106 protein-coding genes, 1 tRNA gene and 1 pseudogene (1 of these 108 running past the window's edge) are annotated in these 115,343 nt (G+C 34.0%); 63 read left to right on the top strand and 45 right to left on the bottom strand.

Annotated elements, in window-relative coordinates:
- The 4 genes in view from bglX to EV143_RS18615 are tightly spaced (at most 26 nt apart) and all read left to right on the top strand, a layout consistent with a single transcriptional unit that may run on beyond the window.
- A protein-coding gene (gene bglX, locus EV143_RS18630; protein WP_133509450.1) for a beta-glucosidase BglX crosses the window boundary here: on the top strand, positions 1 to 1,381 show its 3' portion. The gene continues 884 nt to the left of window position 1, outside the view; 1,381 of the gene's 2,265 nt are visible here — the last part of the coding sequence; its start codon lies beyond the left edge, outside the window; the stop codon is at positions 1,379 to 1,381.
- A gap of 10 nt (positions 1,382 to 1,391) precedes the next feature.
- The gene (locus tag EV143_RS18625; protein WP_133509449.1) at positions 1,392 to 2,216 is read left to right on the top strand and encodes an alpha/beta hydrolase; all 825 of its coding nucleotides are present in this window, start codon (positions 1,392 to 1,394) and stop codon (positions 2,214 to 2,216) included.
- Between the two features lie 26 nt (positions 2,217 to 2,242).
- Entirely contained in the window at positions 2,243 to 2,803 is a 561-nt protein-coding gene (locus tag EV143_RS18620; RefSeq protein ID WP_133509448.1) for an RBBP9/YdeN family alpha/beta hydrolase, read from the top strand.
- The gene (locus EV143_RS18615; protein ID WP_133509447.1) at positions 2,796 to 3,458 is read left to right on the top strand and encodes a YIP1 family protein; all 663 of its coding nucleotides are present in this window, start codon (positions 2,796 to 2,798) and stop codon (positions 3,456 to 3,458) included. The genes EV143_RS18620 and EV143_RS18615 overlap by 8 nt, the downstream gene beginning before the upstream one ends.
- Here EV143_RS18615 and EV143_RS18610 read toward each other — a convergent pair.
- Complete coding sequence (locus EV143_RS18610; RefSeq protein ID WP_133509477.1) at positions 3,455 to 3,790, bottom strand: tRNA-binding protein; 336 nt, start codon at positions 3,788 to 3,790, stop codon at positions 3,455 to 3,457. The two genes, EV143_RS18615 and EV143_RS18610, sit on opposite strands and share 4 nt — an antisense overlap.
- A gap of 124 nt (positions 3,791 to 3,914) precedes the next feature.
- On the opposite strand from EV143_RS18610, the gene EV143_RS18605 reads away from it, so the two are divergent.
- The 3 genes from EV143_RS18605 (at position 3,915) to EV143_RS18595 (ending at position 6,284) form a co-directional block, all read left to right on the top strand.
- Positions 3,915 to 4,808: an alpha/beta fold hydrolase gene (locus tag EV143_RS18605; protein ID WP_133509446.1), complete on the top strand. Its 894-nt coding sequence runs from the start codon at positions 3,915 to 3,917 to the stop codon at positions 4,806 to 4,808.
- A gap of 120 nt (positions 4,809 to 4,928) precedes the next feature.
- A complete protein-coding gene (locus EV143_RS18600; RefSeq protein WP_133509445.1) occupies positions 4,929 to 5,483 on the top strand; it encodes a thioredoxin family protein in 555 nt (184 codons plus the stop codon).
- A gap of 420 nt (positions 5,484 to 5,903) precedes the next feature.
- Positions 5,904 to 6,284, top strand: a complete 381-nt coding sequence (locus EV143_RS18595) for a GreA/GreB family elongation factor (RefSeq protein ID WP_133509444.1) — start codon at positions 5,904 to 5,906, stop codon at positions 6,282 to 6,284.
- 91 nt (positions 6,285 to 6,375) lie between these two features.
- On the opposite strand, the gene EV143_RS18590 is transcribed toward EV143_RS18595, so the two are convergent.
- The 8 genes from EV143_RS18590 to EV143_RS18555 all read right to left on the bottom strand — a co-directional run bounded on the left by EV143_RS18590 (position 6,376) and on the right by EV143_RS18555 (position 12,129).
- Positions 6,376 to 6,687 carry a c-type cytochrome gene (locus EV143_RS18590; RefSeq protein WP_133509443.1) on the bottom strand — a complete coding sequence of 104 codons (312 nt, stop codon included), beginning with the start codon at positions 6,685 to 6,687 and terminating at the stop codon, positions 6,376 to 6,378.
- A 96-nt stretch (positions 6,688 to 6,783) separates the two neighbouring features.
- The gene (locus tag EV143_RS18585) at positions 6,784 to 7,716 is read right to left on the bottom strand and encodes a peptidylprolyl isomerase (protein ID WP_133509442.1); all 933 of its coding nucleotides are present in this window, start codon (positions 7,714 to 7,716) and stop codon (positions 6,784 to 6,786) included.
- Between the two features lie 60 nt (positions 7,717 to 7,776).
- Positions 7,777 to 8,907 (bottom strand): MFS transporter, encoded by a 1,131-nt coding sequence (locus EV143_RS18580; protein WP_243739912.1) that lies wholly within the window; start codon positions 8,905 to 8,907, stop codon positions 7,777 to 7,779.
- Positions 8,908 to 9,122: 215 nt separating this feature from the next.
- The gene (locus EV143_RS18575; RefSeq protein ID WP_133509440.1) at positions 9,123 to 9,470 is read right to left on the bottom strand and encodes a cupin domain-containing protein; all 348 of its coding nucleotides are present in this window, start codon (positions 9,468 to 9,470) and stop codon (positions 9,123 to 9,125) included.
- Between the two features lie 53 nt (positions 9,471 to 9,523).
- Positions 9,524 to 10,396: a sugar phosphate isomerase/epimerase family protein gene (locus tag EV143_RS18570; protein WP_133509439.1), complete on the bottom strand. Its 873-nt coding sequence runs from the start codon at positions 10,394 to 10,396 to the stop codon at positions 9,524 to 9,526.
- A gap of 33 nt (positions 10,397 to 10,429) precedes the next feature.
- A complete protein-coding gene (locus EV143_RS18565; RefSeq protein ID WP_133509438.1) occupies positions 10,430 to 10,978 on the bottom strand; it encodes an NADPH-dependent FMN reductase in 549 nt (182 codons plus the stop codon).
- A gap of 19 nt (positions 10,979 to 10,997) precedes the next feature.
- Positions 10,998 to 11,459, bottom strand: coding sequence for an IS200/IS605 family transposase (gene tnpA / locus EV143_RS18560; protein WP_133509437.1), 462 nt, complete (start codon positions 11,457 to 11,459; stop codon positions 10,998 to 11,000).
- 310 nt (positions 11,460 to 11,769) lie between these two features.
- On the bottom strand, positions 11,770 to 12,129 hold the full coding sequence (locus tag EV143_RS18555; RefSeq protein WP_133509436.1) for a membrane lipoprotein lipid attachment site-containing protein: 360 nt from the start codon (positions 12,127 to 12,129) through the stop codon (positions 11,770 to 11,772).
- Positions 12,130 to 12,409: 280 nt separating this feature from the next.
- Here EV143_RS18555 and trmD point away from each other — a divergent pair, with 280 nt between their 5' ends.
- From trmD to uvrB, 14 genes are all read left to right on the top strand, one after another.
- Positions 12,410 to 13,093: a tRNA (guanosine(37)-N1)-methyltransferase TrmD gene (gene trmD / locus EV143_RS18550; protein WP_133509435.1), complete on the top strand. Its 684-nt coding sequence runs from the start codon at positions 12,410 to 12,412 to the stop codon at positions 13,091 to 13,093.
- A gap of 235 nt (positions 13,094 to 13,328) precedes the next feature.
- A complete protein-coding gene (gene rplS / locus EV143_RS18545) occupies positions 13,329 to 13,679 on the top strand; it encodes a 50S ribosomal protein L19 (RefSeq protein WP_132036021.1) in 351 nt (116 codons plus the stop codon).
- 277 nt (positions 13,680 to 13,956) lie between these two features.
- Positions 13,957 to 16,179: an NADP-dependent isocitrate dehydrogenase gene (locus EV143_RS18540; protein WP_133509434.1), complete on the top strand. Its 2,223-nt coding sequence runs from the start codon at positions 13,957 to 13,959 to the stop codon at positions 16,177 to 16,179.
- A 207-nt stretch (positions 16,180 to 16,386) separates the two neighbouring features.
- Complete coding sequence (locus EV143_RS18535) at positions 16,387 to 18,768, top strand: TonB-dependent receptor (RefSeq protein ID WP_133509433.1); 2,382 nt, start codon at positions 16,387 to 16,389, stop codon at positions 18,766 to 18,768.
- 37 nt (positions 18,769 to 18,805) lie between these two features.
- Positions 18,806 to 19,633 carry a DUF4249 domain-containing protein gene (locus EV143_RS18530; protein ID WP_133509432.1) on the top strand — a complete coding sequence of 276 codons (828 nt, stop codon included), beginning with the start codon at positions 18,806 to 18,808 and terminating at the stop codon, positions 19,631 to 19,633.
- A 4-nt stretch (positions 19,634 to 19,637) separates the two neighbouring features.
- Positions 19,638 to 20,156, top strand: coding sequence for a GyrI-like domain-containing protein (locus EV143_RS18525; RefSeq protein WP_133509431.1), 519 nt, complete (start codon positions 19,638 to 19,640; stop codon positions 20,154 to 20,156).
- On the top strand, positions 20,125 to 20,565 hold the full coding sequence (locus tag EV143_RS18520; RefSeq protein WP_133509430.1) for a DUF1572 family protein: 441 nt from the start codon (positions 20,125 to 20,127) through the stop codon (positions 20,563 to 20,565). The genes EV143_RS18525 and EV143_RS18520 overlap by 32 nt, the downstream gene beginning before the upstream one ends.
- Positions 20,566 to 20,669: 104 nt before the next feature.
- Positions 20,670 to 21,332, top strand: a complete 663-nt coding sequence (locus EV143_RS18515) for a thiamine diphosphokinase (protein ID WP_133509429.1) — start codon at positions 20,670 to 20,672, stop codon at positions 21,330 to 21,332.
- Positions 21,333 to 21,421: 89 nt separating this feature from the next.
- Complete coding sequence (locus EV143_RS18510) at positions 21,422 to 21,784, top strand: hypothetical protein (RefSeq protein ID WP_133509428.1); 363 nt, start codon at positions 21,422 to 21,424, stop codon at positions 21,782 to 21,784.
- A 111-nt stretch (positions 21,785 to 21,895) separates the two neighbouring features.
- Positions 21,896 to 22,846, top strand: a complete 951-nt coding sequence (gene rlmF / locus EV143_RS18505) for a 23S rRNA (adenine(1618)-N(6))-methyltransferase RlmF (RefSeq protein WP_133509427.1) — start codon at positions 21,896 to 21,898, stop codon at positions 22,844 to 22,846.
- A gap of 57 nt (positions 22,847 to 22,903) precedes the next feature.
- The gene (locus EV143_RS18500; protein WP_133509426.1) at positions 22,904 to 23,137 is read left to right on the top strand and encodes a hypothetical protein; all 234 of its coding nucleotides are present in this window, start codon (positions 22,904 to 22,906) and stop codon (positions 23,135 to 23,137) included.
- Positions 23,122 to 23,424, top strand: a complete 303-nt coding sequence (locus EV143_RS18495) for a type II toxin-antitoxin system RelE/ParE family toxin (RefSeq protein ID WP_133509425.1) — start codon at positions 23,122 to 23,124, stop codon at positions 23,422 to 23,424. Before EV143_RS18500 ends, EV143_RS18495 begins: the two co-directional genes overlap by 16 nt.
- Positions 23,425 to 23,504: 80 nt before the next feature.
- A complete protein-coding gene (locus EV143_RS18490; protein WP_133509424.1) occupies positions 23,505 to 24,443 on the top strand; it encodes an alpha/beta fold hydrolase in 939 nt (312 codons plus the stop codon).
- A 112-nt stretch (positions 24,444 to 24,555) separates the two neighbouring features.
- Positions 24,556 to 26,547, top strand: a complete 1,992-nt coding sequence (gene uvrB, locus EV143_RS18485) for an excinuclease ABC subunit UvrB (protein ID WP_133509423.1) — start codon at positions 24,556 to 24,558, stop codon at positions 26,545 to 26,547.
- On the opposite strand, the gene EV143_RS18480 is transcribed toward uvrB, so the two are convergent.
- Positions 26,544 to 26,945: a tellurite resistance TerB family protein gene (locus EV143_RS18480; protein ID WP_133509422.1), complete on the bottom strand. Its 402-nt coding sequence runs from the start codon at positions 26,943 to 26,945 to the stop codon at positions 26,544 to 26,546. The two genes, uvrB and EV143_RS18480, sit on opposite strands and share 4 nt — an antisense overlap.
- A 57-nt stretch (positions 26,946 to 27,002) precedes the next feature.
- Between EV143_RS18480 and EV143_RS18475 the strand changes: the two genes are divergently transcribed.
- The 3 genes from EV143_RS18475 to EV143_RS18465 are packed head-to-tail and all read left to right on the top strand — an operon-like array spanning position 27,003 to position 29,322.
- On the top strand, positions 27,003 to 27,800 hold the full coding sequence (locus tag EV143_RS18475) for an alpha/beta hydrolase (RefSeq protein WP_133509421.1): 798 nt from the start codon (positions 27,003 to 27,005) through the stop codon (positions 27,798 to 27,800).
- Between the two features lie 17 nt (positions 27,801 to 27,817).
- On the top strand, positions 27,818 to 28,828 hold the full coding sequence (locus EV143_RS18470; RefSeq protein ID WP_133509420.1) for a dipeptide epimerase: 1,011 nt from the start codon (positions 27,818 to 27,820) through the stop codon (positions 28,826 to 28,828).
- 29 nt (positions 28,829 to 28,857) lie between these two features.
- Entirely contained in the window at positions 28,858 to 29,322 is a 465-nt protein-coding gene (locus EV143_RS18465; RefSeq protein ID WP_133509419.1) for a DUF1456 family protein, read from the top strand.
- 206 nt (positions 29,323 to 29,528) lie between these two features.
- Here EV143_RS18465 and sucC read toward each other — a convergent pair whose 3' ends face one another.
- Positions 29,529 to 30,722 carry an ADP-forming succinate--CoA ligase subunit beta gene (gene sucC, locus EV143_RS18460; protein ID WP_133509418.1) on the bottom strand — a complete coding sequence of 398 codons (1,194 nt, stop codon included), beginning with the start codon at positions 30,720 to 30,722 and terminating at the stop codon, positions 29,529 to 29,531.
- A gap of 416 nt (positions 30,723 to 31,138) precedes the next feature.
- Between sucC and gltB the strand changes: the two genes are divergently transcribed.
- The 14 genes from gltB to EV143_RS18390 all read left to right on the top strand — a co-directional run bounded on the left by gltB (position 31,139) and on the right by EV143_RS18390 (position 47,881).
- Complete coding sequence (gene gltB / locus EV143_RS18455; protein WP_133509417.1) at positions 31,139 to 35,653, top strand: glutamate synthase large subunit; 4,515 nt, start codon at positions 31,139 to 31,141, stop codon at positions 35,651 to 35,653.
- 106 nt (positions 35,654 to 35,759) lie between these two features.
- Positions 35,760 to 37,214 carry a glutamate synthase subunit beta gene (locus EV143_RS18450; RefSeq protein WP_133509416.1) on the top strand — a complete coding sequence of 485 codons (1,455 nt, stop codon included), beginning with the start codon at positions 35,760 to 35,762 and terminating at the stop codon, positions 37,212 to 37,214.
- A 231-nt stretch (positions 37,215 to 37,445) separates the two neighbouring features.
- The gene (lysA, locus tag EV143_RS18445; RefSeq protein WP_133509415.1) at positions 37,446 to 38,669 is read left to right on the top strand and encodes a diaminopimelate decarboxylase; all 1,224 of its coding nucleotides are present in this window, start codon (positions 37,446 to 37,448) and stop codon (positions 38,667 to 38,669) included.
- A gap of 268 nt (positions 38,670 to 38,937) precedes the next feature.
- Positions 38,938 to 39,867, top strand: coding sequence for a phosphatase PAP2 family protein (locus tag EV143_RS18440; RefSeq protein WP_133509414.1), 930 nt, complete (start codon positions 38,938 to 38,940; stop codon positions 39,865 to 39,867).
- A 146-nt stretch (positions 39,868 to 40,013) separates the two neighbouring features.
- Complete coding sequence (locus tag EV143_RS18435; protein ID WP_133509413.1) at positions 40,014 to 40,382, top strand: hypothetical protein; 369 nt, start codon at positions 40,014 to 40,016, stop codon at positions 40,380 to 40,382.
- A 42-nt stretch (positions 40,383 to 40,424) separates the two neighbouring features.
- A complete protein-coding gene (locus EV143_RS18430) occupies positions 40,425 to 40,874 on the top strand; it encodes a hypothetical protein (protein ID WP_133509412.1) in 450 nt (149 codons plus the stop codon).
- 29 nt (positions 40,875 to 40,903) lie between these two features.
- The gene (locus EV143_RS18425; protein WP_133509411.1) at positions 40,904 to 41,344 is read left to right on the top strand and encodes a DUF3592 domain-containing protein; all 441 of its coding nucleotides are present in this window, start codon (positions 40,904 to 40,906) and stop codon (positions 41,342 to 41,344) included.
- Between the two features lie 11 nt (positions 41,345 to 41,355).
- A complete protein-coding gene (locus EV143_RS18420) occupies positions 41,356 to 42,516 on the top strand; it encodes a DUF1624 domain-containing protein (protein WP_133509410.1) in 1,161 nt (386 codons plus the stop codon).
- A 164-nt stretch (positions 42,517 to 42,680) separates the two neighbouring features.
- A complete protein-coding gene (locus EV143_RS18415; RefSeq protein ID WP_166638186.1) occupies positions 42,681 to 43,049 on the top strand; it encodes a YegJ family protein in 369 nt (122 codons plus the stop codon).
- Positions 43,050 to 43,450: 401 nt separating this feature from the next.
- Positions 43,451 to 44,638, top strand: a complete 1,188-nt coding sequence (locus EV143_RS18410; protein ID WP_133509476.1) for a hypothetical protein — start codon at positions 43,451 to 43,453, stop codon at positions 44,636 to 44,638.
- Between the two features lie 23 nt (positions 44,639 to 44,661).
- Complete coding sequence (locus EV143_RS18405; protein WP_133509408.1) at positions 44,662 to 45,066, top strand: DUF1801 domain-containing protein; 405 nt, start codon at positions 44,662 to 44,664, stop codon at positions 45,064 to 45,066.
- 68 nt (positions 45,067 to 45,134) lie between these two features.
- Positions 45,135 to 45,815 carry a GNAT family N-acetyltransferase gene (locus EV143_RS18400; protein WP_133509407.1) on the top strand — a complete coding sequence of 227 codons (681 nt, stop codon included), beginning with the start codon at positions 45,135 to 45,137 and terminating at the stop codon, positions 45,813 to 45,815.
- 152 nt (positions 45,816 to 45,967) lie between these two features.
- Positions 45,968 to 47,560 carry a ribosomal protection-like ABC-F family protein gene (gene abc-f / locus EV143_RS18395; RefSeq protein ID WP_133509406.1) on the top strand — a complete coding sequence of 531 codons (1,593 nt, stop codon included), beginning with the start codon at positions 45,968 to 45,970 and terminating at the stop codon, positions 47,558 to 47,560.
- A 57-nt stretch (positions 47,561 to 47,617) separates the two neighbouring features.
- Positions 47,618 to 47,881 (top strand): nuclear transport factor 2 family protein, encoded by a 264-nt coding sequence (locus EV143_RS18390; protein WP_243739911.1) that lies wholly within the window; start codon positions 47,618 to 47,620, stop codon positions 47,879 to 47,881.
- A gap of 222 nt (positions 47,882 to 48,103) precedes the next feature.
- Here EV143_RS18390 and EV143_RS18385 read toward each other — a convergent pair whose 3' ends face one another.
- Both EV143_RS18385 and EV143_RS18380 read right to left on the bottom strand, forming a co-directional pair.
- Entirely contained in the window at positions 48,104 to 49,639 is a 1,536-nt protein-coding gene (locus tag EV143_RS18385; RefSeq protein WP_133509405.1) for a YifB family Mg chelatase-like AAA ATPase, read from the bottom strand.
- A 77-nt stretch (positions 49,640 to 49,716) separates the two neighbouring features.
- On the bottom strand, positions 49,717 to 50,688 hold the full coding sequence (locus tag EV143_RS18380) for a Gfo/Idh/MocA family protein (protein WP_133509404.1): 972 nt from the start codon (positions 50,686 to 50,688) through the stop codon (positions 49,717 to 49,719).
- A 315-nt stretch (positions 50,689 to 51,003) separates the two neighbouring features.
- Between EV143_RS18380 and EV143_RS18375 the strand changes: the two genes are divergently transcribed.
- Positions 51,004 to 52,329 carry an ammonium transporter gene (locus EV143_RS18375; protein ID WP_133509403.1) on the top strand — a complete coding sequence of 442 codons (1,326 nt, stop codon included), beginning with the start codon at positions 51,004 to 51,006 and terminating at the stop codon, positions 52,327 to 52,329.
- 213 nt (positions 52,330 to 52,542) lie between these two features.
- Here the strand turns inward: EV143_RS18375 and EV143_RS18370 are convergent, their stop codons facing one another.
- The 3 genes from EV143_RS18370 to EV143_RS18360 form a co-directional block, all read right to left on the bottom strand.
- Positions 52,543 to 54,642, bottom strand: coding sequence for a protein-disulfide reductase DsbD family protein (locus EV143_RS18370; protein ID WP_133509402.1), 2,100 nt, complete (start codon positions 54,640 to 54,642; stop codon positions 52,543 to 52,545).
- Entirely contained in the window at positions 54,642 to 55,952 is a 1,311-nt protein-coding gene (gene tilS / locus EV143_RS18365; protein WP_133509401.1) for a tRNA lysidine(34) synthetase TilS, read from the bottom strand. Before tilS ends, EV143_RS18370 begins: the two co-directional genes overlap by 1 nt.
- Positions 55,953 to 56,175: 223 nt before the next feature.
- A complete protein-coding gene (locus EV143_RS18360; RefSeq protein WP_133509400.1) occupies positions 56,176 to 57,462 on the bottom strand; it encodes an anthranilate synthase component I family protein in 1,287 nt (428 codons plus the stop codon).
- Between the two features lie 151 nt (positions 57,463 to 57,613).
- Between EV143_RS18360 and EV143_RS18355 the strand changes: the two genes are divergently transcribed.
- Together EV143_RS18355 and EV143_RS18350 are read left to right on the top strand one after the other, a co-directional pair.
- A complete protein-coding gene (locus EV143_RS18355) occupies positions 57,614 to 58,513 on the top strand; it encodes a DUF4349 domain-containing protein (RefSeq protein WP_133509399.1) in 900 nt (299 codons plus the stop codon).
- Positions 58,514 to 58,718: 205 nt separating this feature from the next.
- Positions 58,719 to 59,093 (top strand): DoxX family membrane protein, encoded by a 375-nt coding sequence (locus tag EV143_RS18350; RefSeq protein WP_133509398.1) that lies wholly within the window; start codon positions 58,719 to 58,721, stop codon positions 59,091 to 59,093.
- 58 nt (positions 59,094 to 59,151) lie between these two features.
- Here EV143_RS18350 and EV143_RS18345 read toward each other — a convergent pair whose 3' ends face one another.
- From EV143_RS18345 to EV143_RS18335, 3 genes are all read right to left on the bottom strand, one after another.
- Entirely contained in the window at positions 59,152 to 59,694 is a 543-nt protein-coding gene (locus EV143_RS18345; RefSeq protein WP_133509397.1) for a lipocalin family protein, read from the bottom strand.
- 152 nt (positions 59,695 to 59,846) lie between these two features.
- Positions 59,847 to 61,250, bottom strand: a complete 1,404-nt coding sequence (gene lpdA / locus EV143_RS18340; protein ID WP_133509396.1) for a dihydrolipoyl dehydrogenase — start codon at positions 61,248 to 61,250, stop codon at positions 59,847 to 59,849.
- A gap of 409 nt (positions 61,251 to 61,659) precedes the next feature.
- Positions 61,660 to 62,115 carry an Lrp/AsnC family transcriptional regulator gene (locus tag EV143_RS18335; RefSeq protein ID WP_133509395.1) on the bottom strand — a complete coding sequence of 152 codons (456 nt, stop codon included), beginning with the start codon at positions 62,113 to 62,115 and terminating at the stop codon, positions 61,660 to 61,662.
- A gap of 449 nt (positions 62,116 to 62,564) precedes the next feature.
- Here EV143_RS18335 and EV143_RS18330 point away from each other — a divergent pair, with 449 nt between their 5' ends.
- Positions 62,565 to 63,767 carry an aminotransferase class I/II-fold pyridoxal phosphate-dependent enzyme gene (locus EV143_RS18330; protein WP_133509394.1) on the top strand — a complete coding sequence of 401 codons (1,203 nt, stop codon included), beginning with the start codon at positions 62,565 to 62,567 and terminating at the stop codon, positions 63,765 to 63,767.
- 220 nt (positions 63,768 to 63,987) lie between these two features.
- Here EV143_RS18330 and EV143_RS18325 read toward each other — a convergent pair whose 3' ends face one another.
- The 7 genes from EV143_RS18325 to EV143_RS18295 form a co-directional block, all read right to left on the bottom strand.
- Positions 63,988 to 65,082 (bottom strand): DUF695 domain-containing protein, encoded by a 1,095-nt coding sequence (locus EV143_RS18325; RefSeq protein WP_133509393.1) that lies wholly within the window; start codon positions 65,080 to 65,082, stop codon positions 63,988 to 63,990.
- A 332-nt stretch (positions 65,083 to 65,414) separates the two neighbouring features.
- On the bottom strand, positions 65,415 to 67,349 hold the full coding sequence (locus EV143_RS18320; RefSeq protein WP_133509392.1) for an amino acid permease: 1,935 nt from the start codon (positions 67,347 to 67,349) through the stop codon (positions 65,415 to 65,417).
- A gap of 446 nt (positions 67,350 to 67,795) precedes the next feature.
- On the bottom strand, positions 67,796 to 70,702 hold the full coding sequence (locus tag EV143_RS18315; RefSeq protein ID WP_133509391.1) for an FAD-binding and (Fe-S)-binding domain-containing protein: 2,907 nt from the start codon (positions 70,700 to 70,702) through the stop codon (positions 67,796 to 67,798).
- Between the two features lie 275 nt (positions 70,703 to 70,977).
- Entirely contained in the window at positions 70,978 to 71,496 is a 519-nt protein-coding gene (locus EV143_RS18310; protein ID WP_133509390.1) for a hypothetical protein, read from the bottom strand.
- A gap of 11 nt (positions 71,497 to 71,507) precedes the next feature.
- Positions 71,508 to 71,882, bottom strand: coding sequence for a hypothetical protein (locus EV143_RS18305; protein WP_133509389.1), 375 nt, complete (start codon positions 71,880 to 71,882; stop codon positions 71,508 to 71,510).
- A gap of 42 nt (positions 71,883 to 71,924) precedes the next feature.
- The gene (locus EV143_RS18300; protein ID WP_133509388.1) at positions 71,925 to 72,362 is read right to left on the bottom strand and encodes a DUF6896 domain-containing protein; all 438 of its coding nucleotides are present in this window, start codon (positions 72,360 to 72,362) and stop codon (positions 71,925 to 71,927) included.
- 4 nt (positions 72,363 to 72,366) lie between these two features.
- A complete protein-coding gene (locus EV143_RS18295; protein WP_133509387.1) occupies positions 72,367 to 72,609 on the bottom strand; it encodes a hypothetical protein in 243 nt (80 codons plus the stop codon).
- A 79-nt stretch (positions 72,610 to 72,688) separates the two neighbouring features.
- On the opposite strand from EV143_RS18295, the gene EV143_RS18290 reads away from it, so the two are divergent.
- Positions 72,689 to 73,585 (top strand): hypothetical protein, encoded by an 897-nt coding sequence (locus tag EV143_RS18290; RefSeq protein ID WP_133509386.1) that lies wholly within the window; start codon positions 72,689 to 72,691, stop codon positions 73,583 to 73,585.
- A gap of 147 nt (positions 73,586 to 73,732) precedes the next feature.
- Here the strand turns inward: EV143_RS18290 and EV143_RS18285 are convergent, their stop codons facing one another.
- Positions 73,733 to 74,821, bottom strand: a complete 1,089-nt coding sequence (locus EV143_RS18285; protein ID WP_133509385.1) for a hypothetical protein — start codon at positions 74,819 to 74,821, stop codon at positions 73,733 to 73,735.
- 129 nt (positions 74,822 to 74,950) lie between these two features.
- On the bottom strand, positions 74,951 to 76,024 hold the full coding sequence (locus EV143_RS18280) for a type I restriction endonuclease (protein ID WP_133509384.1): 1,074 nt from the start codon (positions 76,022 to 76,024) through the stop codon (positions 74,951 to 74,953).
- Between the two features lie 321 nt (positions 76,025 to 76,345).
- Between EV143_RS18280 and EV143_RS18275 the strand changes: the two genes are divergently transcribed.
- The 18 genes from EV143_RS18275 (at position 76,346) to EV143_RS18190 (ending at position 94,377) form a co-directional block, all read left to right on the top strand.
- Positions 76,346 to 77,554, top strand: coding sequence for an anhydro-N-acetylmuramic acid kinase (locus tag EV143_RS18275; RefSeq protein ID WP_133509383.1), 1,209 nt, complete (start codon positions 76,346 to 76,348; stop codon positions 77,552 to 77,554).
- A 482-nt stretch (positions 77,555 to 78,036) separates the two neighbouring features.
- Complete coding sequence (locus tag EV143_RS18270; protein ID WP_133509382.1) at positions 78,037 to 79,608, top strand: glycoside hydrolase family 10 protein; 1,572 nt, start codon at positions 78,037 to 78,039, stop codon at positions 79,606 to 79,608.
- Positions 79,595 to 80,920: an MFS transporter gene (locus EV143_RS18265; protein ID WP_133509381.1), complete on the top strand. Its 1,326-nt coding sequence runs from the start codon at positions 79,595 to 79,597 to the stop codon at positions 80,918 to 80,920. The genes EV143_RS18270 and EV143_RS18265 overlap by 14 nt, the downstream gene beginning before the upstream one ends.
- A gap of 22 nt (positions 80,921 to 80,942) precedes the next feature.
- Positions 80,943 to 81,284, top strand: coding sequence for a tetratricopeptide repeat protein (locus EV143_RS18260; RefSeq protein WP_133509380.1), 342 nt, complete (start codon positions 80,943 to 80,945; stop codon positions 81,282 to 81,284).
- A 135-nt stretch (positions 81,285 to 81,419) separates the two neighbouring features.
- Positions 81,420 to 81,869 (top strand): GNAT family N-acetyltransferase, encoded by a 450-nt coding sequence (locus EV143_RS18255; RefSeq protein WP_133509379.1) that lies wholly within the window; start codon positions 81,420 to 81,422, stop codon positions 81,867 to 81,869.
- 2 nt (positions 81,870 to 81,871) lie between these two features.
- Positions 81,872 to 83,485 (top strand): glycoside hydrolase family 3 protein, encoded by a 1,614-nt coding sequence (locus EV143_RS18250; RefSeq protein WP_133509378.1) that lies wholly within the window; start codon positions 81,872 to 81,874, stop codon positions 83,483 to 83,485.
- 134 nt (positions 83,486 to 83,619) lie between these two features.
- Positions 83,620 to 84,258: a peroxiredoxin gene (locus EV143_RS18245; RefSeq protein ID WP_133509377.1), complete on the top strand. Its 639-nt coding sequence runs from the start codon at positions 83,620 to 83,622 to the stop codon at positions 84,256 to 84,258.
- A 173-nt stretch (positions 84,259 to 84,431) separates the two neighbouring features.
- On the top strand, positions 84,432 to 84,740 hold the full coding sequence (locus tag EV143_RS18240) for a thioredoxin family protein (RefSeq protein ID WP_133509376.1): 309 nt from the start codon (positions 84,432 to 84,434) through the stop codon (positions 84,738 to 84,740).
- Positions 84,741 to 84,846: 106 nt separating this feature from the next.
- Complete coding sequence (locus EV143_RS18235; RefSeq protein WP_017495510.1) at positions 84,847 to 85,104, top strand: DUF6952 family protein; 258 nt, start codon at positions 84,847 to 84,849, stop codon at positions 85,102 to 85,104.
- Between the two features lie 380 nt (positions 85,105 to 85,484).
- On the top strand, positions 85,485 to 85,982 hold the full coding sequence (gene tpx / locus EV143_RS18230) for a thiol peroxidase (protein WP_133509375.1): 498 nt from the start codon (positions 85,485 to 85,487) through the stop codon (positions 85,980 to 85,982).
- An 18-nt stretch (positions 85,983 to 86,000) separates the two neighbouring features.
- Entirely contained in the window at positions 86,001 to 86,375 is a 375-nt protein-coding gene (locus EV143_RS18225) for a diacylglycerol kinase family protein (RefSeq protein ID WP_133509374.1), read from the top strand.
- 18 nt (positions 86,376 to 86,393) lie between these two features.
- A complete protein-coding gene (locus tag EV143_RS18220; RefSeq protein ID WP_133509373.1) occupies positions 86,394 to 88,844 on the top strand; it encodes a DNA translocase FtsK in 2,451 nt (816 codons plus the stop codon).
- A 7-nt stretch (positions 88,845 to 88,851) separates the two neighbouring features.
- Entirely contained in the window at positions 88,852 to 89,541 is a 690-nt protein-coding gene (locus tag EV143_RS18215; RefSeq protein ID WP_243739910.1) for a LolA family protein, read from the top strand.
- 7 nt (positions 89,542 to 89,548) lie between these two features.
- Positions 89,549 to 91,003, top strand: a complete 1,455-nt coding sequence (locus EV143_RS18210; RefSeq protein WP_133509371.1) for an LptF/LptG family permease — start codon at positions 89,549 to 89,551, stop codon at positions 91,001 to 91,003.
- A 2-nt stretch (positions 91,004 to 91,005) separates the two neighbouring features.
- Positions 91,006 to 92,136: a 3,4-dihydroxy-2-butanone-4-phosphate synthase gene (gene ribB, locus EV143_RS18205; protein ID WP_166638185.1), complete on the top strand. Its 1,131-nt coding sequence runs from the start codon at positions 91,006 to 91,008 to the stop codon at positions 92,134 to 92,136.
- 4 nt (positions 92,137 to 92,140) lie between these two features.
- Positions 92,141 to 92,530 carry an acyl-CoA thioesterase gene (locus EV143_RS18200; RefSeq protein WP_133509369.1) on the top strand — a complete coding sequence of 130 codons (390 nt, stop codon included), beginning with the start codon at positions 92,141 to 92,143 and terminating at the stop codon, positions 92,528 to 92,530.
- Between the two features lie 160 nt (positions 92,531 to 92,690).
- Positions 92,691 to 92,775 (top strand) — tRNA-Ser (locus EV143_RS18195).
- Positions 92,776 to 93,066: 291 nt separating this feature from the next.
- Complete coding sequence (locus tag EV143_RS18190) at positions 93,067 to 94,377, top strand: site-specific integrase (RefSeq protein ID WP_133509368.1); 1,311 nt, start codon at positions 93,067 to 93,069, stop codon at positions 94,375 to 94,377.
- A gap of 45 nt (positions 94,378 to 94,422) precedes the next feature.
- On the opposite strand, the gene EV143_RS18185 is transcribed toward EV143_RS18190, so the two are convergent.
- The 12 genes from EV143_RS18185 to EV143_RS18140 all read right to left on the bottom strand — a co-directional run bounded on the left by EV143_RS18185 (position 94,423) and on the right by EV143_RS18140 (position 106,914).
- Entirely contained in the window at positions 94,423 to 94,740 is a 318-nt protein-coding gene (locus tag EV143_RS18185) for a hypothetical protein (protein WP_243739909.1), read from the bottom strand.
- Positions 94,727 to 95,002: a MerR family transcriptional regulator gene (locus EV143_RS18180; RefSeq protein WP_133509367.1), complete on the bottom strand. Its 276-nt coding sequence runs from the start codon at positions 95,000 to 95,002 to the stop codon at positions 94,727 to 94,729. The genes EV143_RS18185 and EV143_RS18180 overlap by 14 nt, the downstream gene beginning before the upstream one ends.
- Positions 95,003 to 95,021: 19 nt before the next feature.
- On the bottom strand, positions 95,022 to 95,303 hold the full coding sequence (locus EV143_RS18175; protein ID WP_133509366.1) for a hypothetical protein: 282 nt from the start codon (positions 95,301 to 95,303) through the stop codon (positions 95,022 to 95,024).
- Between the two features lie 32 nt (positions 95,304 to 95,335).
- Positions 95,336 to 96,367, bottom strand: a complete 1,032-nt coding sequence (locus tag EV143_RS18170; protein WP_133509365.1) for a hypothetical protein — start codon at positions 96,365 to 96,367, stop codon at positions 95,336 to 95,338.
- 28 nt (positions 96,368 to 96,395) lie between these two features.
- Positions 96,396 to 96,563 carry a hypothetical protein gene (locus tag EV143_RS21545; protein WP_166638184.1) on the bottom strand — a complete coding sequence of 56 codons (168 nt, stop codon included), beginning with the start codon at positions 96,561 to 96,563 and terminating at the stop codon, positions 96,396 to 96,398.
- A gap of 681 nt (positions 96,564 to 97,244) precedes the next feature.
- The gene (locus EV143_RS18165) at positions 97,245 to 98,012 is read right to left on the bottom strand and encodes a DUF2490 domain-containing protein (protein ID WP_133509364.1); all 768 of its coding nucleotides are present in this window, start codon (positions 98,010 to 98,012) and stop codon (positions 97,245 to 97,247) included.
- Positions 98,013 to 98,266: 254 nt separating this feature from the next.
- Positions 98,267 to 100,705 (bottom strand): arylsulfatase, encoded by a 2,439-nt coding sequence (locus tag EV143_RS18160; protein ID WP_243739908.1) that lies wholly within the window; start codon positions 100,703 to 100,705, stop codon positions 98,267 to 98,269.
- Between the two features lie 148 nt (positions 100,706 to 100,853).
- Positions 100,854 to 101,024, bottom strand: coding sequence for a DUF4136 domain-containing protein (locus EV143_RS21855; RefSeq protein WP_243739907.1), 171 nt, complete (start codon positions 101,022 to 101,024; stop codon positions 100,854 to 100,856).
- Between the two features lie 91 nt (positions 101,025 to 101,115).
- Positions 101,116 to 101,391: a DUF4136 domain-containing protein gene (locus tag EV143_RS21850; RefSeq protein WP_243739906.1), complete on the bottom strand. Its 276-nt coding sequence runs from the start codon at positions 101,389 to 101,391 to the stop codon at positions 101,116 to 101,118.
- 324 nt (positions 101,392 to 101,715) lie between these two features.
- Positions 101,716 to 102,540: a hypothetical protein gene (locus EV143_RS18150; RefSeq protein WP_243739905.1), complete on the bottom strand. Its 825-nt coding sequence runs from the start codon at positions 102,538 to 102,540 to the stop codon at positions 101,716 to 101,718.
- Positions 102,541 to 104,022: 1,482 nt separating this feature from the next.
- On the bottom strand, positions 104,023 to 105,468 hold the full coding sequence (locus tag EV143_RS18145) for a DUF1254 domain-containing protein (RefSeq protein WP_133509363.1): 1,446 nt from the start codon (positions 105,466 to 105,468) through the stop codon (positions 104,023 to 104,025).
- A 27-nt stretch (positions 105,469 to 105,495) separates the two neighbouring features.
- The gene (locus EV143_RS18140; protein ID WP_133509362.1) at positions 105,496 to 106,914 is read right to left on the bottom strand and encodes a DUF1254 domain-containing protein; all 1,419 of its coding nucleotides are present in this window, start codon (positions 106,912 to 106,914) and stop codon (positions 105,496 to 105,498) included.
- Positions 106,915 to 107,686: 772 nt separating this feature from the next.
- On the opposite strand from EV143_RS18140, the gene EV143_RS18135 reads away from it, so the two are divergent.
- Positions 107,687 to 108,595, top strand: a complete 909-nt coding sequence (locus tag EV143_RS18135; protein ID WP_133509361.1) for a serine aminopeptidase domain-containing protein — start codon at positions 107,687 to 107,689, stop codon at positions 108,593 to 108,595.
- Between the two features lie 266 nt (positions 108,596 to 108,861).
- On the opposite strand, the gene EV143_RS18130 is transcribed toward EV143_RS18135, so the two are convergent.
- The gene (locus tag EV143_RS18130; protein ID WP_133509360.1) at positions 108,862 to 109,287 is read right to left on the bottom strand and encodes a response regulator; all 426 of its coding nucleotides are present in this window, start codon (positions 109,285 to 109,287) and stop codon (positions 108,862 to 108,864) included.
- A 500-nt stretch (positions 109,288 to 109,787) separates the two neighbouring features.
- Here EV143_RS18130 and EV143_RS18125 point away from each other — a divergent pair, with 500 nt between their 5' ends.
- Positions 109,788 to 111,755, top strand: a complete 1,968-nt coding sequence (locus tag EV143_RS18125) for a PAS domain-containing sensor histidine kinase (protein ID WP_133509359.1) — start codon at positions 109,788 to 109,790, stop codon at positions 111,753 to 111,755.
- 158 nt (positions 111,756 to 111,913) lie between these two features.
- On the opposite strand, the pseudogene EV143_RS18120 reads toward EV143_RS18125, so the two are convergent.
- The 4 genes and pseudogenes from EV143_RS18120 to EV143_RS18105 all read right to left on the bottom strand — a co-directional run bounded on the left by EV143_RS18120 (position 111,914) and on the right by EV143_RS18105 (position 115,132).
- Positions 111,914 to 112,576 (bottom strand): annotated as a pseudogene (locus EV143_RS18120) (IS6 family transposase).
- Positions 112,577 to 112,662: 86 nt separating this feature from the next.
- Entirely contained in the window at positions 112,663 to 113,307 is a 645-nt protein-coding gene (locus EV143_RS18115; protein WP_133509358.1) for a nucleotidyl transferase AbiEii/AbiGii toxin family protein, read from the bottom strand.
- Positions 113,307 to 113,774 carry a helix-turn-helix transcriptional regulator gene (locus tag EV143_RS18110; RefSeq protein ID WP_133509357.1) on the bottom strand — a complete coding sequence of 156 codons (468 nt, stop codon included), beginning with the start codon at positions 113,772 to 113,774 and terminating at the stop codon, positions 113,307 to 113,309. The genes EV143_RS18115 and EV143_RS18110 overlap by 1 nt, the downstream gene beginning before the upstream one ends.
- A 689-nt stretch (positions 113,775 to 114,463) precedes the next feature.
- Positions 114,464 to 115,132 carry an OmpA family protein gene (locus EV143_RS18105; RefSeq protein WP_133509356.1) on the bottom strand — a complete coding sequence of 223 codons (669 nt, stop codon included), beginning with the start codon at positions 115,130 to 115,132 and terminating at the stop codon, positions 114,464 to 114,466.
- Positions 115,133 to 115,343: the final 211 nt, after the last annotated feature.

Raw genomic sequence — 115,343 nt, 5'->3', positions numbered from 1 at the left:
GCATGGATTTGCAGCTGATGAAAAAGATGCCGCATTTAAATCTGCAACAGCAGGTTTAGACATGGAAATGACTAGTTTATCGTATGCCCATCATTTAAAAACACTGATTTCAGAAAAGAAAGTTTCTGAAAAGCAACTAGACGAAATGGTTCGCAATATTCTACGAATAAAATTTAGAGCAGGTATTTTTGAAAATCCGTACTTTAAAGATCGTGAAAAATTTTCGCTATTAAGTTCTGATGCGTTGCAAACTGCAAAAACAGCAGCTGGCAAAAGCTGCGTTTTACTAAAAAATGAAAATCAGATTTTACCTTTAAAACCGAATCAAAAAATAGCGGTAATAGGTCCGTTGGCAGATGCTTCAAGAGAACAATTAGGAACCTGGATTTTCGATGGAAATAAAGAAGATTCTCAAACACCTCTTAAAGCTTTACAAAATAGTTTTGGAACAAATAATGTATTTTATTCTGCAGGACTTTCGCATAGCAGATCATTGTCTGAAGACGGATTTGCAGCAGCAATTACAGAAGCTAAAAAATCAGATGTTATTATATTTTTCGCCGGTGAAGAAGCTATACTTTCAGGCGAAGCACATTCAAGAGCTAATATCAATTTACCGGGTTTACAGGAAAAATTAATAGCTGAATTACAAAAAACAGGAAAGCCAATTGTGTTGGTATTAATGTCAGGAAGACCGATCACGTTAGGAGCCGTTTTACCAAAAGTAAACGCCTTAGTTATGGCTTGGCATCCGGGAACAATGGCTGGTCCGGCAATTTCTGATCTACTTTTAGGAGTCGTAAATCCATCAGGAAAACTTCCTGTCACATGGCCAAAAGAAGTGGGACAGATTCCTATTTATTATAATCACCCCAATACAGGAAGACCGGCAGATCCTAAAACCTTTGTTGCTATTCAGGACATTCCTGTCGAAGCATGGCAAAGTTCTCTGGGAAATAATTCGCATTATCTCGATGCAGGATATGAACCACAATATCCATTTGGTTTTGGTTTGAGTTATACCACTTTCTCTTATGACAATTTAAAAATTGAAAAAGCGATTCTTAAAAATAATACTACCGAAAAATTAAACGTTTCTGCTGTTATTACCAATACCGGAAATGCTACAGGAATAGAAACAGTACAGTTATATATACGCGATATTACAGGAAGTATTGTGAGACCTATTAGAGAACTGAAAGATTTTGTTCAAATCGAATTAAAACCTAAGGAATCTAAAACGATTCAATTTTCAATTCCTGTTTCGGAGCTCGCTTTTTATAATGATAAAATGGAATTTAAAACAGAGCCTGGCGACTTTAAAGTCTGGATTGCCTCACATGCTGAAAATGGTCTGGAAGGTGATTTTAAAGTTGAATAAAATTTATATCATGAAAAAAATAATCTTTTTATTTAGTTTCCTTTTTATTTGCACTACTTCTTTTTCGCAGCAAATAGAGTATGAAACAAATTCAAACATTCAGTACTACAATACCTCAACAAATAAATCAGACAGTTATATTAATGAAAGATGTACTTTAGATATTTACTATCCAAAAAACACTAAAAACTTCGCAACAATAATTTGGTTTCATGGCGGAGGCCTAACTGGCGGAAGTAAAGAAATTCCGGAAGCTTTAAAAAACAAAGGTTTCGCAATTATTGGTGTCAATTACAGATTATCGCCAAAAGTAAAAGCCGCAAAATGTATTGAAGATGCTGCAGCGGCTGTTGCCTGGGCTTTTAATAATATCGCGAATTATGGTGGCGACAAATCTTTAATTTTTGTTTCAGGACATTCTGCAGGTGGCTATCTAGCCATGATGATTGGGTTGGACAAAAAATGGCTTCAAAAAGAAGGAATTGACGCTAATAAAATTGCAGGTCTAATTCCGTTTAGCGGACAATGTATTACGCACTTTGAAATTAGAAAAGAAAACGGAATTCCGGATACACAACCAACAATCGATGCTTTTGCTCCTCTTTTTCATGTTCGCGCTGATGCTCCGCCACTTCTACTAATTACCGGAGATCGTGAATTAGAAATGTTAGGCCGCTACGAAGAAAACGCTTATATGGCGCGAATGATGAAGCTTGTTGGCCATAAACAAACTAAACTTTTTGAATTAGACGGTTACGGCCACGGAATGACTGAACCGGCGTTTCCGTTGTTAGTCAATGAAGTAAACCGAATTCTAAAGGAATCTAAAAAATAATCTTTAATAAAAATAAATCCACGGCAATGGAAACAAACCTACTAATATTACCCGGACTTGGAAATTCCGGCGAAAAACACTGGCAAACTTTTTGGCATCAAAAATTTAAAAACTCGATACGTTTAGTTCAGGATAATTGGGACGAACCTATTCTGGAAGAATGGCTTAAAAGATTAAACGAAGAGATTGCAAAACTTAATCAACCAACTATTTTAGTGGCGCATAGTTTGGCAGTTTCGCTTGTATTGCATTGGGCAGCTTCAAATACTAATAAAAATATTGTCGGCGCATTATTAGTTGCTCCGGCTGATGTTGATTCACCTCAACATACACCTGAAATCATTCGGGATTTTTCTCCAATGCCAATTATAAAATTACCGTTTCCGTCAATTCTTGTAGCAAGCGAAAATGATCCTTACGCTTCCTTCGAAAGAAAAAAATATTTTGCTGAAATGTGGGGAAGCGATTTTGTAAATGTTGGCCAACAAGGACACATAAACTCTGATTCTGATTTGAAATATTGGGAAGAAGGACAGGTTATTCTAGAACAATTAATTAAAAATATTACAGCAAATAAAAATGATTGAGGACATTAATTATCAACAAAAATCCATTGTTACGCCAAAAAATATTTTAACAAAAGTATTTACTTCTCCAAAAGAAGCTTTCATATTTATAAACGATTATAAATATAGTAAGCATGTCACTTTGTTTTTAATTCTTTCAGGTATTACTAAATCTTTCGATAAAGCCATATCTAAAAATATGGGCGATAATTTACCTCTATGGAGCGTTATTACTTATGGAATATTGATTGGGATAACTTTCGGATGGCTACTCAATTCTTTATATGCTTTTTCAATAAGTTGGACTGGAAAATGGTTTAACGGAAAAGCAGACACACGATCTATTTTAAGAGTGATAGCTTACGCCTTATTACCATCATTCATTTCATTATTTTTTCTCTTCATACAGATTTTAATTTACGGAAATTCAATTTTCCAATCAAGTTATGAATATCTGTATACAGGACTATTTGATACTACACTTTATTGGTTTTTCTACTTAATTGATTTAGCTTTAATTATTTGGAGCTGTATGCTTTTAGTAATTGGTATCTCTGTTGTTCAAAAATTTTCAATTGGCAAAGCAATTCTAAATCTTATACTTCCTGTTTTAGTACTTGCATTAATCGTTTTTACTTTATTTATAATTTTTGATATATTGCTCAATAAAATTTAACCAATCCGCAACCCGTTTCCTATTTTAAAATCGGGAGCTAATAAAATAACATCGCCCTCCTCGCCGACTGCGCCAAGAACGAGACATTCGCTCATAAATTTCCCTATTTGTTTTTTAGGAAAATTGACAACGGCTACAATTTGTCGGTTTACTAGATCTTCTTTTTTATAACGTTTGGTAATTTGTGCCGATGATTTTCTGATCCCAATTTCGGCACCAAAATCAATAGTAAGCTGATATGCAGGTTTTCTTGCTTCAGGAAAATCATTTACTTCGATGATAGTTCCAACACGCATATCTGTTCTTTCAAATTCGCTCCACGATAAATCCATATTTGTCATTTTTTAATCTATTAATATTATAAGTAATACCCCTAATTCTATAACTTTTTTCTGATAATTCAGAGCTACTTTTATGATCCTAAAAGAATAAGCTAACATTTAAAAAATTATAGAAATGGAAAATTGTCTAAGTAACACAAGCGAATCTCTGAGAGATTCATATTTTGATATACAGCACCAAAATACAGATAAATATATAGAAACAGATCGAAATGTAAAACTATATGTAAAAGATTATGGAAAAGGAAAGCCTGTTATTTTAATTCACGGCTGGCCGCTTTCTAATGAAATGTGGGAATATCAAATAGCATTTTTAGTTGAAAATGGCTATAGAGTAATTGCCTATGACCGTCGCGGATTTGGTAAATCATCTAAACCCTGGGATGGATATGATTATGATACTCTGGCAGAGGATTTAAAAGATATTATTGACCAGCTTCATTTAGAAGATGCTACACTTGTAGGTTTTTCTATGGGCGGTGGCGAAGTTGTTCGTTATTTTAGCCGTCATGGCGGAAAAGGAGTTTCGAAAGCGGTTTTAATTTCTTCTGTGGTTCCATTCTTATTGAAAACCAGCGATAATCCTGACGGACATCCTAAAGAAAAAAGCGAAACTACAGCAAATGCAATTAAGGAAGACAGAATAGCATTTGCAGATAATTTTGGAAAAACTTTCTTCGGAATAAACATTATCAATAAACCTTTGAGTACGCCATTATTGGAATACTACAGAATGTTATGTTCGTTTGCATCGCCAAGAGCTACGCTGAAATGTGCAGAATCTTTTTCATTTACTGATTTTAGAGACGAACTTGATTTCATAAAAGTTCCTACGTTAATTATTCATGGTGACGACGATAAAATTGTTCCAATTGATCTTACATCGAAAAAAGCTGCAGAAGGAATTCGTAACAGTACATTTATTGTTTATGAAGGCGCTCCGCATGGATTATTCTACACTGAAAAAGACAAGTTAAATAATGATTTATTGAATTTTTTAAATTCTTAAATCGTTCCTTAAATAAATTCTATAAATATCCAAAGAAGCTTAATCTTAAAGTTTCTTTGGATATTTTTTAATGTGCTGATTTTTATTCCAAATTTAAATTTGAATAAAGAATTCTCGAAAATGGCACAAACTTCTTCAAATATTTTTCCTCTTGGAACACTTGCTCCGGCTTTTAAATTAAAAGACACAAACTCTAATTATAATTATTCGTTTGAAGATTTAAAAGGGTCTAAAGGAACTCTTGTGATTTTCATGTCTAATCATTGTCCGTTTGTAGTTCATGCATTGACTGAAGTTATAATGATTGCAAATGATTATCGTGTGCAAGGAATTGGTGTAATTGCTATTTCGAGCAATGATGTAGAAAAAATTCCGCAGGATTCTCCGGAAATGATGACCGAATTTGCTTTTCAAAATAAAATAGATTTTCCTTATTTATTTGATGAAAGCCAGGAAGTTGCCAAAGCTTTTGATGCCGACTGCACTCCTGATTTTTATTTATTTGATAATCAGGACCGCTTATTTTATCACGGACAATTAGACGATTCAAGGCCTAACAATGGGATTCCGTTAAGCGGAAGTGATTTAAGAAGTGCGATTGATGCCTTGATTTACAACAGAAGTTTAAATGAAACTCAAAAACCAAGTATTGGTTGTGGAATCAAGTGGAAATAAAACGTGATTTTATTTAGAATATTTTTCTTACATTTGCAAAATAAATAAACATTATCATTGTGATTACTATTAATCTATTTACAGCTGTTACGTTATTTTCTTTAAGGAGAAAGCCGCTTACTGCTGCATTTATTTCACATAGTAAGGCCTTTATCAATTAGGCCTCCGTCTATTTCAATTTCTTCTTTCAGGCGGAGGATTTATATACCACATTTAGCCATTTATTTTATTTGAAAGAGCATGATTCTCTATCAAATAAATTTCTGTTTTTGTCATTCAAAATTTCCAACGCATAATTGTTTTTCAATATCTACTGCATGTAATATGCATTTTGAAATTTGAAACAACATTTACAATCATATCTGCCTATAAACCACAATACAAAATAGTCACATTCAATAAACAATAATAAATATAATTATGAAACCCACACCCATTTTCTGTAAAACAGATTATCAATTTTTAAGAGAATTAATATCAAAAAGTAAAAACTCAACAAATTCTAAAGAAATAGGACAACTTGCCCAAGAATTAGACCGTGCGATTATTAGTCCGGAAAACGAGTTAGATCATTCTGTAGTAAGAATCAATTCGCATGTAACTATTGAGGATGTAAAAGCGAACAAACAAATGAAAATTCAAATTGTTCTGCCTTCGTTTGCAGATTTAAAACAAGCTAGAATTTCGATACTTGCACCATTAAGCGTAGCAATTATCGGATTTAAAGAAAACGATCAGGTTGATTGGGAATTGCCTGCCGGAATAAAAACTTTAAAAATAGTTGCAGTAAGCAATGACTAATTTTTTGAACACCTCGCACTTGTGAAGGTGTTTTTTTATACCTGATTACAAACAAAAAAAACATCCCGTTAAGAATGCTTTTTCTGATATTTTATAATTGAGAAGTTATATAATTTGATATTGAAGCAATTTGAGAATCATCTAATTTCGCTTTTTTCTGCATCCTTGTCAAAATTGGCTTCCATTCTTCTTGACTGAATTTTTTCGGGTCATATAATTTATGACATCTTGCACAACTGTTTTCATACAAGTTTTTCCCTTCTGCCAATTCAGGTGTTAATTCTATTATTTTTGAGGTTTCAGTTACCGCTGGAGTTGTCGGCGTCGCTGGAGCTGCTTTTTTAGTACCACATGAAACTACAATTAATATTGCAGCGGCAAGGATTAAGATTTTTGCTTTCATTATTTTTCTACATTTTTGAGTAAATATAAAAAAATCCCATTCGACAAGCGAACGGGATTCTTTATTTAAAACAAAATTAAATTAAGCTTAATAGGTTTATTTTACTTCCATTAATTCTACATCAAAAATCAAAGTTGCGTTTGGCGGAATAACTCCTCCTGCACCTGCAGCTCCATAAGCTAAATCAGATGGAATTACAAAACGTGCTTTATCTCCAACTTGTAACAAAGCAATACCTTCGTCCCAACCTTCGATAACCTGACCTTGACCTAATCTAAATTCGATTGGTTTTTTTCTTGGGTAAGAAGAATCAAAAACTTTTCCGTTTTCAAGAGATCCTTCATAATGTACAGCAACTGTTTTACCAGCTTCTGCTTTTTTACCGTCTCCTTTGTTAATCATTTTATAACGCAAACCACTTTCAGTTTTATCAAAACCAGCAGCTAATTGTTCCATTTTTGCTTCAGATTCTGCTTTTAAAGCTGCATCTCTTTTAAGACGAGCACCTTTTAAACCAACAAAAGCTTCAATTGCATTAAATTTTTCCGCTTCTTCTCCTACTCTAATGATTTCAACAGTATCAAGACCGTCACCCTGAGCAACAGCATCAACAACATCCTGACCTTCTACTACGTGACCAAAAACTGTATGTTTTCCGTCTAACCACGAAGTTGGAACGTGTGTAATGTAAAATTGAGAACCATTACTTGCAGGTCCAGAATTTGCCATTGCCAAAACTCCCGGACGATCGTGTTTTAGACTTGGGTGAAATTCATCATCAAATTTATATCCCGGATCTCCAGTTCCAGTTCCTTTTGGACAACCACCTTGGATCATAAAATCAGGAATAACTCTGTGAAAAGTTAATCCATCATAGAATTTTTGTCCTTGCGGTTTTACTTTATTTTCCATATTTCCTTCTGCAAGAGCTACAAAATTCCCTACGGTTCCTGGTGTTAAGTCGTGTGTTAGTTTTACTAAAATCGAACCTTTGCTGGTATTGAATTTAGCGTATATTCCGTTTTCCATTTTTGTTATTTTTAATTTAATTGCAAATTTACAAATTAATTCTCTATCAATTTGTGCATTCTATTTTTTAGATTTGTAAGTAAGTCCATAAACTATAAATGCGAATAACGACAAAAGAGCGCAACCAATGGTTACCGCATGCCATCCTCCTAATTTCCATAATAATAACCCATAAGCTGATCCGGCTGCCGTTCCTAAAAAGCTAAACGACATAAATACTGTATTTAATCTGTTTCTGGCTTCCGGAAGTAATGAATACACTCTGGTTTGGTTTGAGATGTGAACGCCCTGAATTCCTATATCAAGAAATACAATTCCGATGGCAATGCCTATTACGCTCTCTATTGAAAAATAAAAGATAAAGAAACTAATACACATTAATAAACAACCATAACCTACTGCAATTCTAGGATCTTTTTTATCTCCCATTTTCCCAACCAAAGGCGCTGCCAAAGCTCCGGAAGCACCAACAATTCCGAACAAACCAATTGTTGCGCTATTAAAATGAAAAGGTTCTCCTGAAAGAAATAAAACCATTGTAGTCCAGAAAGCACCAAATTGTGCAAAACTAAATATATTGATTAAAGTAGCTTCGCGTAAAACTGGCTGTGTTTTTATTAAGGTAAAAAGCGATGTAATTAACTGACCATATGTTCCCTGAAATTGAGGTTTGTTAACCGGGAATTGTTTCTGAATTACAAAAAAGATTAAAAGACAAATTCCGGCTGCGATATAAAACATCGATCTCCAGCCTAAAACCTGACCAATAAATCCGCTTAAAGTTCTGGAAAGTAAAATCCCGACCAATAAACCGCTCATAATAGTACCAACGACTTTACCGCGCTGCTCTGGCGCTGTTAAAGAAGCGGCTAAAGGCAAAATAAGCTGCGGAACAATTGATGTGATTCCTACTAGTAAAGAAGCAATTTGCAAAATAAAAAAACTCTTGGCTGTAGCTGCAATAAGCAACGCAATTACAGATGAAAAAGTCGTTATGAGGATTTGCTTTTTACGTTCGATTTTGTCGCCTAACGGAACCATAAAAAACAACCCGATAGCGTATCCTGCTTGTGTAAGATAGGTTATAGTTCCCGCGTTAGCTTCCGGAATTTTAAATTCGTTGGCGATTAAAACAATTAAAGGCTGGCAGTAATAAAGGTTTGCAACTATAAGTCCAGTGCAAGCTGCCATAAATAAGACATTCGTTTTGGATAAATTCATAGTACAAAAATACCATCAATATTTAATCTAACCTTATAATTAAAGTTATTTTTTTTTTAAACATCTGTGTAAATCTGCGTCTTCGAGATAACGAATCTGCGTCATCAGTGTTCTAAAAAGTGACGCTGATTATACGGATTCGCTATCGCGAAAACGCGGATACTTACTGATTTTCTTTATTTAATCTATTTCAAAAAATCTTCTCTCACAGGACTAAAAACATCTGTCAGAAGTCCGCTTTCTAAACAAACTACTCCGTGAATTGCGTGAGGCGGAATATAAAAACTGTCTCCTTCTTTTAATGTTTGAGTAACTCCGCTAATTGTTACGTCAAATTTACCGCTCGAAACATAAGTTACTTGCGAATGGTAATGTTCGTGTAAAACTCCAATTCCACCTTTTTCAAAATGAACATTTACTAACATTATCTTATCATCATAAGCCATGATTTTGCGCTTAATTCCTTCGCCAACCACTTCCCATTCTAATTCATCTCCTTTTATAAATTCCTTACTTGTACCGAAACTTTGCATATTGTATTTTTATTAAGTAGCTACAAAAATAATCTTTTTATATGGTTTTTCTTCTAAATCAATTCTTTTGCAATATAAGAACAGCTTGTTTTTATAGATTCAAAAGAGTTTCCTGCAAAATTATTTTCCTGTTCTACAAAGAAATGTTTCATTCCTGATTGCTTTGCTTGCTTGAATATAGTTTCAAAATCAATTAAACCAGAACCTACTTCTGTATTTAAAGCCTGATTAATCTTATCCATATCTTTAACATGCCACATTGTAAAACGTCCGGGATTTGCTGCAAACAATTGCAACGGATCATTTCCTGAACGAACAACCCAATATAAATCTAACTCAAAATAAACCAGATCTTTATCTGTTTCATTTAATAAGATTTCATAACCTGTAATTCCATCATGTTTTTCAAACTCAAAATTGTGATTGTGATAGGCAAGTTTTAATCCTGCTGCTGCACACATTTTAGCAGCCTCACTCAAACGTAAAGCAATCTTTTTATAATCGTCACTATTTTTTCTAAAAGGTTCATCAACCCAGGGAATGGTTAAAAATTCACTTTTTAAAATTTTTGCAGCTTCGATTGCGGCTTTGAGTTCCGTTGTATTTCCATCATACAAAAAACTGCCTAAATTATAATGACCACTCACGGCTTTTAGTCGGTTTGTGTCTAACATTTTTTTTAGTTCAATTGGAGATAATCCCCAAAACTGATCTTTTATAGAAAATCCATAAGTTTCAACCGTAGTAAATCCGGCACGTGCAACTTTTTCTAAAGTCGATTTTACATCTTTAGAAAGTTCCTCCCGTAAAGTATATAATTGCAAACCAATTTCATTCTTATTCATACTAAAAGCAAAGGATGGAAAAGCCAAAACTGCTGTCGCGGCCAGACTTGTATTGATTAAAAAGTTTCTTCTTGTGGTCATTTTATTTTTTAATAGAACAGTAAAAATAAACTTTTATTCCTGACTATCAAGGAATTGATTCTCAAAATTATTGATGAAGTCTTGAAGTGCCTTTACAGTTTCTTCATTTATAATTTGACCTTCATTGTTTATTTTGCCTCTAATGCCTTGTATCAAAAGCTGATTGCTTTTTTCAAATTTAGCTTCAATAGTTTTCATTAGTAGTAAAAGCTGTTCATGTCCCATTTCTCCAGAAGCTGAAGCAGTTATTAACCCCACTTTTTTATTTGAAAAAACAGTTGTCGAAACGCACCATTCTAAAACATTTTTTAAACTTCCGGGTAAACTAAAAACGTATTCCGGACTACAAATTATGATTCCGTCAGCATGAAGTATTTTATTTCTAAAATGAACAACTTGCTCTGGCGGATTTTCGGTATCTAAATCTGGATTGAAATGAGGAATTGCAGCTAAATCTTCGAATATCTGAACTTCAAATGATATATTGATTTGTTCGGAAATATATTGCAAAATTTTGTAGTTGCTGGAGTTTTTTCTTGTACTACCTGTTATAGCAAAGATTTTTGTTTTTGAATTTGGCATTATCTCTTTAAAATCATTTTTAAATTAATTCTTTAAAAATAAACTTTTCATCATAATTTATTTCAAATTTTTCAAGAAAATCAATATACTCTTCCTTAAAAGTTTTCTTTTTATGATGCAATTCTTGTTGTTGAATATAATTAATCACTGCTTTTAATTGAGACTTACTATAAGAGAATGCTCCGTAGCCTTCCTGCCATTCAAAATGATAATTTACAAACTTACTTTCGTTTATCCACTTTGAGGAGTTTTGCTTAACCAATTTCATTAAATCAGATATAGATTGTACAGGTCTAATTCCAACTAAAATATGAATATGATCTGAAACACCGTTTATGGCTAATAATTTATGATTGTTATTTTTAATGATTCCGGAAATGTATTTATACAATTCATCTTTCCATTCATTTTTTATAATAGCCTGCCTATATTTTACTGCAAAGACAAAATGAATATGTATTTGAGTGTATGTGTTTGCCATAAATATATAGTCCCTACGGGACATTTAATTGTAATAATTATTTCTACCAATATATTATTCCTAACGGAATATTAAAAATGAGGATTGTATATAATATAGTTTTATATACAATCCTCATTCAGCAAATATAAATTTTATTTTTAAGAATAAGATTACAAAAAATATTGATTTATATTTATATAGATTCTTAATGAAAAATCTTGAAGTTTTATGATGTTCCACTAGGAACAAAATATTGGTAGAACAATAGGCAACATCATTCTTGTCCCGTAGGGACTATATAACAGTATTTTTATTTTTACAATTGGTATTATTTCACACTAACCGCATTATCATCAATACCAATTAGTTTTTTAGCATCAATTTGTTGTGGAGGATATTCTTGTTTTTCATTTCTCCAGGAAGAAACTTTTCCTTCATTATTAATGTATACAAATGTATATTTCCAATAATTAGTACCTACTATCGTAGAACCATTTTGATTTGTATATATCTGATCGGCAAAAATAAGGATTTCGCCATTGGCATCATTAGTCAAAGTACGAACCGGAGCTCCTAAATTCTTCATAATACTTCTTTTAGACTGCCCAACCCATTTATCTCCATCAGTTCTAGAGCTCGAACAGGCGGATAGAATTATAGCGGCAGTTAATAAAATAATCTTTTTCATAGAACTATATTTTTGGTGTTTTTGGTGAATTATTCGATCTAATGAATAATACTATAATGATAGTTGGTATTTAAAGTAAAAAACTTACATAAAGATAATTAAATTTTACATAATTAAAATGTACTAAATTAAATTTCAATTAATTAGATGTTAAATTTAATATTACGCATATCTATTCTCTTATCATTTTTGAATAGCAAAATGAGTCTATCTGATTTTGTTTTTAAAATTCTCAAATAATTACTTTGTATCTTTGCGGCTTAAATTTTGAAGAGAAACAATGCGAATTGATATTATTACGATTTTGCCGGAATTATTAAAAAGCCCTTTCGAGGCTTCGATTATGAAACGCGCCATAGACAAAGGTTTGGTGGAAGTTCATTTTCATAATCTTCGCGATTATACGACTAACAAACAAAAAAGTGTTGATGATTATCCTTTTGGCGGAGGCGCCGGAATGGTTATGACCGTTCAGCCTATTGATGCTTGTATTACGCATTTAAAAAGCAAACGTGAATATGATGAGATCATTTATATGTCACCAGACGGAGAAACATTAAACCAGAAAATGGCCAATACCATGTCGATGTATGAAAACATTATCATTTTATGCGGACATTATAAAGGTGTTGATCAGCGCGTGCGCGATCATTTTATTACCAAAGAAATTTCTATTGGAGATTACGTTTTATCTGGTGGAGAATTAGGCGCTTTGGTTTTATCTGATGCTCTAATCCGATTAATTCCGGGAGTTTTAAGTGATGAAACTTCGGCTTTGACAGATAGTTTTCAGGATAATTTACTTTCAGGACCTATATATACAAGACCCGCAGATTATAAAGGATGGAAAGTGCCGGAAGTTTTAACGAGCGGTCATTTTGCTAAAATTGATAAATGGCGCGAAGATATGGCGTATGAACACACAAAGAACAGACGACCGGATCTTCTCGAAGGACAGGATTAGTTTCAAGTTTCAAGTTATTTTTGTTTCTGGTTTATTCGCAAAGTAATTCAACTTGAAACCTGAAATCTGAAACAAAAAAACACTCCTAATAATCAATTTATCAACAACTTAAAATAATTTACAATTTACAATTTATAATTCATAATTATTTTCTACATTTGCACCCGAATTAGACTAACCTCTGGCGAGATCCGTGAATGTTGCTCTATTATAAAAACCATAATTATAAGATATCATGGCAGATTTAATGAAATTCGTTCAAACCGAATTAGTTGAGAAAAAAGATTTCCCTGTTTTTGGAGCTGGAGACACTATCACAGTTTACTACGAAATTAAAGAGGGTGAAAAAACAAGAACTCAGTTTTTTAAAGGAGTTGTTATTCAAAGAAGAGGTTCTGGTAACACAGAAACTTTTACTATTCGTAAAATGTCTGGAGCTATTGGAGTTGAGCGTATCTTCCCAGTAAACTTACCAGCTTTACAAAAAATTGAAATCAACAAAAAAGGAGCTGTACGTAGAGCTAGAATTTTCTACTTCAGAGAACTTACTGGTAAAAAAGCTAAGATTAAAGATAAAAGAAGATAATCAATTATCTCTTTGTTATAAAAAACTCGTTTCAAGTAATTTGAAACGAGTTTTTTTTTGACTCTCATTTTCAAAGTAACAAAACTGCAATATTTTAATACCAAAATCGTCGATTTGACAATTTAAAGGCATCGAAATAACAATCTGTCAATTTCAGTATTTCTCACAAAAACGCAACCGTTTTCGGACTGATTTTATTATATTTGCTCCGCTCATTTTGAGCCGACTATACCTTTACATCGCTCTATCTGGCGATACGATTATAAAAAAAAAAAAAATGACACAGAATTCAAAAATTTATTACACCTTAACTGATGAGGCGCCTTTGTTAGCGACTTATTCTTTTTTACCAATTGTTCAGGCTTTTACAGCTACGGCTGGTATCGCAATCGAAACAAGAGACATTTCGTTAGCAGGAAGGATTTTATCTAATTTTCCTGAAGTTCTAACAGATGCTCAAAAAACAGGAGATGCTTTGGCTGAACTGGGTCAATTAGCGACACAACCAGAAGCTAACATCATCAAATTACCAAACGTTTCTGCATCGGTACCGCAATTAAAAGCGGCTATTGCTGAATTGCAATCTCATGGTTATAAAATCCCTAATTATCCCGAAGAGCCTCAAAACGATGCTGAAAAAGAAATTAAGGCGAAATATGCTAAAGTTTTAGGTTCTGCTGTAAATCCTGTTTTACGTGAAGGAAACTCTGATCGTAGAGCTCCAAGAGCGGTTAAAAACTTTGCAAAAGCAAATCCACACTCTATGGGTGCATGGTCTGCTGACTCAAAAACAAAAGTAGCTTCAATGCCAAATGGTGATTTTTACGGAAGTGAAAAATCATTAACAACTACTGAAGCAAATGATGTAAAAATTGAATTCGTTGCAAAAGATGGAACAACTACTGTTTTAAAAGCAAGTACTCCTCTAAAAGCGGGTGAAATAATTGATAGTTCTGTTTTAAGTGTAAAAAAATTAAAATCTTTTGCTGCTGATGTCATTGCTGAAGCAAGAAAAGAAGGCGTTTTACTTTCTGTGCATTTAAAAGCTACAATGATGAAAGTATCAGATCCAATTATCTTTGGCGCTATCGTTGAAGTATATTTTGCTGATCTTTTCAAAAAATACGAGACTTTATTCAATGAATTAAATATTGATACAAGAAATGGTTTAGGTGACATCTACGCAAAAATTGCCGGAAGACCTGAGCAGGCTGAAGTTGAAGCTGACATTACTAAAGCGATCGAAAACGGACCAGCTCTTGCAATGGTTAATTCTGAAAAAGGAATTACAAACTTACACGTTCCATCTGATGTTATTGTTGATGCTTCTATGCCAGCAATGATTCGTACTTCAGGACAGATGTACAATAAAGACGGAAAACAACAAGATACAATCGCTGTTATTCCAGACCGTTCTTACGCTGGAATTTATACTGCAACTATTGATTTCTGTAAAAAACACGGTGCTTTTGATCCTAAAACAATGGGAAGTGTTCCAAACGTAGGTTTGATGGCTCAAAAAGCTGAAGAATACGGATCTCACGACAAAACTTTCCAAATTCAAGGTGAAGGAGTTGTTCGCGTTATAGATAACAAAGGAACAGTTTTAATGGAACAAGCAGTTGAAACAAATGACATTTTCAGAATGTGTCAGGCGAAGGATGCTCCTATTCAGGACTGGGTTAAATTGGCTGTAAACAGAGCTCGTTTATCTAGCACTCCAGCTGTTTTCTGGTTAGACGAAAACAGAGCACACGATAGAGAATTGATTGTAAAAGTTCAAAAATATCTTAAAGATTACGATACTACAAACTTAGATATTCGTATTTTAAACCCTGTTGCTGCTACTGAATTTACTTTAGACAGAATCATCAAAGGTTTAGATACTATTTCTGCAACAGGAAACGTGTTACGTGATTATTTAACTGATTTATTTCCAATTTTAGAATTAGGAACTTCAGCTAAAATGTTATCTATCGTTCCGTTAATGAATGGTGGTGGATTGTTCGAAACTGGTGCAGGAGGTTCTGCTCCTAAACACGTTGAGCAATTTACAGAAGAAGGATATTTACGTTGGGATTCATTAGGAGAATTTTTAGCGCTAGGTGCTTCATTAGAGCATTTAGGACAGTCTTTAAATAATTCTAAAGCAATTGTTTTATCTGAAACTTTAGATGAAGCTAACGATAAATTCCTTGCTAACGATAAATCTCCGGCTCGTAAAATTGGTCAGATTGATAATCGTGGTTCGCATTTTTATCTTGCTTTTTATTGGGCTCAGGCTTTAGCTGCTCAAAATAAAGATGCAGAATTGAAAGCTATTTTCACTCCAATTGCTGCTCAGTTTGAAGCTAACGAAGCCAAAATCGATGCTGAATTAATTGGTGCACAGGGTAAACCTCAAACACTTGGCGGTTATTACCAGCCAACGCCAGAGTTAGTAAGCAAAGCGATGCGCCCTAGTGCAACATTCAATGCAATTCTTGCTGAAATAAAATAATAAAAATTATCTTTTTATATATTTAAAAAAGACAATCTTAAACGGTTGTCTTTTTTTTTGCAAACACAGAAAACATTTTAAAAGCAACTTTTAGAAACAAGAATTATGAAAGTGTAACAAATAAAAATATTCTTAACTAATGTTTAACATACGTTCGACGTTAATATTTAGTAAGAATTATTAACTATGTGCATCAAAATCTAGACAATGATTACAAAAAAAATTGGCCTGCTTTTTATTCTTCTTTTAACGACTTTAACTTCATTTTCTCAGGAAAAATTTACACTAAGCGGTACTATCACCGATTTTAAAAGCAACGAAACCTTAATTGGCGTGAATATTTATGTTCCGGCTTTAAAAATTGGAACTACAACAAACGAATATGGTTTTTACTCACTTACAATTCCAAGTGGTGAACATCAGGTTGAAATTAGTTATGTTGGTTTTCAAACCGTTCAAAAAACTATTGTTTTAAATCAAAATACAAAAAACAATTTTGCATTAAACGAAGGTGGCGAAGAACTTCAGGAAGTTGTCATTACTGATAATAAAGGTAAAGTCAACATCAAATCGCCAGAAATGAGCGCCAATAAACTCTCTATTGCAACCATCAAAAAAATGCCTGTAGTTATGGGTGAAGTCGACGTTCTTAAATCGATTTTATTACTTCCGGGTGTTACCAATGCCGGCGAAGGTGCTTCAGGATTTAACGTGCGAGGCGGTGGCGCTGACCAGAATTTAATTTTATTAGATGAAGCAACTATTTTCAATTCTTCTCACGTATTTGGTTTTTTCTCTGTTTTTAATCCCGATGCTATAAAAGATTTAAAATTATATAAAGGTGGAATTCCAGCGCGTTATGGCGGAAGAGCTTCTTCTGTTTTAGATATTTATCAGAAAGATGGAAACAGCAAAGAATTTCATGTAAATGGCGGAATCGGATTAATTTCAAGCCGAATTCTTGCCGAAGGTCCGTTGGTAAAAGACAAAGGTTCTTTTTTAATTGGAGGAAGAGCTTCTTATGCCCATTTATTTTTAAAATTATCAGAAGAGAACAAAGATAACTCCGCTTATTTTTATGATTTAAATACCAAATTGAGTTATAAATTAAACGATAATAACAGTTTATATTTATCGGGATATTTTGGCCGTGACGTATTTAGCTTAAACAAGAGTTTTACTAATATTTACGGAAATTCAACCTTAAATCTTCGTTGGAATCATTTGTATTCTGATAAACTGTTTTCGAATTTATCCTTGATTTACAGTGATTATTATTACGGACTTGATTTAGATTTCGTTGGATTTAAATGGGATTCCGGAATCAAGAATTACAATATTAAATACGATTTCAAAAACTATATTTCAGATAAATTCAAGTTGAATTATGGCTTAAACGGAATTTATTATGAATTTAATCCCGGAACCATCAAACCGACAAATGATAAATCGGGTATAAATCCGGATCAATTAGATAAAAAATACGCTTTTGAACCTTCTGTTTATATTGAAGCAGAAAATCAGCTTTCGAAAAAAATCACGGTTTCTTACGGATTGCGTTATAGTTTGTTCTATCGTTTAGGAACTTCGACAATTAATCTATATGAAAATAACAATCCGGTAGTTTTCAATTCAGAATTGCAGATTTACGAAAAAGGAACTCCAATTGGTACTGAATATTACGGCAAAAACAAATCTGTTAAAAATTACAATAACTTAGAACCTCGATTTTCAATTTCTTATCAGCTAAATGATGATCAGGGAATAAAAGCGAGTTACAACAGAATGGCACAATATCTTCAGTTAATTTCGAATACGTCATCGCCTACTCCACTCGATGTCTGGATGCCGAGCGATAATTATATCAAACCACAAATTGCTGATCAGGTGGCGCTGGGATATTTTAGAAACATTAATAACGGAGCCTATTCGGTTGAAGTTGAAAGTTATTACAAAGAAATTCAAAACCGTCTGGATTATATTGATGGCGCAGATTTAATTGCCAATAATGCAATCGAACAAGTCATTCTAAACGGACAAATGCGTTCTTATGGTTTAGAAATTATGTTCAAGAAAAACGAAGGTAAATTCAACGGATGGATTTCTTATACATTATCAAAATCAGAACAACAAACGCCAGGAAGAACACCGGAAGAAACGGGAATAAATAATGGTCAATGGTATAATTCTGCTTACGACAAAACACATAATCTTGCCGTTACCTCTGCTTACACATTAAACGAAAAATGGTCTTTTGGTGCCAACTTTGCACTGCAATCAGGGCAGCCGGTTACGTATCCAAACGCTCAATACGAATATTTAGGCATTACCGTTCCTAGTTATGGTTTACGAAACGAACATCGTTTGCCGGCTTACCATCACCTTGATATTTCGGCAACTTTAACACCTAGAAAAAACAAAGACAGAAACTGGAAAGGCGAATGGGTTTTTAGCATTTACAATTTATACAATCGTCAAAATGCAGCTTCTATAAACTTCCGTCAAAATGTAGATACCGGCTATAACGAAGCGGTAAAAACATCTATTTTTGGAGTTGTGCCGGCTGTCAGTTATAATTTTAAATTTTAAAAATCCTTTTCTTAAAAAGAAAATAAAAATATTGATCATGAAAAAAGCAATCTTATTAATCGTATTTCTTATATCGATTTTCTTTACAAGCTGCGAAGAAGTTGTTGATGTTGATTTAGATAACGCTCCGCCAAAATTAGTTATCGAAGCTGCAATAAACTGGCATAAAGGAACAAATGGCGCGCAACAAACCATAAAATTAACTACCACAACAGGTTATTTTGAAAATGTAATTCCAACCGTTTCTGGAGCTACCGTTTTTATAGTAAATAGTACCGGACAGCAATTTAACTTTGTTGAAGTTCCTAATACTGGCCGTTATGTGTGCACTAATTTTAAGCCTGTTATAGACGAGCAATATATTCTGACTGTTATCAGTAACGGAAATACGTACACCGCCAATGAAACCATGAAATCAATCGCGCCAATTACGCGTCTTGAACAAAATGATGAAGGAGGTTTTACAGGAAAAGATATTGAAGTAAGAGCATTTTACAACGATCCGGCTGATGCAAACAACTATTATTTGTACAAATACGAATATTCTAATAAAGTAACATCCAATTATTATGTAGATGAAGATAAATTTTTTCAGGGCAATGAATTTTTTAGTCTTTCGGATGATGATGAATTAAAAATTGGAGACAAAATTTCTTTAACACATTATGGAATTTCTAAACAGTATTATAATTATATGAGTATTTTAGTTAGTATTGCCGGCAGTAATTCGGGCGGACCTTTTCAATCTCCTCCTGCAACCGTAAAAGGCAATATCATCAATACAACCGATAAAGATAATTATCCTTTAGGCTATTTTTCGCTTAGCGAAACAGATTCAAGAACATACACCATAATAGCGCAGTAAAAAAATGGAAGCCAGAATTGAAAATTTAACCGAGAAAAAGTTAATTGGAGATTATAGTGAAATGAATTTCATCGAAAATAAAACCTTTCAGCTTTGGAGCGGTTTTATGCCAAGAAGAAAGGAAATTAAAAATTCAGTCGATTCAAATTTATATTCGCTTGAAGTTTTCCCTGTTGGGCATTTTGATAATTTTGATCCCAGCAATTCTTTTCAAAAATGGGCCGGAATAGAAGTTTCTGATTTTGATGAAATTCCATCAGATATGAAAACCTTAGTTATTCCTGATGGTTTATATGCCGTTTTCACACACAAAGGTCCACAAAGCGAAGCACATAAAACCTATCATTCTATTTTTGTTGAATGGCTGCCAAATTCTCAATATACAGTTGATGAAAGGCCTCATTTTGCCGTAATGACCGAAAAATACAAAAAAGACGATCCTGATTCTGAAGAAGATATTTGGATTCCGATAAAAAACAAAGTTTACAAATATGCTGATAGAAACTATAAAGTCGTTATTTAACCGAGATCTCAATAAACTGAAAACCGAAATTGAATCCTATCAGGACGAAAGTAAAATTTGGGCTATTGATAAAAATATTTCTAATTCGGGCGGAAATCTTTGTTTGCATTTAATTGGAAATATCAAGACGTACATTGGCGCAGAACTGGGCAAAACAGATTATGTTCGCGATCGACCTTTAGAATTTTCATTAAAAAATATTCCAACATCAGAACTAATCAGCAAAATTGAAGATACTATTATAGTAGTAAAGAATACGCTCGATATTTTAACCGAAGCTGATTTAGAAGCTATTTATCCTCAAATTATTTTCGAAAAAGAAATGACAACAGGATTTTTCCTTGTACATCTTTCCACACATTTAGGATATCATTTAGGTCAAATTAATTATCACAGAAGATTGATTTAATTTCAACTTTTTTTGGCATTGCTTAAGTTTTCAATCTAAAGTCTAAAATCAGCAATCTAAATCCTTTGGTTTCGTACCTTTGCAGCACATTCAAAAAAAGTAACATGTCATCACACCATATTGTTCGCGACGATCAGGAACCTGCTTTAATTATTGCCAACGGAGCCGCTTGCAATTCTGAATTATTAGGACAATTACTTGAATGGTCTCCGCTTGTTGTGGTTCTTGATTCTGCAATGGAAAGAGTAATTAAATTAGACATTAAAGTTGATGTGCTTCTGGGTGACTTTGACCGGGGTTTTGATCCTGAAATTTATAAAACTTCTCAGTATCCAATTGAAATTGTTTACACACCAGATCAAGATAAAACCGATTTAGAGAAAGCTTTTGATTATTTAATTGAAAGAAAAATTCCAGCCGTAAATGTCGTTTGGGCAACCGGAAGACGTGCCGATCATACTATTACAAACCTTACTAATATTGTTCGATACCGAAATTTACTTAAGATTGTAATTCTCGACGATCACTCCAAAATATTTTTACTGCCCAATAGATTCGAAAAGTGGTACACGGCCAAAACGCCAATTTCATTAATTCCAATTGGAGTTGTAAACGGAATTACTTCTACCAATTTAGAATATCCGTTACAAAACGACACCTTAACAATTGGCTACAGAACCGGAAGCAGCAATGCCGTGGCACAGGACGGAATTGTATCAATCACACACAGTAATGGCGATTTATTGTTGATGGAATGTATTGACTAAATTATTTGACAATTTGAATATTGAGTTTAATTTAATCCAAACTCCATTGTAATGGAACGTTACCAGAAATTGCTTTAAGCCTTCAACAAATGAGCAAAAAATTCAATAAAATAAAATATCTTCCTATTTATATATTCATAGGCGCAGTACTCTTTTCGTTTATAAATACATATTTTAAATCGAGAACTGTGCATTTTGAGAAATACGATTTTGTGATAACCAAGATTAATGACACTCCAACTGGTAGCGCCATCCCTTTACAAAACGATTCTGAAATGAATTTGTGGCAATATAGTTTTTATCCCAAAAGTATTATTAAGGTTGGTGATTCAATCCATAAAGGGTCAGAAGAAAAATATTTATATATTTTTCGAAAAGACGAAACCAAAAATTTTATTTTAATTGACAGTATCCAGCCAACGGGAATATATTCCTGGAGTTATAAACCTTAAAAAACTTCTGTCAACATCTAATACAACCAATTTAGACAATAAACGAACGGGAAGTTTTGGCAAGAACTTTTCTAAAAAGGAATGACTATCTTTGCACCCAAATTCAAAAAAATGAAAGCAACAGATAATTCAGAAAAAAATATTTTACATCCTCGAAATCTTCACCGTTCCCGTTATGATTTCGAACTTCTTATCGCGAATTGCCCTGAACTAAAAAGTCACGTTGCGATCAACATTCACGGAAGTGAAACTATTGATTTCAGTAATCCTGTTTCAGTTAAATTGCTAAATAAAGCATTATTACAAACGTATTACGATATTCAAAACTGGAGCATCCCTAAAAATTATCTTTGCCCGCCAATTCCTGGAAGAGCAGATTATATTCATTATTTAGCCGATTTATTAGCCGAAACTAATGACGGAATTATTCCTCAGGGTTCATCTGTTTTAGGTTTAGATATAGGAACCGGAGCCAATTGTATTTATCCTATTTTAGGAAATGCTATTTATGAATGGAGTTTTGTAGGTACAGATACAGATCTATACGCTATTCAGAATTGCAGTAAAATTATTGAAGCTAATCCAAAATTAATTGATGCGATAAGCTTGCAGCAACAAACAGAATCACGCTTTATTTTCAAAAATATTATTACTCCCGAAGATCGTTTTACATTTACGATTTGTAATCCGCCTTTTCATGCTTCTGCCGAAGATGCGAACCAAAGTACCATACGAAAAGTATCCAGTTTAAATCCAAAGGAAAAGAAAAATACAAATCCAGTTTTAAACTTCGGAGGTCACAATGCAGAATTATGGTGTGAAGGTGGCGAAATTGGTTTTGTAACGCAAATGATTTATGAAAGCGCAAAATATGCGATGCAATGCTTATGGTTTACAACATTGGTTTCAAAAAGAGAAAATTTATCAAGCATTTATAAAACTTTAAACAAAGTAAATGCAGCTTCTATAAAAACAATTGATATGGCGCAAGGTCAAAAAACAAGCCGTATTGTTGCCTGGACTTTTTTAAGTGAAGCTCAGCAAAAGTCTTTTAAAATTTAAGATTGCAAAATCTTATTTTCTAATTTTGTTTTGTAACTTCGAGTAAATTATACTATTATGAACACTCTGGAACTTAAAAATCTTTTAATATCTGAAATTACCAAAATTGAGGACGACTCATTTTTGTCAGCTTTAAAAATCATTTTAGACAGTAGAAAAAATACTCTTCCTAAAGATTATTTGGAACAATACAATGAAGAACTTAAAGTAGCAGAAGAAGAAATTCAGAATGGAAATTTTTACTCTCATAGTGAGGTTAAAAATAAAATTGAGCAATGGAAAAAGAAATAATTTGGTCCAATACTGCTCAAAATCAGCTTAAAAAAATTTACTTTTATTTAGTTAAACAATCAAAAAATATTCAAACTCCAAACAAAGTAGTTAGTGCTATTCATAGTTCAGTAACAATATTACAAACCAATTGGGAAATCTATGAATTAGATGAAATGAAAAAATCTAATGATGGCAACTACCGTGCTTTTGAAATTTATAATTATAGAATATCTTATAAAATAACCCCAAATGAGATTCAAATTTTAAGAATTAGACATACAAGTCGTAATCCTAAAACATTATAATTATATTACTTTAAATTAAAATTTTGATACTTTAAAAACATACTCAATTAGTACCTTTAAAGTCACCTAATTTTATTACCATGCCAAAATTATACTTTAGAATAGCTTTACTACTTCTATTAACAGGTTGTGCTTCAACAAAAAAAGCTAAGTACGACGATTACGTTTTTCACACTAAAAGTGAACAAAACGCTTACATAAAAACTTACGACAAAGCGCTTAAACTCTGGGATGTTCCGTACACAGAAGAAAATATAAAAACCAGTTACGGAAAAGTTCACGTTATATTGGCGGGTCCAAAAAACGGAAAAGATGTAGTTTTACTGCACGGAATGGATGCCAGTTCTACAATGTGGTACCCAAACATAAAAGCATTAGCAAAAGACCATCGCATTTATGCCATCGACTTTATAATGGAGCCTGGAAAATCAACTTTGACAGCAAGTCCGTTATCTAAAGAACAAATAGTACTTTGTTACAACGAGATTTTCAATTACTACAGATTAAAGAATTTCGACATTGTGGGAGCTTCACGAGGCGGATGGATTGCAACGTTATTAGCCACTCAAAAAATGAATTCGATTGATAAAATCGTTTTATTGAGTCCTGCACAGACTTTTAAATATATTGATAAACCAGGAAAAACAACTTCGGCATTAATGCTAAAACTTTTTCCGAGTGAAAAGAAATTCACAAAAACATTAACCTCATTTTCAACGCATCCTGAAAAAATCAGTCCTGTTTATAAAAGGCAATTTTATTTGGCAAATAAATACGCCAAATCAAATTCGAGCATGCTTAAAATGCAGCCTTTTTCAGATGATGAATTAAGATCAATTTCGAATCCGGTTTTGGTTTTAATTGGCGATCATGATGTTATAAATGGTGATGACAGTTTAATAAGAGCAAAAGAATATTTAACGCATGGCAAAATTAAAACTGTAAAAGATGCCGGTCACTTTTTAACTATTGATCAGTCTAAAATAACCAATGATGCCATTATTGAGTTTTTAAAATAAGTTCTTAAAATTAGTAGCCATGAATTCTTCAATTTATGGCTATTTTTTTTATCCTTTTTTATTAGCATTCAAACTTTGTATCTTTACAAAACAAAATTTTCATCAGTCAAAAATGAATTTCCAAGTATCATCAGAATATAGTCCAAAAGGAGATCAGCCACAAGCGATTCAAAAACTTGCACAAGGTATTATCGACGGCGAAAAATTTCAAACCTTATTGGGAGTTACAGGTTCAGGTAAAACATTTACCGTGGCCAATGTTATTGAAGAAGTGCAAAGACCGACTTTGGTTTTAGCACATAACAAAACTTTGGCGGCGCAATTATATTCAGAATTCAAACAGTTTTTTCCAAATAATGCTGTTGAATACTTCGTTTCTTATTACGATTATTATCAGCCCGAAGCTTTTATGCCCGTAACTGGTGTTTTCATTGAAAAAGATTTATCTATCAACGAAGAGCTTGAAAAAATGCGTTTGAGCACTACTTCTTCCCTACTTTCAGGACGTCGTGACATTTTGGTTGTTGCATCTGTTTCTTGTTTGTATGGTATTGGAAATCCTGTTGAATTTAAGAAAAACGTAATTGAGATAAACAGAGATCAGGTTATTTCGAGAACAAAATTATTACACAGTTTAGTTCAGAGTTTATACGCCAGAACCGAAGCCGATTTTAATCCCGGGACTTTCAGAATAAAAGGCGATACTGTAGAAGTGTATCCAAGTTATGCTGATGATGCGTACAGGATTCACTTTTTTGGAGATGAAATTGAAGAAATAGAATCATTTGATGCTAAGACATCTCAAGTCATTGAAAAATTTAAGAAACTAACGATTTATCCCGCCAATATGTTCGTGACTTCTCCGGATGTACTCCAAGGTGCTATTTGGGAAATTCAGCAGGATTTGGTTAAACAAGTTGATTACTTTAAAGAAATAGGCAAACATTTAGAAGCCAAACGTTTGGAAGAAAGAACCAATTTCGATTTAGAAATGATTCGCGAATTGGGTTATTGCTCCGGAATCGAAAATTATTCCCGTTATCTTGACGGAAGACAAGCTGGAACAAGACCTTTCTGTTTATTAGATTATTTCCCAAGTGATTTTTTAATGGTTATTGATGAAAGTCACGTTACGGTTTCGCAGGTTCACGCCATGTACGGAGGCGACCGCAGCCGTAAAGAAAATCTGGTTGAATATGGTTTCCGCTTACCTGCCGCAATGGATAACAGACCTTTAAAATTTGAAGAGTTTGAAGCTTTGCAAAATCAGGTGCTTTATGTTTCTGCAACACCAGCAGATTACGAATTACAAAAATCTGATGGTATTTATGTTGAACAAATTATTCGACCAACAGGATTATTAGATCCTATAATTGAAGTCAGACCAAGTTTAAATCAGATTGATGATTTAATTGAAGAAATTCAGGTTCGCTGCGAATTAGACGAAAGAGTGTTAGTAACCACTTTGACAAAAAGAATGGCCGAAGAATTGGCAAAATACTTAGCTAAAGTTGGTGTTCGCTGTCGTTATATCCATTCTGAAGTTGATACTTTAGAACGTATCGAAATCATGCAGGATTTACGAAAAGGTATTTTTGATGTCTTAATTGGTGTTAACTTACTTCGTGAAGGTCTTGATTTACCAGAAGTTTCGCTTGTTGCGATTCTTGATGCTGATAAAGAAGGTTTTTTAAGAAACCACAGATCTCTTACACAAACGATTGGACGTGCTGCGAGAAATTTAAACGGAAAAGCAATTTTATATGCTGATAAAGTTACAGCAAGTATGCAGAGAACAATCGACGAAACTGCTTATCGCCGAACCAAGCAAATTAATTATAATACTGAACATGGTATTGTACCACAGGCATTAAACAAAAAAATCGAAAGTGCTTTTACCAAAAATCCTTTGGTAGAATACGAACTTGGACATACTTTATCTGTCGCAGCCGAACCGGAAACAGCTTACATGTCGAAGGGGGATTTAGAAAAACTGATTCGTGAAAAACGAAAATCGATGGAGAAAGCAGCAAAAGAATTAGACTTTTTACATGCTGCAAAATTGCGTGACGATATTAAAAAACTACAGGAACAATTGCCTTAATTGTGTTGTTCCTGAAAAACTTTCAATAATAATTTAGGATCAATTATAGCATTTGGCGCTTTCTTCATTAAATCTAAAATACGTTTTGTTGCGCCGGGATTCAAACCCATTTCAATCGCAATTTGTTGTATCGCCTTTGCTTCTTTTTCATGCAAAACGCCATCACAATGCATAATCAAAGCCAGTCTGTAAAATTGCTGAATACGCTGAAACTCTGATTTTATAACTTGAGGTGTTATTTCCTGATGAAATAAATCCTGAAAAAGCTTGTGATCAATATTTAATTCCTGAGCGACCAGCCACAAAAATTCCAGTTCGCGTTTATGCAATTGCCCATCCACAGTCGAGAAAGCAATCATTTCTAAAAGTAAACTTCTCTTTTCTTCTTCGGTATTCATCAAATTTATTATTTTTAGCTAAAATATTGTTTTTAAATCTAAAACACAAAAGAACTTATGCTCAGAGGATTTCTAGTATTTTTATTTCTATGGATAATCGCTAACGGAAATGCACAGGAAAGTACGGCATCAAAAAATGTTTCGACGTTTGCTATCGAAGCACCTCAGCTAAAAACAACCAAAAAAATCTGGATTTATTTACCTGAAAATTACTCTGCATCAATCAAAAAATACAGCGTAATTTACATGCATGATGCTCAAAATTTATTTGACTCGAAGACTTCGTATGTTGGCGAATGGAATGTAGATGAGAAACTGGATAGCCTAAAAGCGCAAGTAATAGTTGTTGGAATTGAACATGGAAACGACAAACGAATCGATGAATTAACGCCTTATAAAAATGAAAAATACGGCGGAGGAAATGCCGATTATGTCGATTTCATTGTAAAAACCGTAAAGCCGTATATTGATAAAAACTACCGAACGAAAACAAAAGCTAAGAATACCATTATTATGGGAAGTTCACTTGGCGGTTTGGTTTCTTATTATGCCATTCTAAAATATCCTGAAGTTTTTGGAAAAGCAGGAGTTTTCTCGCCTTCATTTTGGTTTTCAAATGAGATTTATACTTTAGCCGAAAAAGCTCCCAAAATAAAAACGAAAATTTATTTTTTATGTGGAGATAAAGAAAGTGATGACATGGTAAAAGATGTAGCCAGAATGGAAAAACTCTTAGATACAAAACGCTGTTATTGTTTGCACCTCAACAAAACTACGATTGTAAAAGGCGGAGAACATAATGAAAAACTGTGGCGTGATGGTTTTGTAAAAGCCTTATTGTGGTTAGGTTATTAAGATAAAAAGGATATTCTATGAAATTGATATTGAGAGCCTACGACCTTAAGTTAAAACACACCTTTAGAATTTCAAGAAAATCAATCGATTTTCAGCCTTCACTTATCGTTGAATTACAAGAAGATGGCTTTTCGGGTTTTGGAGAAGCAACTTCAAATCCGTATTACAACATTACAATTGAAATTCTGCAAAACGATATTGAGCAAATTCGGGAAGTGATTGAAAAAACTACAAATGAATCTCCAGATGAATTTTGGAACAAAATAAGTCCGCTTTTAGCGAATAATCCTTTTGCTTTATGCGCATTAGATAATGCTTATAATGATTTGTACGCGCGTAAAAAAGGCAAGAAATTATACGAATTATGGAATTATGATATCTCGCACAATCCGTTAACCAATTATACTATTGGAATTGGGACTATCGAAAACATGATAGCCAAAATGAAAGAACTTCCATGGCCGATTTATAAAATAAAACTCGGAACTCCCGATGATATTGCCATTGTAACCGAATTACGAAAACATAGCAATGCGATTTTTAGGGTTGATGCTAATTGCGCCTGGACTGTTGATGAAATGTTATCTAATGCCCTAATTCTAAAAGATTTAGGTGTTGAATTTATAGAACAACCTTTGAAAGCCAATGACTGGGAAGGACAAAAACAAGTTTTTAAAAACTCCGTTTTGCCTATTATGGCTGATGAAAGTTGCATTGAAGAAGCTGATGTCGCTAAATGCTACAATCATTTTCATGGTGTAAATATTAAACTAATGAAATGCGGCGGAATTACGCCTGGAAAAAGAATGATTGCCGAAGCAAAAAAGTTAGGTTTAAAAACGATGGTTGGCTGCATGACTGAATCTACTGTTGGAATTTCTGCAATTGCACATTTACTTCCTGAATTAGATTATGTCGATATGGATGGCGCTTTATTACTGGCAGAAGATATTGCAAGCGGCGTTACCATCAAAAACGGAAAAACCTTTTATCCTGACAGGACGGGAACAGGCGTAATTTTGTTCTAAAATAATGTACCTTTGTAAAAAATTAAACGATGACGAATAACGATATCTTAAAAAAACTTCGCGTGGCTTTAATGCTCCGTGATGACCAAATAGTTGAAATTTTAGAATTGGTAGATTTTAGAATTTCAAAATCAGAATTAGGCGCTTTTTTTAGAGCTGAAGATCACGAGAATTATATGGAATGCGGTGATCAGGTTTTAAGAAACTTCCTGAACGGATTGGTAATTCATTTAAGAGGAACAAAAGAAAATCCTAAAAACCCAAATGATGTTTTAGCGAAACATAAAGCAGAAATTCCTAAAAAAGAAACTTCTAAAGAAAGACCGGAATTTAAAGCAAGTGCAAAAGATGCTGAAAAAGGAAGAGGCGATCAAACACCTTCTAAATCTGGACCTGCTGCTAAAAAACCTTTTAAGAAAAACAACTCGAAAACGGCACCTAAAGTTCAGGTTGTAGAGAAGGTTATTTACAAAAACGGTAAGAATAAAAAGTAATTTAACCGCAAAGACGCAAAGGTTTTTTATTTAAAGATTATATATAAACGCAAAGTTCGCAAAGCTGTAATGATAAAGCTTTGCGAACTTTGTGTTTGTAAACATAACCAAGATAAAATCTTAGCGCTCTTTGCGGTTAAAAAAAATGCAAAAAAAATCCCTCCAAATATTGAAGGGATTTTTTATATAATTGATTTCTTATTTGATTAAGATAATGCAGCTTTAACTTGATCTGCAGCTTCTTGAAATTGAACAGCTGATAAAATTGGCATACCAGAATTGTCAATTAATTCTTTTGCAATTTCAGCATTTGTTCCTTGCAAACGAACGATGATTGGCACTTTAATAGCGTCACCCATGTTTTTGTAAGCATCAACAACACCTTGAGCAACACGGTCACAACGAACGATTCCTCCGAAGATGTTAATCAAAATAGCTTTTACGTTTGGATCTTTTAAGATAATACGGAAAGCAGTTTCAACACGTTTAGCATCAGCAGTTCCACCAACGTCCAGGAAGTTAGCAGGCTCAAAACCAGCGTATTTAATTAAATCCATTGTTGCCATTGCAAGACCAGCTCCGTTTACCATACATCCAACTGTACCGTCAAGATCTACGTAATTTAAACCTACTTCTTTAGCTTCAACTTCGATTTGATTCTCCTCACGGATATCACGCATTTCAGCATATTTTGGTTGTCTGTATAAAGCATTATCATCGATATTTACTTTAGCATCTACAGCCATAATTTTATTGTCTGAAGTTTTCAAAACCGGGTTGATTTCAAACATAGAAGCATCAGAACCAATGTAAGCATTGTATAATGAATCGATGAATTTCACCATTTCTTTGAAAGCATTTCCAGAAAGCCCTAGGTTAAAAGCAATTCTTCTTGCCTGAAAACCTTGTAATCCAACAGAAGGATCAATTTCTTCAGTAAAAATTAAGTGTGGTGTGTGCTCAGCAACTTCTTCAATATCCATTCCACCTTCAGTAGAATACATAATCATGTTGCGTCCTGTAGCTCTATTCAATAAAACAGAAACATAAAATTCAGAAGTTTCACTTTCACCAGGATAGTAAACATCTTCAGCAACTAAAATAGTGCTCACTTTTTTACCTTCAGCAGAAGTTTGAGGTGTAATTAATTGCATTCCGATAATTTGTCCTGCAATTTCTTCAACTTGTTCCAAGTTTTTAGCCAATTTAACTCCACCGCCTTTTCCACGTCCACCTGCATGAACCTGTGCTTTTATAACATGCCATCCTGTACCAGTTTCGGCAGTTAATTGTTTTGCAGCTTCCACAGCTTCAGCTGCACTATTAGCTACAATTCCGCGTTGAATGCGTACTCCGTAACTCGCTAAAATTTCTTTTCCTTGATATTCGTGTATGTTCATAATATAGAATTTGTCTGGTTCTGAATTTAGTTCAGAATAAAAGTGCGACAAAAATAGCAAAATTCAACTTAATAGTAAAATGTTTTTCAATTAAAAAAACCTACTTCATTTATATTAGAGCGTTATTCTTTTTGAAAGGAAACAAATGGTTAAACTATTGCATGCAAATTGTTAACTAAAAAACACTATTTCGTTTGAAATTTAACAAAAACTCCAATGATTTCAATAGCTCCGAAAGGATTTTTCCACATATTATCTAAAACATATTGTGATTTTATCATTTAGCAATGCTTTCTAAGAAATTATTATCATTTAAGAACTCTTTTTCTAATATTACAACAAAAATGTAAGTCAAATTAGAATTTCACTACATTATATTTAACGAAATCCGTATTTTTGAAGAAAAAATATCAAGAATGAAAGTTAAAGAACAAGGGCTTTATTTGCCTGAATTTGAACACGACAATTGTGGTGCAGGATTTATTTGTAATTTGAATGGTATTAAATCTAATGATATCATTCACAAAGCATTGGATATCTTAATAAAATTGGAACATCGTGGTGCAGTTAGTTCTGACGGAAGAACTGGAGATGGAGCTGGAATTTTATTTGACATCCCACATGCCTTTTTTAAAAAAGTATGTGATTTTGAAATCCCTGAAACGCGCGAGTATGCAGTAGGAATGGTTTTTTTACCAAAAAGCAAAAACCAGGTTTCTTTTTGCATGAACGCTTTCGAATCAACTATTAAAGATCAGAATTTAAAGATCTTAGGATGGAGAGACGTACCTGTTGAAGTTGAAAATTTAGGGCAGATTGCCGCAGAAAAAGAACCATCAGGTAAACAGGTTTTTGTTAGCAAAAACGGTCAGGATTTAACCGAACAAGAATTTAATGCAAAACTTTTTGCAGCTAGAAAAATTGCTGAACATGCGATAAGAGGATCTAAAACTTCTGAAAGCCACATGTTTTATTTCTCTAGTTTATCAACAACTACTATAATATATAAAGGTCTATTGATGCCGGAAGACATCAGCCGTTATTATGTTGACTTAAAAGATCCAGATTTAGTGACTCGTTTGGCGTTAGTTCACCAGCGTTTCTCTACTAATACTTTCCCTTCATGGGAATTAGCACAGCCATTTAGATACATGTGTCATAATGGTGAAATCAACACACTTCGCGGAAACGTTAGCCGTATGCGTGCTCGTGAAGAACTTATGCAAAGCAAAGTTTTTGGCGACGATATCAAAAAATTATTCCCAATTATCTTAGAAGGAAAATCAGATTCTGCTTCTATGGATATGGTGGTTGAACTTTTATTAATGACAGGTCGTTCGTTACCGGAAGCGATGATGATGGTAGTTCCTGAAGCTTGGGAAAAGCACCAAACCATGTCTCCGGAAAAGAAAGCATTCTACGAGTTTAACGCTTGTATTATGGAACCTTGGGATGGCCCTGCTTCTATTCCGTTTACAGACGGAAATGTAATTGGAGCTTTATTAGACAGAAACGGATTGCGTCCATCTCGTTATACCTTAACACATAGTGGTTTCGTAATCATGTCATCAGAAATTGGTGTCTTAGATATCGATCCCGAAGATGTAATTCAGCACGGTCGTTTAGAGCCGGGAAAAATGTTCCTGGTAGATATGAACGAAGGCCGTATTATTGAAGACGAAGAAGTTAAAAAAGCAATCGTAACAAAACGTCCTTATAAAGAATGGTTAGATGCCAATTTATTGCCTTTATCTAAAGTTCCTTACACCAATAATCCTACTCCGGTTGAAAAATTAGATTTCTTAACCAGACAAAAATTATTTGGTTACACGATTGAAGATTTAAAAACAATCATCAACCCAATGGGAGGTCAGGGAGCTGAAGCAATCAGTTCTATGGGTAACGACACGCCTTTGGCAGTATTGTCAGACCAGCCGCAATTATTGTACAATTACTTCAAACAATTATTTGCTCAGGTTACCAATCCGCCTTTGGATGGTATTCGTGAGGAAATCATTACTGATATCAGTTTAGCAGTTGGTGGAGATTTTAATATTTTTGAAATTGAATCAAAACAATGTAAAAAATTAAAAATTCAGAATCCGGTTATTTCAAACGAGGATTTAGATAAAATCAGAAACATTGATCACGCTGATTTTAAATCGGCTACTATTTCTACCTTATATAAAATAGAAAAAGGAGTTAACGGTTTAGAGCGCGCGCTTGAAAAATGTGTTCAGGCAACTTTTAAAGCTGTTTCTGAAGGATGTAATGTAATTATATTATCAGACAGAGGCGTAAGCGAAGAATTTGCTCCAATACCAATGTTATTAGCTTGTTCTTACATTCACCACTCTTTGAATATTTTACAGGTTCGTTCTAAATTCGGAATCATAATCGAATCTGCAGAGCCTCGTGAACCGCATCATTTTGCTTTATTGTTCGGATATGGCGCAAGTGCGATTAATCCATACATGGTAAACGAAATCATTCACGATCAGGTAAACCAAGGATTTATTAAAGGCGTAAAAGCTGATTATGCGATTGTAAATTACAACAAAGCGATTGCAAAAGGAATCGTGAAGATCATGAACAAAATTGGTATCTCGACGTTACATTCGTACAGAGCTGCTCAAATTTTCGAGATTTTAGGTTTAAACAAAACATTTACTTCAAAATATTTCCCATACACACCTTCAAGAATCGAAGGAATTGGTTTGAATGAAGTGGAGAAAGAAGTGAAGAAACGTTTCCAAAAAGCATTTCCAAATTCAAAAGTGGCCAACTTGCTTCCTTTAGAAATTGGAGGAATTTACAGATGGAGACGTGGTGGAGAAAAACACATGTTTAATCCAACAACAATTGCAAAATTGCAACAGGCCGTTCGTTTGAACAGCCCGGAAAGTTATAAAGAATACTCTAATATGGTTAATGAGCAAAGCTCTAACTTAATGACTATTAGAGGTATGTTTGAATTTAATAATTTAGACCCAATTTCTATTGATGAAGTAGAACCCTGGACAGAAATTGTAAAAAAATTCAAAACCGGTGCAATGTCTTATGGATCTATTTCCAGAGAAGCACATGAGAATTTAGCAATCGCCATGAACAGAATTGGCGGAAAAAGTAATTCTGGAGAAGGTGGAGAAGATCCTAAACGTTTCCAGAAAGAAATTAACGGAGATTCCAGAAACAGTGCGATCAAACAAGTGGCTTCGGGACGTTTTGGTGTTTCGATTAATTATTTGACGAATGCTAAAGAAATTCAGATTAAAATGGCTCAGGGTGCAAAACCTGGAGAAGGTGGACAATTACCTGGAGAAAAAGTAGTGCCATGGATTGCGGAAACCAGAAACTCTACGCCTTATGTAGGTTTGATTTCGCCTCCGCCACACCACGATATTTATTCTATTGAGGATTTGTCTCAGTTGATTTTCGACTTAAAAAATGCCAATCGTGAAGCGCGTGTAAACGTAAAATTAGTTTCTGAAGTTGGTGTTGGAACGATAGCTGCCGGTGTTGCCAAAGCAAAAGCTGACGTTATCCTGATTTCAGGTTATGACGGAGGAACTGGTGCTGCACCATTAACATCATTACAACATACAGGAATTCCGTGGGAACTTGGATTAGCCGAAGCACAACAAACTTTGATCTTAAATGATTTAAGAAGCCGTGTAGTTTTAGAATGCGACGGACAATTGAAAACAGGTCGCGACGTTGCAATTGCTGCTTTATTAGGAGCCGAAGAATTTGGTTTTGCAACCGCACCTCTTGTAGCTTCTGGCTGTATCATGATGAGAGCTTGTCACTTAAATACTTGCCCGGTTGGTATTGCTACTCAGGATCCTGAATTGAGAAAAAAATTCAAAGGAACTCCGGAGCACGTCATCAACTTCATGTATTTTATTGCTGAAGAGCTTAGAGAAATCATGGCGCAATTAGGTTTCAGAACCTTAAAAGAAATGGTGGGTCAGTCACAAAAATTAAATGTGAACAAAGCTATCAAACATTACAAAGCCAATGGTTTAGATTTATCATCAATTCTATACAAACCGGAAAAAGCAAAAACAGAGCCAATTCACAATACAACAACACAAGATCACCAACTTGAAAACGTATTGGATTTTGCTATTATCAAAGAAGCGATTCCGTCTATTTATAGAAAAGAAAAAACAAGAGTTACATTTAAAATTAAAAATACAGACCGTTCTGTAGGTGCCATTTTGAGTAATGAAATCTCAAAAATATATGGCGCACAAGGATTACCTGATGACACTATTTTAGTTGATTTTGAAGGTTCTGCCGGACAAAGTTTTGGTGCTTTTGCAACAAACGGATTGTCGTTTAAAATTCACGGAAACTGTAATGATTATTTAGGAAAAGGACTTTCCGGAGGAAAACTAATTGTTAAAGTACCTCCTACTGCAACTTTCAAACCTGAAGATAACATCATTATCGGAAACGTTGCTCTTTACGGAGCTATTACCGGAGAGGCTTATATTAATGGTATAGCCGGTGAGCGCTTTTGTGTGAGAAATTCCGGAGCAACTGCGGTTGTTGAAGGAATTGGAGATCACGGATGCGAGTACATGACGGGTGGAACTGTTGTTGTTTTAGGAAAAACAGGAAGAAACTTCGCAGCTGGTATGAGCGGTGGTGTAGCTTATGTTTATGATCCACGTCAAAAATTCGATTCGACAGTTTGTAACATGGAAATGGTTGCATTTGACCCGATCGAAGATGATGATGTAATCAAACTAAGACGATTAATCAAAAACCATTCATTGTACACCAGCAGCCCATTAGCAAAAAGAATTTTAGCAGACTGGGAAAATGAACAGAAACATTTCGTAAAAGTAATGCCAACCGATTACAAAAAAGCATTACAACGAATTGCAGAAGAGAAAAAAATAGAAGAATTAATTGCTTAATAAAAATCAATTTCAAAAATCAATTTCAATTACAATGTCTTCCTGAGCGAAGTCGAAGGATTTGGAATTTGGAATTTAAAGAAATTGGAATTTTAATTAAAATGTCATGGGTAAAATAGGCGGATTTAAAGAATATAACAGAGCCGACGAAAGTAATTTAGCAGTTGCAGTACGTGTTTCAAACTACAACGAATTTACTATTCCGTTAGCAAAAGATAAAGTAAAAGAACAAGGTTCAAGATGTATGGATTGTGGTATTCCTTTTTGCCACAGTGCTTGTCCGTTAGGAAATTTAATTCCTGACTTTAATGACATGGTACATCAGGAAGAATGGCAAAGTGCATTAGAGATTTTACAGTCTACTAATAACTTTCCTGAATTTACAGGTCGCTTATGCCCTGCTCCATGTGAGAAATCATGTGTATTAGGAATCATAAAAGATCCTGTATCGATCGAAAATATTGAGAAAAATATTGTTGAAATTGGTTTTGCCGAAGGTTGGATTAAACCTCAGCCACCAAAAACAAGAACAGGAAAAACAGTGGCCGTTATTGGTTCAGGACCTGCAGGACTTGCAGCAGCGCAACAATTAAACAGAGCGGGTCACACCGTAACTGTTTTTGAAAGAGACAATGCAATTGGAGGTTTATTACGTTACGGAATTCCGAATTTCAAACTAGAAAAAAGCATTATCGACAGACGTGTAGCGATTCTTGAAGCGGAAGGAATCACTTTTAAAACTGACGTAAATGTTGGTGTAAACTTTAGCGTAGCAGAATTAAACACTTTCGATTCTATCGTTTTATGTGGTGGTGCAACTGAGAGAAGAAGTTTGCCAACTAAAGGAATAGAAAGCAAAGGTGTTGTTCAGGCAATGGATTTCCTAACGCAACAAACTAAAGTTGTATTAGGAGAATCAATTCCGGATCAAATTAAAGCAACAGGAAAAGATGTAATTGTAATTGGCGGTGGAGATACAGGTTCAGATTGTATTGGAACTTCAAACCGACACGGAGCAAAATCGGTAACGAATTTTGAAATTTTACCAAAACCTCCAGTTGGAAGAAGCGAATCTACGCCTTGGCCTTTCTGGCCGTTGCAGTTAAAAACATCTTCTTCTCACGAAGAAGGTTGCGACAGAAATTGGTTAATTAATACTAAAGAATTCATTTCTAATAGCAACGGAGAATTAACCGGATTAAAAACTGTTGAAGTTCAATGGAAAATGACTCCGGGACAAAGACCTGAATTAATCGAAAAAGAAGGTTCTGAAAAAATCTGGCCTTGCGATTTAGCTTTGTTAGCTTTAGGATTTACAGGTCCGGAGAAAACATTAAGCGAGCAATTAGGCCTTGAATTAGATATGAGAAGCAATTATAAAGCGAAAAATTATCAAACCAATGTTCCTCACATTTTTACCGCTGGTGATATGCGAAGAGGACAATCGTTGATTGTTTGGGCTATTTCTGAAGGCCGCGAAGCAGCAAGAGAGGTAGATTTGTTCTTAATGGGTTCAACTAATTTACCTACGAAAGGAAACGGAGATTTACCGAGTTTATAGTTTTTAGGGCTCAAAGGTTCATAGCAACAAAGGGACAAAGGTTAGAATAATCAAAGTAAAAACTTTGTTCCTCTGAGCCTTTGTCCCTTTAAACCTCAAAAAAGATTTATAAAAATCTTTTTTAACCGACTTTTTGTTTAAAAACAAACAATTTGTTATAATTTGTTATTTTTCTACAATTAATTTGCAGTTAGTCAAAAGTGTAATAACTTTGCCCAAAATAGTTTAAAAATGCAAGCAAAAGATTTACTGCAGTTAGCAGACCAATTTGGAAGTCCATTATATGTTTATGATGCCGAAAAAATCCAATCACAGTACAACAGATTAACGAAAGCTTTCTCTAAGGTAGAAAACTTAAGAGTTAATTACGCCATGAAGGCATTGTCTAACGTTGCGATTCTTCAGTTATTAAAGAACATGGGTTCTGGTTTAGATACTGTATCAATTCAAGAAGTTTTATTGGGACTTCATGCTGGCTATGAACCTGAAAAAATCTTTTTTACACCAAACGGAGTTTCTCTTGAAGAAATCGAGGAAGTTGCCGCAATGGGTGTGCAAATCAATATTGATAACTTATCTATTCTGGAGCAATTCGGAACAAAATATCCACAAATTCCGGTATGTATTCGTATTAATCCGCACGTAATGGCGGGTGGAAATGCTAATATTTCTGTAGGACATATCGACAGTAAATTCGGAATTTCGGTACATCAAATTCCGCATATATTGCGAATTGTGGAAAATACAAAAATGAGCATTGTTGGAATTCACATGCACACAGGATCTGATATTTTAGATATCGAAGTATTCTTGTATGCCGCTGAAATCTTGTTTGATACGGCAAAACACTTTAAAGATTTAGAGTTTTTAGATTTCGGAAGCGGATTCAAAGTTCCTTACAAAAAAGACGATATCGAAACAGATATTGAAGAACTTGGTAAAAAATTATCAAAAAGATTCAATTCTTTCTGTGCAGAATACGGTAGAGATTTAACGTTGATTTTCGAACCAGGAAAATTTTTGGTGAGCGAAGCTGGTTTCTTTTTAGCAAAAGTAAACGTAGTAAAACAAACAACCTCAACAGTTTTTGCCGGAGTTGATAGTGGTTTCAACCACTTAATTCGTCCGATGTTTTATGGTTCACAGCATTATATCGAAAACATCTCAAACCCAAAAGGAAAAGAGCGTTTTTACTCTGTTGTAGGATACATTTGCGAAACTGATACTTTTGCCAACAACCGCAGAATTTCGGAAATTACTGAAGGTGATATTTTAGCTTTCAGAAACGCCGGAGCGTATTGTTTCTCGATGGCTTCGAACTACAATTCAAGATACAAACCAGCTGAAGTTTTATGGATGAACGGAAAAGGAATCTTAATTCGCCAACACGAAACTTTTGAAGATTTGCTTAAAAATCAAATTCCGTTGCCACAAGAAGTTGCAGCGACAGTTTAAAAATAAAAAAAAAAGAATATCTGTTTAATCCTGTTTCTTAATTGAGACGGGATTTTTTTTGCGCAATCTTGTCATTTCGAGAATCATATTGAAGCGAAAACCCCATTAGAGTTAGCAAATAAAAGTTGCTTTAAAGTTTAAAACACTTGTTTCTACAACCAATCAAAATGAAAACATAATTTATTTAGCTTTAAATCAGTAAATTACAATAAACCATTTTATTTTTTTGTAATTTTAAGCTTACTAAATAATTTCAAATTGTTTTACTATGAAATTTTATACTGTAATCTTGTTTAGCATACTTTCTATTTCGTGTTTTTCTCAGAATGACAGCCTAAAAATAAAAAAGGACAATCGATTTAAAGTAGCAGGTTCTGTACTTGCGGATAGCTTTCTTAGTGTTCCCGGTGATTTTTCAGCAATGGGACATACAGTGTCAAGTGACTGGAAAAGAACAGCTATTTATACCGCAGGAATAATTGGCTTAATAGCTATTGACAAACAAACTACGGGGTTTCTACACGATCACATAGAACCTAACATCAATTATAGTTTACCGGAAATTAAAAGCACAATTCCTCATGTAATCGGAACCGACACTTATATTGTTTATCCAATCATTGGATTATATGCAGGTTCATTGATTATTAACAATAAAAAAGGTCAGGTTGTGGCAGTTAACGCTATTAAATCTTTAGCATATTCCTATGTTATAAGTCAAATAGTTTTAAAAACTATAGCATCAAGAAACAGGCCTCAAAGAAGAATAAATGATGATAATCCTGTAGAAGAGCCTTTTACAAAAAATCCTTGGGATTTTGGAAACTACCATCATATTCACCTTACGCATGGAGGTAGTGCTACTTCATTTCCTTCCTTTCATTCTACTTCTTATTTTGCTGTTGCCAAAGTATTTCAAATGGAATATAATAACTATTGGATACCTTACACTTTTGTAACTGTGGTATTTCTTTCAGATATAAAAAGTCACGAACATTGGGTTTCAGACTTATTGGTAGGTGGATTAATCGGTACAATAATTGGGCGATCTATAGTGATTAGTAGTCGTAAGCAAATGGCAAAAAAAAATGAATCCAGTGCTTTTAACTACGATCCTAAAAAATTTAAAATGCACAAACAATTAATCCCCCAAATTTCAAATTCTATGATTGGGCTTCATTTTATTGGAACTTTTTAGACTGAATTATTTTAAAATTTATCTTTTTCTTTTCTCTGCAAATCAAAAAGAACAAGAGAATGTGTACGAACTCAGAACACTTCACACAGCATTCAACATTTAATATTATATTCGTATCAAAAAAACTTCATTATAAAACATATAAAATGAAACCACAAATACGAATTCTGCTTTATTCAATTTTATTCTTTCTATATCTATCTTCGACTTCATTTTTACTATCATTAAACGAAATATTAAAAACTGATCCCTACATAACTTTAGGTTGTGGTTTTGCTATTTTAAATTTGATTTATGCTTTTTTCGCACTAAAGTGGACAGTATTATTAAATATTATTTCTTCTATCGTTATTGCTTCCTTAAGTTTATTTTTAGCCTTGAAGTTTACAAATTTACATCTACTTTTAAATTATGATCCTTATCAGGTTAAAACAGCCATATTTGCCAATGCAATCTTTTCAATTATCTTTTGGGAAATTGTTTATCAGGTAAAAATTAGAACTAATAATCCGTAGTTTTTAAAACTACTATAAACCCAAAAACTAAAACCAAAACCCATGAAACTTACCATTCCCCTATCGTTATTATTCCTGTTACTTACTGCTAATGTATTCAGTCAGACAATCGCTGATTTAAAATTGACAAAGAAAGAAATTCCAAAAACGTATTTCTTAACCGATGGTCACAATTGTGTTTCTAGTCAGGCTTGCAATTTTTATAACGATATTGCAACGTACAGCAATTTTGTTGGAACGGTAAAAAGCAAACAAATTCAAAGTTTTAATAGTAAAACAGATGCCGGGAGTATCATGTATTTTGAATTTGAAAACAGATTTAAAGGCGATAGTTTTCTACAAGGATTATTGTGGGGAAAAGACAAAGAACCAACAGACGCACATCCGGAAGAGTATCTTGCAAAAGGAAAATTCCTAATCATCTGGAGTTTTCATCCTGACAGCGCCCTTAAAGAAAAATCAGAAGCCAAAATAGATGCGCTTTTGCAATAAGCGATCAAGCGTTCATAAAAATAATTAATTTGGAAATTTTTACATTTATTAAGGAATCATTCTGGGATATTTTTTTAATTTTAATGGGTGTTTTAGCAGCGCTTGTAGGCTATAATACTTTTAAAAAAGAAAAAAAGCTTAAAGAAGGCGGCATAAAAACTACTGCTTTAGTTGTAGATTTTAGTGACGAAGAAATGTCAGATGGACCAACTGTGAAAGTGCCTGTTTTTGAATTTTATGATAATTTGAATAATAAATTTAGAGTAAAGGGAGTAAGCAATTCTATTTGTAAAATTGGCGAAACTACTGTTATATACTATAATCCTGTAAATCCTAAAACAGAATATTATTTTCCTAACAAAGATTTTTTAGTAAAATATCTATTTTCTTGTGTTGGGTTATTTATGCTTATTGCAGGTTTAGTTTGTTTATATAAGGATTTTATAAAATTTAATTCTGGATCAATTTAATCTTACGAAAAATGAAAAGAGAAAATTCAATTGATATAGTCCGCGGAATCGTCATGATCATTATGGCATTAGACCACGTTCGCGATTTAATGCACATAGATTCGATTACACAAAGTCCAACCGATTTAGCGACAACAACTCCTTTTTTATTTTTTACACGCTGGATCACGCATTTGTGTGCGCCTACTTTTGTTTTCCTGGCGGGAACTTCGGTTTATCTTTCTTTAAAAAGTAAAAACAATTTTGCAGAAACGAGACAACATTTAATCAAAAGAGGCTTGTGGTTACTATTGCTTGAGTTTACAGTTGTCAATTTTGGGTTATTTTTTGATATTGGTTTTCATACCCTTTTATTTCAGGTGATAGCCGCAATAGGTTTCGGTTTTATTCTTTTGGGTTTGTTGTTGAAAATCCCGGCAAAACAATTAGGAATTATTGGCTTGGTCATTATTTTCGGTCATAACCTTTTGCCTCTTATTCCGTTTGCAGAAGGATCGATTATAAAAGCTGTTTTGGCACCCTTTTTTAGTCCGGCAGTAATTCCGTTTGGTGATCGTGTGTTTATAATGGGCTATCCTCCTATTCCGTGGTTAGGCATTATGCTAACAGGATTTAGTTTTGCACGCTATTTCGAAATGGCTTACGAAGAGCGAAAAAAAGTATTTATAAAACTTGGTTTAGGTTCATTACTATTGTTTGTGATTCTTCGTTTTATAAATATTTACGGAGATCCGGCGTTATGGACGATTCAAAAAGATACCACATATACATTTATATCTTTTATGAATGTTACCAAATATGCACCTTCCCTTTTGTATTGTTTACCTACATTAGGTATCATGCTTTTGTTACTTGCTTTTGCGGAACAATTTAATAACGGCTTTAAAAAAGTGACAATAGCTTACGGAAAAGTGCCTTTGTTTTATTTTGTCCTTCACTTTTATGTGATTCATATTCTTAACCTCGCAATGTTGTTTTTACAAGGTTTTAATTGGTCGCAATTAGAATTTGCAACCGGAACTTTTGGAAGACCAAAAGGCGTAGAAAGCGGTCTGCCACTTTGGTCCATTTATTTAATTTGGTTTGCTGTCGTTGCTTTTCTGTATAAACCTTGTATTTGGTTTGGAGCGTATAAAGCAAAAAATAAACATTGGTGGTTACGGTATATTTAACAAATGAAAAACGAATCTAAATACAATAAAAAACAATAAAAATGAAAAAAACAAAAATTCTAGTCGTTCTAAGTATCCTTTGTTTGATAAGTTGTAAAAATTCAGATAAGATTGAAAGAGAAAATCAACCGACAATTTATGATGTAACTAGTCAAGACCAAGAAATGAATGAGGCGATTAAAAAAGCCACCCAAACACTAAATGAATTCAATGTTGCTTTGTCGAATCCGGAAATTGAAGATCAGGCTTTAAAAGTTAAGTTTGAAAATTCAACTGATGTTGAACATATGTGGATAGGTGATATCGAATATGCAGACGGTAAATATTCAGGAATTTTGACCAACGAACCAGAATATATCAAAGAATATAAGATGGGCGATAAAATAGACATTGATAATTCTAAAATTAGTGACTGGATGTATATCGAAAACGGAAAACTATTTGGAGGTTTTACTATCAAAGTATTGCGAAACAGAATGAGTGAAGAAGAGCGAAAACAATTTGATGAAGAAAGTGGTATGCAAATCGATTAATATTTTCAATACTAATACTCCTATTATTAGCCTGTAAATTAATATAACGAATATAAGCAATTAAAGTCATTGCGAGGAACGAAGCAACCACACTAGTTTATTCACAAACGTGATTCAGCACATGTGATTTCTCCTCCGTCGAAATGACACAACCTTCGTCTATAATAATTGTTAGGATTCACTTTAAACTAGATTTCTAATAAAAAACTATAGCTCTAATCTAGCCCCGATAGAGCCGATATCCTTTTTCTTGCTTCTTTAGCAAGGAAAAGATATAGGTGAAAGTGGGACTAAAGGTTATTATGAAAACGAAACTTACTGCTTCTAAAAAATCAAACACAACTTATCTGAATTCATCTAAAACAGATATATTTACATCTTTAAAATCAATAGGTCTTAGGATGAAAAAAATTACTTTACTCTTTTCAATTTTATTTTTAATACTTTCTTCCTGTGGTGTAAAAACTACGCAATCGCTTTTGAGTGATGGTAATTACGATGGTGCTATCAATCGCGCGGTTGAGGCATTGCGAACTAAAAAAGATTCGAAAGGGAAACAAGATTATGTGTATTTGCTTGAGGAAGCTTTTGCAAAGGCGAAAGAAAGAGATTTGCGTGACCTTGATATGATGACAAAAGAGGCAAATCCTGCAAATGCTGAGCGTATTTACAATACGTATTTGCAATTGAATAACCGTCAGGAAAAAATAAGACCGTTATTGCCTTTGCCGTTATTGAAGTTGGGGAAAAATGCTAATTTTCAATTTGATAATTATTCAGATCAGATTATTAGCAGCAGAAATACGCTTACAAAATATTTGTATGAGAAGGCTAATGTTCTTTTAAAATCGAATAATAAACTGGATTTCAGACAGGCTTTTGATGATTTATCTTATCTGGAAAGTATAAATCCGGGGTATAAAAATGTCAAAAAACTAATGGATGATGCGCAGTTTAAAGGGACTGATTTTGTTGATGTTTATGCGACAAATGAAACCAATCTGGTTATTCCGAAACAACTTCAGGATGATTTATTAGATTTTAAAACCTATGGGTTAGATGATAAATGGACGGTTTATCATAATCTGAGACAAAAAAATATTAAGTATGATTATAGTTTGATTATCAACTTTGTACAAATTAATATTTCGCCGGAACAAATTAAAGAAAAGGAATTTATAAAGGAAAGACAGGTTAAAGATGGCGTAAAAACACTTTTAGACAGCCGGGGAAGACCTGTAAGAGACAGTTTGGGTAAGGAAATAAAAGTAGACAATTACAGAATGCTTCGTGCCAATGTATATGAGTTCAGGCAATTTAAATCATGTGTAGTTACGGCAAAAGTTGATTTTGTGGATTTGAAAACCAATCAGTTAATGCAAACGTTTCCGGTTAGCAGCCAATATATTTTTGAGAATGTTTACTCCACTTACAAAGGCGACAGAGATGCTTGTGAGGAAAGTTATTTTACTTATTTTAATAAACGCCCTGTGCCTTTTCCGAATAATGAGCAAATGGTTTTTGATACGGGAGAAGATCTGAAAGCCAGACTTAAAGATATTATTGTCCGGAATAAGTTTACGGGATAAATTACAATCTTAAAACATAAGACATGGAAAAGCAATCGGATACAGAATTGGTAACGGCTCTTGTTGAAAAACTTGATGCTGAAAATAAATCGACTGTGGAATTTCTTCGTCAATTGATTTTGAATACGGATAATGAAATTGGTGAACAAGTAAAATGGAATTCTCCGAGTTTTTATTTTACCGGAGAAATGAAAGCTTTTAATCCGAAGGAATATAAAAGAGATATTTTGGTGATTAACATTCATCGGGGTGCTATTTTATTAGTTTTCCCGACGGGTGCAACAATTACAGATATTACTGATTTAAAAGCCGTTAATTATCCTGACGGAAGGAAAATTATAAAAATTGCCAGTCTTGAAGATGCCAAAGCCAAACAAAAATCTTTGCAGACTATTATTGTGGAATGGCTTGGGAAAGTTGAGAAGTAATATTTGCAAATCGACACTATTTTTATAATCTCATCGGAGGAAAATTATCTTATATATAAATGTTATCCATGAAAAATCTTCAAGAAAATAAACTCGATAATCCGGTTTGGAATTCTTTATCAGAATACCATTCAGCATTTGTTATTGATTATGGCGACACCAAATTCTATAATCCTGATTATTGCCAGTTTGGAGGTTTTATTGAGTTGGAAAACACTTTAAATTCGACAGAACAATATTCAACATTAACAGACAATTTCTTTGTTGTTGGAGAAAAACCGGAAATTCCCGATTCTTTAAAAATTGCCAAAGAATTAGTTTGCCTTCAAATGATTATTTACAAAAAAATTGAACTTGAGATTGATCTTGAAATAATTAAACTAACCGAAAATCATAATGAAGCTTTATTGAATTTAGTTAATTTAGTACAACCCGGTTATTTCAAAAACAAAACCTTTTTGCTGGGAGATTATTTTGGAATTTTCGTAGACAATCAATTAGTTGCTATTACAGGAGAACGAATGCAAATGGATGCTTTTACAGAAGTTAGCGCGATCATTACACATCCTGATCATACGGGAAAAGGTTACGCCAAACAATTGATAACACATGTTGTAAATAAGATTTCTGATCAAAATAAAATTCCGTTTCTACATGTTGTTGAAAGTAATATTGGCGCCATTAAACTTTATGAAAAACTAGGTTTTGTGACCAGACGAAAAATAAGTTTTTGGAATATTACAAAGTAAATAAGAGGAAAAGCATTAAAATAATATTTTTTATATCTTTGCCACAACAAAATAACGACACAATTCTATGTGAATAAAAATTTCTTTCAGACAATTATAAAGTAAGCTACAAAGTAGTTTGCTTATTTGTTTATTCCTTAAAGAAAGAAATTATGCTTATTTTACAAAACATTTCATATCTACATGTGAACAGAGATTTGCTGTTCGACAAAATTACTTTTACTGCAAACAAGGAGGAAAAAATTGCTTTAATTGGTAATAATGGTGTTGGAAAATCTACACTTTTAAAAATCATTGCAGGCGAATTACAAGCTTCGGAAGGTTGGCTTAAAGCCGATGCAAAACCCTATTATGTGCCTCAGATTTTTGGACAATTCAATCATCTTACTATTGCTGAAGCTTTGCAAATTGATACCAAACTCAATGCGCTCAAAGAAATACTCGACGGAAATGTAACCGCAGAAAATTTGAATACATTAAACGATGACTGGACCATTGAAGAGCGCTGCAATGAAGCGCTACAATATTGGCAATTAGAAAATTTAGATCTAAACCAAAAATTGGAAACTTTGAGCGGCGGACAAAAAACCAAAATTTTTCTTGCCGGAATTTCCATTCATCAGCCTGAACTTATTTTGCTTGATGAACCTAGTAATCATCTGGATTTGGCTGCCAAAAAATTATTGTATGAGTTTATACAAAATACTTCGAGCACGTTGCTCATTGTAAGCCATGACAGGAAATTACTGAATCTTTTAAATACGGTTTATGAATTAAGTAAACACGGCATTACGGTTTATGGTGGAAATTATGATTTTTATGCCGAACAAAAACAAATAGAAAGCAATGCTTTGCAACATGATATTCAGAGTAAAGAAAAAGCTTTGCGAAAAGCCAAAGAAAAAGAACGAGAAACTTTGGAACGTCAGAATAAATTAGATTCCCGTGGAGAAAAAAAGCAAAAGAAAGCCGGCGTTTCGCGAATCATGATGAACACGTTGCGCAACAATGCTGAAAATAGTACATCAAAGGCAAAAAATGTTCATGCTGAAAAAATTGGCGGCATTTCGCAGGAACTTCAGAATTTGCGTTCGGGTTTGCCTGAAATTGATAAAATGAAGTTTGGTTTTGATAATGCTTCCATTCACAAAGGCAAAATATTATTTACTGCAAAAGATAGCAACTTTGGTTATAACGATCAGTGGCTTTGGAAAGAAAATCTAAACTTTCAAATTTTAAGTGGTGAACGAATTGTTTTAAAAGGATCAAACGGTTCCGGAAAAACGACTTTAATCAAAATAATTACAGGAAAATTAATTCCAAAACAAGGAACAATTTACAAGGCCGAATCGAAAATTGTTTACATCGATCAGGATTATTCTTTAATCGATAATCAGCTTACGGTTTATGAACAAGCACAAAAATTTAATGCTTCGGCTTTACTGGAACACGATATACGAATGAGACTCAATAGGTTTTTATTTTCACAAAACGATCTGGATAAATCTTGCAGTGCTTTAAGCGGTGGAGAAAAAATGCGGCTGATGCTGTGCTGTTTAACGATAAATAATCAGGCACCGGATATGATTATTTTAGATGAACCAACCAATAATTTAGACATTCAGAATATTGAAATTTTAACGGCTGCGATTAATGAATATCAGGGAACTTTGATTGTGGTTTCGCACGATGAATATTTTCTGGAACAAATTGATATTCAAAACACAATAGAATTAAGTAGTTAGAAAAACAGTATTAATTTTTTAAATTTGTGTAACTCACCAACTTTAAACTTTTTTATTATGACCGTGAATAAACAAACTGTTAGAGAATATATGGATGCTTTTAGAGTAACTGATCATGAAAGAATTCTTGATTGTCTTACCGATGATGTTGTTTGGGAAATGCCCGGAATTTATCAGCATGTGGGTAAAGAAGCATTTGATAAAGAAATTGAAAATGAGAATTTTGTTGGAAGTCCAACCATTCAAATTATAAAATTGGTTGAAGAAAACAATACGGTTATTGCCGAAGGTGCAGTGCAAGGCCGTAATGAAAAATGGTAATATTTTGGATGCTGTTTTTTGCGATGTATTTGAAATGGAAAAGGGTAAAATCAAAAAACTGACTTCGTATTTAATGTCTAAAAATGCACATTTGAAGTTTGAGTGATTAAATTTCAAGTTAGTCATTGCGAGGAACGAAGCAACCACACTACGATTAAGCAAGTGTGGTTGCTTCGTTCCTCCCAATGACAAAAGGGGGCAAAAATCTAAAATCTAAAATTGCTACCCCAACCAACCATCACGATCTAAACTTCTATATTGAATGGCTTCGGAAATGTGCGATGGGATAATTTGTGGCGAAGCATCCAGATCTGCAATTGTTCGGGCAACTTTCAGAATTCTATCGTATGCTCTTGCAGAAAGATTTAAACGTTCCATTGCTGTTTTTAGTAATTGTTTTGATTGTTCGTCGAGCGCACAAAATTCTCTGATTTGTTTGGTGTTCATTTGGGCATTGTAATGAATATTGGGCAATTCTTCAAAACGTATTGATTGCAGTTCACGAGCTGCAGTAACACGTTTTCGAATTTCGACACTGCTTTCTGCTTTTCTGTCATCTGATAATTTTTCGAAAGGAACCGGAGTCACTTCAATATGAATATCGATTCGGTCTAATAATGGTCCCGAAATTTTGCTCATGTATCGCTGCATTTCGTGTGGTGAAGATGTATTGGGCATACTCGGATCGTTAAAAAATCCGCTTGGACTTGGGTTCATACTTGCCACCAACATAAACGAAGACGGATATGTAACTGTAAATTTAGCTCTTGAAATCGTTACTTCGCGATCTTCCAGCGGCTGGCGCATAACTTCCAGAACATCACGTTTAAATTCCGGTAATTCATCTAAAAATAAAACGCCATTATGTGCCATCGATATTTCGCCAGGCTGCGGATAACTCCCTCCTCCTACCAAAGCTACATTTGAAATAGTATGATGCGGACTGCGAAATGGTCGTTGATTCATCAAACCTACTTCTTTTAATTTCCCTGCAACACTATGAATTTTAGTGGTTTCTAATGCTTCACGCAATGTCATTGGCGGTAAAATACTGGGTAATCTTTTGGCCAACATTGTTTTTCCTGCTCCTGGCGGGCCAATCAAAATAATATTGTGTCCGCCTGAAGCTGCAATTTCCATACACCGTTTTATGCTTTCTTGTCCGCGAACATCAGAGAAATCAAATTCAGGGAAATCGAGTGTTTTATAAAATTCGGTTCTGGTATCAATAATGGTAGGTTCAAGTGTTCCTCTTCCTTCAAAAAAATCAATAACTTCTTGCAGGTTTTCTACTCCATACACATCTAAACCGGCTACAATTGCCGCTTCTTTTACGTTTTGTTTTGGGAGAAAAAAACCTTTAAAACCTTCTTCTTTTGCTTTAATGGCAATAGGCAAAGCGCCGTTTATAGATTGTAAACTTCCGTCTAACGAAAGTTCTCCCATAATAACATATTGTTCAACATCTGGCGCTTTTATCTGATCTGATCCTACCAAAATTCCAATTGTCAAAGGTAAATCATAAGCAGAACCTTCTTTTCGTAAGTCGGCGGGCGCCATATTTATCGTTATTTTTTTTCCCGGAAGACTTAATCCATTATTTTTAAGAGCGGCTGCAATTCGGTAACTGCTTTCTTTTATGGCATTATCCGGTAATCCAACTAAATGATAACCAATACCTTTATCCATATGAACTTCTACTGTAATTGTAGTAGCTTCAACTCCAAAAACAGCACTTCCGTAAACTTTTACTAGCATAAATATTCTTTCATTAAATGTTTTTAAAACTAATAAAAAAATAATTATTTGTAGCTTTTTTACTATAAATATATTTGCTAAAACTTCAGTCCTATTTGATTTTTAATTTCCTCTACAATTTTACTCAAATCCAAACTATTCTGATGTGACCAAAGTTCGCTTTCAATCTGATTGTTCCTGATACATTTATGGCATTCTATTGCTTCATGCGCATATCCTTTTCCTAAATTTGGAAAACTAAAAACACTTTCCTTTTCATCTTTAACAATCGAATATCCATCAGCCATAAACCATGGTGCGTTTAGTTCTACTCGGCCATTTGTACCACCAATAACTGCTTTCATATCAGATTCTGAAACTATTGAGGCATGTAAAACGGCCTGAGCATTCTCATAGTTCAAAATCATTGATGTCTGTAAATCGATCTCGTTTTTATGAAAAATAGATTTTGCAATTATTTCTTTTGGAATTCCTAACATTATATAAGAGAGAAATAATGGATATACGCCAATATCAAACAAGGCTCCACCGCCACTCTTTTTATCAAACAATCTGCTTCCTTCTGTTTCATTTCCAATAAAGGCAAAATCGGCTTTTATGTAATTTACTGCACCAATTTCTCCATTTTCAACTTTCGACAAAACATCTTGTACCGACGGAATAAAACGTGTCCAGAAAGCTTCCATGAAAAATTTATTATGTTTTCTAGAAGCTTCAACCATGCGAACAGCATCGGCATAAGAAAGCGCAATTGGTTTTTCGCATAAAACGTGTTTTTCATTTTGCAACGCTTTTATAGATAATTCGGCATGAGAATTATGTGGAGTTGCGATGTATACAATATCAACTTCGGGATCAGCAAAAAGAGCTTCATACGAATCATAAGCTTTAGGGCAATTGTACTTTGCTGCAAATTCGTTTGCATTGGCATAATTTCTAGATGCCACAGCAACTAATTCAGCATCTTCAACTAATAATAAATCTGTAGCAAATTGATTTGCAATATTTCCCAGACCTATAATTCCCCATTTTATTTTGCGTGATTCCATCCTTAAATTTTAAATACTAAAAGTGTTAAAAACATCAAATATACATCATCAATTAAAAAAAATTAAGCGATTTTAGATATTAAAATTGAATTTAAACGGAAAAATATCAATAAAAAACCCAACAAAATCTATAAATTTTTGAGTGGTGGTAAAAAAATGTTGTCAAATTGTAAATTTTAAGTCCATTTTAACAAATACAATCAAAACATAGGGGGTTAAAATGAAATATTAACAAAAATTAAACATTAGACTCTATTTTTTATAGGGGTGTTGAATGATTTTATATTTTTATCAAAAATTTAAAACTAAATAACTATGCGAAAAATTATTTTAAGTGTGATACTTATCACAGTTTTATTACTCTCTATTTTTTCTATCTCATTTATTACTGAATCAAAAACATTAGGTGCTCACGTAGTTGAATTAAAACTTGATACGGGTGATACTGCATGGATGGTTGTTGCAACTGCTCTTGTATTATTGATGACTCCGGGATTAGGATTTTTCTATGGTGGTATGGTAGGTAAAAAGAATGTAATTAGTACTATGCTTCAGAGTTTCATGGCAATGGTAATTGTTACAGTTTTATGGGTAGTAATTGGATTTGGATTATGTTTTGGACCAACAATTGGTGGGTTCATCGGAGATCCTTCGTCAAATATATTTTTTCAGGGAGTCAGTGCAAACACTGCTTGGGAATTAGCACCAACAATTCCGATGATTCTTTTTGCATTATTTCAGGCGAAATTTGCAATTATTACTCCGGCATTAATTACAGGAGCTTTTGCAGAACGTGTTCGTTTCTGGGCTTACTTATTATTCATGGTTTTATTTATCATATTCATCTATGCACCTTTATGTCACATGACGTGGCATCCTGACGGAATGTTCTTTAAATGGGGAGTTCTTGACTTTGCAGGTGGTACAGTTGTACACATGAGTGCTGGTTGGGCTGCATTGGCCGGAGCAATTTTCTTAGGAAAACGTAAAGTTCAAAAAGTAAATCCTGCCAGAATTACTTATGTATTATTAGGTACAGGTTTATTATGGTTTGGATGGTTTGGTTTCAATGCAGGTTCTGCTGTTGGAGCCGGAAGTCTTGCTGCACAAGCTTTAGGAACTACTACTATCGCTGCTGCATCTGCTGCTATGGCATGGGTTTTTCTTGATAAAATTTTAGGTCACAAATTATCTGCTATGGGCGCTTGTATTGGTGCTGTTGTAGGTTTGGTTGCGATAACGCCTGCTGCTGGTTTCGTAAGTATTCCTCACGCTTTGGCAATTGGTATTATTGCTGCTGTAATTAGTAATCTTGTAGTAAGCAAATTCCCTAAAGGAAAAATCGACGATGCTCTTGACGTTTTTGCTTGTCACGGTGTTGGTGGAATGGTAGGAATGCTATTAACCGGAGTTTTTGCTTCTAACACTGTAAATTCAATTGTTGGTGAAAACCAGGGATTAATTTTTGGCGATGCAACTTTATTCTTAACCCAATTAAAAGCATTAGTTCTTGTTTCAATCTTTGCTTTTGTTGGTTCTTACGCTTTATTCTTTATTGTAAATAAAATTACTCCTCTAAGAGTTACTGAAGAAAAAGAAGAACTAGGATTAGATATTTCTCAACACGGAGAATACTTATAAAAATCAATTTCCAAAACCAAAAAACAATTAACCAAAAAAGCACTCTGAGTTTTACTTAGAGTGCTTTTTATTTATTTTAGATTGAAAAAATTTTAGATTTTAGATTGTAGATTTTAGATTTGATCTCGAATAACCTATTACAAGTTTATAACCCAAATTCTTTACTCTTTACTCTTTACTCTTTACTCTTAAAAAATTTACTCTAAAAAAACCTTACTTAAAATTAGCAATTCCTTCTTTCAGCCAGTTTAAATATTCTTCTGTACTAACATAACTAATTGTTGGTTTATCAGTATGCAAATTCTTTCCATTCAAATCAGTTAAAACATATAAAGGCTGCGTATTTGTTTTATATTTTGAGATCATAAAATCCGTCCATTTATCACCAACTGTAACGATTTTATCTCCGGCAGTGGTTACAAATTGTTCTTCTGTTGGTAATTCGCGTTTATCATCTACATAAAGAGAAATCAAAACAACGTCATTTTTTAAGATTGGTAAAATAGTTGGATCAGACCAAACATTGTTTTCCATTTTTCTACAGTTCACACATGCATAACCCGTAAAATCTAGCATAATCGGCTTATTGATTGATTTTGCAAATGCTAAACCATCTTCGTAATCATGAAAAACCATGATGCCGTGCGGGCCTAATTCAGCTCCGTCAGGCAAACCTTTTACAGATTCAGCACTTCCGGTTGAATTACCTGAACCACCCACTCCAAATGGACTTTCGCTATACGTTGGAGGTGGAGGAAATGCGCTAATTAACTTTAATGGTGCTCCCCAAAGTCCCGGAATTAAATATATTGTAAAGACTAGTGTAAGTAATCCTAAATACAATCTTCCCACTGAAATATGATGCAACGGACTATCGTGTGGTAAACTGATTTTTCCAAACAAGTACAATGTTAAAGCTGCGAAAATAGCAATCCAGATAGCAATGAAAACTTCTCTTTCTAAGAAATGCAATTGTAAAACCAAATCTGCATTAGATAAAAATTTAAATGCCAAAGCTAATTCTAAAAACCCTAAAACCACTTTTACGGTGTTCAGCCATCCGCCAGATTTTGGTAACGAATTTAACCAACCCGGGAACATGGCAAACAACATAAATGGCAAAGCCAATGCTAATGAAAAACCTAACATTCCCACAACCGGAGCGATTCCTCCGTTTGAAGCCGCTTCCACTAATAGAGTTCCAACAATTGGTCCTGTACAAGAAAAAGATACAATTGCCAAAGCCAAAGCCATAAACAATATTCCAACTATTCCGCCTCTGTCTGCTTGCTGATCTACTTTATTTCCCCATGAATTTGGCAACAAAATTTCGAATGCTCCTAGAAATGAAGTGGCAAAAATGATCAATATCACAAAGAAGATTAAATTAAACCAAACATCTGTAGATAAAGCGTTTAATGCATCTGCACCAAATATTTTAGTAACAATTAATCCTAAAATCACATAAATAGCAATAATAGAAAATCCGTAAATTATAGCATTTCGAATTCCTTTTGCTCTGCTTTTGCTTTGTTTTGTAAAGAAACTTACAGTCATTGGAATCATCGGAAAAACACAAGGTGTTAACAATGCGGCAAATCCTGAAATAAATGCGATAAAAAAGATCGACCATAAACTTCTGGAAGGCGCTGGTGCAGGAATTTCTTCTTTACCATTTGCTGCTGTAACTTCTGTTTTGGCAGATTCATTTTGAGCTTTATCTACTTTAGTTGTTGCGGTGTCAACAGCCAAAGCCGGAACTTTTGTTTCGTCTAATTTTGCTTCTGTAATAGTTGGAACAGCATCCATCTTAAATGTTGACGGAACTGCAATTGAGAATTTTTTACTCGAATTGATACAAACTTCTTTACAAACCTGAAAGTCAAAATCAACATCAACCGTTTTTAAATTTGGATTTATGATCGTGATTTCCTGCTCGATATGAGCTTTTCCTTCAAAAAAGGTTTCGTTCACTCCAAAAATATCATTAAAAGCTGTTCTGGTTTTTCCTTCTTTGGCTTTTCCAACCAACTCGTAATTTCCTTTTTGGTTTTTAAACACAATTTCTAACGGAAGCGGTCCACCATCCGGAGTAAATTGTGAATACATATGCCAGTCCTTTTCGATTGTGGCATCAAAAATTAAAACGGCATGATTACTTGATTTCTTTTCGATTTTAGCAGTCCATTTTGCAGGTTCTAATATTTGCGCGTTACTTTTTGCAAATGCAAATAGGAAAAATAACAACAAAACAATGGTTTTATTCCAAACACTTTTTGATATTATCGTTTGACGGGATTGAGTAAAGTTCATTATTGTAATTCTATTTTAAGTATTCTATTGGTGGTATTTTCGATTTTAAAACGTTCGTCTTGTCTCATTCCGACAACCCAAACAATTTGATTATCAGAACATAAAATCCAGGTTTTTTCTTTTTCAATCAGAGATAATTTTTCATCTTTAAAAAGCTTGCTGACTTTTTTAGATTTTCCATTCATTCCAAAAGGATGAAAAATATCGCCTTCATTCCATTTACGTAAAACCAAAGGAAACTGGATTTTTTCAGCGTCAACAAAGATAGCTTTATTTGAATCTATTGTAATGTCGTCTACCTGACAAAGCTTCAAATTTAAGGGAAAATTAACTTCTGTATCGTTTTCATTAATTTCAAATTCTTCCTTTTCTGACATTTCAGAAATTGGACTTAAAATCAATGTATTTCTGTTTTTTAGCAATCTAAATTCATTCGAAAATACTTGTTTTCCCGATTGTCCATCGACTAAATCATAAATATCATTCCACGCCACAAAGCCAAATTCATTCAGCCATTGGTATAAATACGATTTATAATTGGGTAATTTTTGAAGTTGATTTAAATCGAAATGAATATCGTTTCCTTCTTCTTTAGCCACTTGCTGATAAATCATAATCGATGCATCTTCAACCATTTCTTTTGATTCCTGCAAATACGATTGTGTCTTTTGAAAAGCATTCAAAAAATTAGGATTGATTTCTTTTAATATCGGAACCAAATCATGGCGGATTTTATTTCGCAAATATTTATTTGATGCATTGCTGCTGTCTTCGCGCCATTCGATATTATTTTCGGCTGCATATTTCAGAATTTCTTCTCTCGAAAAAGGCAAAAGCGGACGGATAATTTTATCATTTTGCTCCGGGATTCCAGTTAATCCGTCTAAACCCGTTCCACGAGTTAAATTAATGATAAACGTTTCCAGATTGTCATCGGCATGATGCGCCGTTAAAATATAATCGAAGTTTTTGGTCTCTAAAAGTTCATAAAACCAATTGTAGCGCAGCTCACGAGCAGCAACCTGAGTAGAGAGTTTATAATCTTTGGCAAAAGCTTCGGTATCAAACTGAGTTATAAAAATGGGAATATTATTTTGATCGCAGTAATTTTGAATAAAATCCTGATCACCAAAACTTTCTAGTCCGCGCAATTGAAAATTGCAATGCAAAACCGCAATTTCATAAGGTAATTGATGCAATAAATGCAACAAAACCATACTGTCTAATCCGCCACTTACGGCCAAAAAAAGTTTTTTTTCTTCCAGAAATGGAAATCTTGAAGCGATATGATTTTGAAAATTTGAAAGCATTCTATAAATGTAAAAAATTAAATTCGATCTTTATTTTAATGAAATGTTAACCGTAATATTTTTTGCCACCCGTTTTTCACGCAGATTTAGAAAGATTTAAGCAGATTCACACAAATTAATTTTAATAAAAATCTATTGAAATCTGCCCTAATCTGCAGAATCTGCGTGAAACAAAATCATTTTAATCCTGTAATCTATGGCAAAAAAATTCGTGGCAAACTTTTTACTGCAAAACTTCATGCATTGCCTTAGCCTTCAACAAACATTCTTCATATTCTTTTTCAGGAACAGATTGTGCTGTAATGGCGCTTCCAACTGAAAATGAAACATATTGATTTTCCTGATTGTATAAAATACTTCTGATTACAACATTAAAATCAAAATCACCGTCTGGTGTAAAATACCCAACCGCGCCACTGTATAAACCTCTTTTTGTTTCTTCCAGATTTTCGATAATTTTCATAACCGAAATCTTTGGAGCGCCCGTCATGCTTCCCATTGGAAAGGTTGTTTTTAAAACATCAATTGTTGAATATTGAGGATCTAGTTTTGAAGTTATGGTCGAAATCATTTGATGTACTTGCAAAAAAGAATAAATCTTGCAAAGCTCTACAACTTCTACCGAACCTTTTTGTGCGGTATGCGATAAATCATTTCGAACCAAATCAGTAATCATGATATTTTCGGCTCTTTCTTTCGAATCTGATTCCAAAAATTGTTTTGATTTTTCATCTTCAATCGGATCTGAAAATCGTTTTGAAGTGCCTTTAATTGGTTGAGAAATCAAAGTGTCTCCCACTTTTTTCAGATAACGTTCCGGTGAAGCTGAAAGTAAATAATGTTTGTAATTTTTAAAGAAAACCGAGAATGGCGCTTGTGAAATTTGATTCAGTTTCTGAAATTTTTCTAATGGATTTATTATTGCGCTTTCAGCAAAAAATTCCATACAAAAATTAGCTTCATACATATCACCCTTATGAATATGTTCGAGCATTTTTGTTACTTTTTCTACATATGAATTTCTGGAAATACGCTGTTCAATCTTTAAAGAAGCTGAACTTTCGACTTTCGACTTTTGACTTTTGACTATCTCATTAAAATCCTCTTCAACCTCATCATCGCAAAGCAATAAATATTGAATTTCAAGCTGATTTTCTTTCAAAATAAATATTTTTTTAGGCTGAAAGAAAAACAAATCCGGAAAATATAATCCATCAAAATTGGAAGATTTAAGCGGTTCAACATCATTTTTTAAATCGTATGTTAAGTAACCAAAGAGCCAGTCTTTAGTGGTTTGCTGATATTGTTTCAAATCCTCAAAGGCATTTTGAAAATCAGTTTTTAAAGATGTAAAAGCATCAACGGCCAAAGTAAAATTGAAGCTCGAATATTCTTGCGGATACGAATTGCTATCCAAAAAAACGACTTCACGAAATTGCTGCGCCCAGGTTAGAAGTTGCTGCTTAAACTGTTCTGGATTTGAAATATGTTTATGGATGGAAACTCTCAAAAAAGTATAAATTTTAGACTTCAAAATTACGACAAAAAAAATCCTTCAATAAAATAATCCAAAAAAATTATTGGCACACTTTTTAGTATATCGAATTAACATGAATTCTGAGAATTATTTATCATTTATTAATCAAATTTCTAAAAACTTTATGAAAACAATTGCAAAAGTAGGTTTGACTACGTTAGTAATCATCGCATTACTATTTTCTTGTAAAAAAGCTGATAATGCTTCCGGCGAAGCAACAGCAGATATTGCAACCACAACAGACAGCACTGCTGTATCTTCATCGGCAGCGGTCGAGAAAAAAGACAGTAAGCAAAAATTTATTCGAACCGCTGATATTAAGTTCAAGGTTAAAAACGTCGTCAAATCTACTTATGCAATCGAAAATGCCGTTCAGAAATTCGGAGGTTATGTTACGTACACCAATTTACAAAGCAATATTCATGACCAGATTAAAACCAAAATCAGTCAGGACAGTACTTTAGAAACTACAAAATTTTCGGTAGAAAATAATATTACGATTCGCGTACCCAATACTCAACTTGATACTGTAATTAAAACTATTGCCAGACAAATTGATTTTCTGGATTTTAGAGTAATAAAAGCCGATGATGTTTCTTTAAAATTATTAGCGAATCAGCTTTCACAAAAACGAAGCACGGTCAGCGAAAGAAGAATTGAAAAAGCAATTGATACAAAAGGCAAAAAAATAAATGATATTGTTGAAGCTGAAAATACTTTGACCAACCAAAAAGAAGCCAATGATGATCGAACAATAGATAATTTATCGATACAGGATCAGGTTAATTTTAGCACGATTACGCTGCAGCTTTATCAAAATGAAACGATTAGACAGGAAATAACGGAAAGCGAAAAAGATAGTGCTGCTTACAAACCTAACTTAGGTATTCAGATTATTGATGCTTTAAAAAGTGGCTGGTACATATTAGAAGCAATCTTTGTTTTCTTATTGAATCTTTGGCCGTTTATACTGCTTGGCCTGGGTGGATTTTTTCTTTATAAGAAATATGTCAAAAAACAGTAAAACTGTTAATATAGTATCAATTTAATAAGAAAAAATTCATTATATTTGATATAGCATTAAATTAATCCCATAATAGGATGACTTTGATTGTGGAATTCTTAGTAAAATAGCGTTAAAAAACGGATTTCATTTTGGTAGAGAGTTCAATTTGTAGTGTTTATAAGCTCATGAATTATATATTTTTAACCTATTAAATTCTAATATTATGAAAATTGCAACCATTGTTGTCCGCGTTTTAATTGGCCTCTTATTACTTTTTGCTTCTATTACTTTTTTCCTTAAACTTGCTCCTGAACCAGAAGCAACCGGTAATTTTAAGGCTTTTAATATGGGTTTAGTTGCCTCAACTTATTTATTGCCGTTGGCAAAAACTATAGAATTGTTTTGCGGAATCGCTTTTGTAACCGGGCGATTTGTAACGCTGGCAAACATATTAATCTTGCCTATTACCATTAATATTTTGTTTATCAACTTTTTTCTGGCTCCGGAAGGTTTACCTATTGCAATATTACTATTTGCTGCAAATTTATTTTTGATTTACAGATATTGGGATAATTACAGAAGTCTTTTCAGACCGTAAATTATCGCTTTAAAATAAAAAAACCCGACAGATTATTTAAGTCTGTCGGGTTTTTTATTTAATTTGCTTTGTTGTGCTCTACCCAAACCAGGTCTGAAATATTATATCCTATTTCCTGGGCTTTTATTAGGTAATCTGCCTTGACACTTTCAGGAATTGTAGTTCCTCTGGAAAGTATCCACATATATTTTAAGCTCTCACCCACTACAAGTGCATATTTGTAATTCTTATCGATAGCGATTACATTATATCCTGAATAAAAAGGACCAAAAAATGAGACCTTAAGCATACCAACATTGTCCTTTTTGACGAACTTGGCTTTCCCTATGCTTTCTTCCCACTTGTCTTTTTTGACATTATAGCCCTTATTATCAACTTTTATAGTGCCGTCATCATTTAGAGAATATTCTGCTGTGACGTTGTTGAGACCTTTTTCATATTTAAAATCTAATCTTGCAATTTCATACCATTTTCCCAAATACTTTGCTTTATCAAAATCATTGACTGCATTTGCTTTTTTGGGAATCGTTGAACCACATGAGTAAAGTGCAATTGCAATTCCTGCTCCAATTAGTGCAGGAGCTACATATCTATTTTTCATGATGTTGTCTTTTTACTTAAGTAAAGATAACATCAGAATTGTACATCTAATTTACAAAATTTTTTTTGATATTTATATTTTAAAGACTTTAAATAAATAAAAAAACCGTTAGAAATAATTTTCTAACGGTTTTTAAATATACTTGACGTAAATTATACGTGTAATGCTCTATTATCTGTGGCAGCTAAGGCGGCTTCTTTTACAGCTTCTGCAAAAGTTGGGTGTGCGTGGCTCATTCTTGAAATATCTTCAGCAGATGCTTTAAATTCCATTGCTGTAACAGCTTCTGCAATTAAATCAGCTGTACGCGCTCCAATCATGTGAACTCCTAAAACTTCATCTGTTTTAGCATCAGCAATGATTTTTACGAATCCGTCTAAATCTCCACTTGCTCTTGCACGACCTAAAGCTTTGAAAGGAAAACTTCCTACTTTATATTCTGTTCCTGAAGCTTTTACCTGCTCTTCAGTTTGTCCAACTGCAGCAACTTCCGGCCAAGTGTAAACTACACCAGGAATTAAGTTATAATCGATATGCGGTTTTTGGCCTGCTAAGATTTCAGCCACCATAGTTCCTTCTTCTTCAGCTTTGTGTGCCAACATTGCTCCACGAACAACATCACCAATTGCATAAATATTAGGAACGTTAGTTTGTAAATGATCGTTTACTTCTACTTGTCCTCTGTCTGAAATTTTTACTCCGGCTTTGTCAGCGTTCAATCCATCTGTGTAAGGACGACGACCAACGGAAACTAATGAATAATCTCCTTCAAGCGTGATGGTTTCTCCTTTTGCATTTTCAGCCTGAACAACAACAGCATCGCCGTTTCTTTCTACTGATTTTACTTTGTGAGAAACGTAGAATTTCATTCCTTGTTTTTTCAATACTTTAGTTAATTCTTTAGACAAAGAACTGTCCATTCCCGGAATGATTCTGTCCATGAATTCTACTACAGAAACTTGCGCTCCTAAACGTAGGTAAACTTGTCCAAGTTCGATTCCGATAACACCACCACCAATAACTACTAAGTGTTTTGGAACTTCTTTTAAAGCCAAAGCTTCTGTTGAAGTAATGATTCTTTCTTTATCAATTTTGATGAATGGCAAAGAAGATGGTTTTGAACCTGTAGCAATTACAGCATATTTTGTTTCGATCGTTTCAGAAGTTCCGTCACCTTTTGCAATCGCAATATGCGTCGCGTCTACGAAAGATCCTAAACCATTAAAAACAGTAATTTTATTTTTATCCATTAAGTAGTTGATTCCACCTACGGTTTGATCTACAACTGCCTGCTTGCGCGCAATCATTTTCTCTAAATTGATTTTTACATCTCCCGAAACTTCGATTCCGTGATCTGCAAAATGAGCAATTTCTGAATAATGGTGAGAAGAAGCTAACATCGCTTTTGAAGGAATACAACCTACGTTAAGGCAGGTTCCGCCTAGAGCGTTATACTTTTCTACAATTGCTGTTTTGAAACCTAATTGTGCGCAACGAATTGCTGATACATATCCGCCCGGTCCTGAACCTATAATGACTACGTCAAATGAACTCATAGTTTGTCTATTTTATTTTTAGCGATACAAAATTAAGGAATAAAGTTTTGTTTAAACTTTAAATTTCAATGTTTTTTGTGTGAAATTTTGGGTTTGTTTTTTGCCACGAAGGAACTAGGGCACAAAGTTTTTTTTTAACTGCAAGTTTGCTAAGTTTTGTTTTTTAGTCTTTCAGAGTTTACACAATCTTGTCATCCTGAGGAACGAAGGATCCCCGCAAGTAACTCTATAAAGATTAGCGACATTATGTGAGGAGATCCTTCGTTCCTCAGGATGACAAAAATGACGAAAGAAAAATTTTGCGAGATTGTTTTTTTAAAACCTTAGGAACAAATCATGTGTTAGACGCACTGCTGTGCGTCTCTACGAAAAACCTTTGTCTCTTTGTTACTCTGCACCTTTGAACCTCCTAAAAAATCACCGTTGAATTTTTCACCTCACTAATCATAAACATACTTTGTGTGCTGCCAATATGTTGCAAACTTGTGAGTTTGGTTACCAAGAATTCTCTGTACTCTTCCATGTCTTTTACTAAAACTTTCAGAATATAATCGTAATCACCGCTTACGTGATGACATTCTAAAACTTCGTTGAGTTTGATTACTTCGCTTTCGAATTTGGTTAGGAATTCTTTGGTATGCTGAATGAGTTTTAAGTGGCAAAAAACCACAAATCCTTTATCGATTTTGGTTTTATCAACTAATGCTACGTAGTTTTTGATTATTCCTTCGCGCTCTAATTTTTTGATCCGTTCGTAAACTGCTGTAACCGAAAGATTCAGTTTTAAGGATAATTCTTTAGTTGTTTTTTTACTGTCGGTTTGAAGTAAAACGAGAAGTTTTTTATCGGTGGCGTCTAAAGTCATTTTTGTTGATGGTTTGTGGTTGTTGGCTGTTGGTTGATAGTTTTTTTTAATGAAAGAAAATCTACTGGACTATGCTTTAAACTTCAAATTTAGATTAAAAATCCCTATAAATAAATTTTTATAGTTTTAAAATCTAATTAATCACTTTACGATTGATTAATTTTCTAAATAGTTCTTATTTTGAATAGAAATTCTTTTGAAAACAAGTGCTCTAGCCCAGATTGAAGAGGAAAGCCCGGAGTAAAAAAGGCAAAAGTTTCTTGTTTTAAAAAAGCGACCAACGGAAGCTCTTTTTAGGACATTAGAAACTTTGTCTTTTTTATGAGGACTTGAAACGGAAAGCTGGAATAGCTTCTAAAAAACATCAAAAAACAATTTCAATTTTAAACTCAAAAAACTAAATACTAATCTGAGGATGAGATTGCTTCGTTCCTCGCAATGACAAAAAAATGAAAGACTTTAACCCAGCAGATAAAATTCAGGATTTGCAATACTTTGGTGAATTTGGCGGTGTGAATCCGTCGATTTCTGATTCTTCAACTTATACTTTTTTATCGGCTAAAACCATGTTCGATACTTTTGAAGGCAATATGGAAGGCTGTTATTTGTATTCGCGCCATTCATCACCAAGCAATTTGTATCTGGACCAGGCTTTGGCAGCGATGGAAGGAACGGAAACGGCAAATGTTTCGGCGTCTGGAATGGGTGCGATTACGCCTACTCTATTGCAACTTTGTGGTGCGGGCGATCATATTGTTTCGAGCCGAACGATTTATGGCGGTACTTATGCTTTTTTGAAAAATTTTACGCCTCGTTTCGGGATTGAAACAAGTTTTGTGGATATCACCAAATTAGATGTTGTGGAAGCGGCAATAACTTCAAACACAAAAGTTTTGTATTGCGAAACGGTTAGTAATCCGTTATTAGAAGTGGCTGATATCACTGGTTTGGCTCAAATTGCTAAAAAACATAATTTGAAATTGGTTGTCGATAATACTTTTTCGCCTTTGTCGGTTTCGCCTGCAAAATTAGGTGCTGATATCGTAATTCATAGTTTGACGAAATATATTAACGGAAATAGCGATACGGTTGGAGGCGTGACCTGCGCTTCGAAAGAATTTATCAATGCTTTAAAAAATGTTAATTCGGGAGCAAGTATGCTTTTAGGGCCTACAATGGATAGTTTGCGTTCGGCTTCTGTGATGAAAAACTTGCGTACACTTCATATCAGAATTAAACAACACAGTCATAATGCGCATTTTCTGGCAGATAAATTTGAAGCTGATGGCTTAAAAACCGTTTATCCTGGTTTGAATAGTCATCCGAGTCATGAACTATACAAAACAATGATTAATCCTGAATATGGTTTTGGCGGAATGCTGACAATTGACGTTGGAACTTTGGCAAAAGCCAATGAATTGATGGAATTGATGCAAGCAAGAAACTTAGGTTATTTGGCGGTAAGTTTAGGATTTTATAAGACCTTATTTAGCGCGCCGGGAACCTCAACTTCTAGTGAAATTCCGCTGGAAGAACAAAAAGAAATGGGATTAACAGATGGTTTGATTCGTTTTTCGATTGGTTTGGATAATGATATTCAGCGTACTTATGAAATGATGAAGGCTTGTATGGTGGAACTTGAGATTTTGTAAAAACGAATTTCATTAATTTTCACTAATTATTGTGGATAAATAGGATAGCAATCTTACTAAAAGCACCGATTTGTCATTTCGACGGAGGAGAAATCACATCCAGAGAGCAACGTACTGTGTGTCTACGTTATGTGATTTCTCCTCCGTCGAAAATGGCACAAACTATTATGTGTAAATAAAAAATCCGTTCTGATCAATCTCAGAACGGATTTTTTATTATTTAATTTTGCTCAAAATGCCTAAACGACTGCCAGTATTTATCTTTATAGATTTCATAACTTATTTCTAAAGTTTGGCTATACTTTTTTATTATTATATCTAAAACTTTTGGCGGTTTTCTGAATTCTTTACAGGCAAAAAAGATTTCTCTTTTATTATCTGACGTTTCTCTTCCAATATTTAAATAACCTTCTAAATCTGGTAAGTTAAACATTATTTCATCTTCGATATCATTTAGCAATGTATGTGTTTCATCATCAGGCAGACCACTAATGTGATTGCTGTCAAATGGAATTCCAATTATAATAATCCATGGATGAGAAGCCTTTTTATCCCATCCTAGAATAGTTGTATTTATTAATGCTAAAACTAAATTGCCAGATTCTCTTTTTCCCTCAAAGTTTGCGTAGGCATCACTTTCAGTAGCATGTCTTACACCTTCATATTTTTCAATGAATTCTTTTTCTCTCCAAATTAAATAATCTTTTAATTTTTCAATAGGGATTAATTCTTGAGTAACGTTCTCATATCCTATTACCTGCAGATTATCTATTAGAGTAACCGAGTGCAATTCTCCTAAGTAATTATCCAGAAAAATATAAACCCCATTTGTTACAACTGATTTTTTATCATCTTCAAAATGATCGTAAACAATTGTCAAATCAATTTCGTCCGGATAGATGTTATGAAGATTAGGATAAAACTTTAAATTTTCTTTATTAAAATCAAAATTTTCATATGTTATTCCAACATCTTTAATATCTGAAGCAGGTTTAAGAGCAGTAAACTTCCAGCCTTCAATTTTTGGGGCAGCATTGACTAACTCTTCTATCACATAAATATTTTTAATCGCTCCGTCTGGTGTTAAGATCAGCTCGGCGGTTTGCTTATCAAACATTCCGGTTAGAAAATAAAACCCATCATGAATTTCATCTAATTTTGGTGCAATTTTATCTAAAAATCCTTTATGTATATTGTTTCCTTCCTGAACAATTTTGAAAAACTCTTTTTCATGTTTTAAAAACCAATTCCAAAAATCATTGTAGGACTCTATAGGGAATTCTTTTTTACCCAATATCTTATCAAGAAAACTCATGCATTAAAAAAATTAAAATTAAACTTTGTATACGCAAACCTAAGAAAAAGCTTTAATAAGTATGGGAATATTTTTATAAAAATTCTAACAAAAAAAGAGTTAGATTCACCTAGCTTTCAGAGAGAATCAGAAAGTTTTATTTCACGCAGATTTAAGCAGATGTGCGAAGATTATTTATTGCCTAAGCCTAAAAAATTTATTTTAATCTGCTTAAATCTGCAGAATCTGCGTGAAACAAAAAAACCTTTTTAATGATTTTAATCTGTTGCAAAATAAAAGCCGTTATGATCGATTTCAGAACGGCTTTTCATTTATAATTTATAACTCAAAACTTATAACTTCTCAACGAAGTTAAGTTTACTGTTTTTTCTACTATAAGTAAAGTAAATAAACAATCCTATTAACAACCAGATTGTAAAATAAATCCAGTTCCAAACGCTTAATTCGGCCATCATGTACAGACAACAGATTAATCCTAAAAGCGGAATTAAAGACAAGTTTTTTCTAAAAGCCCAAACCGCTAATCCAACTAAAACGAATAAGAATATCCACATTGGAATTTTGTGTTTGAATAAACTGAAACCTGATTCGTATTTTAGTGAATCGTTGATTGGCAATCCTTTTACAACCTCAGCATATTTAGCGTCATCGTCTTGGTATTGACTTAATAAATGCTCTAAATCTGATGTTTCTGAAGTTTTATTTTGAACATCGATACTTTTTAAATAATTAAAAACTTTATCTGATTCTGTTTTATCTAAAGAAGTTATGATCGTTGTTGCATCGTTTGTTTGTGCTTCGTTATTGATGAAAGACATTGTCGCTTTGTTGTTGAAAGCAAAAGCATAATACAATCCTGCAATCATTAAAACAGGTAAGATATATTTTGAATTTACATAAGGCGTTTTGAATTTTCCTCTAGGAATTTCAGGTTTGTTTTGTAAAACCAAAACTCCCGCACAAACCAATACGAAGGCAAATAAAGTTCCGATACTACATAAATCAGTTACCATTGTCAAGTTTAAAAACAAAGCCGGAATCGCAACTACAAAACCGGTTACAATGGTTGCAAAAGATGGTGTTTTGAATTTTGGATGTACAGTAGAAAATTTCTTTGGTAATAAACCATCACGGCTCATGCTCATCCAGATACGAGGTTGTCCCATTTGGAAAACCAATAAAACACTTGCCATTGCAATTACGGCACTTACGGCAATAATTCCCGACATCCATTTTAGGTCTAATTTATCGAAAACAAACGCTAGTGGATCTCCAACATTCAATTCGTTATAACGCACCATTCCGGTTAAAACCAAAGCAATGGCAATATATAAAATAGTACAAATGATAATGGCCCACATCATTCCGCGTGGTAAATCACGTTGCGGATTTTTACATTCTTCTGCAGTCGTAGAAATCGCATCAAAACCAATATAAGCAAAGAAAACAGCTGAAACTCCTTTTAAAACCCCACTTACACCATTTGGCGCAAACGGATCCCAATTGGCTGTATCTACATAAAATACTCCAACGGCTATTACTAAAAGTACGATGCAAAGTTTTACAACAACCATTACATTACTGGCATTACGAGATTCTTTCATACCTCTGTAAACCAACGCCGTAATCAAAATAATGATAAACAAAGCCGGTAAATCAGCCACAAAGTGGAAAGAACCAATGGTTGGTGCTGTTGTCCAGGCAGTATATGAAGCTTGTAAAGAAGCACTTAAATTTTCGAATGTTTTTCCGCCTTGCATTAAAGCTGTGGCATCTTTAAATCCGTTTGAAGCAGTTAAATAATCCATCTGAATCCATTGTGGGAGATGTATTCCGCCACTCTGTAGCAGTCCCGTAAAATAATCGCTCCATGATATGGCGACTGTTATATTTCCAACTGCATATTCCATAATTAAAGCCCAACCAATTATCCAGGCAATAATTTCTCCGAAAGCTACATACGAGTACGTGTAAGCACTTCCTGAAACCGGAACCATTGAGGCAAATTCGGCGTAAGCAAAAGCAGCAAAACTACAAGCCAACGCAGTAAATAAAAACAAGAAAATAACCGCTGGACCGCCATCAGCACTAGCTTTTCCGATGGTGCTAAAAATACCTGCTCCAACAATTGCTGCGATTCCAAATGCAGTTAAATCCCTGGTCGTTAAATGTTTTCCTAATGCATTATGACCATCTGCTTCGTTTTTTGCAACTTGTTTGAGAATATCTTGTACCGTTTTTTTTCGGAATAAACCTGATAATGCCATATGTGGTTTTGCTTTTATAAATTAATATATTTAACTTTTGTGGGTTTTATTTTGCAAATAATGCAAAAATTATCCTGATTTCAAATATATAAAACGATTTTGTTTTATTGCGAATTATTTTTTGCTACGAAGGCGTTAAGTTGCAAAGTTTTTTTACCACGAATTGCACGAATTGGCGCAAATTATTTTTTTGCCACAGATTAAAATGATTAACATAGATTTTTTAAATTTTTATTTCACGCAGATTTAAAAAAGATTTAAGCAGATACTCGCAGATTTATTTATTTCTAAATTTAAAATTAAATCTGCTTAAATCTGCAGAATCTGCGTGAAACAAAATCATTTTAATCCTTTAATCTGTGGCTAATATTTTATCACGCAGATTCTGCAGATTTTTTAATCTTTGTGCTCTTTGCGTAACCTTTGCGAACTTTGCGGTTAAACCTTTATTTCAGGCAACTTCTTAAAATACTTACCGGATGCTGCGCTTCTCTACTCGTTCCGTCAAAAATTTGATGACGACAGCTGGTTCCTGCTGCGGCGATTTTTACGTTTTCGGCAGTGGCACGCACTTTTGGAAATAAGGTATCTTCACCCATTTGCATGCTTACCTGATAATGTTCTTTTTCGTAACCAAAAGATCCCGCCATTCCACAACAGCCTGAATTATAAATCGTAACCGTGTTATTCTTTGGCAAATTCAGCATAGCGAAAGTCGCTTCAACAGAACTTAATGATTTCTGATGACAATGCCCGTGAATTTTGATTTCTTTCTTTTCTTCAGAGAATGAATCGGGTTTTATTTTACCGTCGATAATTTCTTTTTTAAAGAATTCTTCGATTGTAAAAACGTTTTGAGAAATTCTCTCGGCGTTTTCTTTATCTGATGCTAATCTCAAATATTCATCTCTAAAAGTCAAAATTGCCGAAGGTTCAATTCCTATTAAAGGAGTGTTGCTTGAAACTAAATCTTTAAAAATACCAATATTAGTATCCGCGATTTTTTTCGCTTCTTCCAGAAAACCTTTTGATAAATACGTTCTTCCGCTTTCTTCGTGATCTACGATTAAAACTTCGTAGCCTAATTTCGTTAACAGTTCGAAAGCGTCGATTCCGATATTTACATCGTAATAATTCGTGAATTCGTCATTAAACAAATACACTTGTCCGTTTGGGAAATCGTTTTGTTCTCGTTTATTATTTTCATACCATTTTTTGAATGTCTTTTTCGCCAAAAGCGGAACCTGTCTTTCCGGCGCAATTCCCATACTTTTTTTAACGAGCGATTGATTCGAAATAAAATTGGTTATAGACGGAAACAAACTTCCCATTTTATTCAGTTTTGCGTTGTGGGCAAAAAATTTGTTTCGGGTAGAGAATCCGTTTGCTTTTTGGTATTGGTATAAAAATTCCGCTTTTAAAGTAGCAACATCTACATTACTTGGACATTCGCTCGCGCAGGCTTTACAACTCACGCACAACTCAAAAACTTCGTATAATTCTTTCTGGTCAAATTTATTTTCTTTCTCTGAATACGTCAAATATTCGCGCAACGCATTGGCTCTCGCACGCGTTGTTTCTTTTTCGTTTTTAGTCGCACGATAACTCGGACACATGGCTCCTCCTGCCGATGGTAATTTTCTACAATCTCCGGAACCGTTGCATTTTTCGGCAGCGCGCAAAATTCCTAAACTGTCTGAGAAATCCTGAAACGTTTTAATATCCGGTTCTACTCTACCCGAAATTACGCGATGATTTTCATCCATTTTTAAAGCGTTGACAATCTTCCCGATATTCAAAACCGAATTCGGGTCAAACGCCAATTTGATTCTTTTCAGTAATTCATAATTCGTTTCGCCAATCATAAACGGAATAAACTCCCCGCGCACAATTCCGTCGCCGTGTTCACCACTTAATGAACCTCTGTATTTCTTCACCAAAATCGCCACATCGGTCGCAATGGTTCTGAATAATTTTAAATCAGCTGTTTTCTTCAAATTCAAAACCGGACGCAAATGCAGTTCACCTGCACCCGCATGCGCATAGTAAATCGCGCCTTGTCCGTGGCGTAACATCATGGCCGAAAACTCTGCAATATAAGCCGGTAAATCGCTTAACTCAACGGCTGTATCTTCAATAGAATCAGCTGCTTTGTCATCTCCAACAATACTTCCTAAAAGTCCAAGACCGGCTTTTCTAAGTTCGTTTACTTTCTCAATATCGGCTCCGTAAATTTTTACGAGCGCGTAACCAAAGTTATTTTTCTCTAAATCGGCCACCAAAGCATTTGCCTGATTTTCGGCATCTTCAGGATCGTGCGAAGCGACTTCAAACATCATAATGGCTTTTGGTTCGCCTTGCAAAAAGAATCGGTTTTTAATGTGTTCACGATTCGTTTTGGTACAATCCAAAATCGTATCGTCGATCATTTCGCAAGTATACAAATGATGTTTCATTGCGACTACTACAGATTCTAACGATTCCTGAATGCTATGATAATGCGCCACAACCATAATATTATGGGCTGGCGGTAAATCGTCGACTTTTAAAGTGATTTCAGTTGTAAACGCCAAAGTTCCTTCACTTCCGCAAAGTAATTTTCCGAGATTAATGGTTGGTTCGGTTCCGCCAAACAAATCTGATTTCAACAGAATATCAACGGCATAACCTGTGTTTCTTCTGTGAATTTCCGGTTTCGGAAACTCTTTTATAATTTCATCCTGCGTTGCTTTTACCGAAAGTTCGTCGTAAAGACTTTTGTATATTTTATTTTCTAAAGAATCGCCTTTTGTTTTTTCGATAAATTCCGCCGAAGTCAGTTCCTTAAAAATCACTTCAGAACCATCGCTTAAAATTCCTTTGATTTCGACAATTTTATCGCGCGTCACACCATACCGAATCGAAGTTGTTCCCGATGAATTATTTCCCACCATTCCGCCAATCATACAACGGTTGGATGTCGAAGTATTAGGGCCGAAAAATACGTTATGCGGTTTCAGAAATAAATTCAGTTCGTCGCGAATCACGCCAGGCTGAACCGCAACTGTTTTTTTAATTGGGTCAAAATTCAGGATTTTGGTAAAGTTTTTCGAAACATCGACCACAATTCCATCGCCAACCGTTTGCCCGGCAAGTGAAGTTCCGGCGGTTCTTGGCGTAATCGAAATATTGTACTTCGCCGCAAACCTAATCAGTTTGCTAATATCTGCTATCGTTTTAGGCACCGCAACCGCTTTTGGTTTAATCCTGTACACCGAAGCATCGGTCGAATAAAGCGTTTTATGAAGATCATCGTATAAAAGTGTTCCTTCTAACGAATCTGATAATTGTTGTAACTCCTTACTTATTGACATTCTGACTTAATTTATGGCTTTTCCTTTGAGTTACAAAAATACTTATTTTTTTAGGTTCAAAGGTGCAAAGTGACAAAGGTTCATAGGTTTTTCCTTTATTGTGATCCTGAGCGAAGTCGAAGGGTTTTGAAACTTGGGATTTGGAATTTAAAATATTGGAATTTTAATTAGAAGCTATTCCTGCTATCCGTTCCAATCTTTTGTGCCGAACCCCGGCACAAAAGGATTTCCACTTCTATCAAGGCTAGGGCATTTAGTTTCATAAGAAAATTAATTTATTTCAAATACCAGGATTTATCATATAATTCATTTAACTCTTTTGCCGGAATTCCATTTAGCTCAATCGTTTTATTAAAAATTTGATCAAAATCTGCATTCTCACAAGCCATATTAATCATATGATCTGTTTCGCCCATTCCTCCTTCACCAATTAAAAGTTTACTCGAATCACAGAATTCTTTAGCTATTTCGGTTATAATTTTGAATAATTGTTCTGATATATTTCTTTCTTCAAAATATAAACTTGAAAATCTTTCTATGCAACCAATTAAAACAACATTTTTATAAATATCAATGCTAAAACTATCACTCTCTCCTGTTAGATATTCAGATCCATTTGTTTGAGTGGGAACTATAAACCAGTTTCCTCTCTCATTTTTAGTAAAATGTCCGAATTCTTTCAAATGCAAAAACTCAGCTTTTAATTTGTCAAAAACATTATTTAGTCTTTGCTCGGTTTCTTCTAAAGAATACTCTTTTTCTTTTGGAATTATGCAGTGGATACTTGTTCCCATTAATATGTAAGTTATGCTAAATCCTCCATTGAGATATTTGATAAATTTTCTTCAGATTTTAAAAGTAATTTATCAATGCTGTCATCAATAAAAGTGAAATCTTTTTGATCAACTAATATCTCCATCCATTTTGGATTTGAAATTGAAAGGCCATCATCATAAATAGCGAGATTTATAAAATTCCAAATATTTGAGTTTACTCCATTTACTTCAAAATTCGGCTGAATAATAATAGCTTTCATTATATTATTTTCAACCCAATCAATTCTTCGTTCTTCAAATGTCCTTAATACTTCTGGATAATCAGGTCTATCTTTAGTCAACCTTCCATTAAGCTTACGTGCTAAATCAATCAACTTTGAATCTATGTTTTTAAATATACTCATTTTTTTTAAATATTATGCACCACAAGATTTCCATTGAAAAAATTAATTGATAACATAAGGCGGTTCTATAATAACTCTATATTCCTTAAAAACACATCCAAAATCTTTTCCTTCAATTCCTTCAATAATAACCCAACCCAAAATTCCTTTATTTATAAGTTGGTATAATTCATGTTCAACAAATTCAGGAGTATAATCTAATTTTTGATATTCAGGATAGGTTCTTATAAGTTCTGAAAATTTCCATTGCGAAAACTCGATTTCATTAACAGCAATGTCATAAGCATAAATAACTCCATCTTTTTCTGCCGTACAGCCACTTCCGTGAAACCAATATTCAATTCCGTCTATACTTCCTTTTCTTTCAAAAAAGGCACGTGAAAATGAACACGGATTTATATCTTGTTTATATTTAGCTTTTAATAAAGTTTCAAAATTTCTTATAAAATTGATGTAGTTGGTTAAAATTTCTTCGATCATATTTTTATAGAAATATCATATTAACCAATCTCTTTATAATTTCAAATAGAATAACTATTATCCCAATTCCTGCAATACTATATACTCTCCAACTACGCATTTTAGTAATTGAATTCATTTTCAAATTTTCTTTTTCAAGTTCTTTAGATTCTTTAATATCTCCAGATCTTATCCACCAAATTAGTAATGCAGAAAATATAACTCCGCCAATTAGAACAAAAATATTTTCGTCTTGTATGTATTTCATTAATTAATATTCTTCTTTTTGTAAAAATAACTATTTATTTTTAGCGTGAAATCCTTTTAAAAATAATTTTCAATTTAAAATGGCAACAGACGGAATAAAAATAATTGATGGCGATTTAGCAAGAGATACTTACGAGCAAATAATGGACCTATACGACAGTGACGCAAGTATCGAAACTATTCGAAAAGAACTACCTTTTTTAAAAGATGATTACGGAGATAATTCCGATTTCTATCACGAAATATTTGTGACTTCTTATGCTCTTGCTTTTTGGGAAATTGGTGAAATAACCGAAGAAATTCTTGCAGAAGTAAAACAAGTTATTGAGTTAAAAGCCGGCGTTAAAATATGGACAGAGGAATGTGATGCAAACGAGGGTAAAAAAAGACAAAAAGAACTTGATAAACTTTTAAAGAAAATAAGTGAGCCAAATTTAAAAGTTAGAAAAAGAAAGAAATACAGAATTATTAAGAATCTTTATTTCGAGCCTGACGACTTGTTGGCCTTTCAACTTTCAGACAAAAATTATTATGCTGTAATCTGCGCTAAAGTAACACAACAAAGAGGACAATGCACTTATGATTTAGTCGCCACAACATATAAAGGAAAAAACAAACCAACTGTTGAGGATTTAAAATCTTGCTTTATAGCTGGACGGAAAATTGGTTCAGGTTATGACTGGAAAACGACTTTACTACATCAGCCAAATGTTGATGAAATTTGGGAGTATATGAATCAAGATAACTTTTTATTTGGACTTTCTTACCGTTTAGTTACACACAGAGATATTATTTCATTCAAAGATAAGTTTGAAATTGTTGGTAAGATAAAAATTAAGGAAAGTTTCAAAAGAGATGGTGGCTATGGTTACGAATCTTCATTTGATCGTTTTGAATCTATTTTTATCGACCTTGATAGTCATATGAATACATTTAGAGAACAGAAATACCCAGTGAATTTGCTTTGTGAGTTGTAATATTACTTCCACGAGCGGGACGCTCGCGCCAGCTGAGGGGTCGGGAAATTAATTATTTTCAGCTAAAGATAAGTTTTTCGTTAAGAAAAAACGTCAAGTTGAATTAATGAAATATTGAACCAAATGCTGTTAGTTATAACTTTTCTTTTACAATATAATTCCAAAATTCGGTTTACCATCTAATTTCAATATTTCGTCAATATCTTTTCTCTTACTTTCTACTTCATTGTCTTCATAAGATAATTCTAATTTTTCAATTTCAAGCGGGTAAGTTGAATGCTTATTTAAAATAAGCCTGTGTTTTGGTAAATTAAAAATATTTCCCACTGAAACATGACTAACAAATGCAGCAGATGCTTTAGAAAATTTTGGTTTTAGAGAATTGAAACTTTTTCGATTATAGAAAGCCCAATCTACATCATGTTTTAAATTAAAATTAAAATCAAGATTTAAGCATATTATAAACGGTTTGTTGAGTTCTCCATACCACCCCGCTTTGCTTTTAAAAGCTTTAAGTATTTTACCAGAATCTTCATCGGCATTTTTAATGGTCACAGGAGAAAATTGAAGTCCAATAGGTCTAGAATTTATATTTTTTTTGGCAGCTTGAGATTTATTAAATAGAGTTAAAACGATAAGAATATTATCGTCATCAAATTTTAATTCATGAGTCAACAAATTATTTTTTTGTCGAGTTTCAATATCAATTGGATTAATTTTGTTGAGCTCTTGTTCAATCTCTTTTCTTAATGTTTTAACTTTTGGAAATTTACCTTTTTTAAATTCGAGCTTTTCTAATGCCAACCAAAAATTTGGAGAATTCATTTTATTTAATTCATCTATAAATTTCTGCTTAAAATTTTCGCTCCTGCTCTCTGCATCCGTTATATAAGAAACTGTCGTAGCTTCTATGTAAAATTCTTTCTTATCTTTTTTTGCTAAAAAATCTGGTCGTTTAGGAGACTTTTCTAGTAATGGATGTACTTGAAGCGTGTAACCTTGACAATAAAATGTTTCATGAATAAATAATTCATAAAATGCATTATAAAAACTGTTCTTAAAACTTTGTTGAAGTTCTAATTTATTCTCTTCGGGATAATTTTCAAACCATTTGTTTAATAGTTCTCTAACTTCCACAATTTTCTCTTGTTGATTGTTATCATAATAAGTATATGCATCTTCTCCAGAATAAGCACGTCTGTAATTATCACGCAGTTTATCTTCAAATAGTTTCATGTTAAAAAAGTCAGTTTGTTATATAAGTCCCCCTGCTGGCATGAACGTTTCGATCCTACTCTCAATTTATTACTCTTACTGACTAGCGTCTCGCTGTGATGACACTTCAAAAATATCACAAGTAATTACTTATTCATAGTTTTTTATAGTAGAAAGTAATTCTTTTTTGAATTTATAAATTTCATCAAGACTTTGCAAAGATTGTTTTTCGCCATTATCTTTTCCATTGTGAAATAACTCTACATATTTGTTAGCAGAATTAAAATGTAATCTACATAATGGTTTTCTGTTATTATCGTCTAATAAAATTCCAAAGTAAGATTGTGTGTCTCTAAAAAATATTCTATTAGCAGGAATTGATTCTCTCAAAATTGCTTTAATAATTTGTGAACCTTCTATTTCTTCTTCTGTTGTAATAAATCTTGGAGCTTCAATCTCTTCATCTACAGAAGATAATTTTTGATTTTCTTTTGATGGAATAGTTTCACCAATATTTAATGCGTTTTTAAGCCTGAAATTTATTGATTCATTTATAGAGTTAGAAAAAGCTTTCTTTGTGTATTCTTTAAAAGCCGCTAATCTTGATGCAGTCAATGGTTTATTGAAGAATTTGCTTACCAGAAGCTTTACAATTTCATCAGACGGATTTTGTAATTCTTTTTCAAATTCATTTCTTATTGCTTTTATATATTTTAACGCTTCTGCCGAGTCTAAAATATTTTCTAAATTATAACTGCTTTTGGTAAAATTTTCAAGAATTTTTAAGCTGGAATCAGAAATATTTGCCAAGTCTAATGTAAAAAATGGCTTTTCATCCATTATGTTTGGTTTTTCTAAATCAGCATAAAAATTATAAGTATGACCATTTGTTAAAACTCCAAAACGGGATTTTGAAACATGATAATATCTATGAAGTTGAGAATTATGTGCATCAGCATTTTCTTTCCAATGTTTACATTCAATAATTAAAATGGGCTCACCATCTTTCTTAATTACATAATCTATTTTCTCTCCCTTTTTTGTACCAATGTCACATATAAATTCTGGAATTACTTCTGTAGGATTAAAAATATCAAATCCCAAAATTTGAATAAATGGCATTACAAATGCATTTTTAGTAGCTTCTTCGGTGTTAATTTGATCTTTTAGTGAATCAACTCTTTGGTGTAATTGCTCCAGTTTTAGTCTTAAATCTGCTTCCATATTTTAATATATTGGTGTTTCTATTGCTATCTAAATGTTTATTTGGGTCTATTCAATTCTCTACATAGTAGCAAAATGATTACCCAACTGGCGTGAGCATCTCGCTCGTAAACGCTATTTCAAATGTAGACTACCGATTTACAAATTTTTTACGGAAAACCTTATTTGTAGAGTTAAATCTTATTTATCAAAAATATCAATAAACCATTCTAAAACAAGCAAGTACTTATACCTGATTTTTCCAAAAAAAAATCGCCATTTTCCCTACATTTATAAAATAAATCCCATTTTAGCATTGCCAAACAAAACACATCATTTTTAATGAATAAAAATATAACCACACTTTACAAAATCGCTCAAAAAGAAACCCGAAAAATAATCGGTTTAATGTCCGGCACTTCGCTTGACGGTCTTGATATTGCACTTTGCGAGATTTCCGGTGCGGGCGAAAATACAGCTGTACAAATTCTTGAATTCGAAACGATCAATTATACTGAAGATATTAAAACCGAAATCCGTAAAGTATTTGCGAAGAAAACAATCGATTTTCAGCATTTCGCTTTATTAAATGAATGGATTGGTCTTTTACATGCCAACATGGTTAACGATTGCCTTCAAAAATGGAATATTCCCGCGCATGAAGTTGACTTAATTGCGTCCCACGGGCAAACAGTTTTGCACGCTCCTAAGTTTTTGCATCAGCAGGAAAAATTTCCAAATGCGACTTTGCAAATTGGCGATGGCGATCATATTGCGGTAAAAACGAGAATTATAACGTTATCAGATTTCAGGCAAAAACATGTTGCGGCGGGTGGCGAAGGCGCTCCTTTAGCCGTTTATGGCGATTATTTATTGTTCAGCAAAAAAGGCGAAAACCGAATTATGCTCAACATGGGTGGCATTGCAAATTTCACTTATTTGCCCGCTTCCCTAAACGCCAGCGACGTTTTTGTAACCGATACCGGAACCGCAAATACTTTAATCGATATTTATACCAAACATTATTTCCCTGAAAAAAGCTACGATAAAGATGCCGAAATTGCCCAAAAAGGAGCCGTTAATCCAGAAATTTTAACTGAATTAAAAAACGATTCATTCTTCCAAAAAAGCTTTCCAAAAACCATCGGTCAGGAATTGTTTAATTTTGAATTTGTACAAAAGGCGCTTTCAAAAACCAACTTAGAAAACATTTCGGCACCAGATTTGTTAGCTACTTTAACAAGGCTTAGTGCAGAAACGATTGCCGAAGCGATTCAGTTTGTGGTTAAAAACAGTTCGAATGAACTTGAGGATTTCAAAATTTACATGTCTGGCGGCGGTACAAACAATCCGTTATTGATTAAATCGTTAAAGGAATTATTGCCTTTTGAATTTTTCAAAAGCGATGATTTGGGTATTTTAAGCGATGCCAAAGAGGCGGTTTTATTTGCCATTTTAGCCAATGAAACAGTTGCGGGCGGGGATTATAATTTCGGAACAAACAAAGGTATTCCATCAGTTACAATGGGGAAAATTTCTTTTCCTGATTAAAAAGGTTGCTACGAATTACACGAATTTTCGCGAATTATTTTTTTCCATAGATTAGATTAAAATGATTTTGTTTCACGCAGATTCTGCAGATTTCAGCAGATCTAATTTGAGATTTTTATAAAATTAATCTGCGCACATCTGCTTAAATCTTTTTAAATCTGCGTGAAATTTATATTAAAATAATCAGAGCGAATCATTTAATCTTTGGCTAAAATTTTCTCTCGCAGATTGAGCAGATTAAGCAGACTTTTTGTTAATAAAAAAACTTTGAGCCTTAGCACCTTTGTGGCAAATAATTCGGGAAAATTCGTGCAATTAGTGGCAAAAAAAACACATACAATATATAATTATTATTTATCGTAAATTTATTCAAAACGAAATACATGAAAATCAAACAAATAACGTTTAAATTATAATTTCTGAATTATTTATTATACTCAGCTAAAAAAACTATTTTTGATTTCTGTTTAAAAAAGATTAAAATGCATAAAAATCAGCACCTAATATACTCTCTTCTATTTTTACTAACCTTTGTATGGAATGCCAATTCACAGGAAAAAGTGACGCATCCTAAAAACGAATTTAGAGGTGTATGGATTGCAACCGTTGTTAATATAGATTGGCCTAAAACAGCCATCGACGGTGTCGAAAAAGAAAAAGCTGATTTTATCGAGATTTTAGATACCTATAAAAAACTAAATTATAACGCTGTAATTGTTCAGATTAGAAGTGTTGGTGATGCTTTTTATCCGTCAGAACTGGCTCCGTGGTCGCGTTTTTTAACCGGTAAAGAAGGTCAGCCGCCAGCTCCGTATTATGATGCTTTGGCGTGGATGATTGAGCAGGCACATTTGAGAGGTTTTGAATTTCATGCCTGGATGAATCCGTACCGTGCAACTTTCGATTTAAATAAAAATCTTTTAAGCCCAACTCACGATGTTTTCAAACATCCGGAATGGATGCTCGAATACGGCGGAAAATATTACTACGATCCTGCATTGCCTGAAGTTCAGGCACATTTAACTAAAGTCGTAAAAGAAGTGGTTGATAAATATGATATCGACGCCATTCATTTTGATGATTATTTTTACCCATACGCCGTTCCCGGAAAAGTTTTTAACGATAACGCTTCTTTCAAAAAATTCGGATCTGGTTTAACACTTGCTGATTGGCGCCGTGCCAATGTGAGCAATTTTGTGCACACGATTTCTACCACCATAAAAGAAAGCAAACCCTGGGTTCAATTCGGAATTAGTCCGTTTGGAGTTTGGCGAAACAAATCGGTAGACCCGAAAGGTTCAGAAACCCAATCTACTGCTAATTATGATGATTTATTTGCCGATCCTGTTTTATGGATGGACCAAAAATGGATCGATTATATTATGCCACAATTGTATTGGAGCATGAATAATCCGAGAGCTTCTTATTCTAAACTGGTAAAATGGTGGTCTGAAAATTCTAATAATACTGCACTTTATATTGGTCACGCTTCGTATAAAATCAGAGCTGATGGTGATAAAAGCTGGAACTATGCCAGTGAAATTCCAAACCAGATTGATTATGCGAGAAGTTTCAAAAAAGTGGGTGGAAGTGCTTATTTCAGTGCTAAATGGTTTACTAATAAAAACTTTGACATCGTACGTCTTTTAGAAGAAAATCAATATAAATATCCTGCGCTTCCGCCGGCTGTTCCTAATCTAAAACGTATTGTAATTGATATTCCAACCGTAAATGAATTTGCAAAAGACAGCTTGCTTTATACGTTCACGATTAAATCACCACTTAATACAAAGGTACGCTATATGGTAGTTTACGGAGCAGATCATATTTCAAGAGTCAATACAAATGATGCTACTCAAATTGTTGAAAAAATAAATGTGCATGAAATCGACGGTCTCATTACGTTTTCTATTCCTGCCGAAAAAATGAATCAGTTTAAAGCTTGTGCTGTAACTTTTATTGATTATTTTGCGAACGAAAGTACACCAACTACGATCGATTTAAAAAAGACATTTAAAATATATACACCCGCGCAACCGAATGAAGAAAGATAATACACCGTGGTTTTGGATTCCGTTACTAAATTTTGCCTCTGGTTTACCTTATGCAATAATCATCTCTGTCTCGGTTTTGATGTATAAGAAATTAGGAATTGATAATAAATCTGTTGGCGTTTATACAAGTCTTTTTTATTTACCTTGGGTTATTAAACCTTTATGGAGTCCTTTTATTGATCTACACGGTACTAAAAGAAAATGGTTTTTATCCATGCAGTTAATCATTTCTCTAGCCTTTTTAATTATTGGTTTTACAATTCCTTTAAATAATTTTTTAATTTTAAGCCTTGCGTTATTTTCTATTGCAGCATTTGCTTCTGCTTCAAATGATGTAGCAACAGATGGTTATTATTTATTAACGTTAAAACCAGAAGAACAATCTTTTTTCTTAGGCATTAGAAGCACATTTTATAAATTAGCAGGGCTTACAGGAAGTGGCCTCATGGTCCTTTTTGCAGGTCATTTAGAAAACAAATACAATGACAACGCGAAAGCTTGGTCTTATACCATGATTTTCGTTGGTTTAATAATGGCTTTCGTTACAATATATAATTTTTTTGCTACTCCAAAAACAGAAGAAAATAGTATCATAAGTAAAAATTCAATTGAGCACAAAAGTTTTACTGAAGTTTTTGCAACTTTTTTTAAAAAGAAACAAATCGGATTGGTTTTAGCTTTTATTCTTGTTTTTCGTTTGGGAGAATCTCAATTGCTAAAAATGTTAAATCCTTTTTTAGTTGATCCTGAAAATGTTGGAGGAATGGGTTTGCAAACTGAAGACGTTGGGATTATTTATGGAACATTAGGAATTACAGCATTGACTATTGGCGGAATTCTGGCCGGAATTGCTATCTCAAAATATGGACTTACTAAATGTATGCTTCCAATGTTTTTAGCTATGCATCTTCCAATTCTTGGATTTGTTGGATTAGCACATTTCCAGCCAGTGGAATTTTTTCATTTTTATTTAAACTTATATTTCTTTGAATTCGATTCTAATCTTAATCTTTATACTTCTATTGTAGTAATAATAGAACAATTTGGTTACGGTTTTGGATTTACGGGCTTTATGATGTTTCTAATTCATGTAGCCGAAGGAGAATCAAAAACATCGCATTATTCACTTGCAACCGGATTTATGGCATTAGGAATGATGCTTCCGGGAATGTTGAGCGGTTACATTCAGGATTATTTGGGTTATCAAAACTTCTTTATATGGGTTTTTATAGCTACAATTCCTGGAATTATTTTATCACGTTTTTTAATTTTCCCGAAAGATTTTGGGAAAAAATCTCAAGAAGAAGTTTAACCCCAAATCAAACATCTTACCTATGGAAATCAATGAAAATTTGCAGGCCGAACGCAACCTGAAAGGAGCTGAGTTCGAGAAAACCGGAGAATTTGAAAAAGCAATTGAGTTGTATGAAGAAAATGTCGCAGAAAGCTTTAAAGGAAATCATCCTTACGATCGTTTAGCTACGATCTACAAAAACCAAAATGATATCGACAACGAGATCAGAGTTTTAGAAAAAGCAATTATTGTTTTTGAAGAAATTACTATCGAAGACCGAATTGAAGGATTACCTAAACTCTTTCGATTTAAAAACCGATTAGAAAAGGCAATTGAAACCAAAAAACAATTAGCAAAACAAAAAAAGGCAAAATTAAAGTAACTAAATTTAAAAATTAAGCTTAATTTTCTTTTACGATTGAGAGATTAAAGTAATTTAAGCCAATCTTTATAAACTTAATATCTTAATGGTAAAAAAGGCAACTTGCTTTTACTTTACTAATTTTTTTTTTGAATTATGAGTAATTTAAAACGAACCAATTCTGACGATGTCGATTTTATAAATTTAGTCACTTTATTAGACCTGGATTTAAAAATCAGAGACGGAGAAGAACACACCTTTTATAATCAGTTTAATAAAATTGATAAAATAAAGCATGTGATTGTTTTTTATGACAACGATGTTGCCTTGGGTTGTGGCGCTTTTCGGGAAAAAGAAAGTGATTCGGTAGAAATTAAACGCATGTATGTGCATCCGGATCATCGAAAAAAAGGAATTGCCTCTCAGGTTTTAGCAGCACTCGAACTTTGGGCAGCTGAACTAAATTATCCTTACACGGTTTTAGAAACCGGAAAAAAACAGCCTGAAGCCATCGCTTTATATGAGAAATCAGGTTATGAAATAATTCCGAATTATCCGCCTTATGAAAACGTTGAAAACAGTGTTTGCATGAAAAAGACTTTATAATAATGAAAATGACAGCTGAAGCATTAAAACAAAAAGTGGGACAATTCTTTTTTCCTGCCGTTTTTATAAACGATACCGAAGAAAACATTCAGGAAACCGAACGTTTAATTAGAGAACACAACATTGGCGGATTGACTTTTTTTCATAGTCGTGCGAGCGCTGCAACGAATTATGAAAGCAAGAAAAAAGTTGTTTTTAATGACGATAGTTATCAAAAAATAAAAGACTTAATTGTTCGCTACCAAAAAGCCGCTTCTACTCCACTTCTAATCAGTATTGATGCTGAATGGGGTTTGGCAATGCGCATCGAAAAAACACCGCAATATCCTTACGCTATTACACTTGGCGCTTTGCCTGAAAACAAAGCTGATTTGGTTTTTGAAGTTGGAAAACAAATTGGTTCAGACTTAAAAGCAGCAGGAATTCATTATAATTTATCGCCTTTGGCAGACATCAACAACAACCCGAATAATCCGGTTATTGGGTATCGTTCTTTTGGTGAAAACAAAGAAAAAGTCGCTGATTTTGCGGTTGAATATTTAAATGGAATGTCGGAAGTTGGAGTTTTAGGCTGTCTGAAACACTTTCCAGGACACGGAAATACGAATATTGATTCACATTTGGGACTTCCGGTTTTAAATGAAACGCTGGAAGAATTATTAGAAAACGAATTATATCCGTTTATAAAAGGAATTGAAAATAATGTCGATTCGATTATGATTGGACATTTGGCAGTTCCGAGTTTGAACGATGGAAAAAATACATCGGCTACTTTATCAAAACCTATTATCGAAACGCTTTTACGCGAAAAATTAGGTTATGATGGATTAGTAATTTCTGATGCCTTAAACATGCACAGCGTTTCTAAATTATACGAAACAAAAGGCGAACTGGAATGGGAAGCTTTTAACGCTGGAAATGATATTTTATGCTTCGCCGAAAATGTTCCGGAAGGAATTGAGGCTATCCTTAAAAAAGCTTCACCAGAGCGAATTGAAAAAAGTTTCAACCGAATTTTGAAAGCGAAACAAAAAGTTGGAATTTTGTCCGGAAATAAATTTACTTCCGGTGAATTAAATTTCGAAAAAGCATCAGCCTTAAATCTGGAAATTGCTCAAAACGCCATTACAAAAATTATTGATAATTCGAATTCTGAATTAGCTTTTGAAGCTCAAAAGAATAAACAATTAGCGAAGTTAAGTTTGTATAAAAATGTTGAGAATACTTTTTTCAAAACATTAAATTCAACTTTAAAATCTCCTGAATTTGCTTTTGAAAATTTAGAAGTTTCAGATATCAAATCAATTGAAAAAGAACTCGAAAATTTCGACACCATAATCATTTCATTATTTGTTCCGAAAGCAAAACCTTTAAACAATTTTGAAGTTCAGGATGAAGTTTTTACTTTACTTTCAAATTTATTAAAAACGAAGAAATGTATTCTTTACGTCTTCGGAAATCCTTACGTTTTGCCTTTAATTCCAAATCTCAGAAAGGCTTCTGGCTTGATTCAAGCGTATCAGGATTTTGATGAGTTCCAAAAAATTACGGGAATTCAATTTCTTGAAAACAGTAAATGCCACGGAACGTTACCCGTAAATATTGACATTCAATAACTTACACTTTTATCATTTCTCATCATAACAAAAAGTTATCATTAAATAAATATTAATAATTACATCTTATTGTAAGAAGCATTACTTATACCTTACTTTTGCATCAAATAAATTTTTAATTAAAAACGAAAAATATGTCTTTAGTAGGAAAAAAATTCCCAAGTATTGCAGTAGATGCTATCTCAGAAATGGGTGATAACTTAAAAATTAACATTTTTGAAGAAGCAGTAAACAACAACAAAAAAGTATTATTGTTTTGGTACCCAAAAGATTTCACTTTTGTATGTCCAACTGAATTACACGCCTTTCAAGCTGCATTACCAGAATTTGAAAAAAGAAATACTATCGTAATCGGAGCTTCATGCGACACAAACGAAGTACACTTTGCTTGGTTAAACACTCCAAAAAACAACGGTGGAATCGAGGGTGTAACTTACCCAATCCTTGCTGATACAAACCGTAACTTAGCGAACATTTTAGGTATCCTTGATATCGAATCTACTACTTACAGCGAAGAAACTGATTCAGTTGTTATCGAAGGTTCAAATGTAACTTACAGAGCTACTTACCTTATTGACGAAACTGGAAAAATCTTCCACGAAAGTGTAAATGATATGCCATTAGGACGTAACGTAAACGAATACCTAAGAATGGTTGATGCTTACACACACATTCAGGAAAAAGGTGAAGTTTGTCCTGCAAACTGGGAAGCTGGAAAAGAAGCAATGTCTGCAGACAGAATTAGTACTGCTGAGTACTTGAGCGCAAACTAATTTTTTTATAAGTTTCTAAGATACTAAGGTGCTAAGGTTCTAAGATTTATTCTTAAAAACCTTAGCATCTTAAAATCTCACTTGCTAAAAATATCAAAGAGGACTTATGCTAAATGGCTCAAAAACTTAGAACCTTAGCATCTCAGAACCTCAGAACCTCAAAAAACAAAACTATGTTAATCGACTTAAACGAAGATACGTTAGCAGATTTAGTTGCTAAAAACGAAAAAGTAGTAGTACAATATTCAGCTTCATGGTGTGGAAATTGCCGTATTATGAAACCAAAATTCAAAAAATTAGCGACAGAAAATGAAGCTATCACTTTTGTTTTGGTTGATGCTGAAAATTCTCCGGAATCAAGAAAATTAGCCAATGTAAGCAACTTGCCTACTTTTGCAACTTTTTTAAACGGACAATTAGTTGGCGAAACTCAAACCAACAAACAAGAAGTTTTAATCGACCTGGTAAACGTAATCGCTTAATTTTAGATTGTTAGACTTGCTTAGATTTTTAGACCACTTACATGTTGTTTAATTTTAAGAAAGTCTAAGAAGTCTAAGAATGTCTAAAAATCTAAGAAGTCTAAATATGAAATTACCCGTAATAAAGCAATTGACCCAATTTATCGAAGAAAACGATCAGGATTATATCATTGAAACGATTGAAGTTCTTGAGGCAATGACTGAAATTCCTTCTCTAAAAGATGAAGAATTAGATGTAATTGGCGAATTGATTTCAAATATGTATGGTGCGCTTGAAGTACACAAAATGGTAGTTCAGGGCACAGATAAAAAAGAAGCTCTAAATGCGTTTATGAAACGTGTATTAGGATCTATCGATAAATAAATCGACCTCTTTTCAGAGAAAAAACAAAAAACATGACTAATAAAGCGTTTCTGAAAAGAAGCGCTTTTTTTTGTTTCCAAATTTACCCAATCTTTGTCATCCTGACGGAGGAAGGATCACACTCGTAATTCTACAAAGATTGGCGATTTTCTTTGCGGAGTTTCTAGTGTGATTTCTCCTCTGTCGAAATGACAAGCATTAGAGCCATTGTTACGAAACCTTTGTTAAAATTTGAAACTTTGACAAAGGTACAACCACACGTAAAGGCAATTAATTTTGTATGACAAAACCTCATCTTAATGTATACTTAAACCCGCAACAAATTCTTTTAGATTCAAATATTAATCCTTACTTTTGAACCTCATAAAAAAACAAATATCATGGCTTCAATAACATTAGGCGGAAATCCTATTCATACTTCAGGAGAATTACCATCAGTAGGTTCACAACTGGCTGATTTCAAATTAATCCAAAATGATTTATCAGTAGCTTCATTGAGCAGCTTTGCTGGTAAAAAATTGGTTTTAAATATTTTTCCAAGTGTTGATACAGGAACTTGTGCTACTTCTGTTAGAAAATTTAATGAAAGTGCAGGTAATTTAGAAAATACTACTGTTTTATGTATTTCAAGAGATTTACCATTCGCTCAAAAACGTTTTTGTGGAGCTGAGGGATTAGAAAATGTGGTAAACTTATCTGATTTTCAAGAGGGCGCATTTGGTAAAACAAATGGTTTAGAAATCCTTGACGGACCGTTAGCAGGTTTACATTCAAGAGCAATTATTGTTGTTGATGAAAACGGAAAAATCACACATACGGAACAAGTTGCTGAAATTGCAAACGAACCAAATTACGAGGCTGCTCTAGCGGCACTTTAATACAATAATACCCTTTAAATGGAGTTTCAAAAAGATAATACCTTTGTTACGGGCCGATTAAAAAGCATGACGTATGCTTTTAATGGAGCTGTAAAACTTATTAGAACTGAACACAGCATTATGGTACAATTCTCATTGGGAATTTTCATGACCATTGCCGGGTTCTATTTTCATATTTCGCAAACCGAATGGCTTTGTCAAACATTAGCAATTGGTTTAGTTTTAAGTGTTGAAGGATTGAATACAGCTGTAGAAAAAATCGCTGATTTTATTCATCCGGATTACAGTAGACGAATCGGCTTTATTAAAGATATTGCTGCAGGAGCGGTATTTTTTGCCGCAATGACAGCAATAGCAATAGGTTTGATCATTTATATTCCAAAATTTGTATAGGCAATACTAAACCCAAGAATGGCAAAAACAACCAAAAAAGAAACTGTAAATAAAAAAACCGAACCAAAAGCTGAGAATTTAAGATCTTGGAGACCTACTAAACAACAACGTTTTGTTTTAGGATGTCTTTTGGTACTATTTTCTATTGCATTATTAGTTGCATTTATTTCTTTTTACGTCAACGGACAATGGCAATTAGATCAAAGCGCTGTTAGTCAGCTTGATGATCGCTCTGAAGTTGTGCAAAACTGGCTCGGAAAATTCGGGGCTTTTGTTGCCGATTTGATTGTATATCGAGGTTTCGGAATAGCTTCTTTTATTTTGGTACGTTTATTTTTCCTTACAGGAATGTTTTTAGCTTTGGAATTATCGCTGAGAAAACTAAAAAATATTTGGTTCTGGGATTTGTTTGCCATTATTATCCTTTCTGTTTTATTTGGATTTTTTGCCACTTCAGCTCCTGAATTAGGCGGAACAATTGGTTATGAACTAAATTTATTTTCTCAGGATTATATCGGAAAAACAGGAACTTTGCTTTCCTTGCTTTTTGGATTAATCGTGTATTTAATTTTCAAAATAAAATTATCTCCGGAAAAAATTCAATCGTATTTTGATTCAACTAAAAAAGAATTTAAATCAGAACTAAATTCATTAAACCAGCCGAAACAGCCGGAAAGTGCTTATAATTTAGAAGAATTTGCTATTGTGGAACAAGAACCCGAAATAGACAACATTCATTTAAAAACAGAAGATACTCAATTCGAAATCAACAAAGAAGCTTTAAAACCAACAATTTCAAATTCATCAGAAATTGATTTAAATCCGATTTTAAAGCCAATGCAAATGGATATAAATCCGGTGACAGTAAATCCTGTGCATACGGAAGAATTTGTTATTGAAAAATCGGAAGAAGAAGATATTATCGAAGAAAATCTGGCTTCGAGATTAGTGGCTGATTTTGGATTATTTGATCCGACTTTAGATTTATCTAATTATAAATTCCCAACGATCGATTTATTAAAAGAATATTCGACTGGAGGAATCACTATTAATCAGGAAGAATTAGAAGAAAATAAAAACAAAATTGTAGATACGCTTCGCAACTACAAAATTGAGATTGCACAGATTAAGGCAACCGTTGGTCCATCGGTAACTTTGTATGAAATTGTACCGGAAGCCGGAATCAGAATTTCTAAAATTAAGAGTTTAGAAGACGATATTGCTTTGTCATTATCTGCTTTAGGAATTCGTATTATTGCGCCAATTCCAGGAAAAGGAACTATTGGTATCGAGGTTCCGAACAAGAATCCAACTATGGTTTCGATGAAAAGCGTTATTGGTTCTGCTAAATTTCAGGAAGCTGAAATGGAATTGCCAATTGCTTTAGGAAAAACCATTTCGAATGAAACTTTTGTTGTTGATTTAGCCAAAATGCCTCACTTACTAATGGCGGGTGCTACAGGACAAGGAAAATCTGTTGGATTAAATGCGGTTTTAACTTCTCTTTTATACAAAAAACATCCGGCCGAAGTAAAATTTGTTTTGGTCGATCCTAAAAAAGTTGAGTTAACCTTATTTAATAAAATTGAAAGACATTATTTAGCCAAACTTCCAGATGCGGGAGATGCTATTATTACAGATAATGCAAAAGTAGTTAATACTTTGAACTCACTTTGTGTTGAAATGGATAACCGTTATTCATTATTGAAAGATGCAATGGTTCGTAATATTAAAGAATACAACGATAAATTTAAAGCACGAAAATTAAATCCAGAAGCCGGACACCGATTTCTACCTTACATTATTTTGGTTGTTGATGAGTTTGCCGATTTGATTATGACTGCCGGAAAAGAAGTCGAAATTCCGATTGCGCGTTTGGCTCAATTGGCACGTGCTATTGGTATTCACTTGATTATCGCAACACAAAGACCTTCTGTAAACGTTATTACAGGTTTGATTAAAGCGAATTTCCCTGCGAGAATTGCCTTTAGGGTAACTTCTAAAATTGACTCGAGAACAATTCTTGACACACAAGGAGCCGACCAGTTAATTGGACGTGGAGATTTATTATACACAAACGGAAATGATGTGGTTCGTGTTCAATGTGCTTTCATCGACACTCCTGAGGTTGAAAAAATTACCGATTTTATTGGTTCACAAAAGGCATATGCCACGGCTTATTTGCTTCCGGAGTTTGTTGGAGAAGAAACTGGCATCAATCTTGATATGGATATTTCTGACAGAGACACTTTATTTAGAGAAGCTGCAGAGATTATTGTCAATGCGCAACAAGGTTCGGCCTCTTTACTGCAAAGAAAATTAAAATTAGGATACAACAGAGCCGGTCGTTTGATCGATCAGCTGGAAGCAGCAGGAATTGTTGGTCCGTTTGAAGGCAGTAAAGCGCGTAGTGTGAACATTTCTGATTTAAGTGCTCTTGATCAATTTTTTAATAATGAACAAAATTAACCCCATCATGAAAAAAATTCAAGAAATCAACATCAATTCTATCGCAAACAGAAGTAAAAAATGTTTTCAAATAGCAGTTTTATTTCTTTTGAGCTTTGGTTCTATTCAGGCTCAGGATAAAAAAGCTAAGGATTTATTGAACGAAGTAACAGCTAAAATCAAAAGCTACAATAATATTTCTATTGACTTTAAATATTCTTTGAACAATGCTAAAGAAAACATCAATCAGGACAGCAAAGGAAATGTAGTCATGAAAGGCAATCAATATGTATTGAATTTCATGGGCGTTACCAAAATATTTGACGGACAAAAAACCTATACGATCAATCCTGAAGACGAAGAGGTTACTATTTCTAAAGTAAATGAAAAAGACGATAATGCTATTACGCCTTCAAAAATGCTTACTTTCTTTAATTCCGGATACAAATACAACATGGATATTGTTCAAAATGTAAAAGGAAGAAAAATTCAGTACATAAAATTAGCACCTACAAATACAAAAGATCAAAGAAAAGAGATTCTTTTAGGTATTGATGTTCAGACAAAACACATCTATAATTTGATTGAAACAGGAAAAAATGGAACAAAAACCACTTTGACCGTTAATTCTTTTAAAACCAATCAACCTTTATCAAAAAATCAATTTACCTTTGTTGCGAGCAAATATCCAAAATATTACATCAACAAACTAGATTAAACCAAGGTTGAAAATTTTAGACAAATACTTACTAAAAACATTCCTGATTACGTTTACTACGGTATTCGTAATCCTTTTTTTTATATTTATACTTCAAACTGTTTGGCTTTTTATCTCTGAACTTGCAGGTAAAGACCTTGATTTGTTGTTGATTGTAAAATTCCTTTTATTCTCAATGCCCCGAATAATTCCGTTGGTTTTACCGCTATCGGTTTTATTGGCATCTATTATGACTTTTGGAAATCTAGCTGAAAATTATGAATTCGCAGCCATGAAATCGTCCGGAATATCATTACAAAGAGCCATGCGGGTTTTAATCATTTTTATATTCGTTTTGAGTATTGTTGCATTTTGGTTCGCCAATAATGTGATTCCATATGCAGAATATAAATTTGTAAATTTCCGAAAAAACATTGCTCAGGCTAAACCTGCAATGGCAATTGCCGAAGGTCAGTTTAACGATGTTGGAACTTACAACATTAAAGTAAACAAAAAATCAGGCGAAAACGGAAATATTTTAACCGGAGTTACGATTCATGAAAAAGCAAATAATTATGGTGAAAACAAAACCGTAATCAAAGCTAAAAATGGCGAATTGATCAGTAATGAAAAATCGAGTATTTTAAAACTTGTTTTAAACGACGGATATTACTATCAGGACGTTACTCCAAAAAAATACGAAGATCGTTCTAAACTACCTTTTATAAAAAGTGAGTTTAAAAAGCAGATTATCAACATTGATTTATCTGAATTAAACAAGGTTGACGAAGATAAAGAAAACGTTGGGAGCACTAACGGGATGCTGAATGTAAACGAATTGCGTTATACATTAGATTCTTTAAATAAAAATTTCAACAATGAAATCATTTCTTTTTCAGAAAATATAAACCAACGAGTAGGAATTAAAGCCGCTCCAAAAGTTTTAAAAACAGACAAAAAGAAAAAATCGTTACCGAACAATCTTTTATCTCCTTATACAAATAAGCAAAAGTCAGATATCTTAAAAATGGCTAGCAGCACTGTTACCAGTAATATTTATTCTATAGAATCTACTCAAAAGGATTTAAAAGAAAAACAAAGAGACATCAACAAACATCTCACTGCATTATACGAGAAATTCGTGATTGCTTTTGCGTGTTTTCTGATGTTTTTTATTGGTGCTCCACTAGGCGCCATTATTAGAAAAGGCGGACTTGGATTGCCAATTGTGTTTGCGGTTTTAATTTTTATTACTTTTCACTTTATCAATACTTTCGGAAAAAGGCTGTCTCAGGAAGGCGGTATGACTCCTTTTATGGGATCATGGATGTCTTCTTTTATATTACTGCCTCTTGCGGTTTTATTAACCTATCGTGCCACAAACGACAATGGATTAATTAATTTTGATGCCATTACAACTCCAATATCACAACTATTTCAAAAAATTTCCGAGCGATTTTCACCCGCTCAAAACAAAGAATAATTATGTCAACAAAAATACAACTCAACACCATTGAAGAAGCTATAGAAGATATTCGTCAAGGTAAAGTTATCATTGTAGTCGATGATGAAGATCGTGAAAATGAAGGTGATTTTTTGGCTGCAGCCGAAAAAGTAACTCCTGAAATGATCAACTTTATGGCTACGCACGGACGCGGATTAATTTGTGCCCCATTAACAGAAAGCCGTTGTAAAGAATTGGATCTAAGACCAATGGTTACGAATAATACAGATCATATGGAAACTGCCTTTACCGTTTCTGTAGATTTAAAAGGACATGGAGTAACGACAGGAATTTCGGCATCAGACAGATACAAAACAGTTTTAGCATTAACAGACTCAAATATTAAACCACATGAACTAGCAAGACCTGGACATATTTTTCCATTGGTAGCCAAACAAGGTGGTGTATTAAGAAGAACCGGACATACTGAAGCTGCAATTGATTTTGCAAGACTGGCTGGTTTTAAATCCGCTGGTGTTATTTGCGAAATATTGAATGAGGACGGAACGATGTCTCGCTTGCCTGAACTTGTAAAAGTGGCTAAGAAATTTGATTTAAAATTAGTTTCTATCGAGGATTTAGTAGCGTACAGAATGCAACACGATAGCTTAATCGTTAAAAAAGAAGATTTCGATATCGAAACCCGTTTTGGAACTTTTAGATTAAGAGCTTACGAGCAAACAACAAACAAACAGATTCATATTGCGCTAACGAAAGGAACATGGAATCTTGGTGAAGCAATTTTAACGAGAATTCACTCTTCGCAGGTAAACAATGATTTGTTAGGAACATTAACTAACAATGCCGAACAACAATTAGACGACATGTTTAAGGTTATTAATGAAAACGGGAAAGGTGCTGTTATTTTTATTAATCAGGATATGCAGGCTGTTAATTTATTAAACAGAATTTCTGAGCTTAAAACGTTACAGGCGGGAGGAACAATGAAAGCGCCAAAAGTTATTATTGATAGTAAAGATTACGGAATTGGGGCTCAAATTTTGCATGATATTGATATTTCTAAAATTAGATTGGTTTCAAATACCGAACAAACAAAACGTGTTGGAATGATTGGATACGGATTAGAGATTACTGAATATGTAGGTTACTAAATATATGGGAACATTAGAAGAAAGAATTATAAAATCTGAGACGCGTATTTTTAAAGCGGTTTTTCCGAGTACAACTAATCATTATGATACTTTATTTGGAGGAACTGCGCTTCATCTCATGGACGAAGTTGCTTTTATTTGTGCGACAAGATTCAGCAGAAAGAAAGTGGTAACGATTTCAACAGGTCAAATCGACTTTAAAAAAGCAATTCCGGCCGGTACTTTAATCGAATTAGTGGCTAAAGTTGTGAATGTTGGGAGAACGAGCTGTAAAATTCACGTTGATATTTTCATGGAACAAATGTATTCAGAGCTTCGGGAAACTGTAGTTTCAGGAACTTTTTCGTTTGTTGCAGTTGACGAAAACAAGAAACCAATGCCGATTTTAGACTAATTGCATTATTTAACGTAAAAATGTTCTTTTAGTAAATACTGATTACTAGATACTTGAAAATTAATTTAAAATAATCCGTAAAAAAGCTTAAAAAAAGTTTTTATAATCGAAAAAGCATACTATATTTGCACTCGCAATCAGCAAATGATCGCAACATACTGGAGAAATGGCAGAGCGGTCGAATGCGGCAGTCTTGAAAACTGTTGACTGTAACAGGTCCGGGGGTTCGAATCCCTCTTTCTCCGCGAAGGTCCGAAAACAAAGGAATCTTAAGATTTTCAAAGTTTTCAAAAAAGCCTAAAAAAAGCGGCAAACCCTGCAAATCCAACGATTTGCAGGGTTTTTTCTTTTATACCGTTTTTCAATATTTACAAAATCGTACAAAATCTTTGTGGCACATTCGTGGCACACTTGGAAATTTCGAAAATGTGCCACAAAATTTCATCTTAAGTCCCGATATCAAAGGGGTTAAGCACGTTTACATCTTGTTTAAATGAGGTTATAATTCTACATTTACTAATCTAATAAGTTGAATTATGCTAGAGAACAGCTTTGGGTTGATATTCTTTTTGAAAGCATCCCACAATGAGAGTAACATTAGAATCGTTTATTTCAGGATAACCGTTGACGGAATCCCGAAAGAAGCATCCACAAGACGGAAATGGGACAGCGAGCGCTGGAACCAGAAAACCGAGAGAGCAACAGGTACAAAAGAAGACGCAAAATCCCTGAACTTTTTTCTGGATTCACTCGCTATGAAGATCCATGAAATCAAATCAGAAATTATGTACACCGGAAAACCCATAACTTCCCAAAAGATTATGGATCATGTTATGGGAAGAATGATACCCAGAGCCAAGGTGCTGGAAGAATTTCAAAAACACAATGATGAATTGAAAGCCCTGATTGGCAACGGATATACAGAAGCCACATTGGAAAGATTCAATATTACTAAAAATCACTTAACGGCTTTCATTAAATCTAAATACAATAACAGTGATATTGAATTTGCTGACTTAAATTTTGAATTCATAAAAGACTTTGAATTCTATCTTCGTACAGTAAGGAAATGTGCAAATAATACCACACTTAAATATATTTCCAATTTCAAGAAAATTGTAATACGAGCCATCGATAAAGAAATCATAATTAAAGATCCATTTAAGAATTTTAAAGGGAAGAAAACTAAAATTGTAAAGAAGCCTATTTCTGCAAAAGAATTAGCTGAACTGGAAAGACGCCAATTTTCAATTGAAAGACTCAATACTGTCCGTGATATTTTTGTTTTCCAGTGCTACACAGGACTTGCTTACATTGATGCTTTTCAACTACAAAAAGCGGACATAAAAGATGGCGTTGACGGAAATCAATGGATTTTATCCGAAAGACAGAAAACAAATTCTACGGCAAGAATTCCGCTTCTTCCAAAGGCTATCAAAATTCTTGAAAAATACAAAGACCATCCGGTCTGTCTTAAGCGTGGAACTGTACTACCCGTTTCTTCTAATCAGAAAATGAATGAATACCTAAAGGAAATTGCTGCATTATGCGGTTTTCCTTTCACCCTTAATACACACATGGCGCGGAGAACTTTCGGAAGCACGGTAACATTAAACAATAATGTCCCCATCAACGTAGTAAAGGAAATGCTTGGACATTCTTCAGTCAAGCAAACTGAATCTTATGCTATAACAGAACAAGCCACCATAGGACGCGAAATGACACTGCTGAATAAAAAACTAAACCCTGAAAAAACTGAAATGTCACAGGAAGATCTAACGGCACTAATCAGACTGGAGAATGAATTAGAATTAATTAAAGAGAAATATAAGATACCATCCTCTTAGAATATAATCTCTAAAATAATTTGATATAAAAAGAAAGAGGTTATCTCAATTATGAGATAACCTCTTTTGATATAATTCAACTTCACTTCTATAACCCGGATGGTAAGAAGGCATATACTTAATATAGCCCAAATCCTGAAGCTGTTTCAAATATTTATGATAAGTGGGCAATGTATTGATATGTGACAATAACATGAGCTTGCGACGGCTGACTTTAATTCTCTGCCTCTCTCCCTGCCTGTATGCCAAAGTTAGAATTGCTGTTAAAATAGCCAAATGCCAAACGTTGAGCTGCGGATCATCCATATAAATAGATAAGCAATCTATGACTTGGTGTTCAGTTATCTTATTAATTTGACTCATCTTTGAAAAGTTTTAGCAGATCTTCTTTATTGTAGTAGTACGAGCCAAGAACCTTTTTAAATCGGACTTTCTGTGTCATTCGAAGATTTTGAACCGAACCTGCAGAAATATCAAGCAGTTTCCTGACAGCTTTACTTTTTAACCATTGGGGTTCCAACGATTCTTTTTGTTGAGAATTCTTTTCTTTAAATATCATTTGTATTTTATCCAGTAATAGAAGACCAAACTGCCTTAGATCTTCCTTTGTAACAATTTCTTCCATAACATCTCTATTTATGATTCTAAATGAAATAAATGCTGCTCCTTCTATTTTTATTTTTCGTTGGAACATAAAAAAGGTATCCGTATTCATGCAATTCACGCATGCACTTATGATAGGTCTTAGGTGACATTATTTTAGCAATCTTTTGAATTTCGATGCTGTAGGCCTGAATTGGATTTACCATTCCCTTTTCCATCCAGAACTGAACAAGAGCAGCAAAAATTGCAATATGAGTACTTCCAATCCTGAAATCTTTTTCAATTGACTCAAAAAATACCGATAAAAGTTTTAAGCTTTCCATTACTTTCCTTTTAAATACTTTTACTTTTACCCTTACCTGTGGTGATTTTTAGGGGCTGTGATTCCACTTTGTTTCTTTGCAGATTTACAACTCCGTTCTTTACGGTGTCCTCTGCAGCGCCTAACGTCATTTTTTTTTAAACTTTCATTATAAATATTTACAGATTTGTACTGGGGATTTGCCTCAATAAATACTTTTTGCTCTACGCCATCCTTTAATAGTACTGCTTCTTCCCTCCTGCCCTCTTTGAGTGAAATAATTAGTGAAGTAAATTCTAACTGATCCGAAATCTTTAATGGCAGCTGCGATAATGCTTTTTCGATATTATATCCATAGTTTTCAGGAAACTCTTTTATTCGGTAACTACTATCGGCATCTTTATCATTAAGATCGAATTGTTTCCAAGTCCCATCAGTGAGCACTGCCCTTCCTGACAATAAATCATAAGACTGCTTTGCATTAAAAATACTTACGTCATCAGCAGAAAAATAGTGCTGCCTGTTTTCACTCGGCTTTGATTTATCATGAAGACTGGTTCTAAAACCTTCAAAATGATAATACCCCAGTTCATCTTTTTTAAATTGAAGAGCGTGATCAATTCTCTCTTTTTCATTAAGATAATAAGAAACTGGAACAGTAAATTTCGTCTGCCCCAGTCTCATATAACGTTCTACTTTATTAAGAGCATCATTAAATCCAGCCTGTTTCAGCTTAACTTCAAGAGATCGATTGCTTTTTAATTCATCGCTGATGAGAATTTTGGCGTTTACTTTTTCTAAGATTAGTAAATTCATCAGTTTGTAAAAAATCTGCCCGAATGTACTGGGGTAAACCAGCTTTATTAAATTACTCCGTTCATTTTTGATTATCTGCAGAGCAGAACGTTCTTCAAAGTGATTGTTCTTTCTATACTTTACCAGCATATTTTCACACCATTTCAATTTCTCTTTCAAAAGAGACTTCTCAATTAAGGGACTTGACTTAAACAATTTTCTAAGTCTCTCTTCTTTGGAATTCCATTCTAAAGCTTCAGTCTCAATTCTATTGACATGGTGAAAATCCATAACCATTAATTTTAGTATTTATATGCAGCTAAATAGACTTACCAACTTTTCTTTTACGGTCGTTCGAATTCTTCTGCGACTCAGGAGAATCACCATCATTATCCTGCTTTTGGCTTTTATTTTTGTCGTTTGACTCTGCCTTTTTCTGGTCTTTGCTTTCACGATGATTAATTCGCTCCAAATTTCCGTCGTACACATTCACCGTTTTAAACTGCGGGTTCGCCTCTACGCAGCAGGGCGAAAAAAAGCTTAGCAGTCGTAGTATATTCTGATACTCCACAGATTGTTAAACAAAATGCAATTCAATATAAATGGTTTACTGAAAGTGAAATTGAAATTATCCAATAAAACATATTGAGAAGTTCAAATTTATAGCAAGTCCTTCTTAAAAACATACTAGAGTGGATACCATTTTTACCACAAAAAATTAAGACGGTTTTTAACGATATTCACCAGTATAAAGTTTTGTGGCAGAATCGTGGCACATGGGTATTTTGTAAAATAGAAATACAGCAAAACCAAGGTCTAGCGAGTTTAGGTTCGAAACTTTTAGAAACATCAATTTCCTGAGTGCGCCTCTTTTTTAGAGGCATTTGTGAAGTACCATTAATCATTTATCTTAAAAGATAGGTTCTAAAAAAATTAATAAAAAAAATTAAAAATTAGTGCTTTGATTTGCGACAATTTTTGACACATCATCACAAATGTCTTAACAAGAAAAATCAATATTACATAAAATTATATTCACTATGATGATATTTAAGAAATTAAAGATATTCCCGTTACGCTGGTAAGCCCGCATTTTTTTTATATTAATTATTTTTTAAATCTATAATTAATTCAATCTGGGCCTTCTTTTTTCCAAGTTTTCAAATAATTAGATCCTTCCTTCGCTAATATCGACCTCATTCTTTTTACGTTTATAAGATTTAATGATAGTTGAGAAAAAATTATTAAAAATTCCCTTAAGCTGAAAAGCATTTACTAATTTATCATTTCCATCTCTAGGCATAATCTCATTTGCATAAGCAGCCTCAATTTGTATATTATCCGAAACTGCAAATCCCAGGCCTAAGCTAACGCGGTTGCGATCAAAAAAATCTGGTCCGCAGACTTTGCTTTTGGTCTTAAAAAATAACTCATCCGAAGCAAAAACATAAAAGGTATTTTCATTAATTGGGTATACAGCTTTCACCTGAAACCTAAATCTCTGTACAGCCTCTATATAATTATCGTCATTTTCAATATGACGGTCCTCAAACCTTCCTCTTAGATTTATTTTGATTTTTGGCAATTTTACTAAATTGTATGTTGCCTGAACTGCAGTCCTTGATTCAGAGGCGTTCTTCTGATTGAGCTCCGGTACATTTTTATTGAAGTAGTAAGCATAAAAAACAGAAACTTTCCATCTTTCTACCATGTAATAATGTGCCCATCCTCTAAAATATACCTGTGTTACATTGTGGAACATATTTTTATCCTGAGGAGTACTGCTCGAATTCAATCCTGCATCCACTTCAATACTCCACTTCTGGCTTAAGTCTTTTGTAAATACATATTCATTCCAAAACTGCCCGAGCTTGTCTGTTTGTGAAAAAACAGAAGTATTAAAAATGAGTAAAAGAAAACAAATAATCTGCTTCATGATTTTATAATTATAAAATGCATCACTGATACTTAACAAAACATCCGGAGTTAATTTCTGCTTTAAAGTTCTAATTCGTCTCTACACTCATTAATGATAATTTGCTGAAAATATTAGAAATTAAGCCAAATTTTATAACTGATTCAATTCAATCAGATAATTCATACACTAAAAACACCTCCAAAATCAAAATGATTCTGGAGGTAAAAGTTAGGATCTAGTATGCTACTTTTTAAAGAAGCCAGCATAATAATTTAATCTTTTTTCAATGCTCTCTGGGCTTCTTTTTCCAGATCAGCGTATTCCTGTTTGCCGACATGTATGCCAACTCCTACTATGGATCCGCCCTTAAAAGTACCAGGCGTTTTATACTGTTGACTCACTGCATCCCCACTGTCAAAACCAACACATAGTCCGTCTCCGGAAAGGGTAAATTTGCCTATCTGTGTTTTCATAGGACCTTCCGCAACTTTTTTACCATCGATATAAAGTATCCCTTTCCCAATCTGTTCGCCGTGTTTTCCGGTACTTTCTCTAACAAATTCAAATCCGAAGGCATGTTTACCTGTCATTATAACTGGAGAAACAAAGTCCTGTTCTGGCTGGATGCCCAGAAAATTATAAGTATAGTGAAGTTTTCTATCCTTGATAAATAGTGTATGCCCTCCAAAACGGGAGCCATGTGCAAAGATCACTCCTGAAGCGTTGGTGTCCTTAATCTCTACGTCGGCTATAATTTTATAAGATCTTCCACGTACATTCACAGCCACACCTTCCGGAACTGCTGCGGTACCTGAATAATAAACATAAGTATCGCGGGGCGCTTCTTCAGTAGGTCGCGGTATTCCCAACTGTTCAACAGCAGTACGGTCATCCAGAGGAAGTACGAGATTTTTATCAGCTTCATCAAACCAGACAGCAATTAGCTCTTTAAGTTTTTCTGGATTCTTTTGAGCCAGATTCACAGATTCTGACCGGTCTGCTTCAACATTATAAAGTTCCCACTCATCCTTATCAAAATTTCCTTTGCCTGTTATTGGTGCATGAAGCGACACAGCTTTCCAGCCGTCCTTCCATATAGCTCTTGTGCCCAGCATAGCAAAATACTGAATATGCTTTTGAGTTTTTGCATCAGGACTGGCATCAAAGGAATATTTCATAGATACCCCTGATATAGGATACTGTCCCACCCCGTTAACTGTTTTAGGCATTTCCAGCCCACATATTTCTAAAATCGTAGGCACGATATCAGTACTGTGATGATATTGGTTTCTTACCTGTCCTTTTGCCTTAATACCTTTTGGCCATGAAATTACAAACGGATCGCAGGTCCCTCCTGCATATTCGCTGTAACGTTTGAACATTTTATACGGAGTTGAAAATGCCGCAGCCCATCCTGTTGGAAAATGCTCATACGTGTCAGGGCTCCCCAGCTTATCTATATATTTCAGGTTTTCTGCAAGCTCATCAGGATATCCATTAAAAAATTTATTTTCATTCACGGAGCCATTTGGGGAACCTTCTCCCGAAGCGCCATTATCGGCTGCATACATAACTACGGTATTTTCCAGCTGTCCTGTTTTTTCAAGATAGTCTACAATTCTGCCAACCTGCACATCAGTGTACTCAGAGAACCCCGCATATACTTCGGCCAGTCTCGAGAAAAGTTTTTTCTCATCTGCATTTAGTTCATTCCATGGGCGTACATAATCTGCAGCATTTGTAATATTAGGCGGTAAGGGATTAAACTCTGTTAATTTAGTGTCTTTGGGCAAAATTCCCTTTGCGATCATACGTGGCAGTACCCATTTGCGATAAGCATCATAACCGTCATCAAACTTTCCTTTGTATTTGTCGATATATTCCTTTGGTGCATGGTGCGGTGCGTGATTTGCACCGGGACAAAACCATAAAAACCACGGCTTGGAAGGATTCGTTGCCTTCTGGTCCTTGATGTACTCAATAGATTTGTCGGCTAAATCTTTTGATAAGTGGTAACCTTCTTCAGGGCTGTAAGGCGGTTCTATAAAATGATTGTCTTCAACCAAATCGGGATACCATTGGTTTGTTTCACCTCCTATGAATCCGTAATAACGGTCAAAACCCATCTGGGTAGGCCATTGCGTTCTGCTCGCACCTGATGCCACGTCCTGTTCAGGTACGTTATGGTTCTTGCCAATCCAAAAAGTACTCCATCCATTCTCCTGTAATATCTGACCAATAGTAGCGCATTGTTTTGGTATACGCCCATGTGCTCCGGGAAAGCCATTTGCTCCCTCAGTAATAGCGGCATTTCCTGTCAGGTGATGATTACGGCCTGTTAGCAGAGTTGAGCGTGTCGGAGAGCATAAGGCTGTTGTATGCCACTGGCTGTATATTAGTCCATTATCAGCAAGCTTTTGCAGTGTAGGCATATTTATACCGCCTCCATAAGGTGACCACGATGCCATCCCGGTATCATCAAAAAGAATAAACAGTACATTTGGAGCACCGGCCGGCGCTTTCTTTAGGATGTAGGGACTCCAATCAGCTTTAGAATTACGAACATCAAGTTCTATAACTCCTTTAAAATTTTCTTTTCTGACCTCTCTTGGATCAGCCTGAGCCAATATTCTGCTCATTGTACCGGGAATTAAATTTGCCATTAAGAGAAAAAAGAAGCTCTTCAGCATTATTACTTTTACAGTTTTCATGGTTTTAAATAATTAATTATTAATTAAGTTTATAAATATTATAATATCTAAAAGCAAAGCAGTTGTGCTTTATATATCTAAAGAAGGAGCATCGGTTATAGATCTTAGCTATTTTTTTGCTTACCAGGAGGAAAACCTGCCAATATTTTTATAACTGCATCGCTGAGAAATTGCTCGGGATTTTCTGGTTTATTATCAATTTGTGCATTGCCGATTCCTGCCAGACCAGTTTTTGAGTTTTTGTGGATACGATATCAATTACAAGAGAGTCTTCAATATAATCATAAGTATCAAATGTTGTAGCGCCCCCTCCCATCATGGCGCCCCCTCCCAATATCCATATGGACGGTACATCCCTCCATAACTATAAAATTAGTATTGGCTGTAACGGATTGTTTATTCTTTAAAATTTATACTGTATTAACTTTCAAATCAGGAGCAGCAGTTGACTCTGTAAAACCCTTAGCTGTCATTTCGGCACGGATAGCTTTTGTAACCCGGTCAGCATTTAACTGGCTTACCTGGCCTTCCTGCGCTTTTAAATCATAAATAGTAAAGGTTTTAAATTCGGAGAAATTAACAGAATGATCATACTCAGCAGTAACATTTACAGTTGGGGAACAACTGCAGATCAAGCCTGTCAAAAGCATTGGAATTTTGCGGAGAATCTGGTTCACGGTATTCATCTTTTGAGATTTAAATTAATAATACTATAAGTTTAATCTGAATATTTTAAAATCATGCTTAAATGAATCGGACCATTCATATTATATACTAACAAACGATTATTTATACCTGTTATAATTAATATATTCTCTTATTTGATACACCTTTTATATCCCTGAAAGCTATTGTAAATTCTTACCATCACTTCCTATGCCTACCACTTTATTACTAAAAAATAATTACACTCATGCCTATTTTTCAAATCCCACCGTGTATTTCGCTGACTTCAAGAACTAATAAGCTAAAAAAGAGCATTTATAGGAGGAAAATTTTTAACTTAAATCTTAAGAGCCGGGAAACACAAAAGCCACTACAGCTCTTAACCCCCAGTCTGGTTTACTTTGATTCGGCCCCACAATTGGAATTAAAGGCTGTACACTGAATTGAATTACCTGGGTTCCTAATTTTGTTATTGCCCCAATAGAGGGATTTAAAGAAATCATAGTAGTATTTCCTTCCCAATTCTGGGTTATCTCGGTATTAACTCCCAAACTGGCACCGCTGTTATAACTATAGGACATGAAGATTTGGGTATAAAAATTATTAAAATCAGCACGGTCTTCATTACCTGCTACAGACCATATCTGGTTAGCGATAAAGCCAAGGGAAAGCCCCTTTGACTGATGCATTATCAAAACACTGGGGCCAATTCCAAATTTTTCTGTTCCTAACAGTTTATCAGTAGCCGTCGGTACAAAAAAAGCAGGGCCTAGTCCCCAAATAATTTTTTTGCTTTTAGGAGCAAAAAAAGCAGTTACAGTAGCATCGCTTAAACCAAATTCATGTGTGTTTTCTCCAGTAATATCCTGCTGATCTACTAACGGAAGAATGTAACGGGTAATCAGATTGAGATTGTCATTTAATTTAAAAGGAATTACGGGCTGAATATTAACAGTATATTTTATTCCATTGTATGGACCGATACCATAATTTATATTGTTTTGCAACGGCACACTGATTAAACTAGCAACCGGATTTGCCAGCTTATCGGCAAGCTCCTGTGCGCTTGCTCCTGTTTTTGAATCTTCCTGCGCAAATAATACAATCGGTAAATAAAAAAAAAGCGCACTGGTCAAAACTTTAACTGAATTTGGAAGTGGTAATTTCATATTTTTTTAGAGAATTAATTTTCTTAAAAACTAAATTAAATCCAGGTCATTTGACTGGAAAAACTTTTTTACAATCGTCTTTTATACTGATTATATGCCATTTATTTTTGCTGTAGCCTTCAATGACAGATTATCTTTTTCTTTATACTTGTATTCTCTTATCGAATCTTTTGGTTGGCAACCAATTGAAAGGAAGAATTTATATTGGGAAGAAGCCCCTGACACATGGTCTTTTGAAATTCAATAAAAATCAGCTGATATTGCTCTTACTATTCTATAATACCTCCCGTTGTACGGAGATAATCCAATAATTCTATTTTAGGCTGGTATCTAATTTGTTTTAAGAGAACATTTTGCCGGGCTATCTATTAGTGCAGCAAAGAAGTCTCTCGCTGAAGCTTCAAATTCATCTTTACTCATTCCAGTGTGAGTTGTGGCAACTAATTTAATTAAAGCCTTTCTTCACCTTTTTCAAAAAAAGTTTTATCTTTTTCGATTACAGCGTTAAAAGCTGCTTTTTTTTGCTAATTCAGGTGTGGCTTCAACTATTTTTTGACACCTTTAAAAGCAAAAAGTTAAGCATTGGCTGCTACCGTTATGATGCTTTTATTATGAGCTGTAATATCATTTTCTTATTTATTTTTACATGAAATCAGCAAAAATAAATTGAGGACAGAATGTAATATTTTTTTATAGCATACTTTTATTAGTTAATCCTATATTGATATGCAGCTTGCTTAAATAATTACTACTCTTTTTTTACTTCTACTGCATGTGAATCAATTCTTATTTTATTAATTCCAGGTTATAAATGTAAAAACACACTAAGTGTATTATGGCTTTTAAAAAAATATCTTAAAAAATAATATAAGATAAACTTTTTAAAACATCAATGTTTGTTCCTATAGATGACACAAGTGATTAGGACTCCGTGATAACTATACAAAAAAAACACAAACAACTCATTATCAAAGATATAAAAAATATAATTAAAATTACAAATGTTATTTAACAAACATTTTCATTATTTTAATTCTTAAGATTTTAAAATGCCTCCGTTTATGTTTCAAATAATTTGCAACATATTAAGCAGCCGTAAATTTATGATTGTAATCAGGTATGATTTTTATTTATCATCTCAAGAATTGTCAACACGGCAAATAATTTATACTTCAGAAAAAAATATTAATAATCATTTAGGGTTCTGTCGCATCTGCCATGTAAGAACAGAAAGAAATCGCAGAGTTAAAATTATGCCGCTAATTTACAAAAGTATTTAAACCTAGTTGATACGATTCATGCCACAAAAAGCTAAAGCGAATTTTACTATCGTTCTAACAATTTATGTTTTGCGGCTGAATCGTGGCAAAGTGATTTTTGAAAAAGTAAAATAAGCAAAATTAAGGTCTGCCGAGTATAGGTTCGGATAGATGTAAAACTTCAGTCTGCTAGATAGTTGATTTGTTCTAGTTTTTCTTATCATTAGTTAATTTTATTTAAAGGTGGTTGTTTCCACTTACCGTTTAGAGCTTCTTCTTTTGGCCAATATAATCTTAAAATTATAGAAAATGGTCCTTTCGGAGCTGGAAGCCAATTGGCTTCTTTATCTTTTCCCGGAGATTCGGCTTGAATATAGAAAGTTACACCAGCATCTTTGTCTTTTTTAAACTGCGGCATCATCGCCGAATTCAGCAGATAACGGTTGATTGGATTTGCAACAAGAAGACTTGCCGGCTGGTCGTACATCGTCATCGACCAGAAAGAATTGACCGGAGGATATTCATTTGGACTAAAACGCAGTGTATAACGATTTTTACCATCGAGTTTCCCTCCACTTTTATCTGTGTAGTAAGCCGGATATAAAGCTTCTTCTTTGGTATTGCCATAAATTCCAAGTGCTGCAGCTGACATTCTAAAAGCATAATTGTTTTTGAGAAACGCGCGAGTACCAAAACCATCACCTGTGGAGAGTTCGCCTGTTTCAAGTTTGGTTTTTATAACAGCCAGATCTGCCCAGGCATCTTTTATGCCGTCTTCCATCGCTGTTTTCGTTTCTGGACTCAGTTTTGAAACATCAAATACTTTTCCCGCTTCTATTCCAATTTTAGAAAAATGCTCTCTTAACTCTTTTTCCGAAGGATGAACTGGACAAAACTGAAGAGCAAAATTTAAATTATTAAAAAATTCTGCTGATGTTTTTTGTTTTTCCGGCCTCAGAGGTTTTATAAAATCAATAGGTTTTGCCTGAGGCGGCGCAGGCTGTCCAAGAAATGCCGAAAGCGGTTTTACTATATATTGATTTTGAATTTTTATAACATTTTTCAAATCATTAACATTAAACAACTGTGTACGAAACTGAGCCGAAGCAATTTCGGTCTCGCAGGTTATAACTTTAGTAATTCCTTTAGGCTTTTCGCCTTTCCAGTTCGGTCCTGCAATCATAAAACTGCCACCATCATTTCCAGTAGTCCGGCTTCCTAAATAGTCGAAATTATGAGTATAGAGATCCACTAACTGCAAACTCCAATATCTTCCCTTTTCGATCACCGGAATGGTAAAAACTATTGGCTCTGTTCTAAGATCCAGACCAATCCAAGAATAAGGCGTATCTGAATTTGCAGTCTGGATGGCTTTATCTGCAGGAGTAAAAACCCGCGGAATATTTTTAAGTACATTCCATGGTGCTTTATATTCTGGATTCTGTTTATCAACAAAATAAGCATATTGAATTCTTGAATTATCTACAATAGGAAAACCATATGTATATGCTTCTTTTGCAGTAGCTCTGACTTCCTCAAGACTTAATTCTTTAGAATTGTCAGTATTAGATTTATTTTCTGTATTTTCTTTTGAAACTTCTTTTTTACAACTAAACAATACAAAGATTAGCAAAACAAAAGAAAATGGAATGAGTTTTCGGTTAATCATAAATATCGAATTTATTAAGGTTGATGATTATTTTATTTTTTCAATTGCTGGCGGACTCCATGTTCCGTTCATTGCATTTTCTTTTGGACCGTACATACGCATCATTAAATAAAAATCTTCTGTTGGAGCTGGAAGCCAATTGGAACTTAAACTGCCTTCTGGTTTCTGATTCTGAATATAAATAGTTAATCCTCCATCTTTATCGTAAACTAAACCATCTGTGGTAGAATTAATCAAAAATCTATTTATCTGATTTTTAACGAGATAACCACCCGTTCCATCAGCGCTTTTATCATATAATGTTACAGACCAGAAGTATTTTGCCGGTGGAATTTGTTCTTTAGAAAAATGAATTTTATAAGCATAACTTTTTCCGTTTAATGTTTTGCCATCAGAATCAATATAGGCTACAGGATAAAAAGCTTCAATTTTATCGTTGCCATAAATTCCCACCATAACCGCCGCGGCACGAAGTAACCGGTCACCTTTATAAAATGCTCTGTTTCCAAAAGGATCCATCATGTTCCATCCGTTTTTTTGCTCGCCAATTTCGGATGCTTTTTCTTTAATAGCGGCAATTCCTTCGTTGATACCTTCATTGATTGCTGCAATTATTTCTTCACTAAATTGAGATTTATCAAATGCTGCACCTGGCTTAATACCTATTTTTTCAAACTTAGTCAAAGACTCTTCATCTTCTTTATTAATTGGCTGAACTAAGTTTAAGTAAATATTAAAATATTTAATAAAATTAACATTGGCAAAATTATTTGGATCTGTAATAGGAAGCCAAGCTATAGGAGTTGGTGCTTTTGGAGTTGCTTCGTTTAAAAATTTACTTAAGGAAGTAATTTTAAACTGATCCTGGATTTTAACAACATTTTGGAGATCTTTAGTATTAAATAATTGCGTCCTTCCTATACCTGTTACCAACTGACTTTCGACATAAAAAACATTTTTAAATTTTCCTTCAGGAATCTTTCCTTTCCATTGTGGTCCCACAAATAAATAGTCACCAGCCTCATTTCCGGTAGCCCTGGTTCCTACGTAAGCAAAATTGTGCGTAAAAATATCGATGAACTGGAAAACATAATAACGGTCTTTAACTGCAGGAACTGAAAATACGATAGGTTCTGCACGCAGATCGAGCGCAAATAAAGAATACGGAGTATCTGCATTCATCGAAACCACATCTTTTCTTGTATTATCAGCCGGATGTCTGTCATGTGTTATAACATTTAAATCACTTCGATATCCTGGGCTTTTTTTATCAATAACGGTATAATATAAAGACTTGTAACCCATAAGCAATGGATAAGCATAAATATAAGCTTCCTTTGCTATTTTCTTTGCTTCTTCAGAAGTTAAATCTTTTTTTTCAGGAGTATTTTTTTTACAAGAAATTAAAATTAAAAGACTAAAAAAAATCAGGATACTTTTTTTCATAACAGTTTATTTATGTTTATAATAGTATTTTGACAATCCCGCAATCTGATAATCCAGGCGATGTAGATTCAATAAGTTAAATGTAGTAAAAAAAATATAAATAATAGATAACTAACTAACAACTAAAATGTTAATAAAAAAAATAAACTTGTAAAGGGAAGCAAATACTTAAAATAATATTTGTGGCAGAATCGTGGTACAGCTGAAATTTCAAAATAAAAGCGGTTAAGAAAGGCATCTAAGAATTATGGTTCGAATCGGAATGAGACCTGTGTTGACCTCATTTAGAAGTAATAAACCAATAAATTATTTGTTCACGGTTTTAAATTGTTCATATTTAAGCGAAGGGAACATCCCAGTAGATCTATTAATTACCGATACTGAATACCATATAAAACATTACCTAGGCAGTTGCGGTAGCGATTTTTCATTTCGTAAGCGAGATAACCGGTCGTAACAAAGTACCGTTAGTAAAATTGTCGTTCAATTTCTATTATATCATGCTGTGCTAAATCTATTAAATTGTATCGTACTAATTCTATTAAACACTGCTATTCTCTCGAAGAATTTCTTCAATTTTTCAGCATCATAAAGAAATCTATCTTCCAATTTAGTAAATGGAAGCCCCCTGTCTGCCTGTATTTTATAATGTTTATCAGCAGAATACCCAAGTATTTTTTTTAAATCCTCATTCCTGTAAAAGGTATTAAAGAATTGGAAGGTTGTTTCGATTTATATGTAGATTTGCATCGAATAAATAATTGAAGTAATTATGAAAATAAAAGGTAGATCACATTTTATAGACAGACATTCGGACACTTTATATTTTGAAACATGGGTTAAAAAGCTGGAGATTCAAAACGAAAGAAAGTATGAGCGCTATGAGATTTTAACCTCACTGGGCAAAACCCATGTCTGGGGTCTTAAAACAAATGAAAATCATCTTGAAACATTAGTTATATTTCCAGGTGCAAGAACAACCTCATTAATCTGGGATTTTGATAATGGGCTTGACAGCTTAAACCTCAATCTGAGAATTTTTATGGTGGAGACCAATGGCCTGCCAAATCTAAGTGACGGCAATACTCCCGACATTCACTCGCTGGATTATGGTATCTGGGCTGCAGAATTATTTGACAATCTGAAAATTGAAAAAGCTTTTGTAGCAGGCGCATCATTTGGAGGACTGATTTGTGCCAAACTAAGTATCGTAAGTCCAGAAAAAATAATTGCAGCTTTCTTACTTAATCCTGGCTGTTTACAGCCGTTTTCACTGAAATTAAATAATCTGTATTATAACCTCCTTCCGATTTTGAAGCCAAATTCAAAAAATGTTCTGAAATTTCTAGACAAAGCCATTTTTTCAAAACCTCAACATTGTTTGTCGGAAGTATCTCAAGCCTTGTTAGTTGACTATGAACTTTTTGCAATCAGCCGCTATAAGGATAACACCCAAAAGCCATATTACATGGATAAAGAATTGGATAAAATAAATGTAGATATCTATCTTCTGGAAGGAGAGAAAGATTTATTGTTTCCTTTTCACAAGTCGATAAAAAATGCCCAAAAGCATATAAATACCTTACAAGAAGTAAAAATTTTTAAAAACGTCGGGCACGGAATAGAAACTTATAAAATTGCTATGAACTACATTGGAGAAAAAATAAAGAACTACCGCTAAAAGTAATTTTCATGAATTACATGTGCTGAAACTATTATATTATTGATTTTAATTGAAAACAAATTTCAAATTACTACAGTTTCAGATATGATTGAATCGTAAAAAGCAGGTATGAGATTACAAGTTTTAAATTCTGTAAAAATGAGTTGTTAAATTTCAAAGACTCAAATTAGTACACCAATAGTGCGGTCTGCGACGTCAATGGGATCCTGTATCCATTGATTTCCAATTTCAACAGTCAAAAATCGGCGCACAGAAATACGAAATCACCATCCAATCAGCGGTCTCTGGCAGCTCTTCCAGTAGGAAACTATATTGCTTACAATTTCCTTGTATTTTCCAAAATCCTCCTCTTTTTGAAAGTAGCCATGCACGGCAAGTTCAAATGCCTTACGGATATATTCTGGCTCTTTAGAAGTTGAAAGAAAAATATAGGGAACACATTTTTTAAGTAAGATTTGATTTGCCATTATTTGGACGCGCAGTTCATACCCGTCCAGCTTAGGCATATTGATGTCAGATAAGACCAAGAACGGCCTAACCTCATCCTTAAGGAGGTATTGAACCACCTCTGTACTATCTTCAAAAAAAACCACCTTGTTTGGAATCTGAAGACTTTTAAAAATATCATCTAAAAACTCGCGGTCATCCACATCATCTTCCACAACGATTATTTCTCCATTTAAATTCATTAGAACGCTTTTTTAATACTTTAATTGAGATCGAAGGTTAAGTTTGGTATAGCTAATTTCTGTATAGTAATTATAGCACTATTTACTCGAACAAATATACTGTAAATTTCTTTTCTTAACCATCTCGCATCAATTTTTTCAGGTCTTTTATCATTTTGCATAGTTTAGAAATATTCTACAAACACCATTTAATTATTGTAAATAAAACGGTTTATATTATATCGACTTGCATATCATAATTATTTATTATCTGTAAATATATTAATTTAATAGTACATTACTGAAAAATAAAAATTTGTATGCAGGATTCTTAAATAAAATCAAGTTTCTGCTTATTTTTTTACTTAGTTTATCAGTCCGGTTAACCATTTTTTTTCACATTTGGAACAAACTCCGTTTTTCTTGATTTATTCCCAAGATATAGTTGTAGTGACTCTAGCTGCTAATATTATTGCATTTTTCAAGAGATTATTTTATCTTTACAATAGACGTTTGAAGCTATGGAAAATTATAATGAAAAAAGGCACAGTCTTATCAACACCTTACAACGACTTGGGGGTGGAGAGACGCTGTATCATAAAATGACAGATGAGGTTGCTGACTATGCGATTCTACTGATGGATGTTGACGGCACTTTACTTAACTGGAACAAGGGCGCCCAAAATATAAAAGGATATACGCCAGATGAGATTGTAGGAAAAAATTTCAGGGTTTTCTATTCGTCCGAAGACAGGACGAATCACCTTCCCGAGAAATTACTTGACGAAGCTATGCGTAAAGGCAAAGTGAACCATGAGGGCTGGAGAATAAAAAAAGACGGAAGCAAGTTCTGGGGTTCGGTACTGATTACCGCGCTGCATGATTCTGAAAATAATATCATTGCACTCTCTAAAGTGACCCGCGACCTTACAGAACGTAGGGCAGCAGAAGAAATACAGCGCAGACATGCAATGGAATTACAGCACAAAAATGAAGAATTGAAGCAAAGTGAAGCGAGATATCATAGCATGATTGCTGAGATTGCCGATTATGCGATTATACTGCTGGATACCAGCGGACAGATATTGAACTGGAACAAAGGTGCAGAAAGAATCAAAGGGTATTCAGCCAATGAGATCATTGGTAAAAACTTCAGTCAATTCTACCTTCAGGAAGATATTGATACTGGCCTTCCCGATAGGCTAATAACAAAAGCAAGAGAGGATGGCGCGGCAACTCATGAGGGCTGGCGGGTCAAAAAAGACGGCAATGTATTTTGGGGCTCCATTGTAATTACAGCATTGCATGACGATATGGACAGGGTTATTGGATATTCTAAAGTTACCCGGGACCTTACCGAGCGAAAAATGGCCGAAGAGCGACAGGAACGTTTCTCTTCAGAGCTTCAATACAAGAACGACTTACTGACACGAAGTGAGGAAAGGTACCACCGCATGATTGCCGAGGTGGAAGATTATGCTATTATCTTGCTCGATAGTCAAGGGAACATCCAGAATTGGAACAAGGGGGCTCAGAAAATAAAGGGCTACAGCGAAGCGGAAATTTTGGGAAAAAATTTCAGTATTTTCTATTTGCCAGATGATGTTGAAAATGGACTCCCTCAGCAATTACTGGCAGAAGCCAGCCGCCATAATAAGGCCGCCCTTGAGGGCTGGCGCATACGCAAGGATGGGTCGCGTTTCTGGGGGAGTGTAGTTATCACAGCACTGCATAACTTGCAGGGAGATGTAACCGGATTTTCGAAAGTGACACGCGACCTGACCCATAAAAAAGAGGCCGATGACCGAATTCTTCTTCAAAATCAACAGCTTGAGGAATTTGCCTATGTGGCATCGCACGATCTTCAGGAACCCTTGCGGAAAATTATCACTTTCAGCAATCTGCTAAAGGATAATATCCCAACAGGTTCTGAATCCCTGCGTGTGCTTGAAAAAATAACCCACGCTGCGCAAAGGATGGGAAATTTAATTACCAGTGTGTTGAATTATTCACAGATGAAAGGTGATGAAAACCTTTTTCAAGAAGTTGACCTCAACGAAGTATTACATAACATCGAAAGCGACTTTGAGCTTTTGCTTAGGGAAAAGAACGGAGAAATAGTGTATGGCAGCCTGCCAATAATTACCGCGATCCCTATACAAATGCACCAGCTTTTCGCGAACCTAATTAATAACGGTTTAAAATATAATAAAAACGAACCGAAAATCAATATAATTGCTGAGGAGGAAAGTATAGATGGCAGGCACTATTATAAGTTTTCGGTGAGTGACAACGGCGTCGGGTTTGATGCCAAATTTACAGAACGGATTTTTAAAATGTTCCATAGGCTTAACAACGATAAGCAGGGAACCGGAATAGGTCTCGCATTATGCAAAAAAATTGCCGAAAACCACGGAGGTTATATCAGAGTTGAAAGCAAGACGGGCGCCGGAGCGACATTTATCGTGAATTTGTTGAAAAATAAGTAATAAACAACGATTGAGCAATGCTCTATTATCCACAATCAAATGCCAATGGAGGAAACCGAATGTAGAAACGGTCCAAAACTTGTTACGTTTTCAATAATTTAGGTTTTCGTCCTGTCGCATCCGTTTTATAAAAACATAAAGAAATATCAGAACTAAAATTATGCTGCCAATTTACAGAATGATTTAAACATAGTTGTTCCTGGATTAAGCATCTGATTTTTTCTCAACTTATGTATCACTTCAATTCCTCCCAAGGTTCTTTTGGCAGATTCAAAACTTTTGAAACCCAAACCGTTTTGTATTCTCCATCTAATAAATCGATGGTCCTGCTCAACGATATTGTTAAGATATTTGCATTGCCGAATCTAATATTCGAAAAAGAGCTCTTGTTGTAAACTCTCATTGCGCTGGTGTTCGAGTCGCTTTTGTCTATTATTTATTACCCTTGGTCTGCAGTTATTTACTTCCTTAATTAGAAATGACTGGGCACTCATTCTTTGTCTTCGTCTGGTCAATAGAAAATCAACTGTATTACCCGATTTATCGACAGCACGATATAAATAACACCGGAGACCTTTGACTTTTATATAGGTTTCATCCATTCTCCAGCTGATTCCTAATCTGCTCTTTCTCTTTTTCATCTGTAATTCAATCACTGGAGCAAATTTAAATACCCAACACTGAATTGTAGCATGATCAATTTCTATTCCACGCATTTTCATTATTTCCTCAACATCTCTATAGCTCAATGTAAATCTTAATTTGAAATAGACTCCCTGAAGAATTATAGCTTTGGGATAACAATGAACTTTCGTATTCATTTAATATTTTTTGAATCTGTAGATGGGACAAAGCCGATATCGGTCTATATAAGGCTTTCTTGTGCTAGGAAAGTTCTACTTTGATGTTATAACTCTGCGATCAGCTCAATCATGTCAAGCTTTATAAGCTCCCAGTGCCTCCCCCTTAGGCAGAGTGGTTCGAAATCAATGTCTGCCTGCGAAAAGTCAGTGAATTTCTCAATGAGCAGACTGCGATCATGTGTATAAGGATATCTTTGTTCATGCAGGGCAAACATCTGAGCAATGCTGAAATCTTCTTTCAGCATGTCGATATCCCAAAAATCCTTTTTTCTGCCCGTACGCTGTACTACATCAATTTTCATAGCTGTAATCTCACGTCTGCTAGATAGTCTGAGTGTGCCGAATAACTTTACCTCATCGATAAACGCATCTGTATAATACAAATCCAGCTTTACACTTTCTTCAGCATTTCTGCCCACATAGTAAGACTTTCCCATTCCCACCGGAGAAATATCCAGACTGTCCACATAAAAATAATTTGTCCTTAAGTAATCATCTATTGCCTTAAAATCAAGACTTCCATAATCAGCATCACTGAAAAGATCAATATCTACAGACATTCTGTGTCCATAATACAAACTCAGCGCTGTGCCGCCGACAAGACGAAAAGATTGAAATTCTTCTGCCTGCATCAAATCCTCAAGAATATTTCGCAATAGCGGGGTAACGGTGTTAAAATGTAAAGGCATTAGTTAGTTCTTTTGACATCGTTAATAGTATCACTCCCATAGAATCGAATGATTTCTTCTCTTTCAATTTCATTTCCTCTTTCGAAAATCCGTTGGATAACTGCTTTTTTTTGTTTCTGCCAGTCGATTTTACTCATGTCAGTGTCCCAAAAAATTATCTTTCTTATCTTATTTAAATCGGGCTTCTTATCAGTTTTATTTCTATTTAATTTCTTTTTCTGCTGTTCAATATCATAATATACCTGCAGGGTCATTAGATACCCTTCCTCCAGAGAAAGTGAATTTTCAATTTTCATAGCAAGGGGTATATTCATTCTGCGCTTTCCTTTTGTTATAGCCGTAAGGGTCTGGGGAAATTCACCAAGTGAAATAGCAAATTGTCCCTTGCCCAGCATGCGTTTTTTAAGTTCGCGCTCCAGCACAAATCCAGGATGAATTCCTTTTATAATATTTAATGTACTTTTCATAATACAAAAATAAACAATTTTGTTTGCACAGTTATATTAAAGAACTTATTTTAACGAAAACTACTGTTATGGACCTATCAAACAGCAGTAGCCCTTAAAAGGTACAATTTTATGAAACAACCACTTTATCTCAATAGCTATTATAGGGTGATAGACCCATCCTATGCTGTAGATTTTTTAAATGTACTGAGGTTTATCAAAACCATCTCTTAATCAACAATTACCATATATGTAAGACACGAAGATTCCTCCAAGATCCCAATCTTCCAAAAAAACAATCTAAGAGAGAATCTAAGTGTCCTGTATAAATGTTTGAACTAAATTAATAACTTATTCTTGCTTTAATGAGATATTCAATCATTGTATTTAAATCTACAATGCAATACAAAAGTAGTTTAACCAATTTTATTACATTACACTTCAACTTCAACTTCAACATTGCAAACTTACATATCCATACTTTTTACTCCTGTAAACACGCATATATCTTTAAATAGATATTCATTCGTAATTCATAATTTCTGAAACAATAAAAGATTCAGACAATTTATAACCTAAAAAATCCAAAGTGAAAAAACTGTGGAAGTTTTAGAATGAAATCACTGCGATAAATCTTAGAGCCAAATACCTTTAATCTGATGTTGTTTTAAATAATACATCTGCATAGAGCAACAGGGGTTAAGGCATTTTTATTTCTCCAAAATAATAAATTCGCTTCTTCGGTTAAACTGGTGTTCGGCTTCGGTACAATTCACCCCATCGCTGCAGTTATTGACCAAATTGTGCTCGCCATAACCCTTGCCTGTAATTCGGTTCGCGGCAATACCTCCGGTGCGGACAATGTACCTGATGGTCGCTTTGTTTCTTCTGCCCGAGAGCGCCTCATTATATAAATAAGGGGCCCTGCTATCGGTATGGGAGCGCACATCTATTTTTATTGTCGGGAATTGCTTAAGTAAAGTAATTACTTTTCGCAGTTCAATTTCAGCATCAGGGCGAATATTGGACTTATCAAGGTCAAAGTAGATAATGGGGATATCCAGAATCTTGGCCAGGTCTTTGCCGGGTGTCAATTCTTTCTCATCAATTTCAAGCAATAAGACTGTTGGCTCTCTTCTCTGTCCTTTTGCTCCGGTCGCCACTTTTTTCTCATCTGAGATATAGGATGGTTTTTGGGCCCTTGCCAGATACTCTTCATTGCAAGGAAGGCCTTCAAATTTAAAAGCAGCATCAGCGCCAACTGTAGTCTGGGCCACTTGGGTACCCTGGCTGTTGAACAGTGTTACCACCGATCCCGGAAGTACAGCCAGAGTTCCTTTGTCCTTGACAACCCCCTCAATAAGCTGGCTGCAGTCCATAATATTAAAACTGTAAATATCGTCATCTCCTTTACCTCCCTGCCTGTTAGACGTAAAAAAACCTTCTTTGCTTTGATTATCCTCATAATACGCAAAATCATCCTGAGGACTATTAATTGGATATTCTGGATAAAGTGAGCACCTAATTCTGGATAAAAGTGAGCAGTATAAATGAACTCAAAAAGGTGTCTAAAAAGTAGTTTAAAAGTAT

Source organism: Flavobacterium chryseum (assembly GCF_004362015.1).
In the GTDB taxonomy this organism is placed as follows: Bacteria; Bacteroidota; Bacteroidia; order Flavobacteriales; family Flavobacteriaceae; genus Flavobacterium.
The sequence above is the reverse complement of the archived record's forward strand: the minus strand, read 5'-3'. Positions and strand labels throughout refer to the sequence as shown.

Excerpts from the sequence above, each read along its gene's own strand:
- EV143_RS18625 (WP_133509449.1), top strand. The coding sequence starts at position 1,392 with ATGAAAAAAATAATCTTTTTATTTAGTTTCCTTTTTATTTGCACTACT.
- EV143_RS18620 (WP_133509448.1), top strand. The coding sequence starts at position 2,243 with ATGGAAACAAACCTACTAATATTACCCGGACTTGGAAATTCCGGCGAA.
- EV143_RS18615 (WP_133509447.1), top strand. The coding sequence starts at position 2,796 with ATGATTGAGGACATTAATTATCAACAAAAATCCATTGTTACGCCAAAA.
- EV143_RS18610 (WP_133509477.1), bottom strand. The coding sequence starts at position 3,790 with ATGGATTTATCGTGGAGCGAATTTGAAAGAACAGATATGCGTGTTGGA.
- EV143_RS18605 (WP_133509446.1), top strand. The coding sequence starts at position 3,915 with ATGGAAAATTGTCTAAGTAACACAAGCGAATCTCTGAGAGATTCATAT.
- EV143_RS18600 (WP_133509445.1), top strand. The coding sequence starts at position 4,929 with ATGGCACAAACTTCTTCAAATATTTTTCCTCTTGGAACACTTGCTCCG.
- EV143_RS18595 (WP_133509444.1), top strand. The coding sequence starts at position 5,904 with ATGAAACCCACACCCATTTTCTGTAAAACAGATTATCAATTTTTAAGA.
- EV143_RS18590 (WP_133509443.1), bottom strand. The coding sequence starts at position 6,687 with ATGAAAGCAAAAATCTTAATCCTTGCCGCTGCAATATTAATTGTAGTT.
- EV143_RS18585 (WP_133509442.1), bottom strand. The coding sequence starts at position 7,716 with ATGGAAAACGGAATATACGCTAAATTCAATACCAGCAAAGGTTCGATT.
- EV143_RS18580 (WP_243739912.1), bottom strand. The coding sequence starts at position 8,907 with ATGGCAGCTTGCACTGGACTTATAGTTGCAAACCTTTATTACTGCCAG.
- EV143_RS18575 (WP_133509440.1), bottom strand. The coding sequence starts at position 9,470 with ATGCAAAGTTTCGGTACAAGTAAGGAATTTATAAAAGGAGATGAATTA.
- EV143_RS18570 (WP_133509439.1), bottom strand. The coding sequence starts at position 10,396 with ATGACCACAAGAAGAAACTTTTTAATCAATACAAGTCTGGCCGCGACA.
- EV143_RS18565 (WP_133509438.1), bottom strand. The coding sequence starts at position 10,978 with ATGCCAAATTCAAAAACAAAAATCTTTGCTATAACAGGTAGTACAAGA.
- tnpA (WP_133509437.1), bottom strand. The coding sequence starts at position 11,459 with ATGGCAAACACATACACTCAAATACATATTCATTTTGTCTTTGCAGTA.
- EV143_RS18555 (WP_133509436.1), bottom strand. The coding sequence starts at position 12,129 with ATGAAAAAGATTATTTTATTAACTGCCGCTATAATTCTATCCGCCTGT.
- trmD (WP_133509435.1), top strand. The coding sequence starts at position 12,410 with ATGCGAATTGATATTATTACGATTTTGCCGGAATTATTAAAAAGCCCT.
- rplS (WP_132036021.1), top strand. The coding sequence starts at position 13,329 with ATGGCAGATTTAATGAAATTCGTTCAAACCGAATTAGTTGAGAAAAAA.
- EV143_RS18540 (WP_133509434.1), top strand. The coding sequence starts at position 13,957 with ATGACACAGAATTCAAAAATTTATTACACCTTAACTGATGAGGCGCCT.
- EV143_RS18535 (WP_133509433.1), top strand. The coding sequence starts at position 16,387 with ATGATTACAAAAAAAATTGGCCTGCTTTTTATTCTTCTTTTAACGACT.
- EV143_RS18530 (WP_133509432.1), top strand. The coding sequence starts at position 18,806 with ATGAAAAAAGCAATCTTATTAATCGTATTTCTTATATCGATTTTCTTT.
- EV143_RS18525 (WP_133509431.1), top strand. The coding sequence starts at position 19,638 with ATGGAAGCCAGAATTGAAAATTTAACCGAGAAAAAGTTAATTGGAGAT.
- EV143_RS18520 (WP_133509430.1), top strand. The coding sequence starts at position 20,125 with ATGCTGATAGAAACTATAAAGTCGTTATTTAACCGAGATCTCAATAAA.
- EV143_RS18515 (WP_133509429.1), top strand. The coding sequence starts at position 20,670 with ATGTCATCACACCATATTGTTCGCGACGATCAGGAACCTGCTTTAATT.
- EV143_RS18510 (WP_133509428.1), top strand. The coding sequence starts at position 21,422 with ATGAGCAAAAAATTCAATAAAATAAAATATCTTCCTATTTATATATTC.
- rlmF (WP_133509427.1), top strand. The coding sequence starts at position 21,896 with ATGAAAGCAACAGATAATTCAGAAAAAAATATTTTACATCCTCGAAAT.
- EV143_RS18500 (WP_133509426.1), top strand. The coding sequence starts at position 22,904 with ATGAACACTCTGGAACTTAAAAATCTTTTAATATCTGAAATTACCAAA.
- EV143_RS18495 (WP_133509425.1), top strand. The coding sequence starts at position 23,122 with ATGGAAAAAGAAATAATTTGGTCCAATACTGCTCAAAATCAGCTTAAA.
- EV143_RS18490 (WP_133509424.1), top strand. The coding sequence starts at position 23,505 with ATGCCAAAATTATACTTTAGAATAGCTTTACTACTTCTATTAACAGGT.
- uvrB (WP_133509423.1), top strand. The coding sequence starts at position 24,556 with ATGAATTTCCAAGTATCATCAGAATATAGTCCAAAAGGAGATCAGCCA.
- EV143_RS18480 (WP_133509422.1), bottom strand. The coding sequence starts at position 26,945 with ATGAATACCGAAGAAGAAAAGAGAAGTTTACTTTTAGAAATGATTGCT.
- EV143_RS18475 (WP_133509421.1), top strand. The coding sequence starts at position 27,003 with ATGCTCAGAGGATTTCTAGTATTTTTATTTCTATGGATAATCGCTAAC.
- EV143_RS18470 (WP_133509420.1), top strand. The coding sequence starts at position 27,818 with ATGAAATTGATATTGAGAGCCTACGACCTTAAGTTAAAACACACCTTT.
- EV143_RS18465 (WP_133509419.1), top strand. The coding sequence starts at position 28,858 with ATGACGAATAACGATATCTTAAAAAAACTTCGCGTGGCTTTAATGCTC.
- sucC (WP_133509418.1), bottom strand. The coding sequence starts at position 30,722 with ATGAACATACACGAATATCAAGGAAAAGAAATTTTAGCGAGTTACGGA.
- gltB (WP_133509417.1), top strand. The coding sequence starts at position 31,139 with ATGAAAGTTAAAGAACAAGGGCTTTATTTGCCTGAATTTGAACACGAC.
- EV143_RS18450 (WP_133509416.1), top strand. The coding sequence starts at position 35,760 with ATGGGTAAAATAGGCGGATTTAAAGAATATAACAGAGCCGACGAAAGT.
- lysA (WP_133509415.1), top strand. The coding sequence starts at position 37,446 with ATGCAAGCAAAAGATTTACTGCAGTTAGCAGACCAATTTGGAAGTCCA.
- EV143_RS18440 (WP_133509414.1), top strand. The coding sequence starts at position 38,938 with ATGAAATTTTATACTGTAATCTTGTTTAGCATACTTTCTATTTCGTGT.
- EV143_RS18435 (WP_133509413.1), top strand. The coding sequence starts at position 40,014 with ATGAAACCACAAATACGAATTCTGCTTTATTCAATTTTATTCTTTCTA.
- EV143_RS18430 (WP_133509412.1), top strand. The coding sequence starts at position 40,425 with ATGAAACTTACCATTCCCCTATCGTTATTATTCCTGTTACTTACTGCT.
- EV143_RS18420 (WP_133509410.1), top strand. The coding sequence starts at position 41,356 with ATGAAAAGAGAAAATTCAATTGATATAGTCCGCGGAATCGTCATGATC.
- EV143_RS18415 (WP_166638186.1), top strand. The coding sequence starts at position 42,681 with ATGAATGAGGCGATTAAAAAAGCCACCCAAACACTAAATGAATTCAAT.
- EV143_RS18410 (WP_133509476.1), top strand. The coding sequence starts at position 43,451 with ATGAAAAAAATTACTTTACTCTTTTCAATTTTATTTTTAATACTTTCT.
- EV143_RS18405 (WP_133509408.1), top strand. The coding sequence starts at position 44,662 with ATGGAAAAGCAATCGGATACAGAATTGGTAACGGCTCTTGTTGAAAAA.
- EV143_RS18400 (WP_133509407.1), top strand. The coding sequence starts at position 45,135 with ATGAAAAATCTTCAAGAAAATAAACTCGATAATCCGGTTTGGAATTCT.
- abc-f (WP_133509406.1), top strand. The coding sequence starts at position 45,968 with ATGCTTATTTTACAAAACATTTCATATCTACATGTGAACAGAGATTTG.
- EV143_RS18390 (WP_243739911.1), top strand. The coding sequence starts at position 47,618 with ATGACCGTGAATAAACAAACTGTTAGAGAATATATGGATGCTTTTAGA.
- EV143_RS18385 (WP_133509405.1), bottom strand. The coding sequence starts at position 49,639 with ATGCTAGTAAAAGTTTACGGAAGTGCTGTTTTTGGAGTTGAAGCTACT.
- EV143_RS18380 (WP_133509404.1), bottom strand. The coding sequence starts at position 50,688 with ATGGAATCACGCAAAATAAAATGGGGAATTATAGGTCTGGGAAATATT.
- EV143_RS18375 (WP_133509403.1), top strand. The coding sequence starts at position 51,004 with ATGCGAAAAATTATTTTAAGTGTGATACTTATCACAGTTTTATTACTC.
- EV143_RS18370 (WP_133509402.1), bottom strand. The coding sequence starts at position 54,642 with ATGAACTTTACTCAATCCCGTCAAACGATAATATCAAAAAGTGTTTGG.
- tilS (WP_133509401.1), bottom strand. The coding sequence starts at position 55,952 with ATGCTTTCAAATTTTCAAAATCATATCGCTTCAAGATTTCCATTTCTG.
- EV143_RS18355 (WP_133509399.1), top strand. The coding sequence starts at position 57,614 with ATGAAAACAATTGCAAAAGTAGGTTTGACTACGTTAGTAATCATCGCA.
- EV143_RS18350 (WP_133509398.1), top strand. The coding sequence starts at position 58,719 with ATGAAAATTGCAACCATTGTTGTCCGCGTTTTAATTGGCCTCTTATTA.
- EV143_RS18345 (WP_133509397.1), bottom strand. The coding sequence starts at position 59,694 with ATGAAAAATAGATATGTAGCTCCTGCACTAATTGGAGCAGGAATTGCA.
- lpdA (WP_133509396.1), bottom strand. The coding sequence starts at position 61,250 with ATGAGTTCATTTGACGTAGTCATTATAGGTTCAGGACCGGGCGGATAT.
- EV143_RS18335 (WP_133509395.1), bottom strand. The coding sequence starts at position 62,115 with ATGACTTTAGACGCCACCGATAAAAAACTTCTCGTTTTACTTCAAACC.
- EV143_RS18330 (WP_133509394.1), top strand. The coding sequence starts at position 62,565 with ATGAAAGACTTTAACCCAGCAGATAAAATTCAGGATTTGCAATACTTT.
- EV143_RS18325 (WP_133509393.1), bottom strand. The coding sequence starts at position 65,082 with ATGAGTTTTCTTGATAAGATATTGGGTAAAAAAGAATTCCCTATAGAG.
- EV143_RS18320 (WP_133509392.1), bottom strand. The coding sequence starts at position 67,349 with ATGGCATTATCAGGTTTATTCCGAAAAAAAACGGTACAAGATATTCTC.
- EV143_RS18315 (WP_133509391.1), bottom strand. The coding sequence starts at position 70,702 with ATGTCAATAAGTAAGGAGTTACAACAATTATCAGATTCGTTAGAAGGA.
- EV143_RS18310 (WP_133509390.1), bottom strand. The coding sequence starts at position 71,496 with ATGGGAACAAGTATCCACTGCATAATTCCAAAAGAAAAAGAGTATTCT.
- EV143_RS18305 (WP_133509389.1), bottom strand. The coding sequence starts at position 71,882 with ATGAGTATATTTAAAAACATAGATTCAAAGTTGATTGATTTAGCACGT.
- EV143_RS18300 (WP_133509388.1), bottom strand. The coding sequence starts at position 72,362 with ATGATCGAAGAAATTTTAACCAACTACATCAATTTTATAAGAAATTTT.
- EV143_RS18295 (WP_133509387.1), bottom strand. The coding sequence starts at position 72,609 with ATGAAATACATACAAGACGAAAATATTTTTGTTCTAATTGGCGGAGTT.
- EV143_RS18290 (WP_133509386.1), top strand. The coding sequence starts at position 72,689 with ATGGCAACAGACGGAATAAAAATAATTGATGGCGATTTAGCAAGAGAT.
- EV143_RS18285 (WP_133509385.1), bottom strand. The coding sequence starts at position 74,821 with ATGAAACTATTTGAAGATAAACTGCGTGATAATTACAGACGTGCTTAT.
- EV143_RS18280 (WP_133509384.1), bottom strand. The coding sequence starts at position 76,024 with ATGGAAGCAGATTTAAGACTAAAACTGGAGCAATTACACCAAAGAGTT.
- EV143_RS18275 (WP_133509383.1), top strand. The coding sequence starts at position 76,346 with ATGAATAAAAATATAACCACACTTTACAAAATCGCTCAAAAAGAAACC.
- EV143_RS18270 (WP_133509382.1), top strand. The coding sequence starts at position 78,037 with ATGCATAAAAATCAGCACCTAATATACTCTCTTCTATTTTTACTAACC.
- EV143_RS18265 (WP_133509381.1), top strand. The coding sequence starts at position 79,595 with ATGAAGAAAGATAATACACCGTGGTTTTGGATTCCGTTACTAAATTTT.
- EV143_RS18260 (WP_133509380.1), top strand. The coding sequence starts at position 80,943 with ATGGAAATCAATGAAAATTTGCAGGCCGAACGCAACCTGAAAGGAGCT.
- EV143_RS18255 (WP_133509379.1), top strand. The coding sequence starts at position 81,420 with ATGAGTAATTTAAAACGAACCAATTCTGACGATGTCGATTTTATAAAT.
- EV143_RS18250 (WP_133509378.1), top strand. The coding sequence starts at position 81,872 with ATGAAAATGACAGCTGAAGCATTAAAACAAAAAGTGGGACAATTCTTT.
- EV143_RS18245 (WP_133509377.1), top strand. The coding sequence starts at position 83,620 with ATGTCTTTAGTAGGAAAAAAATTCCCAAGTATTGCAGTAGATGCTATC.
- EV143_RS18240 (WP_133509376.1), top strand. The coding sequence starts at position 84,432 with ATGTTAATCGACTTAAACGAAGATACGTTAGCAGATTTAGTTGCTAAA.
- EV143_RS18235 (WP_017495510.1), top strand. The coding sequence starts at position 84,847 with ATGAAATTACCCGTAATAAAGCAATTGACCCAATTTATCGAAGAAAAC.
- tpx (WP_133509375.1), top strand. The coding sequence starts at position 85,485 with ATGGCTTCAATAACATTAGGCGGAAATCCTATTCATACTTCAGGAGAA.
- EV143_RS18225 (WP_133509374.1), top strand. The coding sequence starts at position 86,001 with ATGGAGTTTCAAAAAGATAATACCTTTGTTACGGGCCGATTAAAAAGC.
- EV143_RS18220 (WP_133509373.1), top strand. The coding sequence starts at position 86,394 with ATGGCAAAAACAACCAAAAAAGAAACTGTAAATAAAAAAACCGAACCA.
- EV143_RS18215 (WP_243739910.1), top strand. The coding sequence starts at position 88,852 with ATGAAAAAAATTCAAGAAATCAACATCAATTCTATCGCAAACAGAAGT.
- ribB (WP_166638185.1), top strand. The coding sequence starts at position 91,006 with ATGTCAACAAAAATACAACTCAACACCATTGAAGAAGCTATAGAAGAT.
- EV143_RS18200 (WP_133509369.1), top strand. The coding sequence starts at position 92,141 with ATGGGAACATTAGAAGAAAGAATTATAAAATCTGAGACGCGTATTTTT.
- EV143_RS18190 (WP_133509368.1), top strand. The coding sequence starts at position 93,067 with ATGCTAGAGAACAGCTTTGGGTTGATATTCTTTTTGAAAGCATCCCAC.
- EV143_RS18185 (WP_243739909.1), bottom strand. The coding sequence starts at position 94,740 with ATGAGTCAAATTAATAAGATAACTGAACACCAAGTCATAGATTGCTTA.
- EV143_RS18180 (WP_133509367.1), bottom strand. The coding sequence starts at position 95,002 with ATGGAAGAAATTGTTACAAAGGAAGATCTAAGGCAGTTTGGTCTTCTA.
- EV143_RS18175 (WP_133509366.1), bottom strand. The coding sequence starts at position 95,303 with ATGGAAAGCTTAAAACTTTTATCGGTATTTTTTGAGTCAATTGAAAAA.
- EV143_RS18170 (WP_133509365.1), bottom strand. The coding sequence starts at position 96,367 with ATGGATTTTCACCATGTCAATAGAATTGAGACTGAAGCTTTAGAATGG.
- EV143_RS18165 (WP_133509364.1), bottom strand. The coding sequence starts at position 98,012 with ATGAAGCAGATTATTTGTTTTCTTTTACTCATTTTTAATACTTCTGTT.
- EV143_RS18160 (WP_243739908.1), bottom strand. The coding sequence starts at position 100,705 with ATGAAAACTGTAAAAGTAATAATGCTGAAGAGCTTCTTTTTTCTCTTA.
- EV143_RS21855 (WP_243739907.1), bottom strand. The coding sequence starts at position 101,024 with ATGATGGGAGGGGGCGCTACAACATTTGATACTTATGATTATATTGAA.
- EV143_RS21850 (WP_243739906.1), bottom strand. The coding sequence starts at position 101,391 with ATGAATACCGTGAACCAGATTCTCCGCAAAATTCCAATGCTTTTGACA.
- EV143_RS18150 (WP_243739905.1), bottom strand. The coding sequence starts at position 102,540 with ATGAAATTACCACTTCCAAATTCAGTTAAAGTTTTGACCAGTGCGCTT.
- EV143_RS18145 (WP_133509363.1), bottom strand. The coding sequence starts at position 105,468 with ATGATTAACCGAAAACTCATTCCATTTTCTTTTGTTTTGCTAATCTTT.
- EV143_RS18140 (WP_133509362.1), bottom strand. The coding sequence starts at position 106,914 with ATGAAAAAAAGTATCCTGATTTTTTTTAGTCTTTTAATTTTAATTTCT.
- EV143_RS18135 (WP_133509361.1), top strand. The coding sequence starts at position 107,687 with ATGAAAATAAAAGGTAGATCACATTTTATAGACAGACATTCGGACACT.
- EV143_RS18130 (WP_133509360.1), bottom strand. The coding sequence starts at position 109,287 with ATGAATTTAAATGGAGAAATAATCGTTGTGGAAGATGATGTGGATGAC.
- EV143_RS18125 (WP_133509359.1), top strand. The coding sequence starts at position 109,788 with ATGGAAAATTATAATGAAAAAAGGCACAGTCTTATCAACACCTTACAA.
- EV143_RS18115 (WP_133509358.1), bottom strand. The coding sequence starts at position 113,307 with ATGCCTTTACATTTTAACACCGTTACCCCGCTATTGCGAAATATTCTT.
- EV143_RS18110 (WP_133509357.1), bottom strand. The coding sequence starts at position 113,774 with ATGAAAAGTACATTAAATATTATAAAAGGAATTCATCCTGGATTTGTG.
- EV143_RS18105 (WP_133509356.1), bottom strand. The coding sequence starts at position 115,132 with ATGGACTGCAGCCAGCTTATTGAGGGGGTTGTCAAGGACAAAGGAACT.